At 57.8% G+C, this 112,474-nt stretch carries 111 protein-coding genes, 2 tRNA genes and 2 riboswitches (1 of these 115 running past the window's edge); of the genes, 63 read left to right on the top strand and 50 right to left on the bottom strand.

Annotated elements, in window-relative coordinates; translation table 11 throughout:
- Nucleotides 1-203 precede the first annotated feature (203 nt).
- The 7 genes from ACR3EP_RS14480 (at nt 204) to ACR3EP_RS14450 (ending at nt 7,566) form a co-directional block, all read left to right on the top strand.
- Nucleotides 204-653, top strand: coding sequence for a CopD family protein (locus tag ACR3EP_RS14480; protein ID WP_170361059.1), 450 nt, complete (start codon nt 204-206; stop codon nt 651-653).
- A 122-nt stretch (nt 654-775) separates the two neighbouring features.
- On the top strand, nt 776-2,047 hold the full coding sequence (gene rho, locus ACR3EP_RS14475) for a transcription termination factor Rho (protein WP_170349552.1): 1,272 nt from the start codon (nt 776-778) through the stop codon (nt 2,045-2,047).
- Nucleotides 2,048-2,077: 30 nt separating this feature from the next.
- A complete protein-coding gene (mnmE, locus tag ACR3EP_RS14470; RefSeq protein WP_170411128.1) occupies nt 2,078-3,364 on the top strand; it encodes a tRNA uridine-5-carboxymethylaminomethyl(34) synthesis GTPase MnmE in 1,287 nt (428 codons plus the stop codon).
- A gap of 12 nt (nt 3,365-3,376) precedes the next feature.
- A complete protein-coding gene (gene mnmG, locus ACR3EP_RS14465; protein WP_480638482.1) occupies nt 3,377-5,245 on the top strand; it encodes a tRNA uridine-5-carboxymethylaminomethyl(34) synthesis enzyme MnmG in 1,869 nt (622 codons plus the stop codon).
- Complete coding sequence (rsmG, locus tag ACR3EP_RS14460; RefSeq protein WP_170376533.1) at nt 5,242-5,856, top strand: 16S rRNA (guanine(527)-N(7))-methyltransferase RsmG; 615 nt, start codon at nt 5,242-5,244, stop codon at nt 5,854-5,856. The genes mnmG and rsmG overlap by 4 nt, the downstream gene beginning before the upstream one ends.
- A complete protein-coding gene (locus ACR3EP_RS14455) occupies nt 5,849-6,652 on the top strand; it encodes a ParA family protein (RefSeq protein WP_480638481.1) in 804 nt (267 codons plus the stop codon). The genes rsmG and ACR3EP_RS14455 overlap by 8 nt, the downstream gene beginning before the upstream one ends.
- A 20-nt stretch (nt 6,653-6,672) precedes the next feature.
- Nucleotides 6,673-7,566: a ParB/RepB/Spo0J family partition protein gene (locus ACR3EP_RS14450; RefSeq protein WP_170361051.1), complete on the top strand. Its 894-nt coding sequence runs from the start codon at nt 6,673-6,675 to the stop codon at nt 7,564-7,566.
- On the opposite strand, the gene ACR3EP_RS14445 is transcribed toward ACR3EP_RS14450, so the two are convergent.
- Genes ACR3EP_RS14445 through rph form a run of 4 tightly spaced genes read right to left on the bottom strand, consistent with a single transcriptional unit; the run spans nt 7,556 to nt 10,381 of the window.
- On the bottom strand, nt 7,556-7,909 hold the full coding sequence (locus ACR3EP_RS14445) for a YbaN family protein (protein ID WP_170349840.1): 354 nt from the start codon (nt 7,907-7,909) through the stop codon (nt 7,556-7,558). The two genes, ACR3EP_RS14450 and ACR3EP_RS14445, sit on opposite strands and share 11 nt — an antisense overlap.
- A gap of 3 nt (nt 7,910-7,912) precedes the next feature.
- The gene (hemW, locus tag ACR3EP_RS14440; RefSeq protein ID WP_480638480.1) at nt 7,913-9,067 is read right to left on the bottom strand and encodes a radical SAM family heme chaperone HemW; all 1,155 of its coding nucleotides are present in this window, start codon (nt 9,065-9,067) and stop codon (nt 7,913-7,915) included.
- A complete protein-coding gene (rdgB, locus tag ACR3EP_RS14435; protein ID WP_480638478.1) occupies nt 9,057-9,671 on the bottom strand; it encodes an RdgB/HAM1 family non-canonical purine NTP pyrophosphatase in 615 nt (204 codons plus the stop codon). Before rdgB ends, hemW begins: the two co-directional genes overlap by 11 nt.
- Nucleotides 9,668-10,381: a ribonuclease PH gene (gene rph, locus ACR3EP_RS14430; RefSeq protein ID WP_170577967.1), complete on the bottom strand. Its 714-nt coding sequence runs from the start codon at nt 10,379-10,381 to the stop codon at nt 9,668-9,670. Before rph ends, rdgB begins: the two co-directional genes overlap by 4 nt.
- A gap of 112 nt (nt 10,382-10,493) precedes the next feature.
- Between rph and hrcA the strand changes: the two genes are divergently transcribed.
- Together hrcA and ACR3EP_RS14420 are read left to right on the top strand one after the other, a co-directional pair.
- Nucleotides 10,494-11,558 (top strand): heat-inducible transcriptional repressor HrcA, encoded by a 1,065-nt coding sequence (gene hrcA / locus ACR3EP_RS14425; protein ID WP_170577965.1) that lies wholly within the window; start codon nt 10,494-10,496, stop codon nt 11,556-11,558.
- Between the two features lie 10 nt (nt 11,559-11,568).
- Entirely contained in the window at nt 11,569-12,132 is a 564-nt protein-coding gene (locus tag ACR3EP_RS14420; RefSeq protein WP_058283329.1) for a nucleotide exchange factor GrpE, read from the top strand.
- 31 nt (nt 12,133-12,163) lie between these two features.
- Here ACR3EP_RS14420 and mutS read toward each other — a convergent pair whose 3' ends face one another.
- Nucleotides 12,164-14,779 (bottom strand): DNA mismatch repair protein MutS, encoded by a 2,616-nt coding sequence (gene mutS, locus ACR3EP_RS14415; protein WP_480639030.1) that lies wholly within the window; start codon nt 14,777-14,779, stop codon nt 12,164-12,166.
- Nucleotides 14,780-14,941: 162 nt separating this feature from the next.
- Here mutS and ACR3EP_RS14410 point away from each other — a divergent pair, with 162 nt between their 5' ends.
- Nucleotides 14,942-17,197: an NADP-dependent malic enzyme gene (locus tag ACR3EP_RS14410; RefSeq protein WP_480638477.1), complete on the top strand. Its 2,256-nt coding sequence runs from the start codon at nt 14,942-14,944 to the stop codon at nt 17,195-17,197.
- Nucleotides 17,198-17,200: 3 nt separating this feature from the next.
- Entirely contained in the window at nt 17,201-18,070 is an 870-nt protein-coding gene (locus ACR3EP_RS14405) for a ribokinase (RefSeq protein WP_480638475.1), read from the top strand.
- Here the strand turns inward: ACR3EP_RS14405 and msrA are convergent.
- The 4 genes from msrA to ACR3EP_RS14385 form a co-directional block, all read right to left on the bottom strand.
- The gene (msrA, locus tag ACR3EP_RS14400; RefSeq protein ID WP_480638473.1) at nt 18,067-18,738 is read right to left on the bottom strand and encodes a peptide-methionine (S)-S-oxide reductase MsrA; all 672 of its coding nucleotides are present in this window, start codon (nt 18,736-18,738) and stop codon (nt 18,067-18,069) included. The two genes, ACR3EP_RS14405 and msrA, sit on opposite strands and share 4 nt — an antisense overlap.
- A 97-nt stretch (nt 18,739-18,835) precedes the next feature.
- Entirely contained in the window at nt 18,836-19,117 is a 282-nt protein-coding gene (locus tag ACR3EP_RS14395; protein WP_480638471.1) for an SCP2 sterol-binding domain-containing protein, read from the bottom strand.
- A gap of 80 nt (nt 19,118-19,197) precedes the next feature.
- Entirely contained in the window at nt 19,198-19,638 is a 441-nt protein-coding gene (locus ACR3EP_RS14390; protein ID WP_480638469.1) for a DUF1810 domain-containing protein, read from the bottom strand.
- Complete coding sequence (locus ACR3EP_RS14385; protein WP_170361039.1) at nt 19,635-20,861, bottom strand: argininosuccinate synthase; 1,227 nt, start codon at nt 20,859-20,861, stop codon at nt 19,635-19,637. The genes ACR3EP_RS14390 and ACR3EP_RS14385 overlap by 4 nt, the downstream gene beginning before the upstream one ends.
- A gap of 377 nt (nt 20,862-21,238) precedes the next feature.
- Here ACR3EP_RS14385 and ACR3EP_RS14380 point away from each other — a divergent pair, with 377 nt between their 5' ends.
- Both ACR3EP_RS14380 and ilvA read left to right on the top strand, forming a co-directional pair.
- Nucleotides 21,239-21,766 carry a threonine dehydratase gene (locus tag ACR3EP_RS14380; RefSeq protein WP_480638467.1) on the top strand — a complete coding sequence of 176 codons (528 nt, stop codon included), beginning with the start codon at nt 21,239-21,241 and terminating at the stop codon, nt 21,764-21,766.
- Between the two features lie 58 nt (nt 21,767-21,824).
- Nucleotides 21,825-23,051, top strand: coding sequence for a threonine ammonia-lyase IlvA (gene ilvA, locus ACR3EP_RS14375; protein WP_480638465.1), 1,227 nt, complete (start codon nt 21,825-21,827; stop codon nt 23,049-23,051).
- Here ilvA and ACR3EP_RS14370 read toward each other — a convergent pair.
- Nucleotides 23,048-23,377 (bottom strand): Hpt domain-containing protein, encoded by a 330-nt coding sequence (locus ACR3EP_RS14370; protein ID WP_480638463.1) that lies wholly within the window; start codon nt 23,375-23,377, stop codon nt 23,048-23,050. The genes ilvA and ACR3EP_RS14370 overlap by 4 nt on opposite strands.
- Nucleotides 23,378-23,533: 156 nt before the next feature.
- Here ACR3EP_RS14370 and ACR3EP_RS14365 point away from each other — a divergent pair, with 156 nt between their 5' ends.
- A complete protein-coding gene (locus tag ACR3EP_RS14365) occupies nt 23,534-24,805 on the top strand; it encodes a PP2C family protein-serine/threonine phosphatase (protein WP_480638461.1) in 1,272 nt (423 codons plus the stop codon).
- Here the strand turns inward: ACR3EP_RS14365 and ACR3EP_RS14360 are convergent.
- Entirely contained in the window at nt 24,802-25,248 is a 447-nt protein-coding gene (locus tag ACR3EP_RS14360; protein ID WP_480638459.1) for an NUDIX hydrolase, read from the bottom strand. The two genes, ACR3EP_RS14365 and ACR3EP_RS14360, sit on opposite strands and share 4 nt — an antisense overlap.
- 76 nt (nt 25,249-25,324) lie before the next feature.
- On the opposite strand from ACR3EP_RS14360, the gene hslO reads away from it, so the two are divergent.
- The 8 genes from hslO (at nt 25,325) to ACR3EP_RS14320 (ending at nt 34,569) form a co-directional block, all read left to right on the top strand.
- Nucleotides 25,325-26,302: an Hsp33 family molecular chaperone HslO gene (gene hslO / locus ACR3EP_RS14355; protein WP_480638457.1), complete on the top strand. Its 978-nt coding sequence runs from the start codon at nt 25,325-25,327 to the stop codon at nt 26,300-26,302.
- Entirely contained in the window at nt 26,286-26,891 is a 606-nt protein-coding gene (locus ACR3EP_RS14350; protein ID WP_480638455.1) for a CoA pyrophosphatase, read from the top strand. Before hslO ends, ACR3EP_RS14350 begins: the two co-directional genes overlap by 17 nt.
- Nucleotides 26,888-28,042 carry a CCA tRNA nucleotidyltransferase gene (locus ACR3EP_RS14345; RefSeq protein ID WP_480638453.1) on the top strand — a complete coding sequence of 385 codons (1,155 nt, stop codon included), beginning with the start codon at nt 26,888-26,890 and terminating at the stop codon, nt 28,040-28,042. Before ACR3EP_RS14350 ends, ACR3EP_RS14345 begins: the two co-directional genes overlap by 4 nt.
- A 191-nt stretch (nt 28,043-28,233) precedes the next feature.
- Nucleotides 28,234-30,072 carry an ABC transporter ATP-binding protein gene (locus ACR3EP_RS14340; protein WP_480638450.1) on the top strand — a complete coding sequence of 613 codons (1,839 nt, stop codon included), beginning with the start codon at nt 28,234-28,236 and terminating at the stop codon, nt 30,070-30,072.
- Nucleotides 30,069-31,901 carry an ABC transporter ATP-binding protein gene (locus ACR3EP_RS14335; protein WP_480638448.1) on the top strand — a complete coding sequence of 611 codons (1,833 nt, stop codon included), beginning with the start codon at nt 30,069-30,071 and terminating at the stop codon, nt 31,899-31,901. Before ACR3EP_RS14340 ends, ACR3EP_RS14335 begins: the two co-directional genes overlap by 4 nt.
- A gap of 57 nt (nt 31,902-31,958) precedes the next feature.
- Nucleotides 31,959-33,188 (top strand): class I SAM-dependent RNA methyltransferase, encoded by a 1,230-nt coding sequence (locus ACR3EP_RS14330; RefSeq protein WP_480638446.1) that lies wholly within the window; start codon nt 31,959-31,961, stop codon nt 33,186-33,188.
- A 20-nt stretch (nt 33,189-33,208) separates the two neighbouring features.
- Nucleotides 33,209-33,994, top strand: coding sequence for an ion transporter (locus ACR3EP_RS14325; protein ID WP_170349843.1), 786 nt, complete (start codon nt 33,209-33,211; stop codon nt 33,992-33,994).
- A gap of 56 nt (nt 33,995-34,050) precedes the next feature.
- Nucleotides 34,051-34,569 (top strand): L,D-transpeptidase family protein, encoded by a 519-nt coding sequence (locus ACR3EP_RS14320; RefSeq protein ID WP_170349579.1) that lies wholly within the window; start codon nt 34,051-34,053, stop codon nt 34,567-34,569.
- Here ACR3EP_RS14320 and ACR3EP_RS14315 read toward each other — a convergent pair.
- From ACR3EP_RS14315 to cysQ, 7 genes are all read right to left on the bottom strand, one after another.
- A complete protein-coding gene (locus ACR3EP_RS14315) occupies nt 34,553-35,998 on the bottom strand; it encodes a nodulation protein NodH (protein ID WP_170349580.1) in 1,446 nt (481 codons plus the stop codon). The two genes, ACR3EP_RS14320 and ACR3EP_RS14315, sit on opposite strands and share 17 nt — an antisense overlap.
- Before the next feature lie 6 nt (nt 35,999-36,004).
- Nucleotides 36,005-37,705, bottom strand: a complete 1,701-nt coding sequence (locus tag ACR3EP_RS14310; RefSeq protein WP_170349581.1) for a DUF5927 domain-containing protein — start codon at nt 37,703-37,705, stop codon at nt 36,005-36,007.
- Entirely contained in the window at nt 37,702-38,688 is a 987-nt protein-coding gene (locus ACR3EP_RS14305) for a glycosyltransferase family 2 protein (protein ID WP_480638443.1), read from the bottom strand. The genes ACR3EP_RS14310 and ACR3EP_RS14305 overlap by 4 nt, the downstream gene beginning before the upstream one ends.
- A 166-nt stretch (nt 38,689-38,854) precedes the next feature.
- Nucleotides 38,855-39,892 carry a glycosyltransferase family 2 protein gene (locus ACR3EP_RS14300; RefSeq protein ID WP_480638442.1) on the bottom strand — a complete coding sequence of 346 codons (1,038 nt, stop codon included), beginning with the start codon at nt 39,890-39,892 and terminating at the stop codon, nt 38,855-38,857.
- Between the two features lie 7 nt (nt 39,893-39,899).
- Entirely contained in the window at nt 39,900-40,883 is a 984-nt protein-coding gene (gene galE / locus ACR3EP_RS14295) for a UDP-glucose 4-epimerase GalE (RefSeq protein ID WP_170349584.1), read from the bottom strand.
- Nucleotides 40,884-40,953: 70 nt separating this feature from the next.
- A complete protein-coding gene (locus ACR3EP_RS14290; protein WP_480638440.1) occupies nt 40,954-41,754 on the bottom strand; it encodes a 3-deoxy-manno-octulosonate cytidylyltransferase in 801 nt (266 codons plus the stop codon).
- On the bottom strand, nt 41,754-42,551 hold the full coding sequence (gene cysQ, locus ACR3EP_RS14285; protein WP_480638438.1) for a 3'(2'),5'-bisphosphate nucleotidase CysQ: 798 nt from the start codon (nt 42,549-42,551) through the stop codon (nt 41,754-41,756). Before cysQ ends, ACR3EP_RS14290 begins: the two co-directional genes overlap by 1 nt.
- Nucleotides 42,552-42,673: 122 nt before the next feature.
- Here cysQ and ACR3EP_RS14280 point away from each other — a divergent pair, with 122 nt between their 5' ends.
- Nucleotides 42,674-43,495: an ABC transporter permease gene (locus ACR3EP_RS14280; protein ID WP_170349587.1), complete on the top strand. Its 822-nt coding sequence runs from the start codon at nt 42,674-42,676 to the stop codon at nt 43,493-43,495.
- Here the strand turns inward: ACR3EP_RS14280 and ACR3EP_RS14275 are convergent.
- Complete coding sequence (locus ACR3EP_RS14275; protein ID WP_480638436.1) at nt 43,492-44,094, bottom strand: alpha-ketoglutarate-dependent dioxygenase AlkB family protein; 603 nt, start codon at nt 44,092-44,094, stop codon at nt 43,492-43,494. The genes ACR3EP_RS14280 and ACR3EP_RS14275 overlap by 4 nt on opposite strands.
- A 212-nt stretch (nt 44,095-44,306) precedes the next feature.
- Between ACR3EP_RS14275 and dnaK the strand changes: the two genes are divergently transcribed.
- The 9 genes from dnaK (at nt 44,307) to radC (ending at nt 52,862) form a co-directional block, all read left to right on the top strand.
- Nucleotides 44,307-46,214 carry a molecular chaperone DnaK gene (gene dnaK, locus ACR3EP_RS14270; RefSeq protein ID WP_170349589.1) on the top strand — a complete coding sequence of 636 codons (1,908 nt, stop codon included), beginning with the start codon at nt 44,307-44,309 and terminating at the stop codon, nt 46,212-46,214.
- A 74-nt stretch (nt 46,215-46,288) separates the two neighbouring features.
- On the top strand, nt 46,289-47,443 hold the full coding sequence (dnaJ, locus tag ACR3EP_RS14265; protein WP_170349590.1) for a molecular chaperone DnaJ: 1,155 nt from the start codon (nt 46,289-46,291) through the stop codon (nt 47,441-47,443).
- 128 nt (nt 47,444-47,571) lie between these two features.
- A riboswitch (TPP riboswitch) is annotated at nt 47,572-47,678 on the top strand.
- Nucleotides 47,679-47,721: 43 nt separating this feature from the next.
- Nucleotides 47,722-48,525: a bifunctional hydroxymethylpyrimidine kinase/phosphomethylpyrimidine kinase gene (thiD, locus tag ACR3EP_RS14260; RefSeq protein ID WP_480638434.1), complete on the top strand. Its 804-nt coding sequence runs from the start codon at nt 47,722-47,724 to the stop codon at nt 48,523-48,525.
- Entirely contained in the window at nt 48,522-49,499 is a 978-nt protein-coding gene (locus ACR3EP_RS14255; RefSeq protein WP_480638433.1) for an FAD-dependent oxidoreductase, read from the top strand. Before thiD ends, ACR3EP_RS14255 begins: the two co-directional genes overlap by 4 nt.
- Nucleotides 49,483-49,677 carry a sulfur carrier protein ThiS gene (gene thiS / locus ACR3EP_RS14250; RefSeq protein WP_170349593.1) on the top strand — a complete coding sequence of 65 codons (195 nt, stop codon included), beginning with the start codon at nt 49,483-49,485 and terminating at the stop codon, nt 49,675-49,677. Before ACR3EP_RS14255 ends, thiS begins: the two co-directional genes overlap by 17 nt.
- A gap of 2 nt (nt 49,678-49,679) precedes the next feature.
- Nucleotides 49,680-50,444 (top strand): thiazole synthase, encoded by a 765-nt coding sequence (locus ACR3EP_RS14245; RefSeq protein ID WP_480638432.1) that lies wholly within the window; start codon nt 49,680-49,682, stop codon nt 50,442-50,444.
- Nucleotides 50,441-51,037, top strand: coding sequence for a thiamine phosphate synthase (locus ACR3EP_RS14240; protein ID WP_480638430.1), 597 nt, complete (start codon nt 50,441-50,443; stop codon nt 51,035-51,037). Before ACR3EP_RS14245 ends, ACR3EP_RS14240 begins: the two co-directional genes overlap by 4 nt.
- The gene (locus tag ACR3EP_RS14235) at nt 51,034-51,996 is read left to right on the top strand and encodes a HesA/MoeB/ThiF family protein (protein ID WP_480638429.1); all 963 of its coding nucleotides are present in this window, start codon (nt 51,034-51,036) and stop codon (nt 51,994-51,996) included. Before ACR3EP_RS14240 ends, ACR3EP_RS14235 begins: the two co-directional genes overlap by 4 nt.
- A 110-nt stretch (nt 51,997-52,106) precedes the next feature.
- On the top strand, nt 52,107-52,862 hold the full coding sequence (radC, locus tag ACR3EP_RS14230) for a RadC family protein (protein WP_058283296.1): 756 nt from the start codon (nt 52,107-52,109) through the stop codon (nt 52,860-52,862).
- A gap of 4 nt (nt 52,863-52,866) precedes the next feature.
- Here the strand turns inward: radC and ACR3EP_RS14225 are convergent, their stop codons facing one another.
- The 3 genes from ACR3EP_RS14225 to secA all read right to left on the bottom strand — a co-directional run bounded on the left by ACR3EP_RS14225 (nt 52,867) and on the right by secA (nt 58,190).
- The gene (locus ACR3EP_RS14225; protein WP_480638427.1) at nt 52,867-54,423 is read right to left on the bottom strand and encodes a phosphate ABC transporter substrate-binding/OmpA family protein; all 1,557 of its coding nucleotides are present in this window, start codon (nt 54,421-54,423) and stop codon (nt 52,867-52,869) included.
- Nucleotides 54,424-54,448: 25 nt separating this feature from the next.
- On the bottom strand, nt 54,449-55,372 hold the full coding sequence (locus ACR3EP_RS14220) for a hypothetical protein (RefSeq protein ID WP_480638426.1): 924 nt from the start codon (nt 55,370-55,372) through the stop codon (nt 54,449-54,451).
- A 100-nt stretch (nt 55,373-55,472) separates the two neighbouring features.
- Nucleotides 55,473-58,190 (bottom strand): preprotein translocase subunit SecA, encoded by a 2,718-nt coding sequence (gene secA, locus ACR3EP_RS14215; RefSeq protein WP_480638424.1) that lies wholly within the window; start codon nt 58,188-58,190, stop codon nt 55,473-55,475.
- Nucleotides 58,191-58,366: 176 nt separating this feature from the next.
- On the opposite strand from secA, the gene ACR3EP_RS14210 reads away from it, so the two are divergent.
- The 15 genes from ACR3EP_RS14210 to ACR3EP_RS14140 all read left to right on the top strand — a co-directional run bounded on the left by ACR3EP_RS14210 (nt 58,367) and on the right by ACR3EP_RS14140 (nt 73,821).
- Nucleotides 58,367-59,215 (top strand): peptidylprolyl isomerase, encoded by an 849-nt coding sequence (locus ACR3EP_RS14210; protein WP_170349601.1) that lies wholly within the window; start codon nt 58,367-58,369, stop codon nt 59,213-59,215.
- Nucleotides 59,216-59,220: 5 nt separating this feature from the next.
- Nucleotides 59,221-60,447, top strand: a complete 1,227-nt coding sequence (argJ, locus tag ACR3EP_RS14205; RefSeq protein ID WP_480638422.1) for a bifunctional glutamate N-acetyltransferase/amino-acid acetyltransferase ArgJ — start codon at nt 59,221-59,223, stop codon at nt 60,445-60,447.
- A gap of 55 nt (nt 60,448-60,502) precedes the next feature.
- Nucleotides 60,503-60,901, top strand: a complete 399-nt coding sequence (gene mutT / locus ACR3EP_RS14200; protein WP_170349603.1) for an 8-oxo-dGTP diphosphatase MutT — start codon at nt 60,503-60,505, stop codon at nt 60,899-60,901.
- Between the two features lie 195 nt (nt 60,902-61,096).
- A complete protein-coding gene (locus ACR3EP_RS14195; RefSeq protein WP_170360986.1) occupies nt 61,097-61,294 on the top strand; it encodes a hypothetical protein in 198 nt (65 codons plus the stop codon).
- A 389-nt stretch (nt 61,295-61,683) separates the two neighbouring features.
- Entirely contained in the window at nt 61,684-63,627 is a 1,944-nt protein-coding gene (locus tag ACR3EP_RS14190) for an AMP-binding protein (protein ID WP_170376719.1), read from the top strand.
- A gap of 78 nt (nt 63,628-63,705) precedes the next feature.
- The gene (locus ACR3EP_RS14185; protein ID WP_170376430.1) at nt 63,706-64,524 is read left to right on the top strand and encodes an ABC transporter ATP-binding protein; all 819 of its coding nucleotides are present in this window, start codon (nt 63,706-63,708) and stop codon (nt 64,522-64,524) included.
- A 29-nt stretch (nt 64,525-64,553) separates the two neighbouring features.
- Nucleotides 64,554-65,540 carry a branched-chain amino acid ABC transporter permease gene (locus ACR3EP_RS14180; RefSeq protein ID WP_170396786.1) on the top strand — a complete coding sequence of 329 codons (987 nt, stop codon included), beginning with the start codon at nt 64,554-64,556 and terminating at the stop codon, nt 65,538-65,540.
- A gap of 3 nt (nt 65,541-65,543) precedes the next feature.
- Complete coding sequence (locus ACR3EP_RS14175; protein ID WP_170411030.1) at nt 65,544-65,801, top strand: hypothetical protein; 258 nt, start codon at nt 65,544-65,546, stop codon at nt 65,799-65,801.
- A gap of 3 nt (nt 65,802-65,804) precedes the next feature.
- A complete protein-coding gene (locus ACR3EP_RS14170) occupies nt 65,805-66,881 on the top strand; it encodes a branched-chain amino acid ABC transporter permease (protein ID WP_170349609.1) in 1,077 nt (358 codons plus the stop codon).
- A 73-nt stretch (nt 66,882-66,954) separates the two neighbouring features.
- Nucleotides 66,955-68,238, top strand: a complete 1,284-nt coding sequence (locus tag ACR3EP_RS14165; RefSeq protein WP_170360980.1) for an ABC transporter substrate-binding protein — start codon at nt 66,955-66,957, stop codon at nt 68,236-68,238.
- Nucleotides 68,239-68,302: 64 nt separating this feature from the next.
- On the top strand, nt 68,303-69,532 hold the full coding sequence (locus ACR3EP_RS14160) for a patatin-like phospholipase family protein (RefSeq protein WP_480638418.1): 1,230 nt from the start codon (nt 68,303-68,305) through the stop codon (nt 69,530-69,532).
- A 2-nt stretch (nt 69,533-69,534) separates the two neighbouring features.
- On the top strand, nt 69,535-70,368 hold the full coding sequence (locus tag ACR3EP_RS14155; protein WP_170349612.1) for an ABC transporter ATP-binding protein: 834 nt from the start codon (nt 69,535-69,537) through the stop codon (nt 70,366-70,368).
- 19 nt (nt 70,369-70,387) lie between these two features.
- Nucleotides 70,388-71,608 carry a phenylacetate--CoA ligase family protein gene (locus ACR3EP_RS14150; RefSeq protein WP_480638416.1) on the top strand — a complete coding sequence of 407 codons (1,221 nt, stop codon included), beginning with the start codon at nt 70,388-70,390 and terminating at the stop codon, nt 71,606-71,608.
- A 121-nt stretch (nt 71,609-71,729) separates the two neighbouring features.
- The gene (locus tag ACR3EP_RS14145; protein WP_425081261.1) at nt 71,730-73,394 is read left to right on the top strand and encodes an ABC transporter permease; all 1,665 of its coding nucleotides are present in this window, start codon (nt 71,730-71,732) and stop codon (nt 73,392-73,394) included.
- Between the two features lie 76 nt (nt 73,395-73,470).
- A complete protein-coding gene (locus ACR3EP_RS14140; protein WP_170349615.1) occupies nt 73,471-73,821 on the top strand; it encodes a DUF2794 domain-containing protein in 351 nt (116 codons plus the stop codon).
- Here ACR3EP_RS14140 and ACR3EP_RS14135 read toward each other — a convergent pair.
- The 3 genes from ACR3EP_RS14135 to ACR3EP_RS14125 form a co-directional block, all read right to left on the bottom strand.
- A complete protein-coding gene (locus ACR3EP_RS14135) occupies nt 73,818-74,555 on the bottom strand; it encodes a C40 family peptidase (RefSeq protein WP_480638414.1) in 738 nt (245 codons plus the stop codon). The two genes, ACR3EP_RS14140 and ACR3EP_RS14135, sit on opposite strands and share 4 nt — an antisense overlap.
- The gene (locus ACR3EP_RS14130; RefSeq protein WP_480638412.1) at nt 74,552-75,934 is read right to left on the bottom strand and encodes a leucyl aminopeptidase family protein; all 1,383 of its coding nucleotides are present in this window, start codon (nt 75,932-75,934) and stop codon (nt 74,552-74,554) included. Before ACR3EP_RS14130 ends, ACR3EP_RS14135 begins: the two co-directional genes overlap by 4 nt.
- A gap of 63 nt (nt 75,935-75,997) precedes the next feature.
- Nucleotides 75,998-76,387, bottom strand: a complete 390-nt coding sequence (locus ACR3EP_RS14125; protein WP_170349845.1) for a hypothetical protein — start codon at nt 76,385-76,387, stop codon at nt 75,998-76,000.
- Nucleotides 76,388-76,531: 144 nt separating this feature from the next.
- On the opposite strand from ACR3EP_RS14125, the gene ACR3EP_RS14120 reads away from it, so the two are divergent.
- Both ACR3EP_RS14120 and ACR3EP_RS14115 read left to right on the top strand, forming a co-directional pair.
- Nucleotides 76,532-77,182, top strand: a complete 651-nt coding sequence (locus ACR3EP_RS14120) for a carbonic anhydrase (RefSeq protein WP_170349618.1) — start codon at nt 76,532-76,534, stop codon at nt 77,180-77,182.
- A 105-nt stretch (nt 77,183-77,287) separates the two neighbouring features.
- On the top strand, nt 77,288-77,824 hold the full coding sequence (locus tag ACR3EP_RS14115) for an SRPBCC family protein (protein WP_480638411.1): 537 nt from the start codon (nt 77,288-77,290) through the stop codon (nt 77,822-77,824).
- A gap of 60 nt (nt 77,825-77,884) precedes the next feature.
- On the opposite strand, the gene ACR3EP_RS14110 is transcribed toward ACR3EP_RS14115, so the two are convergent.
- From ACR3EP_RS14110 to ACR3EP_RS14095, 4 genes are all read right to left on the bottom strand, one after another.
- On the bottom strand, nt 77,885-78,490 hold the full coding sequence (locus ACR3EP_RS14110; protein ID WP_480638409.1) for an endonuclease/exonuclease/phosphatase family protein: 606 nt from the start codon (nt 78,488-78,490) through the stop codon (nt 77,885-77,887).
- Nucleotides 78,491-78,963: 473 nt separating this feature from the next.
- On the bottom strand, nt 78,964-79,986 hold the full coding sequence (locus ACR3EP_RS14105) for an aspartate-semialdehyde dehydrogenase (RefSeq protein WP_170349621.1): 1,023 nt from the start codon (nt 79,984-79,986) through the stop codon (nt 78,964-78,966).
- A gap of 110 nt (nt 79,987-80,096) precedes the next feature.
- The gene (locus ACR3EP_RS14100; RefSeq protein WP_480638408.1) at nt 80,097-81,134 is read right to left on the bottom strand and encodes a glycosyltransferase family 4 protein; all 1,038 of its coding nucleotides are present in this window, start codon (nt 81,132-81,134) and stop codon (nt 80,097-80,099) included.
- 32 nt (nt 81,135-81,166) lie between these two features.
- The gene (locus ACR3EP_RS14095) at nt 81,167-82,339 is read right to left on the bottom strand and encodes an MFS transporter (RefSeq protein ID WP_226689046.1); all 1,173 of its coding nucleotides are present in this window, start codon (nt 82,337-82,339) and stop codon (nt 81,167-81,169) included.
- Nucleotides 82,340-82,481: 142 nt separating this feature from the next.
- Here ACR3EP_RS14095 and ACR3EP_RS14090 point away from each other — a divergent pair, with 142 nt between their 5' ends.
- Complete coding sequence (locus tag ACR3EP_RS14090) at nt 82,482-83,624, top strand: DUF3095 domain-containing protein (protein WP_480638406.1); 1,143 nt, start codon at nt 82,482-82,484, stop codon at nt 83,622-83,624.
- A 4-nt stretch (nt 83,625-83,628) separates the two neighbouring features.
- Here the strand turns inward: ACR3EP_RS14090 and ACR3EP_RS14085 are convergent, their stop codons facing one another.
- Nucleotides 83,629-84,399: an HpcH/HpaI aldolase family protein gene (locus ACR3EP_RS14085; protein ID WP_480638404.1), complete on the bottom strand. Its 771-nt coding sequence runs from the start codon at nt 84,397-84,399 to the stop codon at nt 83,629-83,631.
- A 10-nt stretch (nt 84,400-84,409) separates the two neighbouring features.
- The gene (locus ACR3EP_RS14080; RefSeq protein ID WP_480638402.1) at nt 84,410-85,822 is read right to left on the bottom strand and encodes a pyridoxal phosphate-dependent decarboxylase family protein; all 1,413 of its coding nucleotides are present in this window, start codon (nt 85,820-85,822) and stop codon (nt 84,410-84,412) included.
- Between the two features lie 236 nt (nt 85,823-86,058).
- Here ACR3EP_RS14080 and hpaR point away from each other — a divergent pair, with 236 nt between their 5' ends.
- Nucleotides 86,059-86,493, top strand: a complete 435-nt coding sequence (hpaR, locus tag ACR3EP_RS14075; RefSeq protein WP_170349627.1) for a homoprotocatechuate degradation operon regulator HpaR — start codon at nt 86,059-86,061, stop codon at nt 86,491-86,493.
- Between the two features lie 540 nt (nt 86,494-87,033).
- Nucleotides 87,034-87,732, top strand: coding sequence for a fumarylacetoacetate hydrolase family protein (locus ACR3EP_RS14070; protein ID WP_480638400.1), 699 nt, complete (start codon nt 87,034-87,036; stop codon nt 87,730-87,732).
- A 3-nt stretch (nt 87,733-87,735) separates the two neighbouring features.
- On the opposite strand, the gene ACR3EP_RS14065 is transcribed toward ACR3EP_RS14070, so the two are convergent.
- Nucleotides 87,736-88,944 (bottom strand): winged helix-turn-helix domain-containing protein, encoded by a 1,209-nt coding sequence (locus ACR3EP_RS14065; protein WP_170376393.1) that lies wholly within the window; start codon nt 88,942-88,944, stop codon nt 87,736-87,738.
- Nucleotides 88,945-88,948: 4 nt separating this feature from the next.
- Nucleotides 88,949-89,974, bottom strand: a complete 1,026-nt coding sequence (locus ACR3EP_RS14060) for a LacI family DNA-binding transcriptional regulator (RefSeq protein ID WP_170349630.1) — start codon at nt 89,972-89,974, stop codon at nt 88,949-88,951.
- 115 nt (nt 89,975-90,089) lie between these two features.
- Here ACR3EP_RS14060 and ACR3EP_RS14055 point away from each other — a divergent pair.
- A tRNA-Arg gene (locus tag ACR3EP_RS14055) sits at nt 90,090-90,166 on the top strand.
- A 56-nt stretch (nt 90,167-90,222) separates the two neighbouring features.
- Here the strand turns inward: ACR3EP_RS14055 and arsJ are convergent.
- From arsJ to ACR3EP_RS14040, 3 genes are read right to left on the bottom strand one after another with little or no spacing between them, the layout of a single operon-like run.
- Entirely contained in the window at nt 90,223-91,488 is a 1,266-nt protein-coding gene (gene arsJ / locus ACR3EP_RS14050; RefSeq protein WP_480638398.1) for an organoarsenical effux MFS transporter ArsJ, read from the bottom strand.
- A complete protein-coding gene (locus ACR3EP_RS14045; protein ID WP_480638397.1) occupies nt 91,485-92,483 on the bottom strand; it encodes an ArsJ-associated glyceraldehyde-3-phosphate dehydrogenase in 999 nt (332 codons plus the stop codon). The genes arsJ and ACR3EP_RS14045 overlap by 4 nt, the downstream gene beginning before the upstream one ends.
- The gene (locus ACR3EP_RS14040) at nt 92,480-93,313 is read right to left on the bottom strand and encodes an arsenate reductase/protein-tyrosine-phosphatase family protein (protein ID WP_480638395.1); all 834 of its coding nucleotides are present in this window, start codon (nt 93,311-93,313) and stop codon (nt 92,480-92,482) included. The genes ACR3EP_RS14045 and ACR3EP_RS14040 overlap by 4 nt, the downstream gene beginning before the upstream one ends.
- A 206-nt stretch (nt 93,314-93,519) precedes the next feature.
- Between ACR3EP_RS14040 and ACR3EP_RS14035 the strand changes: the two genes are divergently transcribed.
- Nucleotides 93,520-93,595, top strand: a tRNA-Thr gene (locus ACR3EP_RS14035).
- A gap of 32 nt (nt 93,596-93,627) precedes the next feature.
- Here ACR3EP_RS14035 and dxs read toward each other — a convergent pair.
- From dxs to ACR3EP_RS14005, 6 genes are all read right to left on the bottom strand, one after another.
- Nucleotides 93,628-95,556: a 1-deoxy-D-xylulose-5-phosphate synthase gene (gene dxs, locus ACR3EP_RS14030; RefSeq protein WP_170376385.1), complete on the bottom strand. Its 1,929-nt coding sequence runs from the start codon at nt 95,554-95,556 to the stop codon at nt 93,628-93,630.
- Between the two features lie 14 nt (nt 95,557-95,570).
- Nucleotides 95,571-96,437, bottom strand: coding sequence for a polyprenyl synthetase family protein (locus ACR3EP_RS14025; protein ID WP_480638393.1), 867 nt, complete (start codon nt 96,435-96,437; stop codon nt 95,571-95,573).
- On the bottom strand, nt 96,438-96,680 hold the full coding sequence (locus tag ACR3EP_RS14020; protein ID WP_058282745.1) for an exodeoxyribonuclease VII small subunit: 243 nt from the start codon (nt 96,678-96,680) through the stop codon (nt 96,438-96,440).
- Complete coding sequence (locus ACR3EP_RS14015; protein WP_480638391.1) at nt 96,677-97,603, bottom strand: histone deacetylase family protein; 927 nt, start codon at nt 97,601-97,603, stop codon at nt 96,677-96,679. The genes ACR3EP_RS14020 and ACR3EP_RS14015 overlap by 4 nt, the downstream gene beginning before the upstream one ends.
- 69 nt (nt 97,604-97,672) lie before the next feature.
- A complete protein-coding gene (locus tag ACR3EP_RS14010) occupies nt 97,673-98,374 on the bottom strand; it encodes a response regulator (protein ID WP_170349647.1) in 702 nt (233 codons plus the stop codon).
- Entirely contained in the window at nt 98,371-98,883 is a 513-nt protein-coding gene (locus ACR3EP_RS14005) for a MarR family winged helix-turn-helix transcriptional regulator (protein WP_170349648.1), read from the bottom strand. Before ACR3EP_RS14005 ends, ACR3EP_RS14010 begins: the two co-directional genes overlap by 4 nt.
- Nucleotides 98,884-99,043: 160 nt before the next feature.
- Between ACR3EP_RS14005 and ACR3EP_RS14000 the strand changes: the two genes are divergently transcribed.
- From ACR3EP_RS14000 to ACR3EP_RS13985, 4 genes are all read left to right on the top strand, one after another.
- Entirely contained in the window at nt 99,044-99,910 is an 867-nt protein-coding gene (locus ACR3EP_RS14000) for a branched-chain amino acid aminotransferase (RefSeq protein WP_170349649.1), read from the top strand.
- A 127-nt stretch (nt 99,911-100,037) separates the two neighbouring features.
- The gene (locus ACR3EP_RS13995; protein WP_170349650.1) at nt 100,038-100,988 is read left to right on the top strand and encodes an AraC family transcriptional regulator; all 951 of its coding nucleotides are present in this window, start codon (nt 100,038-100,040) and stop codon (nt 100,986-100,988) included.
- A 109-nt stretch (nt 100,989-101,097) separates the two neighbouring features.
- Nucleotides 101,098-101,463: an SPW repeat domain-containing protein gene (locus ACR3EP_RS13990; protein WP_480638389.1), complete on the top strand. Its 366-nt coding sequence runs from the start codon at nt 101,098-101,100 to the stop codon at nt 101,461-101,463.
- Between the two features lie 262 nt (nt 101,464-101,725).
- The gene (locus ACR3EP_RS13985) at nt 101,726-101,923 is read left to right on the top strand and encodes a hypothetical protein (protein WP_480638387.1); all 198 of its coding nucleotides are present in this window, start codon (nt 101,726-101,728) and stop codon (nt 101,921-101,923) included.
- A 33-nt stretch (nt 101,924-101,956) separates the two neighbouring features.
- Here ACR3EP_RS13985 and cobO read toward each other — a convergent pair whose 3' ends face one another.
- From cobO to ACR3EP_RS13960, 5 genes are all read right to left on the bottom strand, one after another.
- Nucleotides 101,957-102,556: a cob(I)yrinic acid a,c-diamide adenosyltransferase gene (gene cobO, locus ACR3EP_RS13980; protein WP_480638385.1), complete on the bottom strand. Its 600-nt coding sequence runs from the start codon at nt 102,554-102,556 to the stop codon at nt 101,957-101,959.
- Between the two features lie 58 nt (nt 102,557-102,614).
- Nucleotides 102,615-103,550 (bottom strand): DMT family transporter, encoded by a 936-nt coding sequence (locus tag ACR3EP_RS13975; RefSeq protein WP_170376372.1) that lies wholly within the window; start codon nt 103,548-103,550, stop codon nt 102,615-102,617.
- Nucleotides 103,551-103,595: 45 nt separating this feature from the next.
- Entirely contained in the window at nt 103,596-104,258 is a 663-nt protein-coding gene (locus ACR3EP_RS13970) for an HD domain-containing protein (RefSeq protein ID WP_170376370.1), read from the bottom strand.
- Nucleotides 104,242-105,342, bottom strand: a complete 1,101-nt coding sequence (aroC, locus tag ACR3EP_RS13965; protein ID WP_170376368.1) for a chorismate synthase — start codon at nt 105,340-105,342, stop codon at nt 104,242-104,244. Before aroC ends, ACR3EP_RS13970 begins: the two co-directional genes overlap by 17 nt.
- Nucleotides 105,343-105,437: 95 nt before the next feature.
- Nucleotides 105,438-105,878, bottom strand: a complete 441-nt coding sequence (locus ACR3EP_RS13960; protein ID WP_480638383.1) for a 6,7-dimethyl-8-ribityllumazine synthase — start codon at nt 105,876-105,878, stop codon at nt 105,438-105,440.
- 74 nt (nt 105,879-105,952) lie between these two features.
- A riboswitch (FMN riboswitch) is annotated at nt 105,953-106,100 on the bottom strand.
- Nucleotides 106,101-106,209: 109 nt separating this feature from the next.
- Between ACR3EP_RS13960 and ACR3EP_RS13955 the strand changes: the two genes are divergently transcribed.
- On the top strand, nt 106,210-106,818 hold the full coding sequence (locus ACR3EP_RS13955; RefSeq protein ID WP_480638381.1) for a glutathione S-transferase: 609 nt from the start codon (nt 106,210-106,212) through the stop codon (nt 106,816-106,818).
- Nucleotides 106,819-106,859: 41 nt separating this feature from the next.
- Here the strand turns inward: ACR3EP_RS13955 and ACR3EP_RS13950 are convergent, their stop codons facing one another.
- Nucleotides 106,860-107,318 carry a c-type cytochrome gene (locus tag ACR3EP_RS13950; RefSeq protein WP_170349659.1) on the bottom strand — a complete coding sequence of 153 codons (459 nt, stop codon included), beginning with the start codon at nt 107,316-107,318 and terminating at the stop codon, nt 106,860-106,862.
- Nucleotides 107,319-107,803: 485 nt separating this feature from the next.
- On the opposite strand from ACR3EP_RS13950, the gene petA reads away from it, so the two are divergent.
- The 4 genes from petA to ACR3EP_RS13930 all read left to right on the top strand — a co-directional run bounded on the left by petA (nt 107,804) and on the right by ACR3EP_RS13930 (nt 111,090).
- Nucleotides 107,804-108,388: a ubiquinol-cytochrome c reductase iron-sulfur subunit gene (petA, locus tag ACR3EP_RS13945; RefSeq protein ID WP_170349660.1), complete on the top strand. Its 585-nt coding sequence runs from the start codon at nt 107,804-107,806 to the stop codon at nt 108,386-108,388.
- An 11-nt stretch (nt 108,389-108,399) separates the two neighbouring features.
- Complete coding sequence (gene petB / locus ACR3EP_RS13940; RefSeq protein WP_170349661.1) at nt 108,400-109,731, top strand: cytochrome b; 1,332 nt, start codon at nt 108,400-108,402, stop codon at nt 109,729-109,731.
- Nucleotides 109,732-109,748: 17 nt separating this feature from the next.
- On the top strand, nt 109,749-110,534 hold the full coding sequence (locus ACR3EP_RS13935) for a cytochrome c1 (protein WP_170360923.1): 786 nt from the start codon (nt 109,749-109,751) through the stop codon (nt 110,532-110,534).
- A gap of 145 nt (nt 110,535-110,679) precedes the next feature.
- A complete protein-coding gene (locus tag ACR3EP_RS13930; RefSeq protein WP_480638379.1) occupies nt 110,680-111,090 on the top strand; it encodes a nuclear transport factor 2 family protein in 411 nt (136 codons plus the stop codon).
- A gap of 11 nt (nt 111,091-111,101) precedes the next feature.
- Here the strand turns inward: ACR3EP_RS13930 and mtaB are convergent, their stop codons facing one another.
- Entirely contained in the window at nt 111,102-112,358 is a 1,257-nt protein-coding gene (mtaB, locus tag ACR3EP_RS13925; protein ID WP_480638377.1) for a tRNA (N(6)-L-threonylcarbamoyladenosine(37)-C(2))-methylthiotransferase MtaB, read from the bottom strand.
- A protein-coding gene (gene dapF / locus ACR3EP_RS13920; RefSeq protein ID WP_480638375.1) for a diaminopimelate epimerase crosses the window boundary here: on the bottom strand, nt 112,355-112,474 show its 3' portion. Its footprint extends 723 nt past the window's final position; only the last 120 of its 843 coding nucleotides appear in the window; its start codon lies off the right edge, out of view — the gene reads right to left on this strand; the stop codon is at nt 112,355-112,357. The genes mtaB and dapF overlap by 4 nt, the downstream gene beginning before the upstream one ends.

Here is a 112,474-nt window from a genome sequence, read left to right as displayed (position 1 = left end):
TAGACATACCTTAACACACTGATTTAATTATATTATTTTTACTACTAACAGAATCATCGCTTTGACGCGTAAAAATGTCCACCTGGGGAAAACACATGTGTAAAAAAGTAATCCACGAATTTTGTTCACCCTACAAAACCATCTTCCTTTTTCTTTTCTTATTTTTTTATTAGGGAGAGTTCCGAGCAACCCCCGGAGCCAGGATGACCGATCTTCTTTTCACGATTTACCCGTGGGTGAAGTCTTTACATATCATGGCCGTGATCTCGTGGATGGCCGGTTTATTCTATTTGCCCAGACTGTTCGTCTATCACGTAGAAAAGGCGCAAGCCGTCGATGGTGCCGAAACCATTTTCTTTGAAATGGAAGAAAAGCTGCTGCGCGTGATTATGCGCCCGGCAATGATCGTGGCGTGGGTGTGTGGCCTGATCATGGTATTCACACCAGGCATTGTCGGTTGGGATTTTGCATGGCCCTGGATTAAAGGTTCTGCCGTGATCGGCATGACCTGGTTCCATCACTGGCTGATGGCGCGGCGCAAAGACTTCTTAGAGGGCCGAAATACGCTCACTGGGCGCCAGTACCGCATGATGAATGAGGTTCCCACCATTTTAATGGTTGCCATCGTTCTGGCGGTCATTTTGAAATTCTGAGGGCCTGTTTGACTCCGCAGTCAGCCGCGCTTATGTAGATATCAACACGCCCGTCCGGGCGGCGTATCTTCCGTACTGAAATTCCACTTCGTGCCGCGATGCCTGCGGCGAAGGTATATATCATGACAACTGACACCCTGAATCTGGCTGACCTTAAGGCCAAAAGCCCCAAAGACCTTCTGGCGATGGCTGAAGAACTGGAAATCGAAAACGCCTCGACCATGCGCAAGGGCGAGATGATGTTCCAGATTCTGCGTGAACGCGCCGATGAAGGCTGGACCGTTGGCGGTGATGGCGTGCTTGAAGTGCTGCAGGACGGCTTTGGTTTTCTACGTTCACCCGAAGCGAACTATCTGCCGGGCCCAGATGACATCTACGTTTCACCGGATATGATCCGTCAGCATTCGCTGCGCACCGGGGATACGGTCGAAGGTGATATCAAAGCACCGGATGAGAACGAGCGGTACTTCGCGCTGATCAAAGTCACCAAGATCAATTTTGAAGAGCCTGAAAAAGCCAAACACAAGATCCTGTTCGACAACTTGACGCCTTTGTATCCCGATGAACGTCTGAAGATGGAGATCGAAGATCCCACCATCAAAGATAAGTCGGCCCGGGTGATTGATCTGGTCTCACCTATCGGTAAAGGACAGCGGTCTTTGATCGTGGCGCCGCCGCGGACTGGTAAGACGGTGATCTTGCAAAACATCGCGCATTCGATCGAACAGAACCACCCGGAGTGCTATTTGATCGTTCTGCTGATAGATGAACGCCCCGAAGAGGTGACCGACATGCAGCGCTCGGTAAAAGGTGAGGTTGTGTCCTCGACCTTTGATGAACCTGCAACACGTCACGTGGCCGTATCCGAGATGGTGATCGAAAAAGCCAAGCGTTTGGTCGAACATAAACGAGATGTTGTTATTCTTCTCGATTCGATCACAAGACTTGGTAGAGCGTTTAACACTGTGGTCCCCTCATCCGGTAAAGTTCTGACCGGTGGTGTGGATGCAAACGCTCTGCAACGGCCCAAGCGCTTCTTTGGTGCTGCGCGGAATATCGAAGAGGGCGGATCGCTGACGATCATCGCAACCGCGTTGATCGATACCGGCAGCCGGATGGACGAAGTGATCTTTGAAGAATTCAAAGGCACGGGTAACTCGGAAATCGTTCTGGATCGTAAGATCGCAGACAAGCGCGTGTTCCCGGCGATCGACATCCTCAAATCCGGCACCCGGAAAGAGGACCTGCTGGTCGACAAAGGTGATCTGGCCAAGACCTTTGTTCTGCGCCGTATCTTGAACCCGATGGGCACCACTGATGCGATCGAGTTCCTGCTGTCTAAGTTGAAGCAGACCAAGACCAACGGTGAGTTCTTCGACTCGATGAATACCTGATACAGGTCTTAACCGACGCGAGGCCTTCGAATGGATACGATATTCGCCTTGGCCAGCGCCCAGGGTAAAGCAGGGGTGGCGGTCATCCGCCTCTCGGGCCCTTTGGCGCATTCAGCCGCAACCGAGCTGACCGGCAGCCCGCTACCGCCCCGCGGTATGCGGGTTCGGTCTTTGTGTGCAGCTGATGGGTCGCGCTTGGATGATGGTTTAGTTCTGACCTTCCAGGCCCCGGCGAGCTTTACCGGTGAAGACGTCGCAGAGTTGCAGATACACGGCAGCACGGCTTCGGTTAATGCGGTAATGCGCACTTTGTCCGATACGGTTGGGTTGCGGCTTGCGGAACCCGGGGAATTCACGCGCCGTGCATTGGAAAACGGCAAGATGGACCTGACGCAGGTCGAAGGTCTGGCCGATCTGATCGATGCCGAAACCGAGGCGCAGCGTAAACAGGCCCAGACCATTTTAGCCGGAGAGCTGGGTGGTTTGGCCGAACGCTGGCGCCGTGACCTGATCCGGGCGGCGTCTCTGCTGGAAGCCGTGATAGATTTCGCCGATGAAGAGGTTCCAACCGACGTGACACCTGAGGTCTGCACATTGGTGATCGGCGTCATGCAAGACCTGCAACGCGAAGCGGACGGTGTAAAAATTGCCGAACGTATCCGGACCGGGTTCGAAGTTGCCATTGTTGGCCTTCCAAATGCAGGCAAGTCGACCTTGCTGAATGCGTTGGCGGGTCGAGAGGCCGCGATCACGTCGGAATATGCCGGCACAACTCGTGATGTTATTGAAGTTCGCATGGATCTCGGTGGTTTGCCTGTGACTTTGCTGGACACCGCAGGGTTGCGCGAAACCGAAGATCACGTTGAAAACCTTGGGATTAAGCTGGCCCGTAAACGTGCGGACGCGGCTGATTTGCGGGTATTTCTGACCGAAGACCCGTCAGACCTTGGTGTTCCCATGGTCGAAGGTGACATTCAGCTTTTTCCGAAATCTGACCTGCGCGGGGATGATAAGGGCGGGATTTCCGGGAAAACCGGTCATGGAATTGATCAGCTAATTTCCCATATATCGTGTGTATTGGGTGAGAGATCCACAAGCCATGGTATTGCAACCCGTGAACGCCACCGAGTCGCACTGAATGAATCCAAGGCAGCTTTGGTCGCGGCGATGACAGTTCTGGAATCAGGCCCGGACCTGTATGATATCGCGGCAGAAGAGTTGCGGACGGCTATCCGCGCCCTTGAAACATTGGTCGGCAGAATAGGGGTCGAAGACCTTTTGGATGAGATATTCTCCAGTTTCTGCCTGGGTAAATAAGGAGTGTTTCACGTGAAACATTCAAAGTTCGATGTTGTTGTGATTGGCGCCGGACATGCCGGAACCGAGGCCGCCCATGCCGCTGCACGCATGGGGGTTGAGACGGCATTGGTGACGCTGTCTGCGTCCGATATTGGAGTGATGTCCTGCAATCCTGCCATTGGAGGTTTGGGGAAAGGCCACCTGGTTCGCGAAATCGACGCGATGGATGGTGTCATGGGCCGCGTTGCGGACCAGGCCGGTATTCAATTTAGATTGCTGAATCGCCGCAAAGGCCCAGCTGTGCAGGGCCCAAGGACTCAGGCAGACCGGGCACTGTATCGTGATGCCATGCAGAAAGTGACACAGGCGCAAGAGCATTTATCCGTGGTGGTCGGGGAGGTCACAGATTTTCTGACAGATGGATCTCGTATCGTCGGAATACAATTGGCAGATGGGTCCGAGATTCATGCCTCGGCCGTGATACTTACATCCGGGACCTTTCTGCGCGGTGTGATTCATATCGGAGACGTTTCCCGACCCGGCGGGCGAATGGGGGACCGACCTTCTGTCAAACTGGCAGAGCGATTGGACAGCTTAAACCTTCCAATGGGGCGATTGAAAACAGGTACACCACCCCGGTTGGACGGTCGAACCATTGATTGGTCAGATCTAGAGCGGCAGGATGGAGACGAAGATCCGACGCTATTCTCGTTTTTGTCTGAGTCAGCTGTCGCACCCCAAATCTCGTGCGGAATTACGCATACGAATGCGCGTACACATGAGATAATTGAAAAAAATCTGTCACGGTCGGCAATGTATGGCGGTCATATTGATGGGGTCGGGCCCAGATATTGCCCTTCTATTGAGGATAAGATTGTTCGGTTTGCCGAGAAAGAATCCCATCAGGTTTTCCTTGAGCCTGAAGGGATCCATGATCACACGATCTATCCAAACGGGATCTCAACTTCGCTTCCGCAGGACGTCCAGCATGATTATGTGCGGTCGATCAAAGGTCTGGAAAAGGCGGAGATCCTGCAACTGGGCTATGCAATTGAATATGACTATATTGATCCCCGTGTCCTGACGTCGTCCTTGTCCTTGCCTGATGCCCCGGGGCTATATCTTGCCGGACAAATTAACGGGACTACAGGATATGAAGAAGCAGCCGCACAAGGGCTTGTCGCTGGTCTGAATGCAGCACTCGCTGTCCTGGATCGGGAACCCGTTCATTTCACGCGTGCTGACAGCTATATAGGCGTTATGATCGATGACTTGACTACGCGAGGGGTTGCAGAACCTTATCGGATGTTCACCTCTCGGGCAGAGTTCAGGTTGTCTCTTCGGGCTGATAACGCTGATCAGCGATTAACACCTCTTGGAATTGACCTTGGATGTGTTGGTGATACGCGGGCTGAAAGATTTCATGAAAAGATAGAGAAACTTACAGCTGCTAAGTCAATTCTGACAGACCGGACTTATACACCAAAGGAGGTCCGTGCAGTTGGAATCAATGTCAATCAGGACGGAAATCGCCGAGATGGCATGGCTTTGCTGGCTTTTCCTGATGTTACGTTCAATGATCTGATTCCGCTTGAGGCGGGTTTGCAAGGTATTGAGGAAGATATCCGAAGCCAGGTCGAAAGGGATGCGCTTTATGCGAACTATATTGCGCGCCAGAAAAAAGACGTTGAAGCCATGAAACGCGATGAATCCTATGAAATACCGCGCGATTTCGATTATTCGGCGTTGGAAGGCCTATCCTCTGAGATGAAACAAAAACTGTCTGAGGCAAAGCCGATTAATATTGCTCAGGCTGGGCGGGTAGAGGGCGTGACGCCCGCCGCTTTGACCTTACTGCTGGCCAAGTTGAGGCGAGAGCAAAAGGTCCGAAAGGCATGAGCTATGAGGTGTTTAAAGGTTTAGATGTTTCACGTGAAACATTTAGCCGTCTTGAAACCTATGTAGAGCTGGTTCGGCGCTGGAATCCCAAGATAAATCTGGTGTCGCGCAACAGCCTGAATGACATCTGGTCACGGCATATTCTGGATTCAGTGCAGGTATACCGGTGTTCGGATGTGTTCCATAATTGGGTAGACTTGGGCAGCGGCGGTGGGTTCCCTGGCATGGTTTGCGCGATCATGGCTATAGAAGAAGCGCCAGCGGCGCGATTTACACTTGTAGAAAGCGATCAGCGTAAATCTGCCTTTCTGCGAAGCGTTGCACGGGAATGCGGGGCGAACTGTTCTATTGTGTCAAAAAGGATAGAATCCGTGGATCCGTTGAACGCCGATATTTTGTCTGCCCGCGCCCTTGCGGATCTGCCCACGTTATTGTCCTTTTGTGACAGGCATTTAAAAGAGTCCGGTACGGCGCTGTTGCCGAAAGGCGCAAGCTGGAAAAAAGAGTTGAATGACGCGCGCAAGGAATGGAATTTCGACTGTGAGCCGATTACAAGTTTAACTGAACCCCAAGCTGTTATTCTAAGGATCAAAGGAGTATCGCGTGGTTGATCTGTCTCGTCCCTCAGGGCCCCGGATAATTGCGGTCGCCAATCAAAAGGGTGGGGTGGGAAAAACAACAACTGCGATCAACCTTGCGGCCGGTTTGGCAGAAGCAGGAAGCAGGGTTCTTGTGGTGGATCTGGATCCGCAGGGGAACGCGTCAACCGGTTTGGGTGTTGAGGACAGGGATTGGACCACATACGATTTGATCCTGGACGATGCACCGCTTGAAGCTGTGGTACAAGAGACAGAAATTGGCGGGTTGCTGGTAATACCGGCAACCGTTGATCTAAGCTCGGCGGATATCGAACTGATTTCCAATGAAAAACGCAGCTATTTGTTGCATGACGCCCTGCGTCAGACCTCGATCGACCAGTTTGAGCTTGATTTTGTGCTGATCGACTGCCCGCCATCTCTGAACTTGCTGACTGTGAATGCGATGGTAGCTGCCCATTCCGTTCTGGTTCCCCTGCAAAGTGAATTCTTTGCACTGGAGGGACTTTCGCAGTTGATGTTGACGATCCGAGAGGTTCGGCAAACTGCGAATCCGGACCTGAGAATCGAAGGTGTTGTGTTGACCATGTATGACAACCGCAACAACTTGTCCCGCCAGGTTGAAAAGGATGCACGTGACAATCTGGGTGAGATGGTATTTAAAACCAAGATACCCAGAAATGTGCGGGTCAGTGAGGCGCCGTCATACGCCTTGCCGGTCTTGCAGTATGACTCGGGATCGTTGGGTGCGATGGCATATCGACATTTGGCGCGTGAAGTCATTCACAACAACAAAAATGCCGCTGCCTGAGCGGCAGTGAGGAGGGCGCAGTGGCCGTCAAAAAATCAAAACCCAGAGGTTTGGGCCGGGGATTATCTGCCCTGATGGCAGATGTAACGCAGGAAGCCGAAGGTCTGGTGACTACAGAACCGCGTCGTCCAGACATGAAAGTTCCGATTGAAAAGCTGCAGGCCAACCCAAACCAGCCGCGCCGTACATTCTCAGCGGATCAATTGGATGAACTGGCAGCCTCGGTCAAAGAAAAGGGCATTATTCAACCGCTGATTGTGAGGGAAATCAGCAATGGTGGATATGAAATCGTAGCCGGGGAACGGCGTTGGCGCGCTGCTCAGATGGCGCAGTTGCATGATATTCCGGTTATTGTGCGTGAGTTTGACGACACAGAGGTGTTGGAAGTCGCCATTATCGAAAACATACAGCGGGCTGACCTGAATGCGGTCGAAGAAGCTGCTGGCTATAAGCAGTTGATGGACCGTTTCGGGCATACTCAAGAGAAGTTGGCCGAAGCCTTGGGGAAAAGCCGCAGTCATATTGCGAACCTATTGCGCTTGCTGTCGTTGCCCTTGGACGTTCAGACGCTGGTCATCGAAGGTAAGCTGTCTGCTGGGCACGCACGAGCGTTGATAACGGCCGAAAACCCATCAGAACTGGCGAAAATCGTAGTACGGGATGGGCTTTCGGTTCGCGCAACCGAAGCGCTGGTGAAAAAACAACAGGCAGATCCGGCGAAAGCTGCCCCGCGTTCCCGGAACCTGGATGCGGGTAAAGACGCTGATACGCGAGCCTTGGAAAAAGACCTGTCGGCAATTTTGGCGATGAAAGTTGCGATCAATCACAAGGCTGGAACAGAAACCGGGCAAGTGGTGCTGACCTATGAAAACCTGGATCAGTTGGACGATCTGTGCGCCAAGCTTAGCCGTTAGGCCGGGTCCAGATAAACAGCATCACCGCGCCCAAAACCACGGCCTGAATGATCAGGACATGAGACGGCAGGGACAACAGAACCGATAGCCCGAACACGGCGGCGACCGAAATGGTGGCCGCCTTTTTTGCCCCGGGTCGGATAGCGCCGGACGTTTGCCAATCAACGATCAACGGGCCGAAAGTGCGATGTGTAATCAGCCAGTTGTGCAGGCGAGAGGACGACCGCGCAAAGAAAAACGCGGCCAGCAGCAAAAAAGGAACAGTAGGTAATAAGGGCAGAACGATGCCGACCACCGCGAAGCCAACGCAAATCAAACCCAGGGTGGCCCAAACATATTGCATCATTTACCCCAAAAGTTCCCGGATCACCGCATTCAAAACGGCGCGCCCATCTTTGGTGGCAATCAATCGGCCATTTGTCTGTTTGATCATCCCAAATTCTGTTAGATCGGCCAATTTGTCCTGCGGCAACGGGTGATCTGCCAGGGTATTATACCTGTCAATATCTAGACCCTCCACAACTCTTAACCCCATCATAAGGTATTCCTTGGCCTGTTCTTGCGCTGATAGGGGCGAGCGTTCTTTTTCTCCGCTGCCTTTTCCTACAGCAGTTAGCCAAGCGTTTGGGGACAGGTAGGTTTCTGTAGCCAGTTTTTGACCATTCAAGGTGACGCGCCCATGGGCACCAGGCCCGATACCGACATAGTCGCCATAGCGCCAATAGATCAGGTTGTGCTGTGATTCAGCGCTGGGGCGTGCGTGGTTGGAAATCTCATAGGTCAGCAGGCCATGTGCCTCGCAGATGTCCTGTGTTTCCAAATACATGTCGGCAGCGCTGTCATCCTCGGGTAGGCCACGCAGTTTACCAACGGCATAGCGATCCCCAAAGGCGGTTCCGTTCTCGATGGTCAGTTGGTACAGCGACAGGTGGTCGACAGCCATCGAAAGGGCTTCGGTCAGTTCGGCTCGCCAGTCTTCGGGGGTTTGGTGTTGGCGGGCGTAGATCAGGTCAAAACTGACCCTATCAAAGCAATTTCTGGCAATATCAAAGGCAGAACGTGCCTCGGCCACAGTGTGAATGCGACCCAATCGACGCAAATCTTCGTCATTAAGCGCCTGAACCCCCATCGAGATGCGGTTCACCCCGGCGTCCCGATATGCGGCAAAACGGCCAGCCTCGACCGAGCCCGGATTGGCCTCAAGCGTGATTTCCATGTCATTGGCCGGATGCCAGAGGGCGCGGGCCTGATCGATCACAGCGGCGACAGTGTCTGGGTCCATTAACGACGGCGTGCCGCCGCCGAAAAAGATCGTGTTTAAAACCCGGCCTGGTGTTTCGGCAGCCGTGCGGCGCAGCTCATCCAAATATGCATTAAGCCATTGTTTTTGATCGATATTACGTGAAACATGGCTATTGAAGTCGCAATAGGGGCACTTGGCCTCGCAAAAAGGCCAATGCACGTACAGGCCGAAGCCCCCGTTGCGCCAATCATCCGCCAAAGCAGCCCTTCACGAACATTTCCACAGCGCGACCGCGATGGCTGATCTTGTTCTTTTCCCAGCGATCCATCTCGGCAAAGGTAATGTCGTACCCGTCCGGGACAAACATTGGATCATAGCCGAACCCGTCCTTGCCACGGATGGGCCAGACCAGTTGACCAGGGGCGATGCCTTCGAATACCTCGTCATGCCCATCGGGCCAGGCCAGTACCAGAGTGCATCGGAACTGCGCCGTGCGGGGATGGGCGGCGCCTTTCGCCTCTAGCTCATCGTGGGCGCGGGTCATGGCCATCAGGAAATCGCGACCATCACCGGTTTCGGCCCAATCAGCGGTGTAAACACCCGGAGCGCCATCCAGCGCATCAATGGTAATCCCGGAATCGTCCGACAGGGCAGGCAGGCCAGTGGCTTGGGCGGCAGCATGGGCCTTGATCCGGGCATTGCCGACGAACGTGTCCTCAGTTTCTTCCGGTTCGGGTAGGTCCATCTCAGCCGCGCCAACAACGGTCACGCCGAAGGGTTCAAGGAGATGTTTCATCTCCTCAAGCTTTCCCTTGTTATGCGTGGCCACCAGCAGCCTGTTGCTGTCGAACTTGCGGGTCATGCGGTTGCGGCTTTCTGGGCTGCGGCCAGCTCGGCCACGCCTTTTTCGGCCAGATCCATCAGTTGATCCATCTGGGCGCGGCTAAAGACCGAACCTTCGGCGCTCATTTGAACTTCGATCAGTTTGCCGGACCCAGTCATGATGAAGTTGCCATCAACGCCGGCTTCGCTGTCTTCCGGGTAGTCCAGATCCAGTACGGGCTGGCCGGCATAAATACCGCAAGAAACCGCTGCAACAGGGTCTATCAACGGATCCGAGATTACGTCTCCTGCCTTCCTCAGTTTGTTCACCGCCAGCCGCAGTGCAACCCAACCACCAGTGATCGAAGCACAACGAGTGCCGCCATCGGCCTGGATGACATCACAGTCCACGGTGATCTGACGCTCGCCCAAGGCAACCCGGTCCACACCGGCGCGCAGGGCACGACCGATAAGGCGCTGGATTTCAACGGTGCGCCCACCTTGCTTGCCCGACGCCGCCTCGCGCCGCATCCGGGTGTTGGTGGCGCGGGGCAGCATACCGTATTCAGCCGTAACCCAGCCCAGACCCGAGCCTTTGATGAAGGGGGGTACGCGATCCTCGATCGTGGCGGTGCACAGTACATGGGTGTCTCCCATTTTGATCAGGCAGGAACCTTCGGCATGTTTGGTGAACTCCGTTTCGATTGAAACGGCGCGCATTTCGCTTAAATCTCGTCCTGAGGGTCGCATGGAAAATCCTTTGTTTGCTGGGTTGGGGATAACGCCCTCATGGCTTACGATGCAACCCCGATTGACCTTTCATATGCCTGCGATTTAATGACGGCCCAGCAGGGGACCGCTGATGAGCGAAGCGAGCAAAATTCTGAACGAGATGAACGACCGGTCACGTGAGGTGTTCCGGCTGATCGTCGAAAGCTATTTGGACAGCGGTGAGCCCGTTGGCAGCCGCACCCTGACCCGCACATTGTCGGAAAAAGTCAGCGCTGCCACCGTGCGCAACGTGATGCAGGATCTGGAGTTTCTGGGCTTGCTCGACAGCCCGCATGTCAGTGCCGGTCGGATTCCCACGCAACAAGGGTTACGGATGTTCGTTGATGGGTTACTAGAGGTCGGTGATCTGGGTGCCGCTGACCGACAGAAACTGGATGAAACATTAGGCTCTAACGCGGGCGATGTAGGCGGGATGTTGGACCGTGTGGGTTCAGCTTTGTCACACGTGACACATGGTGCCTCCTTAGTTTTGACCCCCAAGCAAGAATCCGAGATCAAGCATATCGAATTTGTTTCGTTAGCTCATGACCGTGCATTGGTGGTGCTGGTTTTTGCTGACGGGCACGTTGAAAACCGCCTGTTTACACCGCCACCGGGGCAGACACCCAGTTCGATGCGTGAAGCGGCGAATTTCCTGAACGCCTTGATCGAAGGCCGCACGCTTGGCGAAGTGCGCCGTCAGATGCAGGTGCAGATTGACGCGCGTAAACAAGAGATCGACGTGCTGGCACGGGAAATGGTCGAAAGCGGCATGGCGGCTTGGGACGGGGATGGAGGCGACTCGGCCCGTCTGATTGTGCGCGGGCGGGCGAATCTGCTGGGTGAACCGGGTGAAGTTGAGGAGCTGGACCGAATCCGCTCCCTGTTTGATGATCTGGAACGCAAACGAGACATCGCGGAATTCCTTGAATTGACCGAAGAAGGCGAGGGTGTGCGCATTTTTATCGGCTCTGAGAACAAACTTTTCTCACTTTCGGGTTCCTCTTTGGTGGTGTCTCCATATATGAACGCTGATCGAAAGATAATTGGTGCGGTCGGGGTCATCGGGCCCACGCGTCTGAATTATGGACGGATCGTACCGATCGTGGATTATACGGCGCAACTGGTCGGCAAGCTGATATCCGACCGGAGCTAGAGGGTAAGAGATGGCAGAGCCCAAGGACGAAGATTTTCTGGACAATATCGCAATGGCAGAGGCTGAAGAGCTGGCCGAAGAAATCGCCGAGTTCAGCGACGAAGCGCTAGAACTGGATGAGTTGCGCGCAGAGCGCGACGATTACAAAGATAAGTTCATGCGTGCGCTGGCGGACGCGGAAAACGCCCGTAAGCGTGGCGACAAAGCGCGGCGCGATGCCGAACAATACGGTGGCTCGAAACTGGCGCGTGATATGCTGCCGGTCTACGACAACATGAAGCGCGCACTCGAAGCTGCGACCGATGAGCAAAAAGAAGTGGCCGCCGGTCTGCTGGAAGGGATCGAGCTGACCATGCGGGCGCTGAAGGATGTGTTCCAAAAGCACGGGATCGAAGTGATCACGCCCGAAGTTGGTGATCGATTTGATCCAAACGTACACGAGGCGATGTTTGAAGCACCGGTTCCCGGAACCAAGGCAGGTGATATCATTCAGGTCTCGGCCGAAGGCTTCATGCTGCATGATCGTCTGCTGCGACCGGCGCAGGTGGGTGTGTCGTCGACACCTGCAAGCTAAGCGGCTTTAAAACAAAATTTTTTTGAGGCGGTCAGGATCTGGCCGCCTCTTTCAGTTTATAAATCAGGTCCAGCGCCTCGCGCGGGGTCAGCTCATCAGGCAGCACGTCGTCCAGCATATCCGTGACCGGCGATGCCTTGGGTGCAGGTGGCGGGGGCGGCGGAACGGCGGAAAACAGCGGCAGATCGTCGATCAGCGCCTTTTGTTTGCCGCCTTCGCGTTCGGTTTTTTCCAACTGGTCCAGTACGACGCGGGCTCGATCCACCACCGATGCGGGCAGACCGGCAAGCTGCGCGACTTGCACCCCATAAGAGCGGTCGGCGGCCCCCTTGTGGACTTCGTGCAGGAAAATAACCTCACCTTCCCATTCTTTGACTGCCACGGTGGCGTTGTCGACGCCCTCCAACTTGCCGGCCAGGGCGGTGAGTTCGTGGTAGTGGGTGGCGAACAGCGCGCGGCATTGGTTGGCGGCGTGCAGATGTTCCAGCGTGGCCCAGGCGATGGACAGGCCGTCATAGGTGGCCGTGCCACGGCCGATTTCATCGAGAATCACCAGCGCGCGGTCGTCGGCCTGATTCAGGATGGCGGCCGTCTCGACCATTTCCACCATAAAGGTCGAACGGCCCCGGGCCAGATCGTCGGATGCGCCGACGCGGCTGAACAATTGGCTGACCACACCGATATGCGCCTGTTCAGCGGGAGCATAACTGCCCATCTGGGCCAGCAGGGCAATCAGGGCGTTCTGACGCAGGAAGGTCGATTTACCTGCCATGTTGGGACCGGTCAGCAGCCAGATCGCCGCGCCCTGATCCGCGCTGAGATCGCAATCATTGGCAATGAAGGCATCGCCGCCTTGTTGGCGCAGCGCGTGTTCCACAACCGGATGACGTCCACCCTGCACGTGGAAGGCGCGCGATGTGTCGACCTGGGGACGGCACCAATTTTCTCCGCGCGCCAGATCGGCCAATGCGGTGGTCAAATCCAGCTCGGCGAGCCCCCGGGCGGCTTGGTTGAGACGCGCGGCGCGGTCCAGAATCTCGTCAGAAAGCCTTTGATAGAGCCTCTTTTCTATTTCCAATGCCAAATTACCGGCGTTCAGGATGCGGGTTTCGATCTCGGACAGTTCGACGGTCGTAAAGCGCACCTGATTGGCAGTGGTCTGGCGGTGGATATAGGTCTCAGAAAACGGCGGGTTCAGCATTTTTTCGGCATGGGTGGCCGTGGTTTCGATAAAATAACCCAGCACATTGTTATGCTTGATCTTTAGCGAGGCAATGCCGGTGTGTTCTGCGTATTTCTGTTGAAACCCCGCAATGACGGATCGGCCTTCGTCGCGCAGTTTGCGGGCTTCATCCAGTTCCGTGTCAAAACCCGGAGCGATGAAACCGCCGTCACGGGCCAGCAGGGGCGGTTCTGCCACAAGGGCCTCATCCAACAAGGTCAAAAGATCGTCAAACCCGATCAGGTTCTGCACTGCGGTGGCCAGCAGTACCGGCAAATCCTGTGTGTCACAGATACCTGCAATAGTAGCTGCCTGCGTCATTCCGTTGCGGATGGCGGCCAGATCACGCGGGCCACCCCGTTCCAGCGACAGGCGCGACAGGGCGCGGTCCAGATCGGGGGTTTTGCGCAGGGCATCGCGCAGGTCTGAAGCGATCAAGCTGTCCTCAGCTGCAAAACTTACGGCATCCAGCCGGGCATGGATCACATCCAGATTGCGCGAGGGGCTGGACAGGCGCTGTTCAAGCAACCTTGCCCCACCCGGAGTGACGGTGCGATCGACCACCGACAATAGGGATCCGGCGCGACCACCCGACAAGGAACGGGTCAGTTCCAGATTGCGGCGTGTGGCGGCGTCGATCTGGACAACGCGATCCTCTGATTCCTTCAAGGGGGTCTGCAGCAGGGGCAATTTGCCCTTTTGCGTGATCTCAAGATAGTCAATCAAGGCACCCATTGCCGAAACCTCGGCCCGACCGAAATTTCCAAACGCATCCAAAGCGCCCACGTGGAACAATCCGCAAATACGTTTTTCGGCGGCCGTGCTGTCAAAACTGGCGCGGCCGATGGGGGTTAGCGAAATTCCCAAATCACGGACTGGTTCCTGCAAAGCCTGTTCCGATCCGTCGGCAACGATCAGCTCGGACGGGGCAAGCCGTGCCAGTTCGGGGCTCAGCCGCACGGTTGTCAAAGGCATTACGTGAAACGCCCCGGTAGAGATATCAGCCCAGGCCAAGGCGGCCTCATCCCGCACTTCGGCATAGGCGGCCAGAAAGTTGTGGCGGCGGGCTTCCAAAAGGGCATCTTCGGTCAATGTGCCGGGTGTCACCAAACGCACGACATCGCGCTTTACCACCGACTTAGAGCCTCTTTTCTTCGCCTCGGCCGGGCTTTCCATCTGCTCGCAGACGGCCACGCGAAAGCCTTTGCGGATCAGGGTCAGCAAATAACCTTCGGCGGAATGAACAGGCACACCGCACATCGGGATGTCGGTGCCGTTATGCTTGCCGCGTTTGGTCAGGGCGATATCCAACGCCTCGGCTGCGTTGACGGCATCCTCGAAGAACATCTCGTAGAAATCGCCCATACGGTAGAACAGCAGGGCATCGGCGTGGGCCTCTTTGATTTCGAGATATTGCGCCATCATCGGCGTGACTGTGGACAAGGCTGACCCCTTTTGGCGTGTTCCGGGCGCGACCTTACAAATCCCGCATCTTCTGTAAAAGCCGAAAACTCATTCTCGTTGAGGCGCGCGTTTTCCTGCGCTATGAGGCGACAGCCCAACAGATGTAAAGAAACGACATATCAGATGCCCAAAGCGAAAATTACCGACGAAGAAGCCCTGGCCTTTCACCTGGACCCCACCCCCGGCAAGTGGGAGGTGCAGGCCACGGTTCCAATGACAACCCAGCGTGATCTGTCGCTGGCCTATAGTCCCGGTGTCGCTGTTCCATGTGAAGCAATCGCGGAAAACCCCGAAACGGCCTATGACTATACCAACAAGGGCAATCTGGTCGCGGTAATCTCGAACGGCACGGCGGTTCTGGGTCTTGGAAATCTGGGCGCGTTGGGCTCAAAACCGGTAATGGAGGGGAAGTCGGTCCTGTTCAAACGGTTTGCCGATGTGAACTCGATCGATATCGAGTTGGACACTGAAGACCCAGATGAATTCTGCCGCGCGGTGAAGCTGATGGGGCCGACCTTTGGCGGCATCAATCTGGAAGACATCAAGGCGCCCGAGTGTTTCATCATCGAACAGCGCCTGAAGGAAGAGATGGACATTCCCGTCTTTCACGATGATCAACACGGCACGGCGGTGATCTGCGCGGCAGGTCTGCTGAACGCGCTGCATATCTCGGGCAAAAAGATCGAGGATGTGAGGATTGTTCTGAACGGTGCGGGTGCGGCGGGTATCGCCTGTATCGAACTGCTCAAGGCGATGGGTGCGCGGCATGAAAACTGCATCGTCTGCGACACCAAAGGCGTGATCTACCAAGGCCGGACCGAGGGTATGAACCAGTGGAAATCGGCCCATGCGGTCACCACTGAACTGCGCTCGCTGGAAGACGCCATGAACGGCGCAGATGTGTTCCTGGGCGTTTCAGTCAAAGGCGCGGTTACGCAGGACATGGTCGCCAGCATGGCAGACAACCCGGTGATTTTCGCCATGGCCAATCCAGATCCTGAAATCACGCCAGAAGAGGCGCATGAGGTGCGTGTGGATGCCATCGTCGCCACCGGACGCAGCGATTATCCGAACCAGGTCAACAACGTGCTGGGTTTCCCCTATCTGTTCCGGGGTGCGCTGGACATTCATGCCCGTGCCATTAATGACGAGATGAAAATTGCCTGTGCCCATGCGCTGGCCCGTCTGGCGCGCGAGGATGTGCCGGATGAGGTTGCGATGGCTTATGGCAAATCGCTGACCTTCGGTCGCGATTATATCATCCCGACACCGTTTGATCCCCGACTGATCCATCGTATCCCACCTGCCGTGGCCAAGGCGGGCATGGATACCGGCGCAGCGCGGCGTCCGATCATCGACATGGACGCCTATGAGCTGAGCCTCAAATCCCGCATGGACCCGACCGCCAGCATCCTGCGCGGTCTGAACGCCCGTGCGCGCCAAGCACAAAGCCGTATGATCTTCGCCGAAGGTGACGATCCACGTGTACTGCGAGCTGCTGTGACCTATCAGCGGTCTGGTTTCGGCAAGGCCCTGGTTGTCGGTCGCCCCGATGACGTAAAACAAAAGCTGGAAGAGGCCGGGCTGGGCGATGCCGTGCGCGAGTTGGAGGTGGTGAATGCCGCCAACACCACGCATCTCGAGACCTATACCGATTTCCTGTACAAGCGCCTGCAGCGCAAAGGTTTTGATCGCAAGGATATTTACCGCCTGGCGGCACGTGACCGGCATGTGTTCTCATCCCTGATGCTGGCGCATGGGCACGGTGATGGCCTGGTAACCGGGGCCACGCGCAAATCGGCGCATGTGCTGGACCGGATCAATCACGTGTTCGACGCGGACAAGGCGCATGGTGCGGTGGGTGTGACCGCCCTGTTGCACAAGGGGCGGATCGTGCTGATCGGTGATACGCTTGTGCATGAATGGCCGGACGAGAATGACCTGGCCAATATCGCCGAACGCTCAGCCGCCGTAGCCCGTCATATGGGGCTTGAGCCGCGCGTGGCCTTCGTCAGTTTCTCGACCTTTGGGTATCCGGTGTCGGAACGGGCCGAAAAGATGCACCGCGCGCCTGTCGTGCTGGATAAGCGCAAAGTGGATTTCGAATACGAGGGCGAGATGACCGTGGACGTTGCCCTGAACGAGGATCAGCAGGCAGGCTATCCGTTCCAGCGCCTGACCGGCCCGGCGAATATCCTGATCGTTCCCGCTCGGCATTCGGCGTCGATCTCGACCAAGCTGATGCAGGAAATGGGCGGGTCCACGGTGATTGGCCCGATCCTGTCTGGTGTCGACAAGCCGATTCAGATCTGTTCGACCGGGTCAACGGCGAATGATATCCTGAACATGGCCATCCTGGCCTCGTGCGATATCGCTTAAGCCATGACGATCTGGAACCTCGGCTCGATCAACGCGGACATGATTTATGACGTGCCGCACCTGCCCGGACCGGGAGAGACGCTTTCGGCCAATCGGCTGGATCGGTATCTGGGTGGCAAAGGGGCAAATATGTCTGTGGCCGCCGCTCGGGCCGGGGCGCAAGTGGCGCATATCGGGGCCGTGGGGCCGGATGGGCGCTGGGCGCTGGATCGTATGACCGAATATGGCGTGGACACGCGCCATATCACTGGAGTCGAGGTTCCGACCGGTCATGCCATCATTGCGGTGGACGCACAGGGTGAGAACAACATCATTCTGTTCCCCGGTTCAAACCACGCGATCACTCAGGGTCAGTTGGGGCAAGCGCTGTCCTCGGCCCTGCAAGGTGATGTGCTGGTGATGCAGAACGAAACCAACCTACAGGTCGAAGCCGCAAAGATGGGGCGCGATCTGGGGCTGACTGTCTGCTATGCCGCCGCACCGTTCCAGGCTGACGCTGTTCAGGCCGTGTTGCCGTATCTGGATTTTCTGATCCTGAATGAGATCGAGGCTGAACAACTACAGCAGGCAACCGGGCAATCCGTTACCGACCTTGAGGTCGAGCATTTGATCGTCACTTTGGGGTCAAAAGGAGCGCGGTATTACCATCGCGGCGCCGCTACGGATTTTCCGGCGCACAAGGTAAAGGCCGTGGATACCACTGGCGCAGGAGATACTTTCACCGGCTATGTTCTGGCAGGAATGGATCGCGGGATGCCAATGGCACAGGTGATTTCACAAGCAAACCGTGCCGCGGCCTTGATGGTCACGCGGCACGGCACAGCTGATGTTATTCCCGATCTCAAAGAGGTGCGCGAAGCGCGGCTCGATTAAGACCCCGCGAACGGTGCGTCACTGCCCCAAAGCTGCTTGACCCGGTCATCACGGCCGCAGGCTTTGCGATAGGCTTTGTACGCGCTGTGCTGGCGTTTGGGGCCAAAGCGGGTCAGGACCAGCTTGTTCCCCTTATAGTAATCCTGATGATAGGCCTCAGCCGGGTAGAATGCCCCTTGCTGCAGGATTGGCGTCACGATCTGTTGCCCCAGAGCGTTCTGGGCACTTGTCTTGGCTTGCTGAGCCAGGGCTTTTTCCCCAACGTTAGAGACGAAAATGGCCGTGCGGTAGCTGTCACCCCGGTCACAGAACTGACCGCCCGCATCCGTTGGGTCGACCGAACGGAAGAACATGCTCAGCAGGGTTTCACGGGAAACGCGGGCCGGGTCAAAGGTGATCTGAACCGCCTCGTAATGGCCGGTTCCGCCTTTGGTGACCTGATCATAGGTTGGATTGGCGGTACTGCCACCGGTGAAACCCGACACGGCGCCAGTTACGCCCGGAACGGATTCGAAATCGGATTCGACGCACCAGAAACAGCCCCCTGCAACCGTCAGGGTTTCGGACCCGGCGGCGGGTGCCGGGGCGGCACGCAGCAGGGCGACAAGAGCGATCAGCGTGAACTGAAGCGTAGGTTTGAAAAAATCTAGAAAAGCGATGCGGGTCATGGCAGGTCTCCTTTTCGGGATAAGGCTGCCCTGACTTATGCGTTGGCGCAATCCGCTGACATGGTTTGTCACGGGGTGGTGAGACAAGTTTATCGTCTTAACCTAGCAGCTGTCCCAACTTCATCGCCACACCCATATTGCCCGAAATCTTGAGCTTGCCCAATGCTACGCCGGTCATCGGGTTCAGCTTGCCCGTCAGTAATTTGGTCAGGTTGTCCTGCGAAATGCGGATGGTGCAATCGGTGTCGCGATCCTGTGTGGTGGCCCGATTGTCGGCTAGAACGATGACACCATCCTCGCCACAATCGAATTTCAGCGAGCCCTCAAAGCTTTTGCCATCCAAGCCTTGCTGAATGCCGTTGGCGATGTCCTGCAGCATCTTTGTCCCCTTCACTAATTTGCCTATGCGTAAAGAGAATGGGCGTTCTTGTGCAAGGGTGACCCAACTGGACCCTGCAGTCACGACATTTGCAGGATTTGCCGGGTCCGCTCACAGGGTTTCCCATCATAAAAGGCATCAAGAACAGTTTGGAACTCTGACGGGGCTCCGGGCACGAATGCAAACAACGTCATCGAGGACCGCAGTTTCTTTGCGTCAATCCCACCCAGAATGTCACTGGCATCGCGCCCCTTGTGCTGCAACATCAACCCAGCAACCTTGGTTAGGCGCTGGCGGAGGTCTGGATGAGCCAGATAGGCTGTGGCCTCATCCAAATCCTCGATCCCGTACAGCTGCGCCATGTGAGACCGGCCAAGTTCGGCCAATTGCGGAAATACAAACCACATCCAGTGGCTGGTTTTCTGTCCTTGTTCCAATTCGCGCAGGACGTCGGACCAGACCGCGTCCTGCGCTTCGATGAACAGATCGAGTTCGTCGTTGATGTCGTCGTCGTCGATCACTTGGACAGGCGCTTATCCCGCGCCGCCAGCAATTTCAGGCGCAGCGCGTTCAACTGGATAAATCCGGCCGCGTCTTTTTGGTCATAGGCGCCGGCGTCATCTTCGAACGTCACATGCTCTTCGGAATACAACGAATGATCCGACCAGCGGCCTACGGTCGAAGCCAGACCTTTGTACAGTTTCACGCGGACAGTGCCGGTGACATGATCCTGAGATTTGTCGATGGCGGCTTGCAGCATTTCCCGCTCGGGGCTGTACCAGAAGCCGTTATAGATCAGCTCGGCATATTGCGGCATCAGCTGATCTTTCAGGTGCATCGCGCCGCGGTCCATGGTGATGGATTCGATCCCACGGTGCGCTTCCAGCAGGATGGTGCCGCCGGGCGTTTCGTAGATGCCGCGCGATTTCATGCCCACGAACCGGCCTTCGACCAGGTCCAGACGGCCAATACCGTGCTTGCCGCCATATTCGTTCAGCTTGGTCAGGATGGTGGCCGGGCTCATCGCCTCGCCATTGATGCTGACCGCGTCGCCTTTTTCAAAGCCGATCTCAATGAACTCGGGCTCGTTCGGTGCGTCCTCGGGGTGGACGGTACGCTGATAGACATAGTCTGGCGCCTGATCTGCGGGGTCTTCCAAAACCTTACCTTCGGACGAGGTGTGCAGCAGGTTGGCATCGACCGAGAACGGCGCCTCGCCGCGTTTGTCCTTGGCAATCGGGATCTGGTTCGCTTCGGCAAATTCCAACAGCTTGGTGCGGCTGGTCAGGTCCCATTCACGCCAGGGTGCAATGACCTTGATGTCGGGGTTCAGGGCATAGGCGGCCAGTTCGAACCGCACCTGATCGTTGCCTTTGCCGGTCGCGCCATGTGCAACGGCGTCGGCACCGGTGGCCTCGGCAATCTCGACCAGACGCTTCGAGATCAGCGGACGCGCGATTGAGGTGCCCAGCAGATACAGGCCTTCGTATTGCGCATTGGCGCGGAACATCGGGAAGACGAAGTCGCGAACAAACTCCTCGCGGATGTCCTCGATATAGATGTTTTCGGGCTTGATCCCCAGCAGCTCGGCCTTTTGGCGGGCGGGCTCCAGCTCTTCACCCTGACCCAGATCGGCGGTGAAGGTCACGACCTCACAGCCATACTCGGTCTGCAACCATTTCAGGATGATCGAGGTATCAAGGCCACCGGAATAGGCCAGAACAACTTTCTTGGGCGCGGACATCTGACTTCCCCTTATGCGTAAGACGCTTGGCCCCTAACGGGTTTTGAACGTGGGGGCAAGTTATGAGGATTGACGCAGGGTGGGAATTGCGGTGAAACGGGCGGATTGAGAACAAGGAATGGTTGAGAGGGCAGAGTATATGCTGGGATTGGCGATTTTCGTACATTCGGTAAAGATGGTTCTGAGGAACCTGAAGCAAGCGCTTCAGATTTCCGTTGTACCTGCACTCATTGGCGGCTTTTTGGCCATTGGCTTGTTCTTTCTTTTCGACGCCCACACAAACAATTGAAGGTGCCACTGCTACAACCCCTGACCCAACTGCTGTGATGACGTTACTCGGATTCCTATTTTGCATCGTGATCGTAGTGTTCGTCGTAATGCTCTGGATTGTAGTATCATGGCACAGGTTTGTTTTGCTCGAAGAGTATCCGTCGGGGCTAGTTCCACCTTTCCGATTTGACCGCGTTCTGGCCTATTTCGGGCGTCTTTTGATGCTGTTCTTGTTGGCTTTCATCCTTATGATCCCTGCGGCGTTGATCATGAGTATGTTGGCGCAATCCTCGGCGGTTTTGGGGTCCATTTTCTGGGTGGGTTTGATCGTATGTCTTACGATCGGATTCTATCGTGCCTCACCAATTCTGCCCGGTGCAGCTATTGGAAAGCCCATAAAGCTGTCTGAAGCGTGGCAGGCGACCTCGGGCGCAAGCGGAGCCATCGCACTTCTGGTCGTCTTGTCCATCCTCTTCCAAATATTGCTTCAGCTACTGGCGTCATTGCTGCTTTTCATCCCGATCATCGGGATATTGATAGTTTTGTTTGCGAGCATGCTGATCGTCCCATTGATCAATGTCAGCATTCTGACGACGATCTATGGCGTGTTCATCGAGAAACGCGAACTCACCTAAGCTGAGTACACATATGTATTCCTTGCCCTTTCAACGGTGATCGGGCAGGGAAACCGGCATGACTGATTTCATGACCCGCGCCCGCGCCGCCGAACAGGCGATGCGCACCGTCTTTCCCGCGACGCCTCTGCAGCGGAATGCCCATCTGTCTGATCGGTTTGGTGCTGACATCTGGCTCAAGCGTGAAGACCTCAGCCCGGTGCGGTCGTATAAAATCCGTGGTGCGTTCAACGCCATGCGCAAGCAGCAGGGGCAAGAGCTTTTCGTCTGCGCCAGCGCGGGAAATCATGCGCAGGGCGTGGCCTTCATGTGCAAGCACCTGAACGTGCGTGGTGTGATCTTCATGCCGGTGACGACGCCGCAGCAGAAAATTCAGAAAACCCGCATTTTTGGCGGCGAAAACATCGAAATTCACCTGACCGGAGACTATTTCGACGACACGCTGGCCGCTGCGCAGGCGTGGTGTGCGCAGCAGGGCGGGCATTTTCTGTCGCCCTTTGATGATGAGGATGTGATCGAAGGGCAGGCGTCACTGGCTGTCGAGGTTGAGGCGCAGCTGGGTAGCGTCCCTGATCACGTGATCCTGCCGGTTGGCGGGGGCGGCATGTCCTCGGGCGTGGCGACATGGTTCGGGGATCGGACCCATTGCCTGTTTGTCGAGCCCAAAGGCGGGGCCTGTTTGCATGCGGCCATGGCGGCGGGGCATCCGGTGGCGCTCGATCAGATCGACAATTTTGTAGATGGGGCAGCGGTCGGGAAGATCGGGGCGAAACCGTTTGAACTGCTCAAGGATCGCCACCTGTCCGACGTGCTGGTCTTGTCCGAAGACCGGATCTGCACCACCATGATCGAAATGCTGAATGTCGAAGGCATCGTGCTTGAGCCCGCAGGCGCTCTGGCGATTGAGGCGGTGACCGATGTGCAAAGCTTTATCCGCGGCAAAACCGTTGTCTGCGTCACCTCGGGCGGCAATTTCGATTTCGAACGTCTGCCCGAGGTCAAGGAACGGGCGCAGCGTTATTCCGGCGTCAAAAAGTACTTTATCCTGCGCCTGCCGCAGCGCCCCGGCGCGTTGAAAGAGTTTCTGGGCATATTAGGGCCGGAAGACGATATCGCCCGGTTCGAATACATGAAGAAGTCGGCGCGCAATTTCGGTTCGGTCCTGATCGGCATCGAAACCCGTAAGCCCGAGAATTTCGCACGCCTGTTCGCGCATCTGGACGAGGCTGGCTTTACCTACACCGACATCACCGAAGACGAGACGCTGGCCCAGTTCGTGATCTAGGACAGGTTTGCGGCTTTCTCGGCAAAGAACACAGTTTTTGAGTCGTCATAGACTGTCAGGATGGCAGGCAGATCGACGTCACTGGCCTTGCCAGCGGCGGCGTTGCGCTCTGCGTCCTGACACAGCTTGAAAAACCGGTCGAACCCCAGACTCAGCGCGCTGCCCTTGAGGAAATGCATGTTCTGTTCGAACTCAGCCCGGTCGGTGTCCTGATGCAGCCGGTCGATGGTTTCCTGAACCTCGTCCAGAAAGATCTGCACCACCTCTTCGAATTCGTTGGCACCCACCTCATCCTGCAGTTGTCTGACTCTGGACCAGTCGATCATGTTCGGCCTCTCCACACATATCGCGACCTGACTTGCGTAGCCCACGGCGAGTAAAGAGCGGGTTAAGCAACAAGACAAAGACGCCTTCACCGGATGTTAAACCGCCCCGCGCTAGGGTCGCTACGTTCCGTAAAGGTCGCAGTGCAGAGGGTTCAGGTGGCAGAAGGCAGTCAGGCAGAGGTCAGGTCCGATCAGGATTTTGGTGCGATCCAAAAGGTGCTTGTCGTCGATGACAGCCGCCTGCAACGGCGGATTCTGGTGGCTTCACTGAAAAAATGGGGCTTTGAGGTGCTTGAGGCCGACAGCGGTGATGTTGCGATCGGGATGTGTCAAACCGACCCGCCGGATCTGGTGGTCAGCGACTGGGTGATGCCGGGGATGAGCGGGCTGGAATTCTGCCGTGCCTTCCGGGCGCTGGAAAGTGATCAATACAGTTACTTCATCCTGTTGACCTCAAAAAGTGAAAAGCAAGAGGTGGCGCGCGGGCTGGACGCTGGTGCGGACGATTTCCTGATCAAACCGCTTGAGGCGGATGAGCTGCGCGCGCGGATCTCGGCCGCGGCGCGGATTCTGGATATGCAGCGCGAACTGTCCGAGAAGAACCGGATGATCGAATCCGCGTTAGAGGACCTGCGCGTGGCGCATGATGCCATCGACAAAGACCTGATTCAGGCCCGGAAAATTCAGGAATCCCTTGTCCCCGAACTGACGCGGGATTTCGGGAAGTCGCGGGTCAGCATGCTGCTGAAACCCTGCGGGCATATTGGCGGTGATCTGGTGGGGATGTTCTCGCCCGGGGTCAATCGGCTGGGGTTTTACAGCATTGACGTGTCGGGCCACGGTATCACCTCGGCGATGATGACGGCGCGATTGGGCGGCTATCTGTCCAGCAATCATTTCGATCAGAACGTGGCGATGGAAAAACGCTTTGACAAGTTCTATGCTCTGCTGCCACCCGAACAGGTGGCCGAGATGCTCAATTGCCGCCTGATGGCCGATGCCGGCGTCGAAGAATATTTCACCATGGTTTATGCTATTGTCGACCTGCGCAACGGGCATCTTAAGATGGTGCAGGCCGGGCACCCGCATCCACTTGTTTTGCGCCAAGACGGCAGTGCCGAATATCTAGGCGAGGGTGGCCTGCCCATCGGTTTGCTGCCCGATGTGTCCTTTCAGCGGGTCGAAACTTACCTGCAACCTGGCGATAAACTGATGCTGTATTCTGATGGCTTTACCGAGTGTCGTCTGGCCGATGGCGGCTTGCTTGAGGAAGAAGGCCTGCAGCAGATGGCCCGCGATTGTGCGCCCGACCGCAGCGGTACCGAGTTTCTGGACGATATGTTCTGGCGCCTGACGCAGGCCATGGCACCGGGCAGCGGCATGGATGATGACGTGTCCGCCGTGTTCTTTGAATATAACGGGGCTTAGAAACTGTTCAGATGTCGGGCGGCAAAGTGACGGTCCCCCTCGTTGCCAAGCATCTGCACGGCAACGGCAGTTTCCATCCAAAGCGCCTCGTGAAACTCTTCGCGGGGCGGTCCCATCCGGCGCACCGGACGGGCGCTGTAGATCATGCAGATTTTCTCGGCCCAAAGGTCATATTCAGGCATAAAGGTGAACCGGCGAAACGCACCGATCCGCCGCGGGGCGGCGATCAGCCAGCCGGTTTCTTCGAACACTTCGCGATGCAGCGCGGTAATCGGGGATTCGCCCGGATCAATGCCACCGCCCGGCAGCTGCAATTCGGGGTTCAGCCCATCGTCATACCACGTGACCAGAAGGTCTTTTCCTTGCGGCAGCAACGCATAGACACCCGGTCTGCGTGTATATGTACGTCCTTTTTCCGGGGTTTCACCGAACCGTCTGATCATGTATGGCCCCTTCAAACCCAATCTGTTCAACCTATATGGTGCCGGTATGCCAACCCGTGGCGTGTAAGGAAACCCCATGTCTCTTGGAACGAAAATCGCGTGGGACGATACTGTCCTGCCCTTTCAACTTGATGTATCAGATATGCGCGGCCGTGTAGCCCGTCTTGATGGCGTGCTGGACGGCATCCTGAAGCAGCATGACTATCCTGAAAAGGTCGAGGCGTTAGTGGCCGAGATGGCCCTGCTGACCGCGTTGATCGGCCAGACCGTTTCGCTGCGTTGGAAACTGTCTTTGCAGGTGCAGTCCAAGGGCCCGGTACGCATGATCGCGACCGATTACTTTGCGCCAAAGGTCGAGGGAGAGCCGGCCCGCATCCGCGCCTATGCCAGTTATGATCGCGACCGCCTGACCGATGGTGGGCCGTTTGATCAGGTGGGCGAGGGTTATTTCGCCATCATGATCGACCAGGGTGAAGGCACGCAGCCGTATCAGGGAATTACACCGCTGGCGGGGGGCTCGATCTCTGCCTGTGCCGAGGCGTATTTCGCACAATCCGAGCAGCTGCCGACGCGGTTCTCGCTCAGCTTTGGCAAATCGACCGAGCCGGGCGTCGGTGAACATTGGCGCGCGGGCGGAGTGATGCTGCAGCACATGCCCAAGGCCTCGCCCTTTGTGGCGGACGGACAAGGTGGAGGGCAGATCCTATCCGCCGAAGATCTGGTCGACGGGGAAGAGAGTGAAAACTGGGGCCGCGTTAACATCCTGTTGGATACGGTCGAGGATCTCGAATTGATCGGGCCTTCGGTGGCGCCGACCGACCTGTTGATCCGGCTGTTTCACGAGGAACAGCCGCGGGTCTATGACGCTCAGTCCGTGCAATTCGGCTGCACCTGTTCGGAAGATCGTGTGCGGCAAAGCCTGTCGATCTATTCGGCCAAGGACATCGAAAAGATGACCACGCCCGAAGGCAAGGTAACCGCCGATTGTCAGTTCTGTGGCGCACATTACATACTGGAACCGGGCTCGGTCGGCTTTGATGCGGACGACGCCTGATCCTACGGACCAGCTGCGGGCGGCCCTGCGCCGCCCCGGCCATGGTTCAAGCGATTTCGACCTGAACCCTGAAACCAACCTGCCTGAAGGGCGCAAATTGCGCCCGGCGGGGGTGCTGGTTCCGATCACGGTGTTTGGCGACACGCCGCGGCTGATTCTGACAAAACGATCCTCGGCTCTGAAACACCACCCCGGCCAGATCGCCTTTCCCGGCGGTAAGCAGGATCAAGGCGACGTAGATGTCACCGCCACTGCCCTGCGTGAGGCGCAGGAGGAGATCGGTCTGCCGCTCGACTTGCCTGAGATTCTGGGCCACCTATCGTCTCATGAAACCGTCACGTCCTTTACCGTTACACCGGTTGTCGCGATCCTGCGCGAACCGTTTCAACTGACCCCCGAACCGGGCGAAGTGGACGAGGTGTTTTCGGTTCCGCTTGCACATGTCCTCAACCCTGCGAATTATATCGTTGAATCGCGCCGCTGGCGTGGTCACAAACGGTATTATTTCACGGTGCCGTTCGGCCCCTACTACATCTGGGGCGCGACGGCCCGAATGTTGCGGGGATTGGCCGCACGGGTGAATGAATGATGCGAATTTCTGAGGCCTGGGTTACTGATCCGGCAACGCAAAAGGTCTGTGCGGCGTTGACGGGCGCTGGTGCGCAGGCGTTGTTCGTCGGGGGTTGCGTGCGCAATGCGCTGCTGGGCGCGCCGGTCTCGGATATCGATATTGCCACCGATGCGCGCCCCGAACGGGTGATGGAGCTGGCGCAGGCAACGGGCCTCAAGGCCATCCCCACCGGAATCGACCACGGCACGATCACTGTGGTCAGTGGCGGTGCCCCGCATGAGATCACCACCTTTCGCCGCGACGTGGAAACCGATGGCCGCCGGGCGGTGGTGGCTTTTTCAGACAAGGTGGAAGAGGACGCCGCGCGCCGCGATTTCACCATGAATGCGATCTATGCGCGGCCCGATGGCAGTATTCTCGACCCGTTGAACGGGCTGCCCGACCTGCAATCCCGCCGCGTGCGCTTTATCGGCAACGCCGAGAACCGCATTCGAGAGGATTACCTGCGATCCCTGCGGTTTTTCCGGTTTCACGCCTGGTATGGCGATGCCGAGGCTGGGTTTGATCCGGACGCTCTGGCGGCGATTGCGTCTAATCTGGACGGGCTAGAGGGCCTGTCTCGTGAACGGGTCGGGGCCGAACTTCTGAAACTTATGGGCGCACCCGATCCGGCACCCTCGATTGCCGCGATGCGTCAATCGGGAGTTCTGGCCCGGCTGTTGCCAGGGGCCGAGGACCGTGCGTTGGCACCGTTGATAGCCTTAGAGGAACAGGCCGGAGCCGCCCCTGAGTCAATTCGGCGTCTGGCCGCAATCACAACGCCGAAAATCGCCAAGACCCTGCGCCTGAGCAAGGCGCAATTACAACGTCTGATCCGCATGCGGGATGAAGCATCCGGTACCGCCAGCGTTGCCGAACTGGGGTTTCGTTATGGCGAAGAGGGCGGCTTGCACGAAACCTTGCTGCGTTGTGCCTTCCTTGAACAGCCGTGGAGCGAAACCTTGCGCACCGATCTGCACAAAGGGGCTGAGGCTGATTTCCCGATCAAGGCCACCGATCTGATTCCCGATTTCACCGGTCCCGCGCTGGGCAAAAAACTGGCCGAGCTTGAGGCGCGCTGGATTGCATCAGGCTTTGCGCTGACCCGCGAGGAATTGCTGAGCATCTGACGCGAAGTCTCAAAAGGGGATGACAAATCAACTTCTTTATGGTTTCGTGCGCCTGTCACATGAATGGAGGGATGCGAATGTATTACGGGATCTGGTTCGGCTAAAGCCGGAACACTTTGACCCGTAGGGGTGGTGTTCTGGCGCCATCTTTCTTCGCATGACCTATTTACTGCTCAATCGGAGCACTCTCCATGTTTCGCTATTTCGAAAACCTTGTTGACCCTTTTGCCGACTATACCGAGACCGACACACCGCCCACGCGGCTGTGGCCGTTTATGCTGGATTATTCCCGACCTTTCATGCGGGTGTTTTTCTGGACCGCGCTGATTTCAGTCATCGTCGCCGCGGTCGAGGTCGGGCTGATTTATTACATGGGTCGGGTGGTTGACCTGTTGTCTGGCCCTCCGGCTGAGGTCTGGCAGGCCCACGGGACCGAATTGATTCTGATGGCTGTGTTTGTGCTGCTGTTACGCCCGATGCTGCATGTGGTCGATGTCCTGCTGCTGAACAACACGATCCTGCCGAACTTTGGCACCATCATACGTTGGCGGGCGCATAAGCACGTGCTGCGTCAGTCCGTGGGGTGGTTCGAGAATGACTTCGCGGGCCGTATCGCAAACCGGATCATGCAGACGCCCCCCGCCGCGGGTGAGGCCGTGTTTCAGGTTTTTGACGCGATTTCTTTCTCGCTGGCTTATCTGATCGGGGCGGCGATCCTATTGATGGCGGCCGATCCGCGCCTGTTGTTGCCGCTGCTGATCTGGTTTGCACTATATGCATTGTTGGTGCGCTGGACGGTCGCTCGGGTCGGACCGGCGTCCAAGGCGGCGTCGGATGCGCGCTCGGCGGTGACAGGTCGGGTGGTGGACAGTTACACCAACATCCATTCGGTCAAGATGTTCGCGCATGATGATCAAGAGTTGGACTATGCCCGCGAAGCCATCGCTGAAACCCGTCGCACCTTCCAGGTTGAGATGCGGATCTTCACCATTATGGATGCGGTTCTGGTGACGTTGAACGGCCTGCTGATCGTTGGTGTTGTCGGTTGGGCCATTGCCTTGTGGATGCAGGGCAGTGCTACGGTCGGTGTGGTGGCAGCGGCGACCGCGCTGACCTTGCGACTGAATGCGATGACCGGTTGGATCATGTGGGCGTTGACCAGTTTCTTCCGCCAGCTTGGTGTAGTGGCTGAAGGGATGGAGACGATTGCCCAGCCTATCGACCTGCTGGATGCGCGGGATGCGAAACCTTTGCAACTGACCACAGGTCAGATCGAAATCCGCGACCTGTCGCATCACTATGGCCGCAAAACCGGTGGGCTGGATCATATCAACCTGACCATTCAACCGGGTGAAAAGATTGGTCTGATCGGGCGGTCCGGTGCCGGAAAATCGACCCTAGTTAAGCTGCTTTTGCGGTTTTACGACGTTGAACAGGGTGCGATCCTGATTGACGACCAGAACATCGCGAGCGTCACGCAGGACAGTCTGCGCAGCCATATCGGCATGGTTCAGCAGGACAGTGCGCTGCTGCACAGGTCAGTGCGCGACAATATCCTGTATGGTCGTCCCGAGGCATCCGAGGAACAGATGATCGCTGCCGCCAAACAGGCCGAGGCGCATGAATTCATCCTCGACCTACAAGACCCACAAGGGCGCATCGGCTATGACGCGCATGTGGGGGAACGGGGCGTGAAGCTGTCCGGTGGACAGAGGCAGCGGGTGACGCTGGCGCGGGTGATCCTAAAGGACGCACCGATCCTGTTGTTGGACGAGGCGACATCCGCCCTGGATTCCGAGGTCGAAGCGTCGATTCAGGAGACCCTCTACGGCATGATGCAAGGTAAAACCGTGATCGCCATTGCCCACCGGTTGAGCACCATTGCGCAGATGGATCGTATTCTGGTTATGGATGGAGGTCGGATTGTAGAGCAGGGCGGCCATTCCGAATTGTTGGCGCATGGGGGGCTTTACGCTCAGTTCTGGGCGCGGCAATCTGGGGGCTTCCTGAACCCGGAGGCTGCGGAATGAAGGCTGCCGATCTTATAGATCCGTTCAAAAACTCTGAGACGCCCCCGCCGCAAACGCTGGGGGCGTTCATCCGTTGGTGCCTGTCCGGCGCGTGGCCGATGATTTTTGTCGCGGCCAGTTTTTCGGCCATGGCTGGCGCGATGGAGGCCGGAACGGCCTGGATGTTGGGTCTGGTGATCGATCTTGCCTCGGAAAATGGACCTCAGGGTTTTTTCAACGCAGATAATCTGTGGATGATTCTGGGCGTGGTGGCATTTTTCATGTTGCTGCGCCCGGCGCTGTTTGGGCTGTCTTCGGTGACGAACAACTATATCGTCATGCCCAATGTGCCGCCGCTGGTGCTGGCCAAGCTGAACCGCTGGACCCTTGGCCAATCGGTCACTTATTTCGACGATGATTTTGCAGGCCGGATCGCGCAGAAACAGATGCAGACGTCGAATGCGCTGGCCTCGGTCGTGTCCGAGACAATCAGTGCAATTGTGTTTGCCTTGGCCTCACTTGCCGGTTCTTTGCTCTTGTTAGGGTCTATTCATCCACTGGTGATGTTACCTTTCGCCGGGTGGCTGGTGGTGTATTTTCTGCTGATCCGCTGGTATCTGCCACGCATTCGCGCCCGGTCTGCTGCGCGGGCTGGCGCGCGCGCCATGGTGTCCGGGCAAGTGGTTGATACCATCACCAATATCAAGACTGTAAAGCTGTTCGCCCATTCTGCGTTTGAGGATCAGACCGCGCGAAACTCGATGGTTGATCTACGCGAAAAGATGTTGGCCTTCGGGGCATTGTCCGCCAGCTTCCGATTTATCCTGATGGTGCTGGCCGGGGTTCTTCCGGTTCTCTTGCTGGGCGCGACGCTGCTTTTGTGGAGAAACGGGATTGCGACGGCGGGTGATATCGTGGCGGCTGGCGCGGTTTCGATCAGAATTGCGCAGATGACCGGCTGGGTCAGTTTCACACTGATGGGGCTCTACGCGAATGTGGGTGAGGTCGAGAACGGTATGAAGACGCTTGCCAAACGCGACCGGGTCGAGGACGCCGCGCAAGCCACTGACCTGACAGTGACCGAGGGGCGGATAGATTTCGACCATGTCAGCTTTGCCTATGGTCGCGATGTGGGCGGTGTGTCCGATGTGAGCATGACCGTGCATCCGGGTGAAAAGCTGGGAATTGTTGGGGCCTCGGGTGCTGGGAAATCCACTTTGGTCTCGTTGTTGCTCAGGCTCTATGACGGGGAAAAAGGCATTATTCGCATTGATGGGCAAGATGTCAGCCAGGTAACGCAGGACAGTTTGCGTAGTCAGATCGGCATGGTCACGCAGGAAACTGCGATGTTCAACCGCTCGGCGCGTGAGAATATCCTGTATGGCCGCCCAAACGCGTCAGAAGACGACATGATTGAAGCGGCAAAGAAAGCCGAAGCGCATGAGTTTATTCTTAGCTTGCAGGATGCCCATGGCCGCACCGGGTATGAAGCGCATCTGGGTGAACGGGGCGTGAAACTCAGTGGTGGTCAGCGGCAGCGGATCGCTTTGGCGCGCGCTATCCTCAAGGACGCGCCGATACTTGTATTGGATGAGGCGACCTCGGCGCTGGATTCAGAAGTTGAGGCGTCGATTCAAACCGCCCTGCACCGGGTGATGCAGGGCAAGACGGTCCTGGCGATTGCACATCGCCTGTCCACGCTCAGCGAGATGGACCGGATTATCGTCCTGGATCAGGGGCAGATCGTCGAATCCGGCGCCCATGACGCGCTGTTGGAGCAGGGCGGGTTGTACGCGCGGTTCTGGCATCGCCAATCGGGCGGGTTCATTCAGGCCGAAGCCGCCGAATAACGCACAAAGCGTGCTAGGGGGTTTTGTTGCGCGCAAAGCCCCGGTATCAGGCCCCTTATGACGCAACACTTCACCATAAATCGCCTGGGTCATCAGGGAGACGGCATTGCTGACGGCCCGGTTTACGCGCCGCGTACCCTGCCAGGTGAGGTGGTAAGTGGTACATTAGTAGGGCAGCTGCTGACTGACATACGGGTTGAAACACCCTCGGACCAACGGGTGAAACCTCCTTGCCGTCACTACAAGGCCTGTGGTGGATGCCAATTGCAGCACGCAGCAGATGATTTTGTGGCCGACTGGAAGGTCGAAGTGGTGCGCACCGCACTGGCGGCGCAGGGGCTAGAGGCGCAGATGCGCCCGATCCATACTTCGCCCGAGCGGTCGCGCCGCCGTGCCACGATCGCCGTGCGTCGGACCAAAAAGAGCACGCTAGCCGGATTCCATGGCCGAGCGTCCGACACGATCACCGAAATCCCCGATTGTCATCTGCTGGACCCGGCCCTGATTGCCGCCATACCGGTGGCCGAGGCGCTGGCTATTCTGGGCGGAAGTCGCAAGGGCGTGCTGGCCGTGACACTGACCTTGTCCGAAGGCGGGCTGGATGTGGCCGTCAAGGGTGGCAAACCGCTGGATGGGCCGTTGGAACTGGCATTGGCGCAGGCAACCGAGAAGCACGGCTTGGCGCGGCTTAGCTGGGATGGTGAAGTGATCGCAATGCGCCAACCTCCGATGCAACGCTTTGGGGGTGCCGGGGTTGTGCCACCGCCCGGAGCATTCCTGCAGGCGACAAGAGATGGAGAACAGGCTCTGTTACAGGCCGTTTTGCAGGCAATACAGGGTGCGAAGCGTATTGCCGACCTGTTTGCAGGCAGTGGGACTTTCTCACTACCACTTGCCGAAAATGCTGAGGTACACGCGGTCGAAGGTGAAGCCGCGATGACGGATGCGCTGGATCAGGGCTGGCGCCGCGCGCAAGGGTTGAAACGGGTCACGACCGAGTCCCGCGACCTGTTCCGCCGCCCGCTGATGCCCGATGAGTTGAAATCCTTTGACGCCGTTGTGCTGGACCCGCCCCGCGCCGGGGCCGAGGCGCAAGTTGCCGAACTGGCACAGGCGCAGCGCCCGGTGATTGCATATGTCTCGTGCAACCCGGTGACCTTCGCGCGGGACGCAAAAACGCTGGTTAATGCGGGCTACACTCTTGAATGGGTACAGGTGGTGGACCAATTTCGATGGTCGTCACACACGGAACTTGCCGCGCGGTTTGTATGGGGGCCCGCATCATGAGCAGACAGGAGAGTGTCAATATGGGCTTCAATCAGCGTCTGCTGACCATCATCGAACATCCCACTTTTGGCCGGTTCATCACTGCGGTCATCATCTTTAATGCTGTGTTGTTGGGGATGGAGACATCGCCAACCCTGATGGAGGCCGCGGGACCCCTGATCGTGACGCTGGACACAATCTGTCTGGCCATTTTCGTGGCCGAGATCGCCATGAAGCTGTTGGCGACCGGGCGACGGTTCTTTCTCAGCGGCTGGAACGTCTTTGACTTTATCGTTGTCGGCATTGCCCTCATCCCCAGCGCCGGGGGGCTGTCGGTATTGCGGGCGTTGCGAATCCTGCGGGTACTGCGGGTTATCTCGGTCGCGCCGCGCCTGCGGCGGGTGGTCGAGGGTTTTATTTCGGCCCTGCCGGGCATGGCCAGCGTATTCCTGTTGATGGCGATCCTGTTCTACATCGGTGCCGTGATCTCGACCAAGCTGTTCTCGGCCACTTTCCCGGACTGGTTCGGCGACCTAGGTCTGTCGGCCTATACGCTGTTCCAGATCATGACGCTGGAAAGCTGGTCCATGGGCATTGTCCGTCCGGTGATGGAGGTCTATCCCTATGCCTGGCTGTTCTTTGTTCCGTTCATCATGGTCACCACCTTTGCGGTCGTGAACTTGCTGGTCGGTCTGATTGTGAACTCGATGCAGGATGCGCATCATGCCGAGGATGAGGTGCGAACTGACGCCTATCGCGACGAAGTATTGGAACGGCTGGAAAGCATCGAGCGCCGCCTGACCGAACAGCAGCACATCAAAAAGTGATTTCAGTTTTTCGGAAATCTGGCATAATGCTGAAAAAAAAGAGCAGGCAGTGAAACATGGATCGTCGAGCATTTGGATTGGGCGCTATGGCAACGCTGGGCCTTTCGGCCTGTGCCACAGCTAGCCCACGATTTCTGACATATGATGGCCCCGAGGTGACTTCTTTGGTCATCAACAAGGGCGCGCGGAAGATGTATCTTCTGCACAACCAAACCATTCTCAAGGAATACAAAGTCGATCTGGGCTTTGCGCCAGATGGTACAAAGACAAAGCGCGGTGATGGCCGCACGCCCGAAGGCAGCTATCTGATCGACCGTCGCAACCCCAACAGTCGCTATCACCTGTCGCTGGGGATTTCCTATCCGAATTCCAATGATATCGCGCAGGCCAAGGCGGCCGGTGTTGATCCGGGTGGTGATATTTTCATTCACGGTCAGCCGAAAAAGCGGTCGGAACTGAAACGCGCCAAGAAGACAGCGGATTGGACCGCCGGTTGTATCGCCGTCAAGAATGAAGAGATCGAAGAGATCTATGCGATGGTCAACAAGGGCACACTGATCACGCTGCGCCCGTAACTGGTTCCCAATCCCCGAACCCGAATTGCACATAGTCGCGCTGGTAGGCCTCAGCCGCCAGCGTTTCTAATCTGTCGTCATAAATTTCGGCCAACGTGAACGGGATTTCCGGCGCGCAAAACCCGGGTGTTGGTGGGCTGTCATGCCCCATCCGTCTGGCTAGATCGGGCAGGGTTGTTGCGATCTCATCCTCGCGCAGGATGAAGTCAGGCAGAGCAAAGGATGCCATCCCGTCTAATACCTGAGACTGGCTGCACCACGTTCCATCCACACGAACGGGCGTCTGTCCAGCCAGATTTTGGCGTAGGAAGATTAGGAAGGCCGAAAACGCCTCATAATGCTGATCAACCGGGTAATTGCCGTCACGCAGCTGACCCGGGATCGGAATTTTGAACCGGTTGCGCAGCATATTTCGGATTTTCAGGTAAGCGCCGGGCCCGGTGCTGAGGATGTTGGAGCAAAAGGCCGAATGCGCCCGTGCCAGAGGGTGCTGTAGTACCGTGAATTTTCGGTGTCCGGGATGAGCGTGCAGCCATCGCCGCATCTGTTTGCGGTTCAGATTGGTGACCAGCTTGTCGGTGCTGACCGAGTCAAGATCGGCCATCCATTGGGTCACAGGTGCCTCAAGCCCGCCGCGTATCGGCATAAACATCAAGGGCGTATGCGGCGCGGCGACATAATTGCCGACGGTCGATCCGCGCCGGGGCTCGAAATTCGGGGTGCGATGCAGGTTGAAACTGTCGATCCGGGCCAAGGCATGCTCGGTCTCTTCCGGGTTTGTCACCTTGGACAGGGTCGGGCCCGGGTTCTGCGGCTTGATCGTATCGTCAATCGAAGCCGACCGCGCCGAAATACCCAACCACGCGGCCAGCCCGTTCAGCACCTCCAGATTGGTCAGGTCGTCATAGGAAATGTAAAACCCGGTTTGACCTGTTCGCTGAAGGGTATTGAGCAACAAGAGCTGAAAATCCTGCTGTCTATCCAGATAGGATTCAAACTCTTCCGCATTAAACTCTACCTGTGCTTCGCGGCGGCGTTTGATGTTCTTCAGTTGCCACTGCTTGGTTTCCCGCGCAATTTTCAACGAAACGTAACTGTCCAGAGGATTGCGCGTCAAAATGATTTTGGCGCAGCGTGGGTCAGCCAAAACAGGCTCTAACACGCGGTTATCGTGCCCCTGAAAGAAGCGGAACCCATTTAACTCGCCGGGTGCATCTTTGATTGCCTGCACCAGTTTCATCGGATCGCCGTCACGATCTTCCAAAGTTACATCCAACAGACTTTCAGATTTCAGCCGACCAATGAAATGTGGGTTGAATGCCTCACCAAAGCTGGTGACGCCTTCAAGCGCGTTGAGATTGAACTCAAGCAGGTTGGACCCGGTGCGCATCGCGGCGAGGATGACGAAATAGTCGAACTTGGATGTCATGACAGACTATTGCACCAGATAGGGTTTCTTGAATGGCCGAACCCGCGCGCCGAAAATATCATCTGCCGGAAAATCCCCCACCAAATAAGGATGCATTCCCTGATTTTTGAGGTTCTGGAGGAATTGTCCAAAGCCAGTCAAATCCACCATTTTTGGCGCCTCGGTCAAATGGTTCGCGCGATGGGTGCCGATTTCCTCGATCACGGTCTGCATGGGCTCCATCGGAGATTCCACAAATTCGGCCAAGGACCAGGTCCGCACCTGCGCCTTGGTCCAGACCGAGCCCAGAACCTCAAGCTGTTTGGTTTCAATCTGTTGAAGGCGTGCCGCTTCACAGCGGATATCGGCGAAATTCATGTTCGACCGGAACAGTGGGATCGCCCAGGCCCCGGTGATAACCGAGATTTGCGCGTTCTTATCCCGCGCCAGAAACCAGCTGATCTTTTGCGTGTCCCCGGGACCGAATTGAAAGCACTGCCGCTCACCCCGTGTGTTCCAGATCAGGTTCGAGATAAAGGCCGTTGGGTTATAGTCACGCAGAACCGCACAATCGCTGAGCGCACCGTTTGTGATCGTGTCCCCGTTGGCGAACTCGGCCCGAGCGGGGCCAAACAGGTGCCCATGCACCCGTGCGCCTGTGGTCTCAGCCAGCCAGGGTTCAAAATCCTCGAACAGCTCGGCAAAGCCCTGAAATACCGAATAAGGGAATGAGGTCAGGCCGTTCTCACTGCCGTGGCGAGGAAAGCGGCTTTGCATGTACAGCCCGTCGCGCCCACGGGTTCGACGCTCGACCGCTTTGGAAAATACCCGGTCGATCTTGCCCGGGTTGGGTTCGGCTGGTCGCATGGCGCTGCTCTGATCGGTCAGAAAGGCCTGATACAGCCGATCAGCACGCGGCCAGATCTTTCGGGCCACAAAACAGTCCGAGCGGCGCAGCAACTGTAGATGATCATCATAAAAGATATGTGGTCGTCCCTGATAGTCGAATTTCGACAAGGTCAGCGACCGGCTTTCGATATGGGTGGAATACAGTCGGGCCAGCGTCTGGAAATAGCTTTCATCCGGAATCCAGACGCGGCGGAAATAGCGGTCATAGGTCTGCCGCTTGGGGTCCTGCAGAATGGCCGACAGGGTCTGTCGGGTCAGGCACCACCATTGGCTGCCCATATGCGGCATCAGCCCTTCGGGGATTTTGCGGCGCATCCCGAGGGCGCGTTGCAGTTTTACATAAGCGTCGAACAGTTTGCGGTTCCGGCGCCAGGAAAACGGAAAGCGCAGTGTAAAACGTTCCTGATCCAGCCCACCGATCGTCCAGCTGACATCGGCGGTCGTTGCGCTTTCGATGAAATCGACCCGAGGCCGGTCAGAAAGATAGTCGATCAGCTCATCCACGGGCCGCAGGGGCAGGCAGGCCCCCGAAGACAAGTAGACGTGATGAACGTCCGGAAAAGCCTCAAGCATCAGTTCGGCCGCGGATTGTGAGGCCGCGACAATTCCCCAACTACCCCATTCGCAGGTATGGCGTTCCGAGAACCGGATCAACGCTTCATCCGCGAACGCGGCAACGAAATCGGAATAAACTTGATCCGGCACTTTGCGGTCCACATGGATCACCACCGGACAGCCCGATGCCGTCCAATGCCGTGCCACCTGCTCGGCCCGGTGCAGTGCTGTATGAACCAGCATGACAACGCCCAGACGGCTCATGCCCAGTTTCCTTTCGACATGAGGCCAAGGATCTCAAGCTGACGCCAGTTGATGTATTTCTCGGACCGGTCACACCAAAACACCGGCTGCTCGTCCAGCCCCTGGGCATATGCGCGATATTCGCCCGAGCGGCGGTAATGCTGGCCGCGCTGCATCTCTTCGCGGGCTTTGTCGCCCAGCGTGCTGATCAGCTTGGCGTGCAGCAACGCACCGCTGGTCTTTTCACCGCCCCAATCGTCATAAACCTGGTTTAAGCCACGCGGCAGCAGCGAATGGGTCGAGCTGACATAGACATAGCGACGGTCCCATTTGACCAAGGGAATCTTGTTCAGCGCAGGCGCTTGCAAGGGGGTGTCGCGAAAAAACACGCGCGCACGAGGTCCCCCCTGAATCCACAGATTCTTATACTCGGGGTTCTTTGTGATCATATAGTTGCCAGCATCAAACCAGCGGGCGATCTCAAACGGGTCCTGCCCTTCGTGATACGGCTGAGCATCCACTGGTCCTTGCGGATACATGTCGATCAGCATGGTGCCGAAACTGCGTACCGCGCAGCCGTCCAGCCAATCGGTCAGGGCGCGGATCGGACGGGTGTCGCAGAACGGATAGATAAAGAACTCATCCGGGTCGACTGTCAGAACCCAATGTCCGTGTGCGTATTTTCGCAACAGGTAGTTTGACCAATCCAATCCAAACGAAGCCTGTTTATAGCTGGCAATTGCCCGCCAGACCGAAACGTCGGGTTGGCTTGCCAGGTATTCGCCCGAGCCATCATCGCTGTCGTTGTCGACAAACAGAAAATGATCGACGCCCAACCTGCGGTAGTATTCCAGAAAGTAAGGCAGGCGGATTTTCTCGTTCCGCAGAACGCTCATCAACAAGATATCGTCGCGTTGGATATCGTTGGTCTTGTCGGAAATCGGCTTTAATTGCCGACGTTTGCGCAGGCAGCGCACCAGACGACGCTTGCGCCGCAATCTCATTCGGTATGAATCCAACAGGCTCACGCGTTTGCACTGCCTTTTTCGTTACGCGAGCATGCCCGGGGGCTGGACGATCCAGAGTGGTGCCGGGCAAGTGCCGTTTTATGCCATTGATGCATCTTTCAAGGCAACGAATTTAAAAACCGTTAGTCACATATGCTGCTTTTCAGCAAACTTTCCCCATCAGACCCAATTGTTGTAACTGGGCCCAGCCCTCAAGACGCACGGACTGAGGCGTCCACATGTCGGGGCGGTTTCCAATTGCATCATAATATGACCCAAATAGGTCGGGATCATGAAAATGCTGCCGTCGGGTTTTTTCGGTCGATGACTTGTCCACCACCTCAGGAAGAAATTTGGTGTGCAGCAACACGCCCGAAGGCGTCTTGCCGCCGGGGCCGTCATAGACCGCGTTCAGATGCCGGGGCAGGGCCGAGTGGCACGAGTTCACATAGGCATAGCGCCGTGACCAGCGCACCAGCGGGATTTTGTTCAACGTGGGCGAATGCCGCGGCCTGTCGGCAAAAAACATCCGTTCTCGCGCGCCACCCTGCACCCACAGGTTGCCCAATGGGCTTTGGCGCTGCGCCCGGTAGGGGCCGGAATCGAACCAGCTAAGGGTTTTGGTCGGGTCCATTTCGGGGTCATAGGGCTGCGCGCCCAGTGGCCCCGTGGGGTAGAGATCCAGCAGCAGCGCGCCAAAGGCGATGTGGCCTTGTTGGTCCAAGGTGCCTGTTAGGTCATGCAAGGATTTGCTGTCGTGGTTGGGGTAGATCAGCAGCTCATCCGCGTCCACCATCAAGGTCCAGTGTCCGTGGCCATAGCGCATTTGCAGCCATGTCAGCCAATCCAAACCGTATCGCGCGTCGCGATAGCTGTTAGAGGTCTGCCACAGCGACACATCGGGCTGATCGCGCAGAAATTCGACCGAGCCGTCATCGCTGCCGTTATCCACGACCAGAAAGTGATCCACCCCAAGCCCGCGATAGTGGCGGAAGAACCACGGAAGGCGATTGGCTTCATTGCGCAGCGTGGTGAAGGCCAGTACCGCGCCTGGTCTGATTTGCGCGGTCTGATCCTTGAGGCTGGCTAGCTGATGGCGGCTGCGAAAGGATCGCCAAAGCAACCGCCGTCGTTTCAGACGCAACCGGTACTTCTGCACCCATCCAATGGGTGGAAGATTATCGGCTGCATGATCTGTCACCTATGGCTCACTTTTCGTAATTGCCGTTCTGATGCCAGCGCCAGGCATCACTGATCATCGTCTCTAACGTTGATCTTTTTGGGGTCCAACCAAGCTCTTGCCCCGCGCGGACCGAGCCTGAAACAAGCTTGGTGCAATCGCCAGCGCGGCGGGGGCCGATGGAATAGGGCACCTCGCGGTTGGTGACGGCTTTGGAATGGTCGATCACCTCCATCACCGAAAAGCCCGATCCGGTGCCAAGGTTGAAAACCCGACTACCCTTGCCCTGTTCCAGCCAGTTCAACCCCAGAACATGGGCATCGACCAGATCACAGACATGCACATAGTCGCGGATGCAGGTACCGTCGGGCGTGTCGTAATCGGTGCCGAACACAGTCAGCCCGTCGCGCTTGCCGTCAATGGCGTCCAGCATCAGCGGCACCAGATGAGTTTCGGGACGGTGGAATTCCCCCACTTCACCCTCGGGGTCGGCACCGGCCACGTTGAAATAGCGGAAGATCACGTGGTTCAGGCCATATGCGGCCTCGAAATCATGCAGGATATCTTCGATGGCCCGCTTTGAGGCACCATAAGCGTTCAGCGGCAGTTGCGGTGTGTCTTCATCCAGTACCACATTGTCATGCTCGCCATAGGTGGCGCAGGTTGATGAGAACACAAAGTTCAGGCAACCGGCTGCCACGGCTGCCTCGATCAGGTTCAGTGATCCGGTGACATTGTTGGTCCAATATCTGCCGGGCTGGGACATCGCCTCGCCCACCTGACTGAGGGCGGCGAAGTGCATTACGGCGGCGGGCTGGTATTTGGCGAAGACCTCATCCAACCGAGCGCGATCCAGCAGATCGCCCTGTTCGAACGGTCCGAATTTCACCGCGTCCTGCCAGCCGGTGATCAGGTTGTCATAAGTCACGGGTGTATAGCCCGCCTGCGCCAGCGCCTTGCAGGCATGCGATCCGATATATCCAGCTCCGCCGGTTACAAGAATATTGGTCATCTGTCTTCCAGACAAAGAAGTTTGTGCCCTGCTATGCCAACAGGTGTGTCCAGGTCAGGGGGAAAATGGCTCAATCCAACCCCATCGCGGCCATCATTTCCTCAAGCTTGGGAACGTCCTGTGGGTTGTTCAGCTCCCAGAATTGGCGGCCTTTGGCCTCAACCTCGACGCACAGAACTTTGCGGCCATTTTCCATAAACCGCAGCTGTTCAAGCCCTTCCAGCTGTTCCAGCGGGCCCACCGGCCAGGTGGAATAGGCGGCCAAAGCATCGGGGCGATAGGCGTAGACGCCGACATGGTGGAAAACCGGGGTCTCTTCTTCGCCTGCGTAGGTCTCGGCGGTGAACGGGACGACTTCTTTTGAGAAATACATGGCGCTGTGATCCGCGGCGAAGACGGCGGTGGTGCCGCCAACTCGCCCTTGCTTGCGGTCGTTCAGCAGGCTGTTCAGCGCGTCACCATCGCAGCGCAGCACGGGTGTGGCGACGCCCGCCCCGGGCGCGGCGCGCAGGCCAGCGATCAGGTCTTCGACAAACCAATGCGGTGTCAGCGGCGCGTCGCCTTGCAGATTCACCACGATGTCATAGCCAGCGCCAAGGTTGGCATGGGTCTCAGCGCAGCGTTCGGTGCCATTGCCGCAGCTTTCCGAGGTCATCACCACCTCGGCCCCGAACCCTTCGGCCACTTCGCGGATGCGGTCGTCATCGGTGGCAACGACCACCTTGTCGACGCCCGACACCGAACAGGCCGCGCGCCAGGACCGCTCGATCAACGTCATCGCGGTGCCATTGGCGCCGGTCAGCGGAACCAGCGGTTTGCCCGGATAGCGGGTCGAGGCATAGCGGGCGGGAATGGCGATCAGAACGGACATCAGGCCTCCTTCAGGTCAACACCCGGAGCGTAGGCGATAAAGAACGGGTTTGCATAGCCGTCCTTGCCATAGGTCAGCGGTGAATGATTATCAAATCGCACCACGTTGCCGCCCGCACCGGCCAGCACGGCATGGCCCGCAGCTGTGTCCCATTCCATCGTGCGGCCAACGCGGGGGTAAAGATCTGCCTCGCCCGTGGCCACCAAACAGAATTTCAGGGATGAGCCCGCGCTCTTGCTGTCCTTCACCTGATATTTGTTGATGTAATCCTCGGTGGCCTGATCGCGGTGCGATTTCGACGCCACGATCATAAGCGCTGAATTGTCCGGATTAGACACTGATATGGAAGTCACCTCCCCAGCCTGGGCTTTGTCCAATGCTCCGGTCTCTTCAACCGACTGACCATCGGCCTGTGTATAAAACATGCGGCCCTTTGCAGGCGCATAAACCACGCCACGGGTTGGAACGCCGTTTTCGACCAACGCAATATTCACCGTGAAATCGCCGCGCCGGTTGATAAATTCCTTGGTGCCGTCCAAAGGATCAACAATCAGGAATGTGTCACCCTTTTCTGAATGCGATGCGGACTGTTCCTCGGTCACCAGCAGAATATCCGGGAAGGCATCGCGCAGACCGGCCGAAATCGAGGCATCGGCAGCTTCGTCTGCTTCGGTCACCGGGCTGGAATCGGATTTGACCTTTACGTCGAAATCATCCGAATTGTAGATCTCCATGATCTTGTCACCGGCTTCCAGGGCCAGCCGTCGAATGACGGGAATGAGGGCGTCGTAGGTCACAAAAAAGCTCCGTTCCTGTGATTTGTTGATCGAATAGCCTGACGGCCTTATGATGTGCCGGTTACGAAACGGCAAGAATTTCGTGACAGATTGCAGGCGAAAAAACGGGAAAGACGCTTCGGGTGTATTATTTCAAGCGAAACCAGTCCTTACTGGGCGGCGCGTTCACAACGGCCGAGCTGATTTTCCACGCCGTTGTTCGCAGCATACGGTCCCAGCATCACAACGCGGTCGTGGCCATAATCATCAACATCTTGCAGGTTCTGGCCCTAGTTTTGGTGTTATATACGATCCTGTCTTTCCTGGGACCACGTATTGCAAGAATCCGCGGCGAATTTGTCCTGTTTCTGCTGTCGGGCGTGTTTCTGTTCATCACCCATATCAAATCCGTCAGCGCGGTAGCGGGGGTCGGGACCGGCAACAACCCGATGATGCTGCATTCGCCGATGAACATGGTTGTCGTCCTGTTGGCCACCGCTTTTGGGGCGCTTTACACGCAGATTGTGACAATCATCGTGATCCTCTTTATTTACAGTGTAGCAGTCGCGCCAATTGAAATTCAGGAACCGGGCGGCGCTTTTGGCATGTTGATCCTGAGCTGGTTTGTTGGCTGCGCGATTGGCGTCGTCTTCATGGCTCTGCGACCGTGGTTTCCCACTTTTGTGACAGTCCTGACCAATATCTACCGGCGCTTGAACATGATCTTTTCGGGTAAAATGTTCGTGGCGAATGCGCTGGGCGGTGCCACGTTGGCCATGTTCACTTGGAACCCCCTGTTTCACGTCATCGATCAGTGCCGCGGTTTTCTTTTCCGCAATTATTTTCCTCGCAATACCAGCTGGGAATACGCGCTTTGGGTGGGGCTGATCTTGTTGCTGATCGGCTTGTTGGGAATTTTCTTTTCCCGTCAGCATGTGTCCCAAAGCTGGGAGGCGCGCCGCTAACGTGCCACACGCAGCGTCAGGTTGATCCGACCACCCTTGGGCAACAGTTTTGATGATCCGAACCGGATGCGGTCGACGCCGTGATAGGTCAGCCGGGCGGGCCCGCCCATGATCACCACATCACCCGAATTCAGCCAGATGGATTCGGTCTTGCCGCCGCGTGTCTGGTTGCCGATGCGGAACAGGGCATCATCCCCCAGTGAGATCGACAGGACCGGCCAGGAAAAATCGGCCTCGTCCTTGTCCTGATGCAACCCCATCCGGGCCCCTTCGCCGTAGTAGTTGATCAAACAGCAATCAGGATCGCGATCCGCGCTGGCAAGGTCGCGCCAGATATCAAGAATCTGATCCGGGATCGCGGGCCAAACCGCGCCTTTGGGGTGTTGCGCCTGATATCGGTATCCCGTCTTGTCGGTGACCCAGCCCAGTGATCCGGCCGACGTCATACGCACGGACATTTCCTTACCCGATGGCGTGACCGGCCGGAACAAAGGGGCCGATTTCAGAATCGGCCGCAGGCTGTCGATCAGCCGCTCCTGCGCGGGCCCGTCCAGCCAGGCTTTCCTGATATCAAAACCGCGTAAAAGCAGCCGCGCCATCCGAGAATCCCCGATCCTTGCCAAAACCTTGCCAAAAAGGCCACAGATTCCCGAAAACCTGCGTTTTACAACGCTTGCAGGCCTCTGATCCCGCCCTTATATACGCCGGGACGCGCGATGGTGTAGGGCTGTTGCGCACATCAGATCGGGGCCGGGTGCCATAACGGGTTCGGACCTCGGGACATCGCCTTGAAGAGAAAGGGATTGAACATATGGGAAAAGTAATCGGGATTGACCTCGGAACCACCAACTCGTGCGTGGCCATCATGGACGGCTCGCAGCCGAAGGTCATCGAAAACGCCGAAGGGGCGCGGACCACGCCCTCGATCGTCGCCTTCACCGAAGATGAGCGACTGGTCGGTCAGCCTGCAAAACGCCAGGCGGTCACCAACCCCGACAACACGATCTTTGGTGTTAAGCGTCTGATCGGTCGTCGTGTGGATGATGCAGAAGTCGAAAAAGACAAGAAAATGGTGCCGTACGCCATCGTCGATGGCGGCAATGGCGACGCGTGGGTTGAAGCCCGCGGTGAAAAGTACTCCCCAAGCCAGATCTCGGCCTTCACTCTGGGCAAGATGAAGGAAACCGCCGAGAGCTATCTGGGTGAGGAAGTCACGCAAGCCGTGATCACCGTTCCTGCATATTTCAACGACGCACAGCGTCAGGCCACCAAAGACGCCGGTAAAATCGCCGGTCTGGAAGTGCTGCGGATCATCAACGAACCGACAGCGGCTGCGCTGGCCTATGGTCTGGACAAAGAAGAAACTCAAACCATCGCGGTCTATGACCTTGGTGGCGGTACTTTCGACGTGACCATTCTGGAAATCGACGACGGCCTGTTCGAGGTCAAATCGACCAACGGTGACACCTTCCTGGGTGGTGAAGACTTTGACATGCGCATCGTCAACTACCTGGCGGATGAGTTCAAAAAGGAACACGGTGTCGACCTGTCGCAAGACAAGATGGCGCTGCAGCGTCTGAAAGAAGCTGCTGAGAAAGCCAAGATTGAGCTGTCTTCGACTTCGCAAACCGAAATCAACCAGCCGTTCATCTCGATGGGTTCGAACGGTCAGCCGCTGCACATGGTCATGAAACTGACCCGTGCCAAGCTGGAATCGCTGGTTTCGGACCTGATCAAAAAGTCGATGAAGCCCTGCCAGGCCGCTCTAAAAGACGCTGGTCTGTCGGCTGGCGACATTGACGAAGTTGTTCTGGTCGGTGGTATGACCCGGATGCCGAAAGTGATCGAAGAGGTCACCAAGTTTTTCGGGAAAGAGCCGCACAAGGGTGTGAACCCGGACGAAGTGGTTGCCATGGGCGCCGCCATCCAGGCCGGTGTTCTGCAGGGCGACGTCAAAGACGTTGTTCTGCTGGACGTGACCCCGCTGTCGCTGGGTATCGAAACGCTGGGTGGCGTGTTCACCCGCCTGATCGATCGCAACACCACGATCCCGACCAAAAAGTCTCAGGTCTTCTCGACCGCCGAAGACAACCAGAACGCCGTAACCATCCGCGTGTTCCAGGGTGAGCGTGAAATGGCTGCGGACAACAAGATCCTGGGTCAGTTCAACCTCGAAGATATCCCGCCTGCACCGCGCGGCATGCCTCAGATCGAGGTGACTTTTGATATCGACGCCAACGGCATTGTCTCGGTTTCGGCCAAGGACAAAGGCACCGGCAAAGAGCAGAAGATCACCATCCAGGCCTCGGGCGGTCTGTCGGATGAAGACATCGACAAGATGGTCAAGGACGCCGAAGAGAACGCGGAAGCCGACAAGGAACGCCGCGAGCTGGTCGACGCCAAGAACCAGGCGGAAAGCCTCATCCACTCGACCGAAAAGTCGATGGAAGAGCATGCCGACAAAGTCGACCCGACCACCATCGAAGCCATCGAGCTGGCAATTGCCGCGCTGAAGGACGAGCTGGAGACCGAGAATGCCGACAAGATCAAGTCGGGCATCCAGAACGTCACCGAAGCGGCCATGAAGCTGGGCGAAGCCATCTATAAGGCGCAAGCCGAAGAAGGTGAGGATGAGCCTGCGGCGGCAGATGCTGCGCCGGGTGAGGACGACATTGTTGACGCCGAGTTCGAAGATCTGGACGACGACAAGCGTAACTAACGGGTAACCGGGCCAATGTGGGCCGGTCCGGTTGCCGGGCCGGCCCAAATACGTTGAGGCTGAAGGAAATACTGATGTCAAAACGCGACTACTACGATGTGCTCGGCGTATCAAAGGGCGCATCAGCGGATGAAATCAAAAAGGGTTTTCGCAAGAAAGCCAAAGAGTTGCATCCCGATCGCAACAAAGACAACCCGGATGCCGAGTCGCAGTTCAAAGAAGCCAACGAGGCTTATGATGTTCTGCGCGACGCCGACAAAAAGGCCGCCTATGATCGCTTTGGTCACGCCGCCTTTGAAAACGGTATGGGCGGTGGTGGTGGCCGTCCCGGTGGCGGCTTTGGTCAGGGTGATTTCTCCAGCGCGTTCTCAGACGTGTTCGACGATCTGTTCGGCGATTTCATGGGCGGTCAGCGTGGCGGCCCCGGTGGCGGGCGCCGTGCGGCGCGCGGATCGGACCTGCGCTATAACCTGCGCGTGACGCTGGAAGAGGCGTTCGCGGGCCTGCAGAAAACCATCAGTGTTCCTGCTGCCGTGGCCTGTTCGGCCTGTGACGGATCGGGTGCAGAAGGCGGAGTGGAGCCAACCACCTGTCCAACCTGTTCGGGCATGGGCAAGGTGCGTGCACAGCAGGGTTTCTTTACCGTCGAACGATCCTGCCCGACCTGTTCGGGTCTGGGTCAGATCATCAAGAACCCCTGTAAAGCCTGTGGCGGTGCAGGCCGCGTGGAAAAAGAGCGTGCGCTGTCCGTCAACATCCCCGCCGGTGTCGAGACCGGAACCCGCATCCGCCTGGCGGGTGAGGGTGAAGCTGGGATGCGCGGTGGCCCTCCGGGCGATCTGTATATCTTTGTCGAAGTTTCGGATCACAAGCTGTTCGAACGCGACAGTGTGAACCTCTATTGCCGCGTCCCGGTCAGCATGGCCAAGGCTGCGCTGGGCGGTTCGATCGAAGTGCCAACCATCGATGGTGGCCGCGGCCGCGTGCAAATACCAGCAGGCAGCCAATCGGGCCGTCAGATGCGCCTGCGCGGCAAAGGCATGCCCGCCCTGCGTGGCGGCGGTGTGGGTGACATGTTCATCGAACTGGCGGTGGAAACGCCGGTCAACCTGACCAGTCGCCAAAAAGAACTGCTGAAAGAGTTCGACGATTTGGGTGAGGATAACCACCCGGAATCAAAAAGTTTTTTCTCATCCGTCAAATCCTTTTGGGATGGGATGAAGGGCTAAGATCACTCCACCAAGTTGCTAAAAGGCCGATCCCCTTGGGTCGGCTTATTTCGTTTTATAGGTCCAGTTTGTCCATGAACTTCGCGAAATTTGGCTCTTGAATCTTGCCACATCCCCTGAGATTGTCGCGCCAACCGTTGGGGTGCCCTGATCAAGGGGCTGAGAGGCGTGAATGCGCTAACCCATCGAACCTGATCCGGGCAATACCGGCGTAGGGAACGGTCTACACACACAGACGTTTTCCATGCTGCGTTGCCCCCTGATGATGGAGCAACGATATGGCGCATATTGCCCTGACAATTGCGGGCTCGGACAGTGGTGGTGGGGCCGGGATTCAGGCCGATCTCAAGGCGATGTCTGCGTTGGGCGTGTATGGGGCCAGCGTGATCACGGCGGTCACGGCGCAGAACACGCGGGCTGTGACCGCAGTGCATGGCATACCGCTCAACGTAGTGGCCGCTCAGATCGAGGCGGTGCTGACCGACCTGGATGTAGGCGCGATCAAGATCGGCATGCTTGCGACCCCTGAAATTATTCAAACCGTTGCCGGGGCCATCGCTGGGTATGATGGCCCCGTCGTTTTGGACCCGGTGATGATCTCCAAATCTGGCGATGCCTTGCTGGCACAGGGTGCCGTTCAGACCCTGCGTGATGTTCTTATGCCCCGAGCGACCATGCTGACCCCGAACTTACCCGAGGCCGCTTGTTTGCTGGGCACCTCGGACGCCGAATCCCCCGATCAGATGATCGCGCAGGGGATGGCGCTGTGCGGGCTGGGCGCGCGCTCGGTATTGATGAAAGGCGGACATGGGCGCGGCGACGTTTGCCACGATGTGTTGATTGATCCCTCGGGAGTTGTGGCAGAATTCAACGCCACTCGGCGCAATACGCGCAACACGCATGGCACCGGTTGCACCCTGTCGTCTTCGATAGCAGCCGGGCTGGCGCGAGGGCTGGGCCTGACCGACGCGGTCGCGCAGGCGCATGAGTATCTGCAAGGGGCCATTGCTAAAGCTGACAGTCTGATGGTCGGACAGGGGCATGGCCCGGTTCATCATTTCCATCGGGTCTGGCCCGCGTGACGGTCTGGTCGGTCATAGGGGCCGGTGTGGCCGGGCTGGCCGTAGCCAGCGAGCTAGTGTCGCGCGGGGCCAAGGTTCAGATCTTTGATCCCAGTGGTCCACCTGGCCCGCATGGGTGTTCTTGGTGGGCTGGCGGTATGCTGGCCCCGTGGTGCGAGTTTGAAAACGCCGAAGAACCTGTGTTGCGGCTGGGCATGGCTGCGTTCGAGTGGTGGTCTACGCGTACTCGGGTGGAACAACGTGGCACGCTGGTTGTTGCCAACCCGCGTGATCTGCCGGATTTGCGTCGGTTCGCTCGTCGGACCGGGGGGGGTACCGAGATTAGTCAGGCTGAAATTGTCAGTTTAGAGCCTGATTTAACCAGTTTCACCAAAGGTCTTCATTTCACGGATGAGGCTCATCTGAACCCGCGACAGGCGCTGCGGGATCTGTACCGCCAATTGCTGGACCAAGGGGTAGGCTTCCACCGGAAACTGGCCCCGACCCAGCTGGAGAATGCAATCGATTGCCGCGGTCTGCACGCGCGTGAGGTTTTGCACGACCTGCGCGGCGTCAAGGGAGAGATGTTGGTGATCCGCTGCCCTGACGTGACCCTGACGCGACCTGTACGTCTACTGCATCCAAGGATGCCGCTGTACATCGTGCCGCGTGGGGATGGTGTCTACATGCTGGGCGCAACGATGATCGAAAGCGAAGACAGCAGCCGCATCACGGCCCGATCCATGCTGGAACTGCTCAGCGCCGCCTATGCGCTGAACCCCGCCTTTGGCGAGGCCGAGGTGCTTGAGATCGGTGTCGATCTGCGCCCGGCTTTTCCCGACAACCTGCCCCGCATCCGGCGGCTGGGGCATACGATTTATGCCAACGGACTGTACCGCCATGGCTATCTGCTGGCCCCAGCGCTGGCGCAGGGAGTGGCCGATCTGGCGTTGAACAACAAACATTCGGAGATGGTCGATGAAGATCGTGCTTAATGGTGAATCGCGCGAGGTGCGCGCCGAAATCCTCTCGGACCTGTTGGTCGAATGCGGGTTCTCGGGGAGGGTGGCGACAGCTGTAAACGAAGACTTTGTGCCCTCGGGTCTGCGCATTGCTCAAAAGTTGACCGATGGCGACCGGGTTGAAGTCGTCGCGCCGATGCAGGGAGGCTGAGGATGAAGACCTTCTACGGAAATCAGCTGCCTAATCCGCTGATGTTGGGAACGGCGCAATATCCAAGCCCCGCTATTTTGGAACAGGCGTTTCGCGAGAGCGGCGCGGGTGTTGCTACAGTGTCCTTGCGCCGTGAATCCGGGGCTGGGCAGACCTTCTGGCAGATGATCCGCGAGCTGGGCGTGCTGATCCTGCCAAACACCGCTGGGTGCCACACGGTCAAAGAAGCCGTAACCACCGCCCATATGGCGCGTGAGGTGTTTGACACTAATTGGATCAAGCTGGAACTGATCGGCCACACTGACAGTTTGCAGCCAGATGTGTTTCAACTGGTCGAGGCCGCGCGCATACTGACCGAGGACGGGTTTCACGTATTCCCCTACACCACCGACGACCTGATCGTGGGCGAGCGTCTGCTGGCCGCCGGGTGCGAGGTGCTGATGCCTTGGGGTGCACCCATCGGGTCGGGGCGCGGGCTGAACAATGAATATGCTCTGCGCGCGATGCGGGCCGAGTTCCCCAATGTTCCATTGGTTGTGGATGCCGGGATCGGCCTGCCCAGTCACGCTTCGCAGGCGATGGAGTTGGGTTATGACGCCGTTCTGCTGAATACCGCTGTTGCACGGGCCGGAAACCCTGTGGCCATGGCCCGCGCAATGATGCTGGCGATTCAGGCCGGGCAACTGGCGCATCAAGCCGACCCGATCGAGGCGCGAGATATGGCCGAACCATCAACTCCGGTAATCGGAAAGGCCTTCTTATTATGATGTTAGACCGATTTTACCCGATCTTCGACCACACTGACTGGTTGCGCCGGATGCTGCCCTTGGGTGTGAAGCTGGTGCAACTGCGGATCAAGGATCAGCTTGATGTGATCATACGGGAACAGATCGCCCAATCGTTGGAACTATGCCGTGCCCACGGCACCGTGCTGGTGGTCAATGATCATTGGCAGGCGGCTATCGACGCTGGTTGTGAGTGGATTCATCTCGGGCAAGAGGATCTGGACGAGGCCGATCTGAAAGCCATCCGCAAGGCGGGGCTGAAACTGGGTGTCTCCACCCACGATGATGATGAATTAGAGCGAGTCCTGACCATGGACCCGGATTATGTGGCTTTGGGCCCGGTCTATCCGACGATCCTGAAAAAAATGAAATGGGAACAGCAGGGCCTGCCACGCGTCACCGAATGGAAGGCACGGGTGGGGGATATCCCTCTGGTCGCGATTGGCGGCGTGAGCGTTGAGCGGGCGCCGGGCGTCTTGCAGGCGGGGGCGGACATCGTCTCGGTCGTCACGGACATCACGCTGAATTCCGATCCAGAAACCCGTGTTCGCGAATGGATCGAGGTCACGAGATGAGCCGCTATGCCCGCCAGATAATCCTGCCCGAGGTTGGATCGGCAGGCCAGACCCGCCTGTCAGCAGCGCGGGTTCTGGTGGTGGGCGCGGGCGGATTAGCCTCTCCGGTCTTACCCTTGTTGGCCGGGGCCGGGGTTGGGCATATAACCATCTTGGACCGGGATCAGATCGCGCTATCGAACCTGCACCGGCAGACATTGTTCGCTGAATCCGACTGTGGGCGCGCCAAGGCCAAAGTCGCCGCAGAACGCTGCCGGGCGCTGAATGGTGACATCACCGTAATGGCTGAGTATCAGGCTCTAACAAACCAGAATGTGTTAAATTTTGTTCGCAGCTCTGACATTGTTCTGGACTGCGCGGACAGTTATGCGGCCAGCTATATCTTGTCGGATACCTGTTTGTTGCAGGGCAAGCCGCTGATCAGCGCATCCGTATTGGGGCTGACCGGCTATGTCGGTGGGTTTTGTGCTGGCGCGCCGTCCTTGCGTGCGGTGTTTCCGGATGCACCGGATAGCGGCGCGAGCTGTGCAACGGCCGGCGTGCTGGGCCCTGTCGTTGGGGTTATAGGTGCCTTGCAGGCGCAAATGGCGCTGGGCGTGATCCTTGGCCTGGACCCCTCGCCTTTGGGACAGTTGGTACAGTTTGACGCCCGCACGCTGCGCAACAGCACATTCAGATTTGACGGCGCACCGGAACCGGCGCACCACTTTCGATTTCTTTCCGCCAGCCAATTGACCGAAGATGATGTGATCATTGAACTGCGCACCCGGGACGAGGCCCCCGAACTTCTTCACAGCAGGGCACGTCGGGACATTGTTGAATCCCTGAAAACAGAGCCTAACAAAGGAAAAAGACTTGCGCTTTGTTGCTCTAGCGGATTGCGCGCATGGCGGGCGGCTGAGCAAATTCAATCGGATTGGTCCGGTGAAATTGTCCTGGTTGCAGCCTCAACTACATGAGTGAATTGATTCACGAGGTAAGTGGAAACCGGTGACTATCGACCAAAGGGGTCTAGGGTCGTTTGGGCGCGTTAACCTTTCGGAAACCGATTCTGCGCAAATCTGAACGCATGACTCAGGACGCCTTTGCCGAAGCCCCGATGCTGTTTGAAAGTGACGAAGCCCCGGTGGCGCCCCTGCCCTCGGGTCGGTTACCGTCCTACATCAAAGACCACCGGAAACGCCTGCGGGAACGGTTCATGTCAGGCGGATCGGCGGCGATGCCGGATTATGAACTGTTGGAACTGGTGCTGTTCCGTTCAATCCCGCGGCAGGATGTAAAGCCGCTGGCACGGGCGCTGATGGACACGTTTGGGGATTTCAACCGGGTTCTGACCGCGCCCGAGGAACGGCTGCGTCAGATCAAGGGCGTTGGTGACACGGTGATCACCGATCTGAAGATACTTGAGGCCTGCGCCCATCGCATGGCCCGCGCGCGGGTGATGCAGCGGCACGTGATTTCAGGTTGGGATGCACTGCTGGACTATTGTCACACCACGATGGCCCATCGCGAGACGGAGCAGTTCCGGGTGTTCTATCTGGATCGCAAGAACGTGTTAATCGCGGATGAGGAACAGGCCAAGGGCACCGTCGATCACGTACCCGTCTATCCGCGCGAGGTTGCGAAACGGGCGTTGGAATTGAATGCGTCAGCCTTGATCCTGGTACACAATCACCCTTCGGGCGATCCGACCCCGTCGCAATCAGATATCGACATGACCAACCGGATACAGGACGCATGTCTGGCCCTGGGGCTGACGCTGCATGATCATCTGATCATCGGCAAATCGAATGAGCTGAGCTTTCGGTCGCAGGGATATCTGTAGCGAGTTACTGAACCCAGATCTCGACCCGGCGGTTGATCTTTCGGCCCCATTCGGTGTCGTCGCAAGCCATCGGCATCGCCTCACCAAACGCATCGACTTGCAATTCAACACTATCGGGAATGGCAGTTTCCACCGCCGCCAACACCGCATTGCGCACGGTTTTGGCGCGCAGCAAGGCGATTCGCTTATTTTCAGTCGCGGCTCCGTCGCCGTCGCTGAAACCAACGAACACCAGCTTGCGCGCATTCAGCGTCCCGGCCTCAAGCTGTTGGGCCAAATGCTGGATGTTCGACCGTGATTGTGCGTCGGGGCGGGACGAGCCTGCCTCGAACCTGACCGATAGCGACAACCGGGACATGGGTCTGAGGGTATCGACCATACGCTGCAATTCCTCCAACCCAACCTCGGGGCCACCCGAGGCCACCGCATTGGCCAGACGATCGCCCTGCAGTCCGATCCGCATCATCTCGGGTTCCTGATCGACAAAACCCGCATTGCGGATCGCCTTTTGGGCTGCGTCGCCTTGGGTATAGGCCAGAAACTGCCGGGCAATACGGGGCAGGCGGCGCTTGGGGAGGTACAGGAACATGGGTGAGGTCAGCGGGTAGTCCTCGGTCTTGATCGTCTGCCGGGTGGCCATCAACACGTGACCACATCCACCGGTCAGGGGCAGTGCGCGGGCCGCGTCAGCCTCGGCCTGGCTAGCGATGCCGATGGCAAAAGGGTCCTTGATGACCTTTTGAACCAGATCGCTGCTGCGCTTATGCCGGATAACGGCATCAGACAGATCGATACTGGCGGGTGAAAGCAGTTGATCCTCGACCCCTTGTGCCAGACCTGATCCGACGTCGGGCAGGTGCAGCGCAATTGGTGCGTCGGGTCCACCCAAGGCGGACCAATTGTCAATCGCGCCAGAAAACACCAAGGCAAGATCCGCCGGAGAGATTTGGGGCACGGGATTGTCCGGCGCCACGATGGGCACCAACGCATCCAACGCAATAACCCGCGACCGGCGTGCGTGGGTCAAATCGCCCAAACCAGCGGCCTCGGCAGCCTCTTGCTCTGACGGGCGGATTTCGCGCAAAGCCATGACAATGTCGGTCTGATCCGCGATCAGATCGGCAAAGCCCTGACCGGTATTGCCGATATCGAAATAGAATCGGCCCAGCGGCGCGTCGCGCCCATCCTGATGAAGCTCGTATATCAAACTGTCCGGAGCGGGCTGACGGGACGTGACTGACAGCCCTTCCTGTTCGGCAAAGCTCATCAACAGGGCAGACAACACCTTCTCGGCCATGACGGAAGAACCTGAAAACCTCAGTTCGCCCACGAAATCGGTCAGGTTGGGGCAGGCAGGGCCATCGCAGGTCACGCCCGAGCCATCCACCGTCAGCTCACCAAATTGGGTGTCGACGCGGTAGAACTCTCCGTCAAAGCCAAGCAGGGTGCCTGTCACCTCGACCTTGCCGTCATGAGAGGTGAGCGTGATATCCTGCGCCTGAACGGCTGAGGAAAGTGTTGCCGAAAACAGTGCGACCGCCGCTACACGAAGAAATGTCATAGGAAGTTCGAGCCTGCCTGCGGTTTTAATTTGCCGCGATTGTCAGGTTTTGGAACAGATTATTCAACACCAGAAACTCACCTGTTTTGGAGCAGTCTGGAAAGTTCAGCGTTAATTCGCGCGGCCGCAGTTTCCGGTCTTCGCGCAACTCCAGCGACTGGACGTGCAGGTCCGAGCCGCAATTTTCTGATGTCACCTCAGCCTCGACCGTCAATTCGATCGAGCCCGATTGATCCGATTGCGCGGCGGGAAAGGAATAGATCTCGAGGTTGCGCGCATCGCTGAAGGTCGGTTGCGTTAGCTGAACGACACTGCCTGCGCCTTGCGAGTCAGACTGAGCCGAAACATGACCTGCATCCCCATAGCTGGCCCCAAATTCCAGCGCGTGGATCTGCAGCTCGGTCGTGCCCTGCCATTGTAGTACAACGCGGGCATACTGGCTGATGTCGGGAACGTGAGTGGTGGCTACGGTCCCTTTCTGATCGCCAAGTGAGATCAGGAAGATCGCGTATTCCGACAAGGCCGGTATGGTCAGGTCCAGCGTGCCATTGGCGTCTGTCTGCTGGGTTACGGTCAGTCCACTGTGATGCACCTCGATCCGTTCATTACCGTGGCAGGGGGCCTTGATGATCAGGCGCGCGGCAGCACCGGGCACGGCGCGTGCGCGGGCACTAAGGCTACAATCAGCGTGATCAGAGGGGGTTGACCGGCTGGGAGTCTCAACTCGTTGTGCTGAAGGGATGGCGCGAACCGTTTCCTGGGCGGGGGTCGAGGAGGTCAAGACGATGTCCTCCAGCCCGGGAATACCGGCACCTTGATCAGCGGCCGCAAGTTCAGTGCCCTGCACGTCGTCAGACCACGCAGGAAATCCATTTTGCATCAGGTAACCAATTGCCAGCGCGCAAACGACTGTGCCGCCGGTGGTCACGTAGTTCTTTATTACAAACAAGACACCCTCCCCAGTTGAAGGAGCGAGTCGCATATTGATTCTGAATCACGGCCAATATGTGGCCGTGAGGGGGACTCAATGTGTCTGAATTACGCTGACGTTAGGTCAGGCGCCCGTGGCAGTGTTTGAATTTTTTGCCCGATCCACAGGGGCAACGGTCATTGCGCGACGGGTTGCCCCAGGTGCTTGGATCATCCTCGACAAAGCCGGGACGCGGATCGCCCGAGGCTTCGGCCTCGGCTACCGCTTCGGCCCGTTCGGTCGCTTGTTCGACCTGCTGCTGTGCCTGAGCCTGTTGTGCTTGCATCTGCGCCAGCATTTCCCGCTGCTCTTCTTCAGACAGTGGGCGCACGCGTGACAATTGCTGAGTCACGGTCTCACGCAGGCTATCGAGCATCGACTCGAACAGCTGGAAGCTCTCGTTCTTGTATTCGTTCAGCGGATCGCGCTGGGCATAGCCGCGGAACCCAACGACCGAGCGCAGATGTTCCAGCGTCAACAGATGCTCGCGCCATTTACCGTCGATGGTGTTCAACAGCACCTGTTTTTCGATGTTGCGCATGTTTTCGGGACCAAAGGCCGCCGCTTTCTGCGCCATCATCTCGTCTGCGGCGTTGATCAGACGTTCGCGTACCTGCTCGTCATCCACGCCTTCTTCGGCGGCCCAGTCCTGTACAGGGGCGTCGATGGTCAGCTTATCCTTGACCGCCTCGTGCAGACCGTCAGTGTCCCATTGATCGGCATAGGATTTTGGCGGCATGTGTTCGTCGATCAGATCGTCGATCACCTGTTCGCGCATATCCGAGACGATTTCGGACAGGTCGTCCGAAGACATGATCTCACGCCGTTGGCTGAACACTACCTTCCGCTGGTCGTTCATCACGTCGTCAAATTTCAGGACGTTCTTGCGCATGTCAAAGTTGCGGCCTTCGACCTTGGACTGTGCCCGCTCCAGTGACTTGTTCACCCAGGGGTGGACGATGGCTTCGCCTTCTTTCATGCCCAGGGTGGTCAGCACCTTATCGAGCCGTTCTGACCCAAAGATTCGCATCAGGTCGTCTTCGAGGCTCAGGTAAAACACGGTGCGGCCCGGATCGCCCTGACGGCCCGAACGGCCACGAAGCTGGTTGTCGATGCGGCGGCTTTCGTGACGCTCGGACGCCATCACATAAAGACCACCGGCTGCCAGAACCTTTTCCTTTTCCTCGGCATGGCGGGATTCTTCAGCGGCACGCAGCTGGGCCGGGTCGGCCTCGGGGTTTTCGGCCAGTGCCTGCAAAACTTTCATTTCCACATTGCCGCCCAGCTGAATATCGGTGCCGCGGCCAGCCATGTTGGTGGCGATAGTCACCGCACCCAGACGGCCGGCATCGGCGACGATCTGCGCCTCTTGCTCGTGCTGGCGGGCGTTCAGAACATTGTGTGCAATGCCTTCCTTTTGCAGCAACTGGCTGAGCAGTTCGGATTTCTCGATCGACGTGGTGCCCAGGAGGACCGGCTGGCCCTTTTCCTGCGCCTCTTTGGTCTGTTCGATCATCGCGCCGTATTTCTCACCGGCGGTGCGATAGACCTGATCGTCTTCGTCCAAACGGGCAATCGGTTTGTTGGTCGGAACCTCGACTACGCCCAAACCGTAGATTTCAGCGAATTCTTCGGCCTCGGTCAGTGCGGTGCCAGTCATGCCGCCCAGCTTGTCGTACAGGCGGAAATAGTTTTGGAAAGTCACACTGGCCAGCGTCACGTTTTCCGGCTGAATCTGCACACCTTCTTTGGCTTCGATGGCCTGATGCAGACCTTCGGACAGGCGGCGGCCCGGCATCATCCGGCCGGTGAATTCGTCGATCAGCACGACATCGCCGTCACGGACGATATAGTCCTTGTCGCGCGTGAACAGCTTGTGCGCGCGCAGACCCTGGTTGACGTGGTGCACCACGGTTGTGCTTTCGGGATCATACAGCGAATGCCCTTCGGGGATCAGCCCCGCAGCAATCAGCTGCTGTTCCAGAAACTCGTTGCCCTCATCGGTGAAGGTCACATTGCGGGACTTTTCGTCCAGCGTATAGTGATCGTCCTGCAACGAGGGGATCAATCCATCAATGGCGGTATACAGATCCGAACGGTCCTGCGACGGCCCCGAGATGATCAGCGGCGTCCGCGCCTCGTCGATCAGGATCGAGTCGACCTCATCCACAATCGCGAAATTGTGGTATTTCTGGTAAATCTGGTCCAGCTCGGCCTTCATATTGTCGCGCAGATAGTCGAAACCCAGCTCATTATTGGTGGCATAGGTTACGTCACAGGCATAGGCCGCTTTCTTTTCGGCGTCGGGTTGGCCCGACCAGATCACGCCGGTGGTCATGCCCACGGAGGCAAACACCTTGCCCATCCATTCCGAGTCGCGCTTGGCCAGATATTCGTTCACCGTGACCACGTGAACGCCCTTGCCGGTCAGCGCATTCAGATAGGCGGGGAAGGTGGCGACCAGCGTCTTGCCTTCACCGGTCTTCATTTCCGAGATGTTGCCTTGATGCAGGAACGCGCCGCCCATCAGCTGCACGTCAAAGGCGCGCAGACCCAGCGCGCGTTTGGCGCCCTCGCGGACGTTGGCAAAGGCTTCGGGCAGCAGGTCATCCAGGCTTTCCCCGTCCAGTGCGCGTTTGCGCAGCTCGGCGGTTTTTTCGATCAGGCCGTCATCGGACAGTTTCTCGAACTCTGGCTCCAGCGAGTTGATTCTCTCGACCAACGGGCGGGTCGCCTTAATCTTGCGGTCGTTCGGTGTTCCGAACACCTTTTTGGCGAGCGTTCCGAGTCCCAGCATGTTCACTCCAGCGGATCTGTTCTTATCGTGGTTGCGACAGGCTTGCCCACCTTGCGCGCAACCCATAGATACGGGGGGTGAAAGGCGGCCCTGTCCAAGGCTTCAAAGCGATGTAAGCGGCAGGTCCCAGAGTGTCAACGCTGCGCCCTGTCGCGGCAAAGAAATAGGATGATTCCATGCCCAAAGGCCTCACTTTTCTGCCATCGTTGGCGCTTGCTGCTGTGATGGCCCTGCCATTGGCCGCCGAAACCAAACCTGATGCCGCCACCGTGGTCGCTCGTGTGAACGGTGATGAAATCACATTGGGTCACATCATTGCCACCGCAGCCGCGCTGCCCGAGCAGTACCAGCAGATCGAAGACGATGTTCTGTATGATCTGATTCTGGATCAGCTGATCCAGCAACAATTGTTGAGCCAGCAGCAGGACGCTTTGAGCAAACTGAACACTCTGGCCTTGGAAAACGAGACGCGATCCATGCGGGCGGTGCAGGCGGTGGATGCGTTGATCGACGAAAACCTGACCGACGATGTGATACAAGACGCCTATGACGCCCAGTATGCAGATTTCGAAGGTTCGGACGAGTTCAACGCCAGCCATATTCTGGTGGAAACGGAAGACAAAGCCAAAGAAATTAAGGCACAGCTGGATGACGGCGCCGATTTTGCCGAGATGGCCAAAGAACACTCCACCGGCCCGTCGGGCCCGAACGGGGGTGAGCTGGGCTGGTTCGGACCCGGTCAGATGGTCCCGGAATTTGAGGCGGCAGTGATCGCGCTGGACAAAGGCCAGATTTCCGAGCCGGTGAAAACTCAGTTCGGCTGGCATCTGGTCACCCTGAACGACAAGCGCAAAACCGAAGCGCCTGAATTGGAACAGGTACGGGCCGAGTTGACCCAGACCCTGCAACAGGGCGTCATTCAGGCGCGGATCGACGAGTTGACCCGCGAGGCCGACATCGACCGCCCCGCCCCCGAGGGTGCTGGCCCCGAGGCGCTGCGTCAGATCGAACTGCTTCAGGAGTAACCCCCGTGGCCACGATCACCAAGGTATCCCCGCTGGCCCCGGCGGCCTTTCCCGATTTGCCCGCGATTGACGGTGTGCGGTTCGCCACGGTCGAGGCCGGTGTGCGTTATCAGGGCCGTACTGATGTTATGCTGGCGGTGATGGACCCCGGCACCTCGGTGGCCGGGGTGTTCACCCGGTCCGCCACACGCGCGGCCCCGGTTCTGGACTGTCAGGACAAGATCGGCGGTGCCAGTGACGGGCCAGCGGCGATCCTGGTGAATTCGGGTAATGCCAATGCCTTTACCGGCCACTATGGTCAGACCTCGGTGGCCGAGGTGACGCAGGCAGTTTCCAAGGCCACCGGTGTTCCGGTCGAACGGGTCTTTACCTCGTCCACCGGCGTAATTGGTGAGCCGCTGCCTCATGATCGCATCGTAGCGCAGCTTGAGGCTCTGAAAGCGGGCCTCAGCCGTCACGAGGTCGAGGATGCGGCGCGCGCGATCATGACCACGGACACGTTCCCGAAAGGATCCTGCGCGCAGGTCGAGATTGATGGAAAAACAGTCTCTATTGCGGGAATTGCAAAGGGATCAGGCATGATCGCCCCGGATATGGCGACGATGCTGGTTTACATTTTCACAGATGCGCAGGTCGAACAGTCGGCGCTGCAGGCGCTGCTAGGCGCGCAGACGGACCGGACATTCAACTGCATCACGGTGGATAGCGATACCTCAACTTCGGACAGCCTGTTGCTGTGCGCGACCGGGGCGTCAGGCGTGGATGCGACGGGCAATGCCGCCTTCGCCGAGGCACTGGAAGGCGTGATGCTGGACTTGGCGCAGCAAGTGGTGCGCGACGGAGAAGGTGCGACAAAGTTCGTGGAAATCCGCGTGACCGGGGCCACCTCGGACGCAGATGCCAAGGTGCATGGGTTGGCCATCGCCAATTCCCCACTGGTCAAAACCGCAATTGCGGGCGAGGACCCGAACTGGGGCCGCGTTGTTATGGCCATCGGAAAATCGGGTGCCGCGGCGGATCGGGACCTGCTGAGCATTTCTTTCGGTGACATTCTGGTGGCCGAGAAAGGCTGGGTCAGCCCCGATTACAGCGAGGACGCCGCCGCCGCCTATATGAAAGGTCAGGATCTGGTGATCTCGGTCGACCTGGGGCTGGGCGAAGGTAAGTCCACCGTTTGGACCTGCGATCTGACCCACGGGTATATCGAGATCAACGCGGATTATCGCTCGTGAAACCGGAGCAATTCCAGCAAAAGTGGAGCCCGGTTTTGCGTCCGGGATTGCGACCATGAAAACCGTATTAGTGTCTGCCGTCGCCCTGATCGACATCGAGGGCCGGGTGTTGCTGGCGCAGCGCCCGGAAGGCAAATCCATGGCGGGCTTGTGGGAGTTCCCCGGCGGCAAGATCGAAGCCGGAGAAACGCCCGAAGCCGCCTTGATCCGCGAATTGCATGAGGAGCTGGGCATCGACACCTGGGCCTCCTGCCTTGCCCCGCTGACCTTCGCCAGTCACAGCTATGACGATTTTCACCTGTTGATGCCCTTGTTTGCCTGCCGCAAGTGGGAGGGGATCCCGCAGTCTAAAGAAGGGCAGGCACTGAAATGGGTGCGCGCGAATGAGCTGCGAAACTACCCGATGCCTGCAGCAGATGTGCCGCTGATCCCAATTTTGCGGGACTGGCTGTAAATCCGTCAGATTGGACGTCGGAACGAAATCAGTTCCGTTTTCAACCAAGAGAATGTGAATGCAATGTGAACAACGCGTTGCTTCTGTATTTAATATTGTTGATGCAAACTCTGTTAGCTTACGGCGAGTCGAAAACACCTAATGGTGCCTGTCTGCAGAATTACTCAATGATAAGGTCAGGGGCGGCTACGCAGATTGAATGGCGCAGATCGGATTGGTGATGTTATGAAAAGCGATACAAGTTCCACCAACAATGAATTGCAAAACAAATGGGCGACATGGACGATGAAGCCTGAAAAGAAACAGCTAAGTTTCAAGTATTTCGCGTCTGCATTGGTCATTGCGGCGTCGGCCTTTGTTGTTGTCGGCCTTCATCAACACGCGATTTTCTGAATTTTTTACCAGCGCCCAACGCGCCGTGTCTTAAGTGGTAATCCAGAATATTTAGCCATTAGAAGACCTCCGCAAGACCGATGTCTGCGGCGGCAAATCGTTCCTGACGATCAGAGCATTTGATAGTAGGTCAGGGCTGATTATCTGATCGTTCGGTTTAGGTTTGCAATTTCCACACCCGAGATCGGTCAGGTTTTACCACGTCTTGGTTGTTACAATTCGTAAGAATTGAGAAAACATCAGGAAAAAGTTGACGCTGATCGTGCAAGCGTCCCTTAATCGGGCGTTGGCGTCCGGGGTTGATCCTCGGGTCCGCTTTTTCCGGCCCGGGGAGAGGCCGGATGTGGAGGAGAGGAAGATTGGCTCAGACGCAGTCGGGCGCCGAGGGGATGCACTCCCTTGCTGCGCTGCTACACCGAAACGCGACACAGTTCGGGGACGCCCCGGCCTATCGAGAGAAAGAATTCGGCATCTGGCAATGCTGGACCTGGGCTGAGACGACTAAGGAAATTCGTGCCATCGCGTTGGGGTTTCTCGAGTTGGGTGTTGAAAAGGGCGACCATATTGCTGTGATCGGTCGCAACCGCCCGGCGCATTATTGGTCGATGGTCGCGGCGCAAATGGTCGGTGCGGTGCCAGTTCCGCTGTATCAGGACGCGGTGGCCGAAGAGATGGCCTATGTACTGGAGCATTGCGGCGCGAAATACGTTGTCTGCGGCGATCAAGAGCAGGTCGATAAGGTCATCGAAATTCAGGAAAACCTGCACCAGGTCAAACACATCCTTTATACCGACAAGCGGGGGATGCGGAAATACGACCATTCCCAGATGAACGCGCTGGACGACATCATGGCCGAAGGCCGTGCCGGTCACGCCCGGTTCGATGCGGAACTGGACAAGCGCATTGCTGCGATCACTTATGACGATACCTGCGTGATGCTCTATACCTCGGGCACTACCGGCAAGCCCAAGGGCGTGGTGTTGTCGAACCGCAACGTCATCGAAAGCGCCAAGAATTCCGCCGAGTTCGACCATCTTACCCAGAGCGAGGATATCCTGTCCTATCTGCCGATGGCCTGGGTGGGCGATTTTATCTTTTCCATCGGTCAGGCTTATTGGTGCGGGTTCTGCGTGAACTGCCCCGAAAGCGCCGATACGATGATGACCGATCTACGTGAGATCGGACCGACCTATTTCTTCGCCCCGCCGCGCGTGTTCGAAACACAGCTGACCAACGTGATGATCCGGATGGAGGACGCAGGCAAGCTGAAGCAGCGCATGTTCCATCACTTCATGGCGCATGCCAAGAAGGTCGGAGGTTTGCTTCTGGATGGCAAACCCGTGGGCCTCGGTGATAAGTTGAAATACGCGCTGGGCAATCTGCTGGTCTACGGCCCGCTGAAGGATACGCTGGGTTATGGTCGGTTCCGGGTGGGCTATACGGCGGGTGAGGCCATCGGGCCCGAGATTTTCGATTTCTACCGATCCCTTGGCATCAATCTGAAACAGCTCTACGGCCAGACCGAGGCCACCGTGTTCATCACCGTGCAACCGGACGGCGAAGTACGCGCGGATACGGTTGGTGTGCCTGCGCCGGATGTCGAGTTGAAGATCGATGATAAGGGAGAAATTCACTATCGCTCGCCCGGTGTTTTTGTTGAGTATTTCAAAAACCCGGATTCCACGGCCTCGACCAAAGATGCCGAGGGATGGGTTGCCACTGGCGATGCCGGTTTCATCGAAGAGAACTCAGGGCATTTGCGGATAATTGACCGCGCAAAGGATGTGGGCAAGATGGCCGACGGGTCGATGTTTGCGCCGAAATACGTCGAGAACAAGCTGAAATTCTATCCTGACATCCTTGAAGTTGTTTTGTTCGGAAACGGCAAGGATCGCTGCGTGGCCTTTATCAATATCGACCTGACAGCAGTGGGCAATTGGGCGGAACGTAACAACGTGGCCTACGGGTCTTATCAAGAACTGACGGCGAATCCACAGGTGTTAGAGACCATCAAGGCACATGTGGAAGAGGTGAACAAATCTGTTGCCGCCGACGAGATGCTGTCGGGCTGTCAGGTGCATCGCTTTGTGGTTCTACACAAGGAACTGGATGCGGATGACGGCGAGATGACCCGCACGCGGAAAGTGCGGCGCGGGTTTGTCGAGGACAAGTTCAGCGACATTATCGCGGCGCTGTATGACGGGTCAGAGACCGTCTCAACCAAAACGGAAGTGACCTATGAGGACGGCCGCAAGGGATCGATCAGCGCAACGCTTGAGATCGTAGATGCGCCGGTTGTACCGGTCGCTCAACATAAAGTGGCTGCGGAATGATGGGTCGCCGAGCGCCGCTCGACCTGCGGTCATCGCCCCGCCCGCCATCCCGTTTTTGCGTAGGTCAGGGAGTGACTGATGCTGGATAGTTCCGAAGGATATGTCACCGAAGACGGCCGCAAGATCGGCGGCGTGGTGATGGAGATGAAGAACATCACTCTGCGTTTTGGCGGTGTTGTGGCAATCAAGGATATCTCGTTTGATATTCGCGAGGGTGAGATCCGCGCCATCATCGGGCCGAATGGGGCAGGTAAATCCTCGATGTTGAACGTGATTTCCGGGTTCTATGTCCCGCAAGAGGGTGAGGTCTGGTTTCACGGGGCCAAGCGCCCACCGATGCGGCCATTCGAGGTCGCGCAGCAAGGCATTGCGCGGACGTTCCAGAACATTGCTCTGTTCGAAGGTATGAGCGTTTTGGACAACGTTATGACCGGACGGCTGAACTTTATGAAGACCAACATTTTTCAGCAGGCCTGGTGGAAGGGCAAGGCAGAAGCGGAAGAGGTGGAAAACCGCGAGGCAGTGGAGAAGATCATCGATTTTCTGGAAATCCAGCACATTCGCAAAACGCCGGTGTCGCGCCTGCCCTACGGGTTGAAAAAGCGGGTCGAGCTGGCCCGTGCGCTGGCGGCCGAACCCAGGCTGCTGCTGCTGGATGAGCCGATGGCGGGCATGAATGTCGAAGAAAAAGAGGACATGAGCCGCTTTATCCTAGACGTGAATGACGAGTTCGGCACCACCATTGCCTTGATCGAACACGATATGGGCGTGGTGATGGACCTGAGCGATCGCGTGGTCGTGATGGATTACGGAAAAAAGATCGGCGACGGCACCCCGGATGAGGTGCGCAGCAATCAGGACGTCATCGACGCCTATCTGGGGGTCAGTCATGACTGAGCATCGGACAGACATGGGGAGAGGCGCAGATGCCTGAACAACTCGTATTCGCGATGGAGGTCATCCTCAATGGTCTGATGGCCGGGGTGCTCTACGCGCTGGTCGCGCTGGGCTTTGTTCTGATCTATAAAGCTTCGGGGATTTTCAATTATGCCCAAGGCGTTATGGCGCTGTTTGCGGCGATGACGCTGGTCGGGGTCATGAACGGGCAGGTGCCCTTTGCGCATGTGATCAACGCGACTTTTGGCACGCACGTTCATACTTTCGGGTGGAATGTGCCCGCTTTTGTGGCGATCCTTTTGACCATGGGTGTCATGGTATTGCTGGCCTGGGCGGTACAGCGGTTCGTCATGCGTCATCTGGTAGGGCAAGAGCCGATCATCCTGTTCATGGCCACCATCGGGCTGGCCTATTTCCTTGAAGGTGTGGCCGACCTGATGTGGGGGTCCGAGATCAAGACGCTGGATGTAGGCCTGCCGCAGGGCATCAACCTGTGGATTGATGAGAGCACCTATAACATCTTCGGTTATGGCTTCTTCCTCGACAATCTGGACATCGTGGCGACCGTGATTGCGGCGCTGCTGGTGGCGGCCCTGGTGGCGTTCAGCCAGTATACCAAACAGGGCCGGGCCATGCGCGCTGTGGCCGATGACCATCAGGCAGCACTGTCGGTTGGCATCTCGCTGAACTTCATCTGGATCATGGTCTGGTCGGTGGCTGGGTTCGTGGCGCTGGTCGCGGGCATCATGTGGGGCACCAAGTCGGGCGTTCAGTTCTCGCTGTCGCTGATCGCGCTTAAGGCGTTGCCGGTGCTGATGCTGGGCGGGTTTACCTCGATCCCAGGCGCCATTGTCGGTGGGCTGATCATCGGTGTGGGTGAGAAACTGTTCGAGTTCGCCATCGGCCCCTTGGTTGGCGGTGCGACCGAGAACTGGTTTGCCTATGTTCTGGCGCTGATTTTCCTGGTGTTCCGACCGCAAGGTCTCTTCGGTGAGAAAATCATCGAGAGGGTGTAGGGCATGACCAAACTGATCGCCATCATCAACGTCATCGCATGGGCCGGGTTCTGGGCCTTTGGCTATATCGCCGTCACCTCGGAAGATCTGACCGAAAGCCAGTTGGTGGTCGCTGCGATTCTGGCCTTTGCCGGGCTGATCACGGGCGTTCTGGCCTACATGAAACTGGTGCGCAGTTCCGAGGCGAGCGGATACGCCAAAGGATCGAACCAACTGGATGCCAAGGCCCGCAACCGGGCGCAGGAAGAGTGGGAGAAATAAGTCATGTTCTACCGTGAGGCCGGGGATTTCAAAACCTCCTACATCGATGACAACCAGACCTTTCCGATCAAGTTCGACCGGTATCGGTACTATGTCGTGCTCGCCGTGGCCTTTGGGATCATTCCGTTCCTCATCAATGATTACTGGGCCAATGCGTTGCTGTTGCCGTTTCTGATCTATGCAATTGCAGCGATCGGGTTGAACATTCTGGTGGGCTATTGCGGTCAGGTCAGCTTGGGCACTGGGGGGTTCATGGCCGTGGGGGCCTATGCCTGCTACAAGCTGATGACCGCGTTCCCGGATGTCAGCATGTTCATACATGTCATTCTGGCGGGCGGGATCACCGCCATTGTCGGCGTGCTGTTCGGCCTGCCAAGCCTGCGGATCAAGGGATTCTATCTGGCGGTGGCAACTCTGGCCGCACAGTTCTTTCTGGTCTGGCTTTTCAACCGTGTGCCGTGGTTCTACAACTATTCCGCTTCGGGCCAGATCAACGCGCCCGAGCGTGACGTGTTCGGCATCATCATCACCGGCCCGAATGCACCGGCCTGGGCCACCTATCTGTTCTGCCTGATCTTCCTGTCGGTCAGCGCGATCATTGCGCGCAACCTGACGCGTGGTACCACGGGGCGCAGCTGGATGGCGATCCGCGACATGGATATCGCCGCCGAGATCATCGGGGTGAACCCGCTGAAGGCGAAACTGACCGCTTTTGCCGTCAGCTCGTTCTTTGTGGGCATCGCCGGGGCGCTGTTCTTTGCCGTCTATTTGGGCGCTGTCGAAGTGGGTGAGGTCTTTGGCATTCAGAAATCATTTCTGGTGCTGTTCATGATTATTATTGGCGGGTTAGGGTCTATTTTCGGATCCTTTGCGGGCGCTGCGTTTCTGGTGTTGCTGCCCGTGGTGCTGAAAGTCGTTGGCGCCGATTGGCTGGGCTGGCCCACCGATATTGTGGCGCATCTGCAGCTGGTGATTGTCGGCGCGCTGATCATCATGTTCCTGATCCTTGAGCCACACGGTCTGGCGCAGCTTTGGCGCGTGGCGAAAGAGAAACTCAGACTCTGGCCGTTCCCGCACTAAGGGGCAGGCCCAATCAGATAACGGGTGCAAAGCCCGACCCCAACATCGGACCAACCAAGGGAGGAGACACCCGATGAAATTGACACTGGCAACCGCGGCGCTTGGCGCCCTGATGGCCGCAGGACCGGCTCTGGCGGATTTGGTAATCCCTGATCTCAGCTACCGGACCGGGCCTTATGCAGCTGGCGGCATTCCGTTTTCGGACGGGTATAACGACTATTTCACCCTATTGAACGAACGGGATGGCGGCATTGGCGGCGTGCCGATCCGCGTGGTCGAATGCGAAACTGGCTACAACACCGAAAAAGGGGTTGAGTGCTACGAATCGACCAAGGGCGAAGGCGCGTTGGTCTATCAACCGCTGTCGACGGGCATCACCTATCAGTTGATCCCAAAAGTGACCGCGGACAATATCCCGCTGCACACGATGGGATATGGCCGGACTTCGGCTAAGAATGGCGACGTTTTTAGCCATACGTTCAACTATCCGGCCAACTATTGGGACGGGGCCTCAGGTGCGATCAACTATCTGTTGGAAGAAAACGGTGGCGATCTGAGCGGCAAGAAAATTGCTCTGGTCTACCACAATTCGGCCTACGGCAAGGAGCCGATCCGCACGCTGGAAGAACTGTCCAAGAAGCACGGCTTTGAGCTCGCGGCCCTACCGGTTGATCACCCCGGTCAAGAGCAGAAGTCGCAATGGCTGCAGATCCGCCGCGACCGTCCTGACTATGTCTTGATGTGGGGCTGGGGCGTCATGAACCAGGTTGCGGTACAGGAAGCCGCGAACATCCGCTTCCCGATGGAGAATTTCATCGGTATCTGGTGGTCCGGCTCGGAAAATGACGTTGTGCCTGCGGGTGAGGCCGCGAATGGCTACAAGGCGCTAACCTTCCACAATGTGGGCACGGATTTCCCGGTCTTTGCTGACCTGCAACAATATGTGGTCGATTCTGGCAAGGCTGCCGGTGCAGGCGATCAGGTTGGGACGGTACTGTATAACCGTGGCCTTTACGCTGCGGTGCTGGCTGCAGAAGCCATTAAGAAAGCACAAGAGCTTTCGGGCAATGCCGAAATCACTCCGGCTGACATGCGTGACGGTATGGAAGCGCTTGAAATGACCGAAGAGAAAATGGCTGAGCTGGGCCTGCCGAACTTTGGTCCGACCTTCTCGGTCTCGTGCAAAAACCACGGCGGCGACGCTCTGGTTGGTGTGACGCAGTGGGACGCGGCGAACAAGACCTGGTCGCTGATTTCTGACTTCAAACCAACAGATGGTGACGTGATCGGTGCGCTTATCGACGAGGACTCCGCAGCTTATGCATCGGAAAACAACCTCGAGGGGCGCTGCAACTAAAGCGCAACAAAAACAGGGGCGGCGGTGATCTGCCGCCCCACCCCCCAAACAAGGACGCGCGGTGATGCTGGAGTTTCTCCGGATAAGAACAGGGATAGTGCTGGGTACGGTACTTGGGCTTGCTGCGTGCAGCGCGCCCGAGATCGACGGGCCGACCTGCACCGGGCTTGTCCGAGATTTTGATCCGGCGAAATCCGTGGTCGGGCTCAGCTCAGCGCCGAATGTGGATGCGACTGCGGATCTGTTTGCCCGGGTTTTCGAAGGTCAGGCCGCGCAACGTGCAAACCTTGACCGCGATGGGCGGGGCATTCCCGTCGAAATTCTGGCTATGACCACCGGTGGGCAATATGGTGCCTTCTCATCAGGCGTTCTGACGGGCTGGACAGAAAACGGCAGGCCAGACTTCAACGTCGTGACCGGGGCCAGCGCCGGGGCGTTGATTACCCCTCTGGCATTTGCGGGATCGGCGTTTGACGCGCGCCTGAAATCCAATACCAGGATCAATTTGAACGATGTGCTGTCGCTGCAAATCGTGCCACCGATTCCTTTGGCCAGTTCTGTCTTCAGCACCAAAAAGCTGAAACGGCTGGTCGAAAGTGAAATTGACGAACCTCTGCTGGATCGTATCGCCAAGCGGGCCGACCCGGGCCAATCCGGGCAAGAGGTCAACAGCGTGGTGGTCGGCGCGGTCAATCTGAAAACCGGGCGGTTCGACATCATGGATATCGGTCAGTATCTGGCCACCACCCCAGATGATTTTGCGACAAAAGAGGATTGTGTGTCCGAGGCGGTACTGGCCAGCTCGGCCATTCCGGTTCTGTTCCCGCCTCGCAAGATCAATGGGGACCTATATGCGGATGCAGGTGTGCGCCAGCACGTGTTTCTGGAAGGCCTGGCTAAAGGTCAGCAAACAGCTACGCAGCGCACAGGCCAACAATTTGACGTTCGGGTTACTTTGCTGGTGAACGGCGATCTGGTTGTCGCAGAAAAGGACCCAGGACCCGGTATCCTCGCGTTGGCAGGCCGGAATTTCCAACTGGTCACCGATCAGGGATTTCGCGAGTCGATCGACCGAACCCTTCGCGTTGTGAAACAGAACCCCTCTTGGAGCTTTAAGGCATTGGTTGCGCCTGAACTGCCCGCGCTCAATTGCAAGAACCCCGAACCCCTGTTTGACAAATGTATCACCGGGGCCTTGTTCGAGGCGGGGAAGAACATGACAAGCTCTCAACCCATCCCGTGGCTGACCGCGGCTGAGTTGGAGCGCAAGATCAACGAAATCTACGGGAGTTGACGATGCTGGATGCGGCACAAACCACCGATGTACAGGCCGAAACCCTGTTGGAGGTCAACAATATCGAGGTGATCTACAACCACGTCATTCTTGTGCTGAAGGGCGTCAGCCTGACCGTGCCCAAGGGTGGGATCACCGCCTTGCTGGGCGGCAACGGGGCGGGCAAGACCACGACGCTCAAGGCGGTGTCGAACCTGCTGCAGTCCGAACGGGGCGAGGTCACCAAGGGAACGATCACCTATCGCGGCACCAGCGTGCATGAAAGCGATCCGGCCGATCTGGTGGAAAAGGGCGTCATTCAGGTGATGGAAGGCCGCCATTGCTTTGAACACCTGACGGTCGAGGAAAATCTTCTGACCGGGGCCTATACTCGCAAGGATGGCAACGCGGCGATCCAGCAGGATCTTGAACTTGTGTATTCCTATTTCCCGCGTCTCGCCGAACGCCGCCGGTCGCAGGCGGGCTATACCTCGGGCGGGGAACAGCAGATGGTGGCGATGGGTCGGGCTTTGATGTCGCGCCCAGAAACGATCCTGCTGGATGAGCCATCGATGGGTCTTGCGCCGCAGCTGGTCGAAGAGATTTTCGGCATCGTCAAGGACTTGAACGAGAAAGAGGGCGTGTCCTTCCTGCTGGCCGAACAGAACACCAATGTGGCGCTGCGGTTTGCACATTACGGATACATTCTGGAATCGGGGCGTGTTGTGATGGACGGCCCGGCGGCCGATCTACGCGAAAACCCGGATGTGAAAGAGTTTTATCTGGGCATGTCCGACGAGGGGCGCAAAAGCTTCCGTGACGTGCGCTCATACCGCCGCCGCAAAAGGTGGCTGTAAGCGGATGGAGGATCTGGTCATGAAGAACTACTACGACGCGCTCGAGACCCGTTCAACCGACGAGCGCGCTGCCGATCAGGCGCAGGCGCTGCGTGTTCAAATTCAGCGGGCGTTGTCCGCGCCCGGTTTTGCGGCGCATCTGGCAGGGGTTGATTGCAGTGCTGTTGCCTCGGCCGAGGATCTGGTGAAACTGCCAGTGCTGCGCAAATCTGAACTGGCGCAGGCACAGGCGGCGCGGCCGCCGTTTGGCGGGTTCACGGTCACACCGGCGCGGCATTTTCACCATGTTTTCCAGTCCCCGGGCCCGATTTATGAGCCCGGCAGCACTGATCCCGATTGGTGGCGCATGGGCCGGTTCCTGCATGCGGCAGGCGTAGGACCCGGCGATATCGTCCATAACTGTTTTGGCTATCACCTGACCCCGGCTGGGATGATTTTTGAAAGTGGTGCGCGGGCTGTTGGGGCCGCTGTGCTGCCCGCCGGTACCGGCCAGACCGAGCTGCAGGTCACCGCGGCGCGGGATGTGGGGTGTACGTCTTATGCGGGTACTCCGGATTACCTGAAGGTCATTCTGGACAAAGCGGATGAGATGGGTGTGGAGCTGAACTTTTCTTCTGCCGTGGTGGGGGGTGGCGCGCTGTTCCCATCGCTGCGTCAGGATTATGCCGACCGGGGTATTTCCTGTCTGCAATGTTATGCCACCGCCGATCTGGGCAATATCGCCTATGAAAGCCACGCGATGGAGGGGATGATCATCGACGAGCACGTGATTGTCGAAATCGTCACGCCCGGCACAGGCACCCCGGTTGCAACGGGTGAGGTGGGTGAGGTCGTGGTGACCTCGCTAAACCCAGATTATCCGCTGATCCGTTTTGCCACCGGTGATATGTCCGCGATCATGCCCGGACAATCGCCTTGTGGCCGCACCAACCTGCGTATCAAGGGTTGGATGGGACGGGCCGATCAGACCACCAAGATCAAAGGCATGTTCGTGCGTCCTGAACAGGTGGCCGCGCTGGTCGACAAACATGCAGAGATCGTCAAAGCCCGTGTCATCGCCGCGCGACAGGGGGAAATGGACACGATGACCGTTCAGATCGAAAGCCCACGCGACGATGACGTGACCTATGCCAAATCCGTAATTGAGGTGCTGAAACTGAAAGGCGCGATTGAGGTTGTGGCCCCCGGTTCGCTGCCCAAGGACGGATTGGTGATCGAGGATCAGCGCGTTTACGAATAGTCCAACAAAGGGTTCTGCGGCAGTTTGTGCCGCAGAATTGTTCCTTTGCCTACTGGTGTTTCTTAGCATTTTAGTCGATTAAAGGCGAAACCTGCGCCTTTTTGCCTGTAACACCGGAAACATGGCTGAAATCGAATACTCAGAACACGGAACGCGCAATCGGGGCGTGTTTGGCACCCGGTTGGTGGCCGTGGTGGCCTATCTGGTGGCAGCAGCCTGTCTGCTGCCGATGATTGCGGTTGTGCTTGCGGCAGTGACGGGTGGGACGGAAACGATCTCACACCTGCTGGATACGGTTCTGCCCGGCTATGCGCTGACGACGTTGATTTTGGTGGTTCTGGTCGCCATCGGCACCTTGTCCATCGGTGTGGGTGCGGCCTGGCTGGTGACGATGACCCGCTTTCCGGGCGTCCGCTTTCTTGAGATCGCACTGGTCTTGCCACTGGCCTTTCCGGCCTATGTTCTGGCCTATGCCTATACGTTCATTCTGGATCACCCCGGTATCGTACAGACCACCTTGCGCGAGGTGACCGGCTGGGGCCCGCGCGACTATTGGTTTCCCGAGATTCGCTCGACCGGCGGCGCGGCGGTGATGCTGATCCTGGTTCTGTATCCTTATGTCTATTTGCTGGCCCGCGCCGCCTTTCTACAGCAAAGCTCGACCGCTTTTCTGGCCGCGCGGGCGTTGGGAAAAAGCCCTTGGCTGGCGTTCTGGCATGTGTCCTTGCCAATGGCGCGCCCGGCAATTGCCGGCGGGGTCCTGCTGGCGATCATGGAGACCATCGCCGATTTTGGCACCGTGGCTTATTTCGGCGTTCAGACCTTTGCCACCGGTATCTATACCAGCTGGTTTTCGATCGGAGACCGCGCTGCCGCCGCGCAGCTGGCCATGTGCCTGCTGGGCTTCGCATTGCTACTGGCAGTGATCGAACGCACTCGGCGGGGCAAGGCAAAATACTACCAGGCGGGTAAAAGCCACGCCCCACTGCCAGCACAGCAGATTAAAGGTTGGTTTGCAGTTGCGGGGTTCACGCTGTGTGCCATTCCGGTGCTGTTGGGTTTTTTGCTGCCGGTGTTCATTCTCGTGCAGATGGGGCTTGAATCAGAACAGAACCTGCTGTCGCGGCGCTATGTCGGGTTTATCCAGAACTCACTGACGCTGGCAGGTACGGCTGCCGTCGTCACCGTTTTTGCGGCGATCTGCATCGGGTTCTTTCAACGCCTGCGCCCGGGCAAAGGGTCAGCCACGGCAGGTTATGTCGCGCGGCTGGGGTATGCAGTGCCGGGTGGGGTGATCGCGGTGGGCCTTTTGGTGCCATTTGCCAGTTTCGACAACGCATTGGATGCTTGGATGCGCGAAACTTTCGATATCTCGACCGGACTGCTGGTTACCGGGTCAATCTGGTTGCTGATCGCGGCCTATATGGTGCGTTTCCTGGCCGCTGCGCTCAGCGCTTATGAGGGTGGGCAAAGCACGGTGCATGTCAACATGGACGCCGCTGCACGGTCGCTGGGCCAGACCCCGTTGGGAACGCTGAGACGGGTGCATTTGCCGATCCTGACGCCCTCGCTGCTGACGGCGCTGCTGATCGTCTTCGTCGACGTGATGAAAGAGCTTCCCGCCACCCTGATCATGCGGCCTTTCAACTTTGATACGCTGGCGGTACAGGCGTATCGGCTGGCCTCGGATGAGCGGTTGGAGGGTGCCGCCGTGCCCTCGCTGGTGATCCTTGCGGTAGGGCTGTTGCCGGTGATTCTGATCTGCCGTCAGGTCGGGCGGCGCTAGCACAGGGCGAACCAAAAAATCACATCCTGTTGTGCTTGGGCTTGATTCAAACGCAATTTCCGGCAAGGCTTGGGGTATGAACATGCAGCCTCCCAGCCGGTTTTCTGCAAACTCGGCCCAGATGCCCGTCGCGTTTAACCGGCACGAGATGTCCCATATTCTATCCGTCTATGGCAGGATGGTCGCCGCTGGAGAATGGCGCGATTACGGAATTTCCAACCTGCGCGACATGGCGGTGTTTTCCATCTTTCGGCGAACGGCAGAACATCCGATTTACCGGGTCGAGAAACATCCACGTCTGCGGCAAAGGCAGGGGATGTATTCGGTGGTTGGCATGGATGGCCGCATCCTGAAACGCGGCCAGGATTTGCGCACGGTTCTAAGGGTGTTGGAACGCAAGCTGATTCGCTCGGTCGACCTTGATTAGAGCCGTTTGTGGGCGGTCACTGGCCCATCACCCTGTTCCAGAATACGCGTGATAGCCTGATCCATCGGCTCGAACGTCACATCCATGTGATAGGCATTGGCATGCAGCAGCATGTTGTCGCCATAGACCCAGGCGACGTGACCCTTCCAAAACAGCAGATCGCCGCGTTTCGGTTCCGTCCCGGCGGGCAGGGCCTCGCCCAATTCACGCTCTTGATCGCCGCTATCGCCGGGACAGGGCGTGCCGCAGGCCAAAAGCCCAGCCTGCACCAGACCCGAGCAATCCAATCCGAACCGGCTGTTGCCGCCCCAAAGATAGGGTGTGCCCAGAAACAGTTCGGCCACGGAAACCGGATCGGTCAGGTGGATGGCGTTGCGTTTGGCATGAACGGCGGGGATGAATCCCAGCTCAGTTTCCAGAAACCGGCCATTTTCCGAAAGAACCTGAACCCTGCTGCCGAAACTTAACGAGACCCGGTCGGGGCTTTTCATATCCGGCTGCGCATAGGCGTGGGTCGCAGGCGCCGTGACCCAATGCGTATCGGGCACCGGTGCCCCCAAATGATCCAGGTTTACCCAGCCCGGGTAACCGTCCTTGTCGGCGGTGATCCGGCCCCAACCCTGTTGCGTTTCAAGGACGGTGACGGTGTCACCGAATAAAAGCTGCCGGTCCCGCGGACCATCCGGGCGGCGCAACAGGTCAGCGACGGGGGTTATGATGCGCTGTTGGGTCATAAGTCCAGAATCTCGGGTAGGGCGGTCAATATGGCGCGGGGGCCTTGACCGAGGCCGCCTTTGCTGCGGCCCGGGACCTTGCTGGGCTGCCACGAGTAGATGTCGAAATGCATGTAACGACTATTGCCCACAAACCGACGCAGGAACAGCGCGGCGGTGATCGAGCCTGCAAACCCACCCGGAGGCGCATTGTCCAGATCGGCGATGCCGGGTTCGATCATTGCCTCATAGGGTTCATGGAACGGCATCCGCCAAACCGGATCAGCGGCCTGCCTGCCTGCTTGTGCCAAAGCATCGGCAGCACTGTCGTCATCGGTGTAAAACGGCGCAAGATCGGGGCCAACGGCCACCCGCGCGGCACCCGTCAGCGTGGCCATCGAGATTACCAGATCCGGCTCCCCCTCATCTGCCAGCGTCAGCGCATCGGCCAGTACCAGCCGCCCCTCGGCGTCGGTATTGTTGATCTCAACCGTCAGGCCCTTGCGCGAGGTCAGGATATCGCCGGGGCGAAAGGCGTCTCCGGCCACCGAATTTTCAACCGCTGGGATCAACACCCGCAGTTGCAGCGGAAGGTTCAACGCCATGATCATCCGGGCCAGGCCCAGCACATTGGCCGATCCGCCCATGTCCTTCTTCATCAAGCCCATCGAGTTGCCGGGTTTCAGGTTCAACCCACCGGTATCAAAACAAACACCTTTGCCGACCAATGTCAGCTTGGGGCCAATACTGCCCCAGTTTATCTCGATCAGCCGGGGGTCCTGCGCGGATGCCCGGCCAACGGCGTGGATCATCGGAAAGTTCTGGTCCAACAGCGCCGAACCGCGGATCACGTCGCACGACGCCTCGAATTCCCGCGCAAGCGCCTCTGCCGCAGCTTGCAATTGATCCGGACCCATATCTGCGGTGGGCGTGTTGACCAAATCGCGGGTCAGGGCCTCGGCTTGGGCTAAAACCTCGATCAACGTGGCGTCGACACCCTCGGGCGCGATCAGCCGGGCATTGGCCGGAGATTGCTTGGCATAGCGGTTGAACGCATAGCCGGTCAGCAACCAGCCCAGACATTCGGTCGCTAACACCTCGGATGGGACGCCAGAAGCAATGTGATAGGCGCCTTCTGGCAGGGTTTCGGCCACGGCGGCCAGCGGAAAGCGCTTGCGCGCCCGGCCTGTTGCTTTGCCATATCCCCCCAGCGCAAATTCGGGTTTGCCTTCCGGTCCGGGAATCAGCACTGCCTGACCCAGCGCACCGGAGAACCCGCTGGCCCTGACCCAGGTTGCAATATGGACTGGTTGATCGCTCAGCCAGCCTTCCAGATCGGGTTGTGCGATGACATGCAGCGGAAGCGATGGATCAGAAGAGGAAGCGAAGGACAGGGTCATGGAAATCTCGGCTTGTTCGATTTGCGCCCAGCCTAGCCGCCCACGGCCCGTCCGCAAGCCCCGTCAGACCGAAAGGTCCTGCTGATCCCAGATCACCGTCAGCGAGTTTTCACCGACCCGGATCAGCCGCGACAGGGTGGCGCCGGTGGCAACGGCATCCCCCGCATCCACGGACTGCGCCACATCCCCGGCGACGCGGGCCAGTGCGACCATGCCGATCTGTTCGGCGATAGCCACCAGCGACCGCGCGCATTTGCGCAACCCGGCCCAATCGCGTTGCCGCCAGAACCGTTCGCAGTTCGACAGGCGCACGGCCAGTTCCTCGACCGTGCGGCACAAAACGTCCAGTGCGTTCTTGTCGCCCAATTGCCGGTACAATCCATTCAGCCGGTCCTGATCCAGACGAACGGTTTCCTTGTGTTCAAGCGTGAGTATCTTATCCACCACATTCACCCCAATATTTTGCGCCCCCACGGCATGGACCGACTTTGACCGCGAATTCCTTTGCAAAACCTTGCATTCGCGGGGGATAATCGCTCGAATTTTCTTCGAATTCGGGGTAGAGCAGCCCCCAGCGAACAAATCAGGGACTTTCAAATGGATCACGCCAAACCTTTGCCGAACTATTTGGTCAAGCGGTATCACGGCTGGAAAGCCACCACATATTCTGAAAATCAAGTCTGGTATCGCCGTCTGGCCACTGAAGGACAACGTCCACGGGCGATGGTGATTTCATGTTGTGACAGCCGCGTCCATGTCACTTCGATCTTCGGGGCCGATCAGGGTGAGTTCTTTATTCACCGCAACATTGCCAACCTTGTGCCGCCCTATGCACCGGATGGTGATCATCACGGCACCAGTGCGGCGATTGAATATGCGGTCACCGCCCTGAAAGTGGCGCATCTGATCGTGCTGGGCCATTCGCAATGCGGTGGTGTGCAGGGCTGTATCGACATGTGCAAAGGGCAGGCCCCGCAACTGGAAGCCAAAGAAAGCTTTGTGGGCCGCTGGATGGATATCCTCAAACCGAAATACGACTTGGTCGCCGATGTCGAGGACAGCGTTGAACAGGCGCGTCAGTTTGAACGGCAGGCGGTTGTGGCCTCGCTTGAGAATTTGATGACCTTTCCCTTCGTGTCCTCTGCGGTGCAGGATGGTTCGCTCAGCCTGCATGGGTTGTGGACCGATATCGGCGAAGGCGGGCTGCAAAGCTATGATCCGCAGGAAAAGAAATTCGTCGTCGTCTAAGCGGCGCTGAAATGTTGCGCAAATAGTGGGCGGAGGATCAGGTCTCTGATTCTGCGCCCTTTTTTGGTATAGTGGCCTGATCCAGGTTTGGGTCAGAGGCGCGATATGCGAGTCATCAAACGTATTTTCCTTTTTCTAATCTGTCTTGTTTTGCTATTGATCGGTGTCTCATACCTGCTGCCCGGCAAGGCGATCGTGTCGCGCAGCATCACCATCGATGCCCCGGCCAGCGCCATCTTTCCTTATGTGAATTCCATGCAAGAGACCGAGAAATGGTCGCCCTGGCTGGCGCGGGACCCGGAAACGCAACTGTCCTATAGCGGACCCGAAGCTGGGGTGGGCAATACCCTGAGCTGGAGTTCCGAGCATCCACAGGTCGGCAGCGGCACGCAGGAAATCATCGAAAGTGTTCCGGATCAGACCGTCAGAACCGCGCTGGATTTTGGTCCGATGGGCACGGCATCGGCGTCGTTTGAGCTGGCGCCCGAAGGCGATCAGACGCAGGTAACTTGGGGATTTGAGTCCGATCTTGGGATGAACCCGATGGCACGCTGGATGGGTTTGATGATGGATAAGTGGGTCGGCGGCGATTACGAACAGGGGCTGAGCAATCTAAAGGCGCTGGTCGAAGGACAGGCCTAAGCCGATAGGTTTTGCGCCGCAGTTTTTGATCTATGCAACCCGGCGCAACGGCCGGGCAGATTATTCAAATCGAATTCTGGCGAGCTTTCCAAGGTGGTCGGAGCCCATGAAGGGGCGCAGCTCAACCGTTCCCGTTGTTCCTTTCGGGAACAACAGGATGTCGATTGGCAAGGGTATCTGCCAGCTGCCAAGGTTATGAGTGTTCAGGTTAGTTCCAAAGCTTAGATTGTCTGCTGCCGCCGCGATCCGCTGAACGCTTTGGCCCCAGGGCACCATATTGAAATCTCCGGCAATCAGAACCGGCCCGTCGAGTTCCTTAATGCGGTCAGCAATCACTTGGCTTTGTTTGGATTGGCCGTAAGGAAACGGCCAGTTCAGGTGTACGGATACAACCCAAACCAGACCGCCGCCGGGGGTTTTAACCTGCACCCCGACAAGCCCATAACCTTCCAGGCAAAACTCGGAACCTTCGACAATTGGCAATGTGGTCAGGATGGCGACGTTTTGTTCGGGGCGAAATACACAGATCGATTTTGCCGGGTAATGCTCGAACATGTTTCTCATGAACTTGCGATTGTGACTGGACACTTCCTGCAAGGTCACGATCTCGGCGTTGGATTCTATTATGTCATCGGCCAAGGGATAGCGTGGCCAGGCCTGGCTCATGAGGTTCTTCTGATACAACGTCAGGCAAGCGCCATTGCAATCACCTGAGGGCGCTGCATAGCTGGTTGCGATTGACCCAATCGCGAGGACGGCGACGGCTATCGCGCTCAAAGCGACGTAACGCGCGCGCATGCACAGCAAAATCACCGCGCATGGTAAAAGCAGAACGCCGGCCAGCGGGCGAAGCAGGGCGAACGAATCCCCAGCTGCAATGACGGGGCCTGTAAAGCCAATAATGACCAGACCCATAAGCATACTTGCGCAGCCTATGATCAGGTTTCGTACAATCCTGTGCTTGGTCAAAACTCGCATGCTCTGCCTCTGCCGCTTTGTGCGGGGCAATGCATGTGGTTTGCTGTGTCACATGTCCCGCTGTCAAAGCGCGTAATTTTGGTGACAAGCCAGCCTGTCTTTGTCAACAGGCAGAGGTGGAATGTGCCACGTCATCCAACATGGCACATTCGATATGTTTATCAGCCCTTTTTCAGGACTTCGCGACCCAGCAGTTCGGCAATCTGCACAGCGTTGAGCGCCGCGCCCTTGCGCAGGTTGTCGGACACGCACCACAGGTTCAGGCCGTTTTCGATCGTCGAATCCTGACGGATGCGGCTGATGAAGGTGGCAAAATCGCCCGCGCATTCGATCGGCGAGACGTAGCCGCCGGGTTCGCGCTTGTCGATCACCATGATGCCCGGTGCCTCGCGCAGGATGTCGCGGGCTTCGTCTTCGTCCAGGAATTCTTCGAATTCGATGTTCACCGCCTCGGAATGGCCGACGAACACTGGAACACGAACGCAGGTAGCAGTAACCTTGATCGACGGATCGACGATCTTTTTGGTTTCGACAACCATCTTCCACTCTTCCTTGGTCGAGCCGTCTTCCATGAAGACGTCGATCTGAGGAATGACGTTGAAGGCGATCTGTTTCTGGAACTTCTTCGGTTCAACCTCGGTGGTGGGGTTGTAGATGGCCTTGGTCTGATCCCACAGCTCATCCATCCCCTCTTTGCCAGCACCCGAAACCGACTGATAAGTCGACACGACAACGCGCTTGATCTTGGCGCGATCATGCAGCGGCTTCAGCGCGACAACCATCTGCGCCGTCGAGCAGTTGGGGTTGGCGATGATGTTCTTGTTCTTATAGTCGTGAATCGCCTGCGGGTTACATTCCGGCACGATCAGCGGAATCTCCGGGTCATAGCGATAGAGCGACGAGTTATCGATCACCACGCAGCCAGCCGCGGCCGCCTTGGGGGCGTAAACCTTGGTGGCCTCGGACCCCACGGCAAACAATGCCATGTCCCAGCCGGTGAAATCGAATGTGTCCAGGTCTTTGGTCGTGAGGGTCTTGTCGCCAAAAGTCACCTCAGTCCCCAGCGAACGACGGCTTGCCAGGGCAGCAAGTTCATCGACAGGGAACTGGCGTTCCGCCAGGATGTTCAGCATTTCGCGGCCCACGTTACCCGTGGCGCCGACGACTACGACGCGATAGCCCATTTCATGTCTCCAAAGTTAAGGACGCGCGTTCATAGCCGCGTTGCAGCAAAGAAAAAAGAGGAATCGCTCCATTATTCCGAGGATGACGGCGATTTGAGGCGTTTCCGGCCTCAGTCTTGCGCTAACAGGGATCGGTAGACCTTGACGATCTCTTCTGCCTCGCCTTCGATTCGAAAATTCTGTTCGATATGCTGGCGGGCAGCAGTTCCGGCGGCGGCCATCTTGTCCGGGTCGCTCAGCATATCGCGCAGGGCTTTGGCCAACGCATCAACGTTGTCTTTTTCCACCAGACGTCCGGTAACACCATCCTGAATCTGCGCACTAAAGGCGCCAACGCCATGGCAGGCGATGGCCGGAACGCCTGATGCCATCGCTTCAAGCGGGGTCAGGCCGAAGCCTTCATGGCGGGCAGGGGCGACGAACAAATCCAGCGCGCGATAGGTTTCGACGATCTCCTCCCACGGGCGTTCGCCCAGAAACCGGACACGGTCGGCCAGCCCGGCCTGTTTCAGCTTGGTTTCCTGTTCATGCTGGAAGGCTTCGAATTCTTTCGTGGCATTGCCGGTAAAGACAATTTTGGCATCGGGAAAGGATGGCAGCACCTTGATCGCTGCATCAACCAACAGATCGACGCCTTTTTGGGGTCGAATACGCCCGAAACACCCTATCAACGTCCCGGTTGGCAATCCAAGCTTGGCGCGCAGTGCTTCCTTATCCTCGGCCGGGTGGAAGATCTGCGTATCAACGCCATGCATGATCACCTTCGACGGGTGTTGCAGGAATGAGGCCGCCTGTGGTGTGGTGGCAATCAACGCATCCATTTTCGAGATCAGTTTTTTGGTAAATCCTGAATGATCGCGCTGTGCGGCCGACGTGAACAGCATTTTATAGTTGCGGCGGAATACGGACCTTAGGAACAGCCCCATCAGCATCTCTGTGTTGCGACGCGCATGCCAGACGATGGGCGCACGATTGGGCAAAAACAGAGTCTTCCAAAGGGGAATATGCGGAATATTATCTGGCAACCCTGGCCCCGTGGCGCGGATGTTGATCATCTTTGCCTGGATGGGCAGCAGCCGGATAACAGTTGTGGTCACTCCCGAAAGACTATGTTTCAAGTTCGGCGCCAGAACTTCGATATCCTGCATTGAGCTCTCCATACCGATGATCCGAGGCGGGATCAGTCTATGCTGTCGCGGCTGAATAGATAAATCACGCACCCGATGGCAAGCGCGACCGCGAAAAAGCCGAATATCGCTGTGTAGGGTGCGGTCGGGCTTATGTCCACCGTGGCCGCGTGAATGCGTCCGGTGATAAACTGCGCCAGCCCCACACCGCCGATGCCGAACAGGTTCAGCAAGGTCATGCCGCGCCCAACCAGATGCGGTGCAACGAAAGCGCGGCCATGCGCCATGATCACCGGAAAGCTGGCCCCCATGAACCCAATCACCGCCATCAGAACCACTGATACCCAGACGGCGTTGTCGATCCACAGACACAACAGCACCAGCGCCACGGTGCCCAACGCATTGCCGCCGAAAATCACCCATTTCCGCGTGCCTAGCATCCGGTCAAGCGGCCCGTAGGCAAAAGTGCCTGCAATCATCGCCGCGCCCATGATCAGAGTCGCCGTCCCAATCTGAGTGGTGCTTAGGTTGAATATATCGCTTAGGTACGGCCCGGCCCACAGTCCTCGTGTGGCGCCCGAGGGTGCATAGGCGACCAGCATCAAAGGCAGGATCGTCCAAAGCGCGGGTTCCTTCAGCAAATCCAGCACGGACCCCCTGTGTTCGGTCTCGACCCGTTTTGGGTCATGCACGGTGAACAAGATACCCAGTGCGATAGCCCCCGAAAACAGCGCCAACACCCACATCGTTGCGCGCCATCCAACCAGTTCGACCGCCAGCGCAGTGGGGTATGAGGCCACCAGATTGCCGACCGACCCAACCCCCAACATCACGGCGGCCAATGTCGCAAAGCGGGCGGGCGGGTATTCCCGCGCGAAGATATAATAAGATGCCATCAAAACAGGGGAGCATCCGACCCCGATCAATCCCATGGCGATGGCGATGTGAAACGGCGTGTGGGCCACGGCAAACAGGGCTGCGCCACCTGCGCCGCCGACCAGCAAAAGAACGGCCGAGGTCAGGCGCGGCCCGACCTGGTCCAGCGCCCATCCTACCGGCAATTGCATCGCGGCAAAGATCAGAAACCAAAGACCCGAGGCAAAGGCCAGATCCTCGGGTGTGGCGCCGATATCGCGGCCCAGATCAACGCTGAGAACCGCCAGAAAGGCGCGAAAGAACTGGCTGAGCACATAGCCCAGGCACAAGACTACCAGACCTGCCTTCATTTTTCGTCCCTTCTACCCCTGCCTGAGCGGAAATGCTTCGCACGTCACGATGCGTCACACAAGCGCGTGTGCTATACTGTTTTCACCGGACAGCGTTCACATTCGGTCTATCTAACTAATTACCCATCACCCCGAGGTGCAGATGAAAGACGCCCAGGCCGCCTTTTATGACAGCCTTCCCCTGCAGCGGGACTTTACTCGACTGGCTCAGCCTGCGCGGTTTACCGCTGTGCCGGATGACTGGGCGCTGGGCGTGGCCGATATCGTTGATTCCACCGGTGAGATTGCCAAAGGGCGTTATAAAACCGTCAATATGGTCGGCGCGGCTGTGATCTCGGGCATGATCAACGGGTTGAAGGGGCAGGAGTTTCCCTATGTCTTCGGTGGCGACGGGGCCGGATTTGCCATACCCGCCAGCGCGGTTGACACGGGCCGAACGGTCCTGGCCCAGCTTCGGCGCTGGGCGGACGAGGAGTTTGGGATTACTTTGCGCGGGGCCTTGGTGCCTGTGTCCGAAATCCGCATGGCGGGCAAAGACCTGCGTGTGGCACGCTATGCGCCGTCAGACGGGGTGGATTACGCCATGTTCTCGGGGGGTGGGCTGGCCTGGGCTGAGGCGCAGATGAAGGAAGGCCAGTTCGAAGTGCCGCCCGCCGACCCCGGCGCGCAGCCCGACCTTACCGGCCTGTCCTGTCGCTGGTCCAACAGCAGGGCACGGCATGGAATGATCGTCTCGGTCGTGGTACAGCCGACTTCCAAAGCCACCGAAAGCGATTTTGCCGATCTGTCTCAATCCGTCCTATCCGCGGCCGATCGGTTGGAGCGCGCAGGTCACCCGGTGCCAGAAAACGGCCCACCAATCAGTTGGCCACCCCCCGATGTCGCGCTTGATGCGCGTGTGTCACGGGCCGGGCGCAACCTGTTTGCGCAGAAACTCAAACTTTTGGGGCAGAACCTGCTGATTGCGCTGCTGTTCAAGACCGGTAAGCGATTGGGTCAGTTCGACCCTGAGCATTACAAACACATGGTCAGTCGCAATGCCGATTTCCGCAAATTCGATGATGGGTTGAAAATGACGCTGGATTGCGATCCGGCCACCTTATCGCAGATCCGCGTGATGCTGGAACAAGCGCGCGGGCAGGGCAAGGTACGCTACGGCCTACATGCACAGGATGAGGCGATGATGACCTGTTTCGTGCCCTCGGCCACGCGCGATGATCACGTGCATTTCGTGGACGGCGCTTCGGGCGGTTACGCGCAGGCCGCTGCCGGGATGCGAGGCTAAAGCGCTACTTCGCTTTCCACTTGGCCGCCAGTGCCCGCGCCGCTTGCGCCAATAGCATTACATCGATTCCCACTGCCAGAAACTGCGCGCCCATGTCCATATAGGCTTGGCTTGCCTGATCATTGGTGCCCAGAATGCCAGGTGCCTTGCCGGCTGCTTTGATACGGGTGATGGCGTCGGCGATGGTGGACTGCACCTCGGGCGCCGCGCTGTTGCCTTGATAGCCCATGTCGGTGGACAGGTCCGCCGGACCGATGAACACGCCATCAATACCGTCAACCGTCAGAATATCGTCCAGCGCTGCCATCCCGGCGCGGTTTTCCACCTGTACCAGCAGGCAAATCTGTGCGTCCGCCGTTTGAATGTAATCCGTGACGGACCCATAGCCAGTCGCGCGCGCTGCTCCTGCACCGACACCGCGTAGGCCTTTGGGCGGATAACGACAGGCGCGGACCAATTCCTGTGCCTGTTCGGCGCTTTCTACAATCGGTACCAGAATAGTCTGCGCCCCCACGTCCAGCACCATCTTGATCTTCGCCGTTTCCCCCACGGGCACGCGTACCACCGGATGCGAGGGGCTGGCGGCCAGCGCCATAAGCTGATCGCGTATCGAACGGATGTCATTCGGCGCATGTTCACCGTCGATCACCAGCCAGTCGAATCCGGCGGTGCCCATAATCTCGGTTGCGATGGGTTCGGCAAAACTGCTCCAGCAACCGATTTGGCGATCTCCGTTGATCAGAGCCTGTTTGAAAGTATTTTTTGGTGCAGACATGGTGGAACCCTTAGGTTAGTGAGCGTGCGATTTCGGTGATGACATCATAGGCCATTCGCACGTCATCTTCAGTGGTTTCGAACTGACCCGCCTGAAAACGGATCGTCATATCACCGTCAACACGGGTTTGGGTCAGGTAAATGCGGCCATCATCGTTGATGGCATTAACCAGCCGCAGGTTCAGCGCGTCCAGATCGGGGTGCCCTTCAGGCGCATAGCGGAAGGTCCACAACGACCACATCGGTTGCGTGGTGATCTGGAAATCCGGCTCGGCCGCCAACTTGTCATGCAGGTCGACGGACCAGTTCACATGATTGCGCAGCCGCTCACGCAACCCCTCAAGCCCATAGGCGCGTATAACGAACCACAGTTTCAGCGCACGGAACCGACGGCCCAGAGGCACCGACCATTCCGAGTAGTTGATGATCCCGTCCTTACCATGCGTCTTCAGGAATTCCGGGCTAATCGCCAACGTCTGCACCAGGTCATCCGGGTTTTTCAGGAAATGCGCACAGCAATCGAATTGCACACCCAGCCATTTATGCGGGTTGAAGACGATGCTATCGGCCTGATCCACGCCGGGCCAATAATGGCGATATTCCGGGCAGATCATCGCCGACCCGGCCCAGGCCGCATCCACATGCGTATAAAGCCCGTATTTCTGCGCCACCTTCAAGCATTCGTCGATTGGATCAGTGGCACCGGTTCCGGTGCCACCAACACACATAATGACACCAGCGGGCTGAAAACCAGAGTCTAAATCGGCCTGAATTGCCCTATCCAGTGCCGCAGGATCCATCCCGCGCCAATCTCCCTTGATCGGAACACGTACCAGATTATCCTGCCCAATCCCCGCAACCCAGATGGCGCGGTCCACCGATGTATGAACCTCGGCCGAGCAATAGACACGAAGCGGTTTTTGACCGAACAACCCCTGACGATTGCCCTGCCAGTTCAACGCCTTTTCCCGCATGGTCAGCACAGCGGCCAGCGTTGCCGACGAAGCAGAATCCTGGATGACACCAGCAAACTCTTCGGGCAGGTCCAGCGCCTGTCGCAGCCAGTCCATCATCCGCGTTTCCATCTCGGTCGCGGCGGGCGAGGTCTGCCACAGCATGCATTGCGGCGCGATGGCGCTGGCCAGAAACTCGGCCAGAACCGAAGGGGCCGAGGCGTTCGAGTTGAAATAGGCAAAGAACCGGGGGTGCTGCCAATGGGTGATACCAGGCATCACGATATCTTCGAAATCGCGGAAAATGTCCTCGATCGCCTGCGCCTGTTCCGGCGGATGGGCGGGCAGGGCGTTGAATACTTCTCCGGGCTCGGTCTGGGCGCGCACCGGTTTGTCCCCCACGGTCAGGTGATAATCCTGTGCCCATTCGGATATTTTCTTGCCCCAGTCTGAGAATTCATCCCATTTCATCGCTATCCTCAGCATTGTTTGGTGGGGGTTACCCCCAGGCTGGTTTTGTCTTGCTGATAGTGATGGACAACGCGGGCAGAAGGTCAACGATCTTTCGATCCTTCACTTCATCACAAAATGACAACTCTGTGAAAATATCCCATCGCATAGAGTCTATTTATGGCCAAATAGGTAAGAACAGTCGAAAAAACCCTCTGTCCCGTTGCAGTGTCGGCGGAATTCGGCAAGAATTTCGTATGACCAATGATGTACCATTGACGTCACGTTCATTGCCCATTGCGTTGCTGCGGGCGCGGGAACGGGTCATGGGACCCATTCGCAAGATGCTGGTGGATGTTGGTGTGACCGAACAGCAATGGCGCGTGCTGCGTGTCCTGAACGAGGAAGGCCCGCAAGAGCCGACTCATATTGCGGACCGTGCTTGCCTGTTGTTGCCCAGCCTCACTCGCATTCTGCAAAAGCTTGAGGTCAAAGGCCTGATCCTGCGGAGCGCGCACCCTTGTGACAAGCGCCGCCAGATCGTCGACATCACAGCCAAAGGAAAGCAGATTATCCAGGACAATATTCAGATAACCATCCATCTGGCCGAGGATCTGCGCACCAAACTTGGGCCCGACCGGCATGAGGCCCTGTTGGACCTGCTGAACGAATTGCGCGAACTGGAAACGTGACACCCCAAATACGAACCCCGCCAGAGACAGGTGCTATCTCTGACGGGGCGGCCAGACGTGTACTGGATTATATGCCTGGCCCGAGGCCGGTTGCACCGGATAGTTCCCGACGGTCCGGCCCGCAATTCAGAGAACGCGCCAATCAAAAAAGTAACCGGCTTTTTGCGCCAAAGACATTGGGGGTAACGCCTTTGACCATAGTTCTCTGAAATATTCGCACCCGATAATGCCGCGTGATGCGGGACCCTATGGGGTGTCTTGACGTCGTGGCGGGTGCTTGGGTCCCCGCCATATCTGTGAGTGGCGGTCAGAGCGCGCGGCACCCCGATTTGCCAGCGCTCGTCACCCAGCCATCTTTCAACTTAGAGCTGTTTGAGCGTTTTCCAAGCCCGTCGATCAGATTGTGAACAGCTGTCGGCCAGGGCTTGCCGATTGGCAGGTAAAATTGCAGTGAATTCAGCCGATGTCGCGAGAAGCGGCGACTTGTTCCCGCGGTTCACCGCATTAAGATGCGCGCTGCTGATAGATTAGGGGGCTCCCATGCCAGACAATTTGTTTTCTCTTCCCGATCCGGTTGTGATTCCGATGCAGGGGCAGGATGCGGCCTATCCGGTGGGGCGAATTTTCTGTGTGGGCCGTAACTATGCCGCTCATGCCGCCGAAATGGGGCACGAGGTCGACCGCGAAGCCCCCTTTTATTTCACCAAATCAGCGCCAAACGCAGTTCTGACCGGTGCGTCTGTGCCATACCCGCCGGGGACCGAGAATTTTCATTACGAGATGGAGCTGGCCGTGGCTATCGGCAAGCCCGTTTTCCGCGCCACCAGTGCGCAGGCCTGGGACGCCGTCTATGCCTATGGCTGTGCCCTGGACATGACCCGTAGGGATCTGCAAATCCGAGAGCGCAACAAACAGCGACCCTGGGATCTGGGTAAGGACCTTGAGGCCGGGGCAGTGTTTGCGCCCCTGACCTCGGCTGCGGACTGGTCACCGCAAGACAACACACGCATTCATCTAAGCGTGAACGGCGACATTCGTCAGGATGCCACGCTGAGCGAACTGATCTGGAAGATCGACGAAATCATCAACCATTTGTCCGGATATTACCATCTGCGTCCAGGTGACCTGATCCTGACGGGCACACCCGCCGGTGTTGGCCCAGTGCAGGCTGGGGATGTGATCGAAGGGGGGATTGACGGGTTGCAGCCGATCCAATTGACGCTGACAGATTCGGAATAGACCCTATTTAGGGTCTTTCAGCCAATCGGTTGCGAATTCAATACCGTCCAATCCAGCAAACCGGCGGACGCGGTCCATCTCGGCCTCCAGCCTGCGTGTCCGCGCGTCGGACCAGCGCACGGATCGCTCTGGCCATAACGCGTTGATCTGTAGAATGCCACAGTCGCGCTGGGCTTTCATATCGATCCGACCAATCAATCGGTCCCCTTCCAGCAGTGGAAACACGTAATAGCCATAGGTCCGTTTGGCGGCGGGAACGAAGACCTCAATCCGATAATGGAACCCGAACAGACGTTCCGCGCGGTTGCGGTCGCGCAGCATCGGGTCAAAGGGGCTAAGCACGCGAATGCGGCTGGACGGCGAAGGCGGGTTTTTCTCGGCCAAATCCGGGCGCGCGAGCAGTTTGCGGCTTCTTCCATCGGCACAGGTGACTTCAATCTCCTCCAGAATGCCCTGTGTTAGACCCTTATTGCACCAGTTTTTGGCTTCGCTAACACTGACCGTATCCCAGAATGCCGCCAGCTCTCCGGGTGTGGCAAATCCCAGCCGGTCCAACGCTGCATTGCACAACCAATCCACGGTTTCCTCGGCGTTGCAGGGCATGTTGCCAGGACACAGATGCGTCTCGATGACCCGTTCGGTCAGATCGTATTGTTTTTGAAACCCGTTGCGGCCAACCACGGTCAGCGCGCCCGACCGCCACAGGAACTCAAGCGCTGTTTTCGATGGGTGCCAATCCCACCAACCGCCCGAGCCCTTTTTCTCGTCCTTGCCCACATCCGAGGACGAGACCGGGCCATGATCGCGGATATGTTGCAGGACAGAGGCAAACTGCTGCTCAAACCCATCCCGGCGCCAATTTTTCCACCGGGATTTCAACAATACCTCATCACGTTGAAATCGCAGATGCCAATGGGGGTAAAACTCTATCGGGATGACAGCAGCGTCATGAGTCCAGTGTTCAAACAGCGCCTTGTCACGTTCGTAAAGCTGTTTGAGGTTTTTGGCGCGATAGGATGGCCTGCGCGAATACAGGATCATGTCATGGGCGCGCGCCACGGTATTGATACTGTCCAGCTGAACAAAGCCCAGTCGGTGGATCAAATCCAATAAATCCGCACCTTTGGCCCCGCCCGAAGGCGGTTCGGCCAGCGCATGGTGATCCATAAACAACGCGCGGGCCGTTTTGTTGTCCAGCCGCCGCGGCGCCATGAGTTTAGCGCCGCTTCAGGGTGTCGCCGTAGCTGATCTTGGGGGTCAGTGTCAGACGCGTGTCGACCTCGGTATTCGGATCGGCCAATTGCGTGGCGATAATCTCGGCCGCCTTGCGCCCGATCTCAAGACGGCAGGCATCCATCGTGGCAAGCTTGCGTGGTAACCCCTGCAGCAGTTCCACATTGTTGAACCCGGCCAGACCGATCTGTCCCGGTATGTCGATGCCCTGTTCCAGCAGGTACAGCAATCCACCAGCACCAATCATATCATTGGAATAATACAGGAAATCCAGGTCGGGCGAACGATCCAGCATGGTCTGCGTCATCTCGCGCCCCTTGGCCAGGGCCGAACCGCCGGAGTAGAACTCGCGATCTTCGATCTCGATCCCGTTTTTGCCCAGCACTTCGGTAAAACCTTCAAAGCGTTTCCGCGCGCGGTGGTCCAACGGCATCTTGGTGCCCATGAAACCGATATGTTGATAACCCGCTTTCAGGATCGCAGCAGCCATTTCACGCCCGGCACGACGGTGCGAGATGCCGACCATTGCGTCCACTGGTTTGCCATCTGTATCCATGATCTCGACCACTGGAATTCCGGCTGAATCGAGCATTGCGCGGGCGGCTTCGGTATGTTCCAGTCCCGCGATGATCACACCCGACGGCCGCCACGAGAGCATCTCGTAAAGGACCTTTTCTTCTTTCTCGGGCAGGTAATCGGTGACGCCGACCACGGGCTGCAATTCAGTGTCTTCCAACACCTGATTGATACCGGTCAGAACCTCGGGAAAGACCATATTGGACAGCGACGGGATAATCACCGCAACCAGATTTACGCGGCTGGAAGCCAGCGCGCCTGCAATCTTGTTAGGAACGTATCCCAACTCTTTCGCGGCAGCCAAAACGCGGGTGCGGGTGGCGTCGGACACGTCACCTCGGTTCCTCAGAACGCGGCTGACTGTCATTTCGGACACTCCTGACGCTTCCGAGACATCACGAAGGGTAAGCGGACGTTTTGTTTCTGTGGTCACGGAGGGCACCTGCACTGTTGTTTTGCCCGATGGTAGCGTGAACGGGACTTGATTTACAACTGTTGTGCAAAGGTCATGACAACCTGAAAAAACCGGGTTACAGAGAGCCTTGCGCGGCCCCGTGGCTCAACTGGATAGAGCAGCCCCCTCCTAAGGGGCAGGTTGCAGGTTCGAATCCTGCCGGGGTCGCCAAGTTTGCTGAAACACAGCTATAGGCGGCCGGGCGGTCAGGTAGTGTACGACGACATTCAAGAATAGGCGTCAGCGGTTTGATCGGCCAGCTTGCCCGATGCCAGCGCCGCCAGTGCAACCATCGCGGCTGCGGTGCCCAGGACCATGGAAAGACCTCCGATTTGATAGGTCAGCCCGGACAGGACGGTGCCCACAAGGCGGCCCGTCGCGTTGGCCATGTAGTAAAATCCGACATCCATCGTCACCCGTTCCGATTTTGTGAAGGCCAGGATCAAGTAGGAATGCAGCGATGAGTTGACTGCGAACACCGCGCCGAACAGCAGCAGGCCCAGAACCAGCGTGACGGTTAACCATGTTTCGGGGTCTGAAGAGAACAGCACCACAATCGTCAATGCGGCGGGTACGCAAAACAAAGCTGCGGCCCAGCTGCGGGCGGAGCGGATCAGGTCTGCTTCGCTGCGTTCACTGGCGCGCAGAATCTTGGGCGCGCTGGCTTGAACAGCACCGTAGAGGATAACCCAAACCGCCATGAAAGAGCCGATCATGAAAAAGGCTGCGCGGTTTCCTTCTTGGGTGCCGTCGGACAGCACGGCGTAGAAATAGATCGGGATGCCGACCACGAACCACACGTCTCGGGCGCCAAAAAGAAAGACACGCGCCGCCGAAAGCCAGTTCACATTGGCGGACTTCGAGAACACCTCGGAGAATTTTGCCCCCTTGCGGCCCATGGGCAGACCTGCGGGCATGAACAGTATTACTCCAATCAATATCAGCGCCAGAACTGCGGCCATAATCAGGATCGCCATCATGAATCCCGAGGTGGCCAACATCACCGCACCCAGCAGAAAGCCCAGCCCTTTCACCGCATTCTTGGATCCGGTCAGCACCGCCACCCAACGAAACAGCCCGCCCCCCTCGGTGGGTGCCAGCAGTTTCACAGAAGATTTCGAGGACATCTTGGCCAGGTCCTTGGCCACGCCGCTGGCCCCTTGCACCATCATCACAAAGGTCACCGATGCTGCGATGGTCCAATTCGGGTTCAGTTGCGTCATCGCCAGTAAGGCCAGAACCTGAAGTCCCAGACCGGCATAAAGCGTCGAGGTCAACCCGAAGCGTGCCGCAATCCAGCCCGCCGTCAGATTGGTTACGATCCCTGCGACCTCATACAAAACAAACAGATAGGCCAGCTGCACCGGGGAAAAACCCAGCGAATGAAAATGCAACAGCACCAACATGCGCAACGCACCGTCGGTCAGCATAAACGCCCAATAGGCGGTTGTGACCGCGATATAGGCCGACAGACCCTCGGGCCGTTGTGTCACAGCCCTGCCCCAACCATCAGGGCAACGTCCACCAGGCGGTGCGCATAACCCATTTCGTTGTCGTACCAGGCATAGATCTTTACCTGCGTTCCGTTCACCACCATGGTCGAAGGCGCATCCACGATCGAAGAGCGTGTATCATTGGTGTAGTCGGTCGACACCAATGGCCGCGTTTCATAACCCAGAATACCTTTCAAGTCCCCTTCGGCAGCGGCTTTGAACAGGGCGTTGACCTCTTCAGCAGTTGTTTCCCGCTCGACTTCGAATACGCAATCGGTCAGCGAGGCGTTCAGCAACGGCACACGAACTGCATGGCCGTTTAGCCGCCCCGTGAGTTCGGGGTAGATCAGCGTGATTGCGGTGGCCGATCCTGTGGTGGTCGGGATCAGCGAATTCAACGCCGAGCGTGCACGACGCAGGTCCTTAGCCGGTCGATCCACAATGGTTTGCGTGTTGGTCACGTCGTGGATTGTGGTCATCGATCCGTGTCGAATGCCCAGGTTATCATGGATCACCTTGACCACAGGCGCCAGGCAGTTGGTGGTGCATGAGGCCGCAGTGATGATTAGGTGCTTGTTCGGGTCATAGGTGGCATCGTTGACGCCCACGACGATGTTTGCGGTGGGCCCATCCTTGACCGGGGCCGAGACGACAACCTTTTTGACGCCAGCCTTGAAATAAGGGGCCAACTTGGCCTCGGTCTTGAATACGCCTGTACAATCGATCACCACATCGACACCGTCCAGTGGAAGGGCATTCAGGTCCTTGGTGCCAATAAAAGGCAGGCGGGTGCCATTGATCGTGACACTCTCTGCGTCATGCTCGAAACTGGCATCCCAGCGGCCATGCACGGTGTCAAACTCCAGCAGATGCGCGTGCATTTCGGGGTCGCCCACTGCATCATTGATCCAGGCGATCTTGGCGCCTTTTTCCAGCAATGGTTTCAAGGCCAGCTTTCCCATCCGGCCCAAACCGTTCAGTGCGTAGGTCGTCATAATTTTTCCTCGACAGGCGTTCTGCCGATGTCATCGACAGCAGATTGCAATGCGATCCGGTCAAGACTTTCGACCGGCAAAGAGGTGAAGGCTTCGATCCGGCGCTTGAGCGCGCCATAGGTATTCTGGAAGGCCAGGCTTTTTTCGGCGTCTGTGCCTTCGGTCTGGACCGGATCGATCATACCCCAGTGGCCGCTGATCGGCTGACCTTCCCAGGCGGGGCATTCTTCGTTTGCGGCCTTGTTGCAGACAGTAAAAACGAAATCCAACTCGGGCGCGTCGGGGCCCGAGAATTCAGATATGCTTTTGGACCGTAGACCCGAGGTGTCATGACCCTTGTCCTCAAGCACTTGCATGGCCATCGGATTCAGCTCGGAAAACGATTTTGTGCCAGCTGAGTAGACGTTGAACCGGTTCCCGGCGATGTCTCGCAGCAGGGTCTCGGCAAAAATGGAACGTGCCGAGTTGCCTACGCAGATAAACAACACGTTGAATTTGCGGCCCGTCATTGCGCCGTTTCCTTGCTCGGATGGCATGCAGATATCAGGGCGGCCACGGCAGCAGTCGTTCAGCAGGAAGCCCAGCATGTTCTGCACGTTCTTCATTTCAACCGAATAAAGCAGGGAAGTCCCCGACCGTTTCTGCGTCACCAGCCCGGATCGTTGCAATGCGTTCAGATAGTTCGACAGAGTGCTGGGTTTGATACTCAGCTCTGTCGCCAATTCACCCGCCGGAACGGCGTCAGGAAAGCGTCGCATCAATATACGAAACACCGAAATACGTTGCGGGTGGCCAAGGACAGCGAGTTGGTTTGTTATTTGATTTATCATATTTCATGAAATATCGAAATAATACGCAAGCAACAATCCTTAACCTGCGCCGTTACAATAAATTCACATTCGTTGTCACTGAATGTTCGCGTTGGGGTCGAGCGGCCAACAGCGCAGCTTGCCCAAACGCGTGGAAAAAGCACGAGGAAACCAAAAAGAAGTAGGCTTGCGCGTACCACCCCGACCGTTTAAACGAACCCTCGCTTGCCTCAATAGCTCAGCTGGTAGAGCAGGTCCTTCGTAAGGACAAGGTCGGGGGTTCGAGTCCCTCTTGAGGCACCACATGCATTCCCGAATCGTGTTCCGGTAGCCGCTTAGGCGCGTTTTTCGCCTATTGTTGTGACGCCCAGAACCGACAGAACCTTGGCTTCGATCTGTTCGGCATTCATGCCCGCAACGGCATACATGTCCGCTGGGCTGGCCTGATCTATGAAGATGTCCGGCAGCACCATCGAGCGGTATTTCAGCCCGTGATCGAACACACCCTCATCTGCCAATAGCTGTGCCACGTGGCTGCCAAATCCGCCAACGGCACCTTCTTCGATGGTGATCAGAGCCTCGTGGTTAGCGGCCAGGTCAAGGATCAGATCACGGTCCAGCGGTTTGGCGAAACGGGCGTCGGCGATGGTGGGTGTGATCCCGCGGGCTGAAAGGGCCTCGGCGGCCTTCTGCACTTCGGCCAAGCGCGTGCCAAAGGACAAAAGCGCCACGCGCGCACCTTTTTGGATCATGCGGCCTTTGCCGATCTCAAGCACCTCGCCTCGTTCAGGCAGGTCGACGCCCACACCCTCGCCGCGCGGATAGCGGAACGCAATGGGGCCATCGTCATGGGCCGCCGCCGTGGCCACCATGTGCATCAGTTCGGCCTCATCCGCAGCGGCCATGACGGTCATGCCGGGCAGGTTGGCAAGATAGGCAATATCGAAGGATCCCGCATGGGTTGCGCCATCAGCACCCACCAGCCCTGCACGGTCGATGGCAAAACGCACCGGCAGGCGCTGAATGGCCACGTCATGCACTACCTGATCATAGCCGCGCTGCAAAAAGGTCGAATACATCGCGCAGAACGGTTTCATACCGCCAGCGGCCAGAGCCGCCGCGAAGGTCACGCCGTGCTGTTCCGCAATTGCGACGTCGAAACAGCGCGAAGGGTAGCGTTCGGCAAACAGGTTCAACCCGGTGCCATCCGGCATTGCGGCCGTGACAGCCACGATCTTGTCATCGCGCCCCGCCTCATCAACCAGCGCTTTGCCAAAGACCGACGTATATGACGGCGCGTTGGACGGGGCCTTTTTCTGCTCGCCCGTGACCACGTCAAATTTCGCGGTGGCGTGGCCCTTGTCGCGGGCCTGCTCGGCGGGCGCGTAGCCCTTGCCCTTTTTTGTCAGCACATGGATCAGGATCGGACCGGTTGCCCGTGCTTTGACCGTGCGCAAAACCGGCAACAACTGATCCATGTCGTGACCGTCGAGTGGCCCGATATAGGAAAAGCCAAGCTCTTCGAACAGCGTGCCGCCCACCGCCATGCCTTTCAGCATTTCCTTGGCCCGTTTCGCACCTTCTCGGAACGGTTCAGGCAGAAGCGAAACCGCACCCTTGGCAGCCGCTTTCAATTCGTGGAACGGGGCTTCGGTATAAATTCGCGACAGATAGCTGGACAGTGCACCGACGGGTGGGGCGATGCTCATCTCATTGTCATTAAGGATGACGATCAGGCGTTTACCCAGATGACCGGCGTTGTTCATCGCCTCAAAGGCCATACCCGCCGACATCGACCCATCGCCGATCACGGCAATTGCGTCACCCAGCCCTTCGGGCGTGACGCCTCCCAGATCGCGAGCCACGGAAAACCCAAGTGCGGCGCTGATCGAGGTTGAGCTATGCGCCGCCCCAAACGGATCATACGGGCTTTCGCTGCGCTTGGTGAACCCGCTCAACCCGTCCTTCATGCGCAGGGTTCGGATACGGTCGCGTCGTTCGGTCAAGATCTTATGCGGATAACACTGATGCCCCACATCCCAAATGATCTTGTCGCGGGGCGTGTCGAACACCGCATGTAACGCGGTGGTCAGCTCGACTACACCTAGGCCCGCGCCCAAGTGCCCACCTGTGACGGACACGGCCGAAATCGTCTCGGTTCGCAATTCCTGCGCCACCTGATGCAGTTGCGCATCCGAGAACTGCTTGAGATCCGCAGGGCGGCTCACAAGGTCCAGCAAAGGCGTTTTCGGGCGGTCAGACATTTGGCGTTCCTGGCTTAGCTGTCCCGGGCAATAACGAAGCGGGCGGCGTCCTTCAAGGTTTCTGCCGATGCGCCATAGCCGTCCAGTGCGGCGCAGCCTTGATCCACCAGTTCCACCGCACGGGCTTTGGCTGCTTCCAGACCCAACAGTGAAACAAATGTGGCCTTGCCAGCCTGGGCATCCTTTTGCAGGCGTTTTCCAGCCTTTTCGGCATCACCCTCGACATCCAGAATGTCGTCCGCGATCTGAAAAGCAAGCCCCAGTGCCCGGGCATATTGGCGCAATGGCCCGGGGTCGGCCTGCGCCAAACGTGCGCCTGAACATGCGGACCATTCAATAAGGGCGCCGGTCTTACCCGCTTGAAGGCGCGTGATTTCGTCCAGGGTCAGCGGTGCTGCAGCCGTTTCCGCCGCGATATCCAGCGCCTGACCCAGCACCATACCTTGCGCTCCGCTGGCCTTGGCAAGGGTCAGAGCCAATTCTGCCCGAACCTCGGCCGTGCCGACCTCGGGGCGGGTGCAGAGTTCGAAGGCCAGCGTCTGCAACGCGTCCCCGGCCAGAACGGCGGTGCCTTCGTCCCATTTCACATGAACCGTGGGCCGCCCACGGCGCAGATCGTCGTCATCCATACAGGGCAGATCGTCATGGACTAGTGAGTACGCGTGCAGTGCTTCGATCCCGGTGGCGGGCCAAACGGCGCGACTTGCATCCACGCCGTGCAGGCGCGCGCTTTCCAGCACCAGAAACCCACGCAACCGTTTGCCACCTTTGATGGCATAGGCCATCGCACGGGTCACATTCAGATCGTCCAGCGCGCCCAGAACCAGATCGAACTGATCCTGAATCCGCGCCGCATCCTGCGCTAGTATTTCACGAAACATTTACTGACCTTCGACAGGCGTCGTCCCGGTCGGCTGACCGTTGGCGTCCAGAGTAATAGCGGCCACCTTTTCTTCGGCCCGCTTCAACTCCTCCTCGCAACGCTTTTTCAACGCCGCGCCGCGCTCATACAACGCGATGGACTGGTCCAGCGCCACATCGCCGCGCTCGAGCTGGCCAACAACGGCCTCAAGCTCTTTCATCGCCTGTTCGAATGTCATCTGGTCTACTGGAGTATCGGTCATCGGGCTGCCTTCATCAATTCTTCCACATGGGCGCGTGTGGCCTGGGCCAGTGCGTTCAGATCATACCCGCCTTCCAGAGTCGAGACGATACGTCCCCCGCAAAGATCCTGGGCAATCTTGCAAAGCTCTGCGGTGACCCAGGCAAAGTCACCTGTGGACCAGTTCAGATTGGCCAATGGATCGTCCTGATGCGCGTCAAATCCAGCCGAGATGATGATCAGGTCCGGCTTGAACGCACGCAGGCGCGGGAAAGCCTGTGTTTCATAGGCCGCACGCATCTCGGCCCCGCCGGAACCGGGGGACAGGGGGATGTTGAGAATGGTCTCATACGCGCCGGTTTCATCCGGACGCCCCGATCCGGGCCACAACGGCATCTGCTGGCTGGTGATCACAAGTGCGCGTTTCTCATCCCATAGCAAATCCTGCGTGCCATTGCCGTGATGCACGTCAAAATCAACCACTGCGACACGGTTCAGCCCGTGGTGATCCAGCGCATGTTTCGCCGCCAGCGCGGCATTGCCGAACAGGCAAAACCCCATCGCGGTGTCAGTCTCGGCGTGATGCCCCGGAGGCCGGATCGCACAAAAGGCATTTTGCGCCTCACCGCCCAGCACCATATCCACCGCCCGCACCACAGCCCCCGCCGCGCGATAGGCCGCATCGACCGAGCCCGGAGACATGAACGTGTCCCCGTCGATCTGGGCAAAGCCCTCCGCGGGGCGCATTTTGCGCACATCCCGGATGTAGCTTTCCGGATGTATGCGCAGCAGATCGTCATCCGCCGCCAGTGGCGCTGTCACCCGGTTCAGGTCCAATGACTCCAACGCATGCAGGATATGCTCCAGCCGGGCCACCCGCTCAGGGTGCCCATCCGGGGTGACATGCTCCAGACAATCCGCATGAGTCAAAAGGGCGGTTTTCATATCGATCCCCTGTTCATCTGGCTAAAAATACCTTCGCCGAAGGCCAATAGTCGCCGCGCAGCGGCCTGATCAATCCGGCGCCAGCATATACCCGGCGCCCCGGACCGTCTGCAGATAACGTGGCTGCTTTGGGTCTTGTTCAATCTTGCGCCGCAGCCGGGTGATTTGCACATCCACCGCGCGTTCCTGCGCCTGTCCCTTGTCGCGGCCCAGATCCTCGACCAGCTTGGCGCGGCTGATCGGCTCACCGGGTTGGGTCGAGAAGATCTTCATCAACTGGCTTTCCGTCGCAGTCAGACGCACCGGTTCTTCGCCCTGCCACATCTCACCACGTTCCACGTCATAGCGGATCGGGCCGAGGGTCAAAATCTTGGTCGCCGTATCCTGGGCAGGCGTTTCAGGCATCCGCCGCAGGATCGCGTTGATGCGCAGCAACAGCTCTTTTGGCTCGAACGGCTTGGCCAAGTAATCGTCCGCGCCAGCCTCAAGCCCGGCGATCCGGTGTTCGGTCTCACCACGCGCGGTCAACAGCAGGATCGGGGTTGAATGGGTTTCGCGCAGAGTTCTGGTCAGGCTTACGCCGTCTTCGCCCGGCATCATCACGTCCAGAACGATCATGTCGAAGTCCAGCCCCGACAGTACCCGCCGCGCATGGGCGGCATCACGGGCGGCGGTCACCAGAAACCCGCTGCGCATCAGGAATTTCTTGAGCAGATCACGAATACGCTCATCGTCGTCGACGATCAGCAGATGGGCATCCAAATCGCTCATGAGGTCGTATCCCGCAGTTTCGTGTAAGCATGACGCATATCAGCATCCATCATTGCTTCAAGTACTTTACGAAATCCTGATACCGCCTCGGGGCCCGCATCCTTGTAGGCGGCGCGCATTCGCACCCGCTGAGCCTCAGAGAGTTTGGCCTCAAGCGCCTTGCCTTTCTCGGTCAGAAACAGATGGCGTTCGCGCTTGTCCACTGTGCCCACGCGGCTTTCGACCAGTCCGTCATCGATCAAGGTCCGCAGCACCCGGTTCAGCGACTGTTTCGTCACGCCAAGGATTGCCAGCAAGTTGTTCACGGTCGTTCCTGGCGCGCGGTTGATGAAATGAACGGCGCGGTGATGGGCTCGACCATAGGCGAGTTGCGCCAGAATGCGATCAGGATCGGCGGTAAAGCCCCGATAAGCGAAAAACATCGCTTCGATCCCTTGTCGCAATTGTTCGTCGGTCAAAAACAAAAGGCTTTCACCGCCAAACACTTGGGCGGGGCGCGTATCCGACATCATTTGCCTCATTCGTTACTCAGGACCGACTTTATGTCAGCGTTATTGACATTCCAAGAGTGGACAGGTATCGAACCGCAGTTTCTGCGCAACTTTATGTCCGCATCGGACTTAAATGGCGCAACAAGCGAAAAATTCAACCCAGTTCAGGAGGTTTCGCATGGCGGGGTATGATGATCGTGACGGCGTGATCTGGATAGACGGTGAACTGGTGCCTTGGCGTGATGCCAATGTACACATCCTGTCTCATGCAATGCACTATGCGTCCTCGGTGTTCGAAGGTGAGCGCGCATATAACGGCAAGATCTTCAAAAGCCGCGAGCATTCCGAGCGTCTGATCGCATCTGCCGACGCGCTGGACATGCCGATGCCTTATACGATCGATCAGATCGAAGCCGCCAAGGAAGAAACCCTGAAAGCCAGCGGTCTGCAGGACGCCTATGTGCGGGTGCTGGTCTGGCGCGGTTCGGGCGAAGATATGGGCGTGGCCTCGGCTCGAAACCCCGTACGTATGGCCGTCGCGGTTTGGCCTTGGGGCGCCTATTATGGCGACGCTAAGATGCAAGGCGCCAAGCTGGACATCGCCGAATGGAAACGCCCAAGTCCGGAAACCATCCCGGTTCATGCTAAGGCGGCGGGTCTCTACATGATCTGCACCATTTCCAAGCACAAGGCCGAGGCCAAGGGCTGCTCGGACGCGCTGTTCATGGATTACAACGGCTATGTGGCCGAGGCTACCGGTGCCAACGTGTTTTTCGTCAAGGATGGCGAGGTACATACTCCGTTGGCCGATTGCTTCCTGAACGGCATCACCCGTCAGACCGTGATCCAGATGCTGAAAGACAAGGGCATCAACGTGATCGAACGTCGTATCAAGCCCGAAGAAATGGCTGATTTCGAGCAATGCTGGCTGACCGGGACGGCGGCCGAGGTCACTCCGGTGGGGCAAATCGGCGACTACACTTTCGAAGTCGGAGATCTGACCCGCGAGATCGCTGCAGATTATGAGGCGCTGGTTCGCGCCTGATCTGACCAGAAACGCACAGTTAGGAACCCCCGCGTTTCGTGGGGGTATTTCTTTGCCTGCCGTTCAAGTTCTTGTGCAGATCGTTCAACGGGCTGGACGGCAGCGCAGGCAGCGATAGGTTACGCCCATGTTGGACCTGCTCAGCGATATCCTCACCCGCCTGTCCCTGCGGGGGACATTCTATTTCCGCACGTCATTCACGCCGCCTTTCGGTATCCAGGTCCCTGCCTATCAAAATGTCGCCCGCTTCCACTTTGTTCAGCGCGGCGAATTGAAGGTTTATGTCTCTAACACAGGGGAAACGCTGCGGCTCAAGCAAGGCGATTTGATCCTGATCCCGCACGGGGCCGCGCACGCGCTGCTGTGCAATGAAATCAAGCCACTGGACGCGTTGCCATTAGAGCAGGTTCTGGAGGAGGCCGGTTATCAGGGCGATGGCGTCCTGATTTACGGGGGCGAGGATAAAAGCCGCGATACTCAGCTGGTGTGCGGCCATTTCTCATTCACTGGTCCGCCGGGACGAAGGGGCGCAGGTCATATGCTGATCGACCGCTTGCCGTCGTACATTCTGATCGAAAACTACGGCGAAGAGGCCGGTGCCTGGATCGAAGCGACCCTGCGCATGATCGGGTCCGAGATCAACGGTGCCCGTATCGGGGGCGACCTGATCGCCCTGAAACTGTCCGAAGTGCTATTTGCGCAAGCCATACGCGCCCATCTGGAATACCAAAGCCCCAGCGATACCGCCTTGGCCGGGTTCGCTGATCCGCGCATCTCGCGGGCGCTGACCGCCTTTCATCAGGCCCCCGCACAGGAATGGAGTGTCGAGTCACTGGCGCGTGAGGCCGGGATGTCACGTACCGCCTTCGCGCAGTTGTTTGCCGAGAAGATGAACGCGACCCCCATGCAATATCTGACGGATTGGCGTATGCAGATCGCCTGTCACGGCCTGACTGAGAATCGCTGGAACGTGGCGGATGCGGCGGCAGAGGTTGGCTATGCGTCAGAAGCGGCCTTTTCCCGCGTGTTCAAGAAACAGATTGGCCTGTCTCCGGCAGCTTACCGGTCCATGCACTGATCCGCTGGATCTTCGAACGATCTGCAATGTTTCTCGAACGATCCAGAATTAAACGTCCGACTATCCAATCTTAACTTGGTGCCATGCCAAATTAGGAGAGGAAAAAACAATGTCTGTCCGTTTTGTTACCCGCACTGTGCATGCTTATCTTGATTATCCGGTTGCTCTGGCGCTGATGGTGTTGCCTTTTGTTTTAGGGTTGGGGCAATCCAACCCAATGGCGTTGTGGCTGTCGGTAGTCGCCGGTGTCGCGGCGCTTGTTCTGACCGTGCTGACCGACCACCATCTCGGCGTCTGGCGGGTTCTGCCCTATAAATTCCACCTGGCGGTTGATTTGCTTGTCGGCGTCACGTTCCTGGCCGCACCTAGCCTGTTTGGTTTTACGGGGCTGGACGCAATTTACTACTGGCTGAATGGTGCGGCGGTGGTTGCTGTGATCTCGCTTAGCGCGTCGGAACAGGGCGCAACCGCCTGAATGTGAAATACGCCCACTTTTATGTCTGTGAGTCGCTTGTTTTAAGGACAGGCGACTCATCCGCTCATCAAACGCACCACACCTGATCACGCGGCGCTTTTGCCCTTGCAATTCCCGACTAAAATAATCAGATAAAGGGTAACGCTGGGTATGATACTATCCGGCACCGAATTTCGAGGCGGTTTGCGGGCTTAGCGCGTGACTTGGTGAGAGCCCGCCGCCGCCTCGGAAACGAAACAGACTGGCATGGAAAGAGCTTGGTATGGGCGATCCGCTGGACGAAATCATGGCACGGTACGAGGCCGCAACCGCGTGCGGCTGCTGTTGTGACGACGATTTTTGCGCCTATGTCGACAAGAAAAAACCTGCCACAGATGCCAGATCATCCGACCGTTTGCCTGACAGCGCCGCCAGCCAACGCGGGTCAGTCCGGTTTCTCAATGAAAACCGGGCGGTGTAACAGCCCCGGTTTGGGGCTGTTTAGACTCTGTTTTCAGAAATCCACGCCGCGCTGGGCTTTGATACCGGCTTGGAACGGGTGCTTTTCTTCGGTCATTTCGGTAACCAGATCGGCATAGTCGCGCAGCGCTTGCGGGGCGTCGCGCCCGGTCAGGAACACGCTGGTCTTTTCCGATCGTTCGTTCAGACCGCCAATCACCTGATCAACCGACAGGTATTCATAGCGCAGGGCGATGTTGATCTCATCCAGAACCACCAGATCATAATCCCCGCTGGCCATCAGCGCGCGGGCCTTGTCAAAGGCGGCATTAGCGGCGGCGATGTCACGCTCGCGGTCTTGGGTGTCCCAGGTAAAGCCCTCGCCCATCGTGTGCCAGGTGACCAGATCACGTTCTTCGAAGAAACGCCGCTCGCCGGTTTTCCACTTGCCCTTGATGAACTGGACCACGGCGACCTTCTGCCCCCAACCCAGGGCGCGGATTACCACGCCAAAAGCGGCCGAGGATTTGCCCTTGCCCTTGCCGGTATTGATTAGCACCAACCCACGGCCCGGATCGACCGCCTCTGAGACTTTCTTGCGGTGCTGAGCCTGCACCTTTTGCATCTTTTCCTTGTGATCCTGCGCGTCGCTCATGGGGAACCCTCATTCTGTGTCGCGCCACACCCTAGGGGAAGTTTGGCAAAGGTAAAGGTCAGGCTTTGGGATCTGTGACGGCGCGAGCGCGTCCACGTTCCAGGCCCAGCTGATGTTCGCGCCAGATCACCACGATATTGCCGGCGATCACTAGTGCCGCACCGATCAACATCACCAGTGTCGGGAGTTCGCTGAACCAGAAATAGCCGATGACAATGGCAAACAACATCGAAGTATAGTCGTAGGGCGCCAGCATCGACGCCTGACCAAAGCGATAGGACGAGGTCACCAGAATCTGCGCCACACCGCCGATCAGCCCGGCCAGAATCAACACGGCGGCTTGCTCCCACGTGGGCAGGACCCAGCCCCAGAAAACGGTCAGACCGGACAGCAAGGTCGCGGTCATCGAGAAATAAAACACAATGGCCGCCGGGTGGTCGACCTGCACCAACTGCCGGATGTGAATCTGCACAAAGGCGCGTGCAACGGTCGCCCCTAGAATGCACAGCGCGCCGATGGTGGCGGCGGCCTCCATGTTGTTGCCGCCCAGTCGGGGCCAGATCATGATCAGAACACCCAAAAGGCCAATGGCCACGGCGGCGATCCGAATCTTGCGGATGCGCTCGCCCAACATGATCGCGGCCAGAATCAGGGTGAAAATCGGGGTCGCGTAACCAATTGCCGTGGCCTCGGGCAGGGGGATCAGGCCAAGGCCAGTAAAGGTCAGCCCCATCGCTGTGGTCCCAAGTACGCCGCGCCAGAAGTGACCCATGGGTTTGCGAACAACAAAGCCTTGCGCCAATTCTCCGCGTGAGATCAGCCAGATGACGATCACGGGAATGGCGAACAGTGATCGGAAGAACACCATCTCGCCGGGTGGAAAGTGATCAGACTGCGACTTGATCAACCCGGCCATTACGGTGAACAAAAAGACCGCGCTCGTTTTCAGAGCGACGGCCAGCAGCGGTCGATGCGATGTTAACGGTTTTGCCATCGGCGCGAACCTGCGCCTTTGTTCAACAAAGATCAACGCGTGGAATCAGGAATTCGTCCAGTCCGCAGGCAGAGACTGGCCGATCTCGTCCGCGAAGTCCTCCAGAAAGCGGATCATCAGCTCGATGCGTTGTCGTGCAAGGGTTTTTCCGCCCTCGGTCAGCATGTCACTGGGAAGGCCCAGCAGCTTTACCTTCCAGTGATCCAGCGAATAGGTCAGATCGTCCAAGGACCGATTCGCGGCAAACGGATCTGCCGGATCGTACAGCGCCCGTCCCAAAGCGCCTGAAACCGAAAAGTTCCGCGCAATGCCAATCGCGCCCAGCGCGTCCAGCCGATCCGCATCGCGTAAGATGCAGGCCTCGGGTGAGACTGGCGTGATATTGGCAGAGAAGCTGTGTGCCTCAATCGCATGCTGAATGGCACGAATTTGGTTTGGACTATAGCCAAGTTTGCTCAGTATAGGCTCTGATTCCCGCGCGGACTGGCGGGATGCCAGATGGCGATCCGGGTCGTCTTTGGACAGGTTCACCAGATCATGCAGATAGCTGGCGGCCAACAACACGGGTATGTCGGTCTGATCGTCCGCAATGGCCTGCGCGTTCACCCAAACTCGGTCCAGATGGGCCAGATCATGCGCCGGGTCGGTCTCCATCCGCTGCGCGACGATGGCGCGCAGGCGCGCGCGCAGATCAGCCGATCCGTCCACGGTTCTCTCCGATCTGGCCACGGTGCAGCAGCAAGTGGTCGAGGATGACGCAGGCCATCATTGCCTCGCCCACGGGCACAGCACGGATGCCGACGCAAGGATCGTGGCGCCCTTTTGTAATGATCTCGGTTTCCTTACCGGATTTAGTGATGGTTTTGCGGGTGGTCAGGATCGACGAGGTCGGCTTCACCGCAAATCGCACCACAAGATCCTGCCCAGTCGAGATACCGCCCAGAATACCGCCCGCATGGTTGGAGCTGTATTGCGGACCGTCCTGCCCCATGAAAATCTCGTCTGCGTTGGCTTCGCCGGTCAGTTCGGCGGCGGCCATACCTTCACCGATCTCAACACCTTTGACGGCGTTGATCGACATCATCGCAGCGGCCAGATCAGTGTCTAACTTGGCATATACGGGGGCGCCGATGCCGGCAGGGACGCCTCGGGCTACCACTTCAACCACTGCGCCGACCGAATTGCCGGATTTGCGCAGGTCATCCAGATAGGTCGCCCAGTCTTCGGCTGCTGCCGAGTCAGGTGTCCAAAACGGGTTCTGTTCTATTTGCGACCAGTCAAAATTGGTGCGGTCAATCTTGCGCGGCCCCATTTGCACCATATAGCCGGTGATCTGCACATTGGGAGCGATCTGTTTGATTGCTTCGCGCGCCAGCCCCCCGGCGGCCACACGCGATGCGGTTTCCCGGGCCGAACTGCGCCCGCCACCGCGGTAATCCCTGATACCGTATTTCTGCCAATAGGTGATATCGGCGTGACCCGGCCGGAACTTGTCCATGATATCGCCGTAGTCTTTTGAGCGTTGATCGGTGTTCTCGATCATCAGTTGCACGGGCGTGCCGGTGGTCTGGCCTTCAAACACGCCGGACAGGATTTTAACCTGATCAGGCTCACGTCGCTGGGTAGTGAATTTGTTCTGCCCTGGTTTGCGCTTGTCCAGCCAGTGCTGAATCATCGCCTCGTCAATCGCAACGCCCGGCGGGCAGCCATCGACGGTGGCACCCAAAGCGGGCCCGTGGCTTTCGCCCCAGGTGGTGACGCGGAAGAGGTGTCCAAAGCTGTTCATCGACATGGGGCATGCTCCTTTGCGCGTCGTGATTAGCGGGCAAGGCCCGCGGCCTCAAGCGGATTTGCGGTTGGGGCCGTTTGACCCCAACCTTGTTCACATCACGCAGCCGCAGCCAACCCGGCGCGGGTCTGGGTGATTTTCAGCGCCGCCTGTGCCGCTTCGCGGCCCTTTTGCACAAAGTGGTCGCGGTAGATGGCATTGTGGTGGTCGGTTTCCTGATACTGGTGCGGGGTCAGCGAAACCGATAGGACCGGAATACCTGTGTCCATCCCTGCGCGCATTAGCCCGCCAACCACGGCTTGGGCAACGAAATCGTGTCGATAGATACCGCCATCCACGACGAATGCGGCGCAGGCGACCGCGGCATAGCGCCCGGTTTGGGCCAGGTCGCGGGCCAGCAGCGGCATCTCGAACGCGCCGGGGACGTCATAAACGTCGACCTGCTCGGCGGGAATGAGGTCCAGAAACCCATCCAGCGCGCGGTCAACGATATCGGAATGCCAGTTGGCTTTGATAAAAGCATAGCGGGTGTGTGTCATCATGATCTCCTTTCGTAACAGACACGTCACCCAAGGCGATCACGAGCAAACACGCCGTATCACCGGCGTTACTTGCACGTTCTCTTTCATCCGGACTGTAACCGTCGGCTCTGGCCTCTCACCAGATCTGCTGACACCCCGGTCAACGGGGCCGCTCGCGGGCTTACGGGTCTTGGCCCGCATACCGCCGGTGGGGAATTTCGCCCCGCCCTGAGAACGGGATCGACATTGCCAAGGCTCGCACGGTTCCGCAAGGGTGAAGGTGCTGGCAATTGACGGGTTTTGTTTCAAACCAGCTGCTGTAGGGTTTCTGAAGCCAAGGAGAATGTGAATGAAACTCTATCACAGCCCGATGTCCCCCTATGTGCGTAAGGTTATGGTTTTGCTGCATGAAACCAACCAACTTGACGATGTCGAGGTGATGACCATTGCCAATACGCCGTTGGATCCCTCCGATTCCCTGCTGGGCAAAGTGCCGTTGACCAGAATCCCCGCGTTGGAGCGGTCCGATGGCCCGACATTGTTCGACAGTCGGGTGATCTGCGCCTTTCTGGACGCACGTGCCAAGGCCGGGATGTACCCCGAGGGTTCCGGGCGCTGGGACGTGCTGACACTGGAAGCGCTGGCAGACGGTATTATGGATTCAGCTTTGGCGGTCGCCTATGAAGAGCGTTTCCGCCCCGAGGATAAGCAGTGGGACCTTTGGAAGGAAGCGCAATGGGGCAAGATCGAACGCGCCTGCGCTGCGCTGAACCAACGGTGGATGGCCCATTTGGCGGGTCCACTGGATATGGGCCAGATCGCTGTGGCCTGCGCACTGGGTTATCTGGACCTGCGGCATGATGCGCGTGGCTGGCGTAAGGGCAATGATGCGTTGGCCGCGTGGTACGCGGATTTCAGCGAACGGCCAAGCATGGTTGCCACCCGCCCACCAGCCTAGGAAACAGGCCCCGCGCCGAGGATGGGGCGGAGCCTTTTGCATTACTGGCTGCTGAAGGTGGCCAGATAGGCGGCAATGTCTTCGGCCCCTTTCTTCAGCTTCACGCTCATGTTCGGGCGTGCGGTTTCGTCATTGAGGTAATCCTGAATAAACCCAATCGGGTCTTGCGAGTAAGCGATGATATTTTCCTCGGTCCACACAAGCCCTTCGTTGCCCGCACGGATCATGTCATCAGTGAACATTCCGATGGGCAGGCGTTCGCTTCCGTAAAGATAATCAGTCTCGGATCCGGCAACACGACCTACCACACCATACAGATTCGGCCCGGTGATGCCGCCTTTGACCAAAATTTCTCCATCTTTGATGATCGCGTGGCAAGAAGAGCAGCGGTTATATAGTTTTTCACCCTTAGCCGGATCGCCAACGGCCACGGCCTGAGACGCGATGGCCAGAAAAAGAGTCAGCGTTGGTGCAAAAAGTTGTGACACGGGGTTTGACATTGAAAACGTCCTGCAGAGGTTGGAATTTCCTTGCCTTTCGTGGATTCCCGTTAAAAGTGCAATCGAATTCAGGCGTATATAACCTGTTATAAAATATACATTTTTAACTCAGTTTTTTATTGGCCACACATTCCAGAAAAGTGGAAAATTGGGTGGCAGAATCTGGTCTGAATATTGCCCGATGCCCGCTTTCTTGCGGGGCAAAACCAAGTTCTGCATGCCGGTTTCGCTCTCAGTATGCCTCACCCGAATCACATGGGCAGCAGGTTTGGACAGGCGGTGGGTTCCCCCGCTTAAATCTGTCCCCATCTTGAAAAAATACCCCGTCGTTGTGACATGAATGCCCTGTTGAGGCGTCCTGCGCGCCTATGACCGCTGGACGAACCGATTTCTCCCGGCTAGATAGCCGCGATGAGACGCCGCTTTGATGCGGTGCTGATGCATGTTTGCCCGCAATCGCGGGCGCCGGAATCGGAGAAAACCTCGTGTCCCACGCAGAAGACCACGAAGGCACCCGCAGAGATTTCCTCTACTACGTCGCAGGCGGCGCAGGTGTCGTTGCGACGGGTGCAGCCGTATGGCCCCTGATCAACCAAATGAACCCATCGGCAGACGTTCAGGCGCTGTCCTCGATTCGCCAGGACGTCAGCGGTGTCGAGCCGGGCACGCAGCTGACCGTCAAATGGCTGGGCAAGCCTGTATTTATCCGTCACCGAACCGGTGCTGAGATCCAAGAGGCTCAGGAACAGGACGCCGAAGGCGTAGATGCACTGCCTGATCCGCTGGCGCGCAACTTCAACCTGCCTGCCGATGCGCCCGCAACGGATGCCAACCGCGTGATGCCGTCGCCCGAAGGCGAAGCGCCCGGCGCATGGATTGTTCAGATGGGCGTTTGCACCCACCTGGGCTGTGTCCCTCTGGGCGATGCGGGTGATTTCGGTGGCTGGTTCTGCCCCTGCCACGGTTCGCACTATGACCTTGCCGGTCGTATCCGCAAAGGCCCCGCGCCTGAAAACCTGCCCGTTCCGCCCGTTGAATGGGTAGATGCGACAACCATCAAGCTCGGCTAAGGGAGACCCAGATGTCCGGAATTCCCCACGATCATTACGAGCCGAAGACAAATGGCGAGAAGTGGCTGAACAGCCGTCTGCCGATCGTCGGCCTGCTGTATGACACCCTTATGATCCCAACGCCTAAGAACCTGAACTGGTGGTGGATCTGGGGCATCGTCCTGGCGTTCTGCCTGGCGCTGCAAATTGTCACTGGTATCGTTCTGGTGATGCACTACACCCCGCATGTCGATCTGGCTTTTGCCAGCATCGAACACATCATGCGCAACGTGAATGGCGGCTATATGCTGCGCTACCTACACATGAATGGCGCATCGCTGTTCTTTGTTGCGGTATACATCCACATCTTCCGTGGCCTGTTCTACGGCTCGTACAAAGCCCCGCGTGAGATCACGTGGATCATCGGGATGCTGATTTACCTGATGATGATGGGCACCGCCTTCATGGGCTACGTTCTGCCTTGGGGTCAGATGTCCTTCTGGGGTGCAACCGTGATCACCGGCCTGTTTGGCGCGATCCCGTTCGTGGGTGATGCGATCCAGACCTGGCTGCTGGGCGGACCCGCGGTGGACAACGCCACGCTGAACCGCTTCTTCTCGCTGCACTACCTGCTGCCGTTTGTCATTGCGGCGCTGGTGATCGTGCATATCTGGGCCTTCCACACCACTGGCAACAACAACCCAACAGGTGTTGAAGTGCGCCGCGGTTCGAAAGCCGAAGCCGAGAAAGACACGCTGCCGTTCTGGCCGTACTTTGTGATCAAGGATCTGTTCGCACTGGCTGTGATCCTGGTTGTGTTCTGGGCGGTCGTCGGTTTCATGCCGAACTATCTGGGCCACCCGGACAACTACATCGAAGCCAATCCGCTGGTGACGCCTGCGCACATCGTGCCCGAATGGTACTTCCTGCCGTTCTACGCGATCCTGCGTGCCTTCACTGGTGAGGTCTGGGTCGTGCAGTTCGCCAGCTTCATCACCGGCGGCATTGTTGACGCCAAATTCTTTGGTGTGATCGCGATGTTCGGTGCGATCCTGGCTATGGCGCTGGCGCCCTGGCTGGACACGTCGACTGTGCGTTCGGGCAAATACCGCCCGCTGTTCAAATGGTGGTTCTACCTGCTGATCATCGATTTCTTTGCCCTGATGTGGCTGGGTGCGATGCCCGCGGAAGAGCCCTATGCGACCTTCTCGCTGATCGCGTCCGCCTACTGGTTCGCTTATTTCTTCGTGATCCTGCCGATCCTTGGCGTGATCGAGAAACCTCTGGCCCAGCCCGAGACCATCGAAGAAGACTTCAACGCGCATTATGGCAAGGCTGACGCCGACGCCACGCCGGCCGAGTAAGAAGAGGGACCGGAAACATGTTCAAGAAACTTGCAATCGGTGCCGCGTTTGCTCTCGCCCTTGCTCCTGCTGCGTCCTACGCGGCAGGCGGCGGCGAACAGCATATCGAGGACTTCCACTTCTCGTTCGAGGGGCCGTTTGGCACCTGGGATCAGAACCAGCTGCAGCGCGGTCTTCAGATCTATACCGAGGTTTGCGCGGCTTGCCACGGCCTGAGATACGTGCCCCTGCGCGACCTTGAAGCGCTGGGCTATTCGGAAGAAGAAGTCATCGCCTATGCGGCGGGCAACTTCGAAGTGTTCGACCCCGAGCTGGACGATTTCCGTCCGGCCATTCCGACCGATCACTTCCCGGCAAATGACGGCGTTGGCGCACCGGACCTGAGCCTGATGGCCAAGGCCCGTGCGGGCTTCCACGGTCCTTACGGTCTGGGCATCAACCAGTTCTTCAAAGGCATGGGTGGCGCGGAATACATCGCCTCGCTGCTGGATGGCTATACCGGCCATGAAAAAGAAGAGGCCGGCACGATCCTGTACGAAAACACCGCCTTCCCAGGCGGCTGGATTTCGATGGCACCGCCGCTGGCCGAAGATCAGGTGGAATTCGCTGATGGTCACCCGGCCACGGTCGAAGCCTTGTCCGAAGACATCGCGGCCTTCCTGATGTGGACGGCCGAGCCGAAGATGATGGAGCGTAAGTACTCCGGCTTCGTCGGTGTCATCTTCCTGTCGCTGTTGTCGGTGCTGTTGTACCTGGTCAACAAGCGCCTGTGGGCAGGTGTGAAAGGCAAGAAGTCCGTCTGATCGGATTTCGCTTCTGAATGTTACGAGGCCCGGTGTTCGACACCGGGCCTTTTTGTTCGGCTGGCTGCCGGTGTTATACTCGCCTCGTCTTTTGTTGTTTCTGGGGCAGCACATTTTCAGCGCATTACATTTGGGAGAACGAATTATGGACACGCAGAGCAATGTCGAAAAGATGCGGAAAGCCTTTGCAGAATGGAACGATTGCAAGGCGTCAGATATCGGTATGTGGGAAAATACACGACCGAGGATCTGTGCATGCGTTCGCTGGGCCGGGGCCAATACGGGCTGGATTTCAGCTGGGCGCGATGGTCGGGCCGAGATGCAGGAATATCTGGAAGATCTGACTGCCGCATTCGAGATGCAGCATTGGACCCTGAAAGACACCATTGCACAGGATGACCGTGTTGTCGGCATCGGCGCCTGTGCCTGGACGCATAAAGGCACTGGCAAGACGGTAGAGACGCCGATTTTGATCATTTGCCGGTTTCGCGACGGGCTGGTCTGTGAATACGAGGAATTCTATGACACCGCAGCGGTGTCTGCGGTCACCACCTAAGCAGCTTTACCTCAGGCAGTCAGCTGTGTGTCTGAGCGCCCTAGCACTTTGGCCGTCACGATCTGTCCTTCGGTATGCGGGGTGTTGAACGCGACCTCGGTGAACTGCTCGGTGCGGCCCATATGCGGATTCTCCATCAGGATGTGATGGGTTTTGCCGACCTGCTCGTTCAGATGCTTTGCGACCTGAGCCTCACCCGCAGCACGTAGGCGGGCGGCACGGTCTTTGATAATGTTCCCGTTGATCTGCTGCGGTATGCGGGCCGCTGGTGTGCCGTCGCGCTTGGAATAGGGAAAGACGTGCAGCCAAGTCAGATCACAGTCAGTGACCAGTTTCAGAGAATTCTCGAAATGCGCCTCGGTCTCAGTCGGGAAGCCAGCGATGATGTCGGCACCAAAGGTCATCTCGGGGCGCAGTTTGCGGGCCTCTTGCGTGAAACGGATGGCATCGTCGCGCAGGTGGCGGCGCTTCATCCGCTTCAGGATCAGGTCATCCCCGTGCTGTAGCGACAGGTGCAGATGCGGCATCAGGCGCGGTTCGGTTGCGATGGCCTGCATCAGGTTCTCGTCCACTTCGATCGAGTCGATGGAACTGATCCTCAGCCGCGGCAGGTCAGGCACCAGTTTCAGGATGCGCATGACCAAATCGCCCAGCTTGGGCTCTGCGGGCAGGTCAGCGCCCCAAGAGGTCAGGTCAACTCCGGTCAGTACAACCTCGTTATAGCCCCGGTCCACCAGTCGCTTGATCTGATCCACCACCACGCCCGCAGGGACGCTGCGCGAGTTGCCGCGGCCATAAGGAATGATGCAGAAGGTGCAGCGATGGTCACAGCCATTCTGGACCTGCACATAAGCGCGCGAGCGGGTGCCGAACCCATCAATCAGATGTCCCGCCGTCTCAGTCACCGACATGATGTCATCGACCTGCACAGCTTCAGTCTCACCGATGAAATCCGCGGCCATGCCTTTCCAGGTGTCGGGCTGCATCTTTTCGGTGTTGCCAATCACCGCATCGACCTCCTCCATCCGGGAAAAGGTCTCGGGTTCGGTCTGCGCGGCACATCCAGTCACGATCAGCCGTGCATCGGGGTTCTCCCGCCGCAGTTTGCGAATCTCTTGCCGGGCCTTGCGTACGGCCTCAGCCGTCACAGCGCAGGTATTCACCACCACCGCGTCGGTCAGACCGGCTTGCTGCGACAGCTCTTTCATCGCCTCGGTCTCATAGGCGTTCAGGCGACAGCCCAGCGTGGTGAATTTGGGGGCGCTCATCCCAGAGATTCCAGAAATTCCGGGGTCAGAGTGCCCGAAAAGACATGACAGGTCGGACCGGTCATCCAGATTCCATCTTCGCGCCAGTCGACCCAAATGGTGCCACCGTCCAGATC

The sequence above is a fragment of the Ruegeria sp. BB10 genome, assembly GCF_056535725.1.
This window is presented reverse-complemented; position numbering and strand designations above follow the sequence as displayed.

Excerpts from the sequence above, each read along its gene's own strand:
- ACR3EP_RS14310 (WP_170349581.1), bottom strand. The coding sequence starts at position 37,705 with ATGAGCCGTCTGGGCGTTGTCATGCTGGTTCATACAGCACTGCACCGG.
- ACR3EP_RS14350 (WP_480638455.1), top strand. The coding sequence starts at position 26,286 with ATGCGGACGACGCCTGATCCTACGGACCAGCTGCGGGCGGCCCTGCGC.
- dnaK (WP_170349589.1), top strand. The coding sequence starts at position 44,307 with ATGGGAAAAGTAATCGGGATTGACCTCGGAACCACCAACTCGTGCGTG.
- ACR3EP_RS14385 (WP_170361039.1), bottom strand. The coding sequence starts at position 20,861 with ATGTCCGCGCCCAAGAAAGTTGTTCTGGCCTATTCCGGTGGCCTTGAT.
- ACR3EP_RS14335 (WP_480638448.1), top strand. The coding sequence starts at position 30,069 with ATGAAGGCTGCCGATCTTATAGATCCGTTCAAAAACTCTGAGACGCCC.
- ACR3EP_RS14225 (WP_480638427.1), bottom strand. The coding sequence starts at position 54,423 with ATGACATTTCTTCGTGTAGCGGCGGTCGCACTGTTTTCGGCAACACTT.
- ACR3EP_RS14340 (WP_480638450.1), top strand. The coding sequence starts at position 28,234 with ATGTTTCGCTATTTCGAAAACCTTGTTGACCCTTTTGCCGACTATACC.
- mutT (WP_170349603.1), top strand. The coding sequence starts at position 60,503 with ATGAAAACCGTATTAGTGTCTGCCGTCGCCCTGATCGACATCGAGGGC.
- ACR3EP_RS14420 (WP_058283329.1), top strand. The coding sequence starts at position 11,569 with ATGGCAGAGCCCAAGGACGAAGATTTTCTGGACAATATCGCAATGGCA.
- ACR3EP_RS14135 (WP_480638414.1), bottom strand. The coding sequence starts at position 74,555 with ATGACCCAACAGCGCATCATAACCCCCGTCGCTGACCTGTTGCGCCGC.
- ACR3EP_RS14095 (WP_226689046.1), bottom strand. The coding sequence starts at position 82,339 with ATGAAGGCAGGTCTGGTAGTCTTGTGCCTGGGCTATGTGCTCAGCCAG.
- ACR3EP_RS14360 (WP_480638459.1), bottom strand. The coding sequence starts at position 25,248 with ATGATCAGACGGTTCGGTGAAACCCCGGAAAAAGGACGTACATATACA.
- ACR3EP_RS13985 (WP_480638387.1), top strand. The coding sequence starts at position 101,726 with ATGGGCGATCCGCTGGACGAAATCATGGCACGGTACGAGGCCGCAACC.
- ACR3EP_RS14100 (WP_480638408.1), bottom strand. The coding sequence starts at position 81,134 with ATGCAGGATATCGAAGTTCTGGCGCCGAACTTGAAACATAGTCTTTCG.
- radC (WP_058283296.1), top strand. The coding sequence starts at position 52,107 with ATGACTCAGGACGCCTTTGCCGAAGCCCCGATGCTGTTTGAAAGTGAC.
- rph (WP_170577967.1), bottom strand. The coding sequence starts at position 10,381 with ATGCGACCCTCAGGACGAGATTTAAGCGAAATGCGCGCCGTTTCAATC.
- ACR3EP_RS14085 (WP_480638404.1), bottom strand. The coding sequence starts at position 84,399 with ATGTCTGCACCAAAAAATACTTTCAAACAGGCTCTGATCAACGGAGAT.
- ACR3EP_RS14010 (WP_170349647.1), bottom strand. The coding sequence starts at position 98,374 with ATGAGCGATTTGGATGCCCATCTGCTGATCGTCGACGACGATGAGCGT.
- ACR3EP_RS14190 (WP_170376719.1), top strand. The coding sequence starts at position 61,684 with ATGCACTCCCTTGCTGCGCTGCTACACCGAAACGCGACACAGTTCGGG.
- ACR3EP_RS14020 (WP_058282745.1), bottom strand. The coding sequence starts at position 96,680 with ATGACCGATACTCCAGTAGACCAGATGACATTCGAACAGGCGATGAAA.
- ACR3EP_RS14410 (WP_480638477.1), top strand. The coding sequence starts at position 14,942 with ATGCCCAAAGCGAAAATTACCGACGAAGAAGCCCTGGCCTTTCACCTG.
- ACR3EP_RS14070 (WP_480638400.1), top strand. The coding sequence starts at position 87,034 with ATGCCAGACAATTTGTTTTCTCTTCCCGATCCGGTTGTGATTCCGATG.
- ACR3EP_RS14145 (WP_425081261.1), top strand. The coding sequence starts at position 71,730 with ATGGCTGAAATCGAATACTCAGAACACGGAACGCGCAATCGGGGCGTG.
- ilvA (WP_480638465.1), top strand. The coding sequence starts at position 21,825 with ATGACTGATTTCATGACCCGCGCCCGCGCCGCCGAACAGGCGATGCGC.
- hrcA (WP_170577965.1), top strand. The coding sequence starts at position 10,494 with ATGAGCGAAGCGAGCAAAATTCTGAACGAGATGAACGACCGGTCACGT.
- mnmE (WP_170411128.1), top strand. The coding sequence starts at position 2,078 with ATGGATACGATATTCGCCTTGGCCAGCGCCCAGGGTAAAGCAGGGGTG.
- ACR3EP_RS13955 (WP_480638381.1), top strand. The coding sequence starts at position 106,210 with ATGAAACTCTATCACAGCCCGATGTCCCCCTATGTGCGTAAGGTTATG.
- ACR3EP_RS14395 (WP_480638471.1), bottom strand. The coding sequence starts at position 19,117 with ATGCTGCAGGACATCGCCAACGGCATTCAGCAAGGCTTGGATGGCAAA.
- ACR3EP_RS14015 (WP_480638391.1), bottom strand. The coding sequence starts at position 97,603 with ATGAAAACCGCCCTTTTGACTCATGCGGATTGTCTGGAGCATGTCACC.
- ACR3EP_RS14000 (WP_170349649.1), top strand. The coding sequence starts at position 99,044 with ATGGCGGGGTATGATGATCGTGACGGCGTGATCTGGATAGACGGTGAA.
- ACR3EP_RS13950 (WP_170349659.1), bottom strand. The coding sequence starts at position 107,318 with ATGTCAAACCCCGTGTCACAACTTTTTGCACCAACGCTGACTCTTTTT.
- ACR3EP_RS14235 (WP_480638429.1), top strand. The coding sequence starts at position 51,034 with ATGAGCCGCTATGCCCGCCAGATAATCCTGCCCGAGGTTGGATCGGCA.
- rsmG (WP_170376533.1), top strand. The coding sequence starts at position 5,242 with ATGAGCTATGAGGTGTTTAAAGGTTTAGATGTTTCACGTGAAACATTT.
- ACR3EP_RS14275 (WP_480638436.1), bottom strand. The coding sequence starts at position 44,094 with ATGGCGCGGCTGCTTTTACGCGGTTTTGATATCAGGAAAGCCTGGCTG.
- ACR3EP_RS14155 (WP_170349612.1), top strand. The coding sequence starts at position 69,535 with ATGCTGGATGCGGCACAAACCACCGATGTACAGGCCGAAACCCTGTTG.
- dxs (WP_170376385.1), bottom strand. The coding sequence starts at position 95,556 with ATGTCTGACCGCCCGAAAACGCCTTTGCTGGACCTTGTGAGCCGCCCT.
- ACR3EP_RS14210 (WP_170349601.1), top strand. The coding sequence starts at position 58,367 with ATGCCCAAAGGCCTCACTTTTCTGCCATCGTTGGCGCTTGCTGCTGTG.
- ACR3EP_RS14305 (WP_480638443.1), bottom strand. The coding sequence starts at position 38,688 with ATGAGATTGCGGCGCAAGCGTCGTCTGGTGCGCTGCCTGCGCAAACGT.
- ACR3EP_RS14115 (WP_480638411.1), top strand. The coding sequence starts at position 77,288 with ATGCGAGTCATCAAACGTATTTTCCTTTTTCTAATCTGTCTTGTTTTG.
- ACR3EP_RS14345 (WP_480638453.1), top strand. The coding sequence starts at position 26,888 with ATGATGCGAATTTCTGAGGCCTGGGTTACTGATCCGGCAACGCAAAAG.
- ACR3EP_RS14175 (WP_170411030.1), top strand. The coding sequence starts at position 65,544 with ATGACCAAACTGATCGCCATCATCAACGTCATCGCATGGGCCGGGTTC.
- ACR3EP_RS14025 (WP_480638393.1), bottom strand. The coding sequence starts at position 96,437 with ATGTTTCGTGAAATACTAGCGCAGGATGCGGCGCGGATTCAGGATCAG.
- ACR3EP_RS14110 (WP_480638409.1), bottom strand. The coding sequence starts at position 78,490 with ATGAGCCAGGCCTGGCCACGCTATCCCTTGGCCGATGACATAATAGAA.
- ACR3EP_RS14290 (WP_480638440.1), bottom strand. The coding sequence starts at position 41,754 with ATGTCCGTTCTGATCGCCATTCCCGCCCGCTATGCCTCGACCCGCTAT.
- ACR3EP_RS14245 (WP_480638432.1), top strand. The coding sequence starts at position 49,680 with ATGAAGACCTTCTACGGAAATCAGCTGCCTAATCCGCTGATGTTGGGA.
- ACR3EP_RS14140 (WP_170349615.1), top strand. The coding sequence starts at position 73,471 with ATGAACATGCAGCCTCCCAGCCGGTTTTCTGCAAACTCGGCCCAGATG.
- ACR3EP_RS14445 (WP_170349840.1), bottom strand. The coding sequence starts at position 7,909 with ATGCAATATGTTTGGGCCACCCTGGGTTTGATTTGCGTTGGCTTCGCG.
- ACR3EP_RS14180 (WP_170396786.1), top strand. The coding sequence starts at position 64,554 with ATGCCTGAACAACTCGTATTCGCGATGGAGGTCATCCTCAATGGTCTG.
- thiD (WP_480638434.1), top strand. The coding sequence starts at position 47,722 with ATGGCGCATATTGCCCTGACAATTGCGGGCTCGGACAGTGGTGGTGGG.
- thiS (WP_170349593.1), top strand. The coding sequence starts at position 49,483 with ATGAAGATCGTGCTTAATGGTGAATCGCGCGAGGTGCGCGCCGAAATC.
- ACR3EP_RS14480 (WP_170361059.1), top strand. The coding sequence starts at position 204 with ATGACCGATCTTCTTTTCACGATTTACCCGTGGGTGAAGTCTTTACAT.
- ACR3EP_RS14185 (WP_170376430.1), top strand. The coding sequence starts at position 63,706 with ATGCTGGATAGTTCCGAAGGATATGTCACCGAAGACGGCCGCAAGATC.
- ACR3EP_RS14120 (WP_170349618.1), top strand. The coding sequence starts at position 76,532 with ATGGATCACGCCAAACCTTTGCCGAACTATTTGGTCAAGCGGTATCAC.
- mtaB (WP_480638377.1), bottom strand. The coding sequence starts at position 112,358 with ATGAGCGCCCCCAAATTCACCACGCTGGGCTGTCGCCTGAACGCCTAT.
- ACR3EP_RS14330 (WP_480638446.1), top strand. The coding sequence starts at position 31,959 with ATGACGCAACACTTCACCATAAATCGCCTGGGTCATCAGGGAGACGGC.
- ACR3EP_RS14325 (WP_170349843.1), top strand. The coding sequence starts at position 33,209 with ATGGGCTTCAATCAGCGTCTGCTGACCATCATCGAACATCCCACTTTT.
- ACR3EP_RS13995 (WP_170349650.1), top strand. The coding sequence starts at position 100,038 with ATGTTGGACCTGCTCAGCGATATCCTCACCCGCCTGTCCCTGCGGGGG.
- ACR3EP_RS14380 (WP_480638467.1), top strand. The coding sequence starts at position 21,239 with ATGCTCTGGATTGTAGTATCATGGCACAGGTTTGTTTTGCTCGAAGAG.
- ACR3EP_RS14315 (WP_170349580.1), bottom strand. The coding sequence starts at position 35,998 with ATGACATCCAAGTTCGACTATTTCGTCATCCTCGCCGCGATGCGCACC.
- ACR3EP_RS14105 (WP_170349621.1), bottom strand. The coding sequence starts at position 79,986 with ATGGGCTATCGCGTCGTAGTCGTCGGCGCCACGGGTAACGTGGGCCGC.
- ACR3EP_RS13930 (WP_480638379.1), top strand. The coding sequence starts at position 110,680 with ATGGACACGCAGAGCAATGTCGAAAAGATGCGGAAAGCCTTTGCAGAA.
- ACR3EP_RS14005 (WP_170349648.1), bottom strand. The coding sequence starts at position 98,883 with ATGTCGGATACGCGCCCCGCCCAAGTGTTTGGCGGTGAAAGCCTTTTG.
- rdgB (WP_480638478.1), bottom strand. The coding sequence starts at position 9,671 with ATGACCCGCAAGTTCGACAGCAACAGGCTGCTGGTGGCCACGCATAAC.
- ACR3EP_RS14045 (WP_480638397.1), bottom strand. The coding sequence starts at position 92,483 with ATGACGACCTACGCACTGAACGGTTTGGGCCGGATGGGAAAGCTGGCC.
- cobO (WP_480638385.1), bottom strand. The coding sequence starts at position 102,556 with ATGAGCGACGCGCAGGATCACAAGGAAAAGATGCAAAAGGTGCAGGCT.
- ACR3EP_RS14160 (WP_480638418.1), top strand. The coding sequence starts at position 68,303 with ATGCTGGAGTTTCTCCGGATAAGAACAGGGATAGTGCTGGGTACGGTA.
- ACR3EP_RS14065 (WP_170376393.1), bottom strand. The coding sequence starts at position 88,944 with ATGGCGCCGCGGCGGCTGGACAACAAAACGGCCCGCGCGTTGTTTATG.
- ACR3EP_RS14405 (WP_480638475.1), top strand. The coding sequence starts at position 17,201 with ATGACGATCTGGAACCTCGGCTCGATCAACGCGGACATGATTTATGAC.
- galE (WP_170349584.1), bottom strand. The coding sequence starts at position 40,883 with ATGACCAATATTCTTGTAACCGGCGGAGCTGGATATATCGGATCGCAT.
- ACR3EP_RS13990 (WP_480638389.1), top strand. The coding sequence starts at position 101,098 with ATGTCTGTCCGTTTTGTTACCCGCACTGTGCATGCTTATCTTGATTAT.
- ACR3EP_RS14130 (WP_480638412.1), bottom strand. The coding sequence starts at position 75,934 with ATGACCCTGTCCTTCGCTTCCTCTTCTGATCCATCGCTTCCGCTGCAT.
- hslO (WP_480638457.1), top strand. The coding sequence starts at position 25,325 with ATGTCTCTTGGAACGAAAATCGCGTGGGACGATACTGTCCTGCCCTTT.
- mutS (WP_480639030.1), bottom strand. The coding sequence starts at position 14,779 with ATGATGGCGCAATATCTCGAAATCAAAGAGGCCCACGCCGATGCCCTG.
- ACR3EP_RS14170 (WP_170349609.1), top strand. The coding sequence starts at position 65,805 with ATGTTCTACCGTGAGGCCGGGGATTTCAAAACCTCCTACATCGATGAC.
- rho (WP_170349552.1), top strand. The coding sequence starts at position 776 with ATGACAACTGACACCCTGAATCTGGCTGACCTTAAGGCCAAAAGCCCC.
- aroC (WP_170376368.1), bottom strand. The coding sequence starts at position 105,342 with ATGTCGATGAACAGCTTTGGACACCTCTTCCGCGTCACCACCTGGGGC.
- ACR3EP_RS14090 (WP_480638406.1), top strand. The coding sequence starts at position 82,482 with ATGAAAGACGCCCAGGCCGCCTTTTATGACAGCCTTCCCCTGCAGCGG.
- dnaJ (WP_170349590.1), top strand. The coding sequence starts at position 46,289 with ATGTCAAAACGCGACTACTACGATGTGCTCGGCGTATCAAAGGGCGCA.
- secA (WP_480638424.1), bottom strand. The coding sequence starts at position 58,190 with ATGCTGGGACTCGGAACGCTCGCCAAAAAGGTGTTCGGAACACCGAAC.
- ACR3EP_RS14165 (WP_170360980.1), top strand. The coding sequence starts at position 66,955 with ATGAAATTGACACTGGCAACCGCGGCGCTTGGCGCCCTGATGGCCGCA.
- msrA (WP_480638473.1), bottom strand. The coding sequence starts at position 18,738 with ATGACCCGCATCGCTTTTCTAGATTTTTTCAAACCTACGCTTCAGTTC.
- ACR3EP_RS14150 (WP_480638416.1), top strand. The coding sequence starts at position 70,388 with ATGAAGAACTACTACGACGCGCTCGAGACCCGTTCAACCGACGAGCGC.
- ACR3EP_RS13960 (WP_480638383.1), bottom strand. The coding sequence starts at position 105,878 with ATGACACACACCCGCTATGCTTTTATCAAAGCCAACTGGCATTCCGAT.
- ACR3EP_RS14040 (WP_480638395.1), bottom strand. The coding sequence starts at position 93,313 with ATGATAAATCAAATAACAAACCAACTCGCTGTCCTTGGCCACCCGCAA.
- petB (WP_170349661.1), top strand. The coding sequence starts at position 108,400 with ATGTCCGGAATTCCCCACGATCATTACGAGCCGAAGACAAATGGCGAG.
- ACR3EP_RS13935 (WP_170360923.1), top strand. The coding sequence starts at position 109,749 with ATGTTCAAGAAACTTGCAATCGGTGCCGCGTTTGCTCTCGCCCTTGCT.
- ACR3EP_RS14080 (WP_480638402.1), bottom strand. The coding sequence starts at position 85,822 with ATGAAATGGGATGAATTCTCAGACTGGGGCAAGAAAATATCCGAATGG.
- ACR3EP_RS14370 (WP_480638463.1), bottom strand. The coding sequence starts at position 23,377 with ATGATCGACTGGTCCAGAGTCAGACAACTGCAGGATGAGGTGGGTGCC.
- ACR3EP_RS14320 (WP_170349579.1), top strand. The coding sequence starts at position 34,051 with ATGGATCGTCGAGCATTTGGATTGGGCGCTATGGCAACGCTGGGCCTT.
- ACR3EP_RS14240 (WP_480638430.1), top strand. The coding sequence starts at position 50,441 with ATGATGTTAGACCGATTTTACCCGATCTTCGACCACACTGACTGGTTG.
- ACR3EP_RS13975 (WP_170376372.1), bottom strand. The coding sequence starts at position 103,550 with ATGGCAAAACCGTTAACATCGCATCGACCGCTGCTGGCCGTCGCTCTG.
- hpaR (WP_170349627.1), top strand. The coding sequence starts at position 86,059 with ATGACCAATGATGTACCATTGACGTCACGTTCATTGCCCATTGCGTTG.